Source organism: Corynebacterium sp. ES2715-CONJ3 (genome assembly GCF_024814365.1).
In the GTDB taxonomy this organism is placed as follows: domain Bacteria; phylum Actinomycetota; class Actinomycetes; order Mycobacteriales; family Mycobacteriaceae; genus Corynebacterium.
Window position 1 is genome coordinate 403,700 of record NZ_JANUXS010000001.1, and the last position, 90,646, is coordinate 494,345.

Annotated in this window: 84 protein-coding genes, 1 tRNA gene and 1 rRNA gene (1 of these 86 only partly in view); 43 read left to right on the forward strand and 43 right to left on the reverse strand. The window is 52.6% G+C overall.

The annotated features are described in order from the left end of the window. On the forward strand, nucleotides 1-778 hold the 3' portion of the coding sequence (gene aspA / locus NXT00_RS01850; protein ID WP_259076930.1) for an aspartate ammonia-lyase. The gene continues 677 nt to the left of window position 1, outside the view; 778 of the gene's 1,455 nt are visible here — the last part of the coding sequence; its start codon lies off the left edge, out of view; it ends in the stop codon at nucleotides 776-778. Between the two features lie 133 nt (nucleotides 779-911). Continuing rightward, nucleotides 912-2,567, forward strand: coding sequence for a formate--tetrahydrofolate ligase (locus tag NXT00_RS01855; RefSeq protein ID WP_259157793.1), 1,656 nt, complete (start codon nucleotides 912-914; stop codon nucleotides 2,565-2,567). A gap of 40 nt (nucleotides 2,568-2,607) precedes the next feature. Here NXT00_RS01855 and NXT00_RS01860 read toward each other — a convergent pair whose 3' ends face one another. Further along, on the reverse strand, nucleotides 2,608-3,399 hold the full coding sequence (locus tag NXT00_RS01860; protein ID WP_259076932.1) for a PD-(D/E)XK nuclease family protein: 792 nt from the start codon (nucleotides 3,397-3,399) through the stop codon (nucleotides 2,608-2,610). 48 nt (nucleotides 3,400-3,447) lie between these two features. Between NXT00_RS01860 and NXT00_RS01865 the strand changes: the two genes are divergently transcribed. The 15 genes from NXT00_RS01865 to NXT00_RS01935 all read left to right on the forward strand — a co-directional run bounded on the left by NXT00_RS01865 (nucleotide 3,448) and on the right by NXT00_RS01935 (nucleotide 20,582). Further along, complete coding sequence (locus NXT00_RS01865; protein ID WP_259157794.1) at nucleotides 3,448-4,707, forward strand: M18 family aminopeptidase; 1,260 nt, start codon at nucleotides 3,448-3,450, stop codon at nucleotides 4,705-4,707. 6 nt (nucleotides 4,708-4,713) lie between these two features. Continuing rightward, nucleotides 4,714-5,550, forward strand: a complete 837-nt coding sequence (locus tag NXT00_RS01870) for a tRNA (adenine-N1)-methyltransferase (protein ID WP_259157795.1) — start codon at nucleotides 4,714-4,716, stop codon at nucleotides 5,548-5,550. A gap of 100 nt (nucleotides 5,551-5,650) precedes the next feature. Further along, nucleotides 5,651-7,195, forward strand: a complete 1,545-nt coding sequence (arc, locus tag NXT00_RS01875) for a proteasome ATPase (protein ID WP_259157796.1) — start codon at nucleotides 5,651-5,653, stop codon at nucleotides 7,193-7,195. Next, nucleotides 7,195-8,670, forward strand: coding sequence for a depupylase/deamidase Dop (gene dop / locus NXT00_RS01880; RefSeq protein WP_259157797.1), 1,476 nt, complete (start codon nucleotides 7,195-7,197; stop codon nucleotides 8,668-8,670). The genes arc and dop overlap by 1 nt, the downstream gene beginning before the upstream one ends. Further along, nucleotides 8,671-8,862, forward strand: coding sequence for a ubiquitin-like protein Pup (locus tag NXT00_RS01885; protein ID WP_259076938.1), 192 nt, complete (start codon nucleotides 8,671-8,673; stop codon nucleotides 8,860-8,862). It begins immediately after the preceding gene. Next, nucleotides 8,863-10,260 (forward strand): Pup--protein ligase, encoded by a 1,398-nt coding sequence (gene pafA, locus NXT00_RS01890; RefSeq protein WP_259157798.1) that lies wholly within the window; start codon nucleotides 8,863-8,865, stop codon nucleotides 10,258-10,260. Nucleotides 10,261-10,266: 6 nt separating this feature from the next. Beyond that, the gene (locus NXT00_RS01895) at nucleotides 10,267-11,265 is read left to right on the forward strand and encodes a YafY family protein (protein ID WP_259076940.1); all 999 of its coding nucleotides are present in this window, start codon (nucleotides 10,267-10,269) and stop codon (nucleotides 11,263-11,265) included. Then, nucleotides 11,266-12,222 (forward strand): YafY family protein, encoded by a 957-nt coding sequence (locus tag NXT00_RS01900; RefSeq protein WP_259157800.1) that lies wholly within the window; start codon nucleotides 11,266-11,268, stop codon nucleotides 12,220-12,222. It begins immediately after the preceding gene. 104 nt (nucleotides 12,223-12,326) lie between these two features. Continuing rightward, nucleotides 12,327-12,737: a Sec-independent protein translocase subunit TatA gene (gene tatA / locus NXT00_RS01905; protein ID WP_259157801.1), complete on the forward strand. Its 411-nt coding sequence runs from the start codon at nucleotides 12,327-12,329 to the stop codon at nucleotides 12,735-12,737. A 22-nt stretch (nucleotides 12,738-12,759) separates the two neighbouring features. Next, nucleotides 12,760-13,755, forward strand: coding sequence for a twin-arginine translocase subunit TatC (gene tatC / locus NXT00_RS01910; RefSeq protein ID WP_396124694.1), 996 nt, complete (start codon nucleotides 12,760-12,762; stop codon nucleotides 13,753-13,755). A 57-nt stretch (nucleotides 13,756-13,812) separates the two neighbouring features. After that, complete coding sequence (locus NXT00_RS01915) at nucleotides 13,813-16,587, forward strand: RNA helicase (RefSeq protein ID WP_259157802.1); 2,775 nt, start codon at nucleotides 13,813-13,815, stop codon at nucleotides 16,585-16,587. A 37-nt stretch (nucleotides 16,588-16,624) separates the two neighbouring features. After that, on the forward strand, nucleotides 16,625-17,749 hold the full coding sequence (locus tag NXT00_RS01920) for a Xaa-Pro peptidase family protein (RefSeq protein WP_259157803.1): 1,125 nt from the start codon (nucleotides 16,625-16,627) through the stop codon (nucleotides 17,747-17,749). Nucleotides 17,750-17,785: 36 nt separating this feature from the next. Further along, complete coding sequence (gene cbiE, locus NXT00_RS01925; RefSeq protein WP_259076950.1) at nucleotides 17,786-19,075, forward strand: precorrin-6y C5,15-methyltransferase (decarboxylating) subunit CbiE; 1,290 nt, start codon at nucleotides 17,786-17,788, stop codon at nucleotides 19,073-19,075. 5 nt (nucleotides 19,076-19,080) lie between these two features. Next, nucleotides 19,081-19,854, forward strand: coding sequence for a precorrin-4 C(11)-methyltransferase (gene cobM / locus NXT00_RS01930; RefSeq protein WP_259076952.1), 774 nt, complete (start codon nucleotides 19,081-19,083; stop codon nucleotides 19,852-19,854). After that, the gene (locus NXT00_RS01935) at nucleotides 19,842-20,582 is read left to right on the forward strand and encodes a cobalt-precorrin-6A reductase (protein ID WP_259076962.1); all 741 of its coding nucleotides are present in this window, start codon (nucleotides 19,842-19,844) and stop codon (nucleotides 20,580-20,582) included. The genes cobM and NXT00_RS01935 overlap by 13 nt, the downstream gene beginning before the upstream one ends. Before the next feature lies 1 nt (nucleotide 20,583). Here the strand turns inward: NXT00_RS01935 and NXT00_RS01940 are convergent, their stop codons facing one another. From NXT00_RS01940 to NXT00_RS01955, 4 genes are all read right to left on the reverse strand, one after another. Further along, the gene (locus NXT00_RS01940; protein ID WP_259076964.1) at nucleotides 20,584-20,898 is read right to left on the reverse strand and encodes a hypothetical protein; all 315 of its coding nucleotides are present in this window, start codon (nucleotides 20,896-20,898) and stop codon (nucleotides 20,584-20,586) included. 71 nt (nucleotides 20,899-20,969) lie between these two features. After that, complete coding sequence (gene cobJ / locus NXT00_RS01945; RefSeq protein WP_259076966.1) at nucleotides 20,970-22,463, reverse strand: precorrin-3B C(17)-methyltransferase; 1,494 nt, start codon at nucleotides 22,461-22,463, stop codon at nucleotides 20,970-20,972. 3 nt (nucleotides 22,464-22,466) lie between these two features. Beyond that, nucleotides 22,467-23,114, reverse strand: coding sequence for a precorrin-8X methylmutase (locus NXT00_RS01950; protein ID WP_259076968.1), 648 nt, complete (start codon nucleotides 23,112-23,114; stop codon nucleotides 22,467-22,469). Continuing rightward, entirely contained in the window at nucleotides 23,111-24,295 is a 1,185-nt protein-coding gene (locus tag NXT00_RS01955; RefSeq protein ID WP_259076970.1) for a precorrin-3B synthase, read from the reverse strand. Before NXT00_RS01955 ends, NXT00_RS01950 begins: the two co-directional genes overlap by 4 nt. Before the next feature lie 248 nt (nucleotides 24,296-24,543). Here NXT00_RS01955 and cobN point away from each other — a divergent pair, with 248 nt between their 5' ends. The 4 genes from cobN to NXT00_RS01975 all read left to right on the forward strand — a co-directional run bounded on the left by cobN (nucleotide 24,544) and on the right by NXT00_RS01975 (nucleotide 31,128). Further along, nucleotides 24,544-28,170: a cobaltochelatase subunit CobN gene (cobN, locus tag NXT00_RS01960; RefSeq protein WP_259157804.1), complete on the forward strand. Its 3,627-nt coding sequence runs from the start codon at nucleotides 24,544-24,546 to the stop codon at nucleotides 28,168-28,170. 69 nt (nucleotides 28,171-28,239) lie between these two features. Next, on the forward strand, nucleotides 28,240-28,782 hold the full coding sequence (locus tag NXT00_RS01965) for an FxsA family protein (RefSeq protein WP_259076974.1): 543 nt from the start codon (nucleotides 28,240-28,242) through the stop codon (nucleotides 28,780-28,782). Nucleotides 28,783-28,799: 17 nt separating this feature from the next. Then, on the forward strand, nucleotides 28,800-30,269 hold the full coding sequence (gene lnt / locus NXT00_RS01970) for an apolipoprotein N-acyltransferase (RefSeq protein ID WP_259157862.1): 1,470 nt from the start codon (nucleotides 28,800-28,802) through the stop codon (nucleotides 30,267-30,269). Between the two features lie 64 nt (nucleotides 30,270-30,333). Then, entirely contained in the window at nucleotides 30,334-31,128 is a 795-nt protein-coding gene (locus NXT00_RS01975) for a polyprenol monophosphomannose synthase (RefSeq protein WP_396124695.1), read from the forward strand. 46 nt (nucleotides 31,129-31,174) lie between these two features. Here the strand turns inward: NXT00_RS01975 and NXT00_RS01980 are convergent, their stop codons facing one another. Continuing rightward, nucleotides 31,175-31,579, reverse strand: a complete 405-nt coding sequence (locus NXT00_RS01980) for an RNA polymerase-binding protein RbpA (RefSeq protein WP_259076976.1) — start codon at nucleotides 31,577-31,579, stop codon at nucleotides 31,175-31,177. Between the two features lie 182 nt (nucleotides 31,580-31,761). Between NXT00_RS01980 and NXT00_RS01985 the strand changes: the two genes are divergently transcribed. Genes NXT00_RS01985 through NXT00_RS01995 form a run of 3 tightly spaced genes read left to right on the forward strand, consistent with a single transcriptional unit; the run spans nucleotide 31,762 to nucleotide 32,997 of the window. After that, entirely contained in the window at nucleotides 31,762-32,094 is a 333-nt protein-coding gene (locus tag NXT00_RS01985; protein WP_259157806.1) for a hypothetical protein, read from the forward strand. Between the two features lie 4 nt (nucleotides 32,095-32,098). Further along, on the forward strand, nucleotides 32,099-32,818 hold the full coding sequence (locus NXT00_RS01990; RefSeq protein WP_259076980.1) for a YceI family protein: 720 nt from the start codon (nucleotides 32,099-32,101) through the stop codon (nucleotides 32,816-32,818). Further along, complete coding sequence (locus tag NXT00_RS01995) at nucleotides 32,815-32,997, forward strand: hypothetical protein (protein ID WP_259157809.1); 183 nt, start codon at nucleotides 32,815-32,817, stop codon at nucleotides 32,995-32,997. The genes NXT00_RS01990 and NXT00_RS01995 overlap by 4 nt, the downstream gene beginning before the upstream one ends. 131 nt (nucleotides 32,998-33,128) lie before the next feature. Here the strand turns inward: NXT00_RS01995 and NXT00_RS02000 are convergent, their stop codons facing one another. Continuing rightward, complete coding sequence (locus tag NXT00_RS02000; RefSeq protein ID WP_259157864.1) at nucleotides 33,129-34,355, reverse strand: cyclopropane-fatty-acyl-phospholipid synthase family protein; 1,227 nt, start codon at nucleotides 34,353-34,355, stop codon at nucleotides 33,129-33,131. 403 nt (nucleotides 34,356-34,758) lie between these two features. Here NXT00_RS02000 and NXT00_RS02005 point away from each other — a divergent pair, with 403 nt between their 5' ends. From NXT00_RS02005 to NXT00_RS02015, 3 genes are all read left to right on the forward strand, one after another. Then, nucleotides 34,759-36,162 (forward strand): NAD(P)/FAD-dependent oxidoreductase, encoded by a 1,404-nt coding sequence (locus NXT00_RS02005; protein ID WP_259076983.1) that lies wholly within the window; start codon nucleotides 34,759-34,761, stop codon nucleotides 36,160-36,162. Between the two features lie 123 nt (nucleotides 36,163-36,285). Continuing rightward, the gene (locus NXT00_RS02010) at nucleotides 36,286-37,335 is read left to right on the forward strand and encodes a magnesium and cobalt transport protein CorA (protein WP_259076985.1); all 1,050 of its coding nucleotides are present in this window, start codon (nucleotides 36,286-36,288) and stop codon (nucleotides 37,333-37,335) included. 45 nt (nucleotides 37,336-37,380) lie between these two features. Next, nucleotides 37,381-38,589: a trans-acting enoyl reductase family protein gene (locus NXT00_RS02015; protein WP_259157812.1), complete on the forward strand. Its 1,209-nt coding sequence runs from the start codon at nucleotides 37,381-37,383 to the stop codon at nucleotides 38,587-38,589. On the opposite strand, the gene NXT00_RS02020 is transcribed toward NXT00_RS02015, so the two are convergent. Beyond that, nucleotides 38,586-39,065 carry a PaaI family thioesterase gene (locus NXT00_RS02020; protein WP_259157813.1) on the reverse strand — a complete coding sequence of 160 codons (480 nt, stop codon included), beginning with the start codon at nucleotides 39,063-39,065 and terminating at the stop codon, nucleotides 38,586-38,588. The genes NXT00_RS02015 and NXT00_RS02020 overlap by 4 nt on opposite strands. Before the next feature lie 116 nt (nucleotides 39,066-39,181). Here NXT00_RS02020 and gndA point away from each other — a divergent pair, with 116 nt between their 5' ends. From gndA to NXT00_RS02050, 6 genes are all read left to right on the forward strand, one after another. Then, nucleotides 39,182-40,639: an NADP-dependent phosphogluconate dehydrogenase gene (gndA, locus tag NXT00_RS02025; protein ID WP_259076991.1), complete on the forward strand. Its 1,458-nt coding sequence runs from the start codon at nucleotides 39,182-39,184 to the stop codon at nucleotides 40,637-40,639. A gap of 86 nt (nucleotides 40,640-40,725) precedes the next feature. Further along, the gene (locus NXT00_RS02030) at nucleotides 40,726-42,045 is read left to right on the forward strand and encodes a DEAD/DEAH box helicase (protein WP_259076993.1); all 1,320 of its coding nucleotides are present in this window, start codon (nucleotides 40,726-40,728) and stop codon (nucleotides 42,043-42,045) included. A gap of 90 nt (nucleotides 42,046-42,135) precedes the next feature. After that, nucleotides 42,136-43,539, forward strand: coding sequence for a hemolysin family protein (locus tag NXT00_RS02035; RefSeq protein WP_259157814.1), 1,404 nt, complete (start codon nucleotides 42,136-42,138; stop codon nucleotides 43,537-43,539). Further along, nucleotides 43,539-44,597: a hemolysin family protein gene (locus tag NXT00_RS02040; RefSeq protein ID WP_259157815.1), complete on the forward strand. Its 1,059-nt coding sequence runs from the start codon at nucleotides 43,539-43,541 to the stop codon at nucleotides 44,595-44,597. Before NXT00_RS02035 ends, NXT00_RS02040 begins: the two co-directional genes overlap by 1 nt. Continuing rightward, nucleotides 44,598-45,443 (forward strand): hypothetical protein, encoded by an 846-nt coding sequence (locus tag NXT00_RS02045; RefSeq protein ID WP_259157816.1) that lies wholly within the window; start codon nucleotides 44,598-44,600, stop codon nucleotides 45,441-45,443. Nucleotides 45,444-45,499: 56 nt separating this feature from the next. Further along, on the forward strand, nucleotides 45,500-46,903 hold the full coding sequence (locus tag NXT00_RS02050; protein WP_259157817.1) for a vWA domain-containing protein: 1,404 nt from the start codon (nucleotides 45,500-45,502) through the stop codon (nucleotides 46,901-46,903). Nucleotides 46,904-46,912: 9 nt separating this feature from the next. Here the strand turns inward: NXT00_RS02050 and NXT00_RS02055 are convergent, their stop codons facing one another. From NXT00_RS02055 to secA2, 5 genes are all read right to left on the reverse strand, one after another. Further along, nucleotides 46,913-47,452 (reverse strand): MerR family transcriptional regulator, encoded by a 540-nt coding sequence (locus NXT00_RS02055; RefSeq protein WP_259077004.1) that lies wholly within the window; start codon nucleotides 47,450-47,452, stop codon nucleotides 46,913-46,915. 172 nt (nucleotides 47,453-47,624) lie between these two features. Beyond that, nucleotides 47,625-48,242 (reverse strand): bifunctional nuclease family protein, encoded by a 618-nt coding sequence (locus NXT00_RS02060; protein WP_259157818.1) that lies wholly within the window; start codon nucleotides 48,240-48,242, stop codon nucleotides 47,625-47,627. Continuing rightward, nucleotides 48,239-48,973 (reverse strand): MerR family transcriptional regulator, encoded by a 735-nt coding sequence (locus tag NXT00_RS02065; protein ID WP_259077008.1) that lies wholly within the window; start codon nucleotides 48,971-48,973, stop codon nucleotides 48,239-48,241. The genes NXT00_RS02060 and NXT00_RS02065 overlap by 4 nt, the downstream gene beginning before the upstream one ends. A 68-nt stretch (nucleotides 48,974-49,041) precedes the next feature. Continuing rightward, entirely contained in the window at nucleotides 49,042-49,461 is a 420-nt protein-coding gene (locus tag NXT00_RS02070) for an FHA domain-containing protein (RefSeq protein ID WP_259077010.1), read from the reverse strand. 178 nt (nucleotides 49,462-49,639) lie between these two features. Continuing rightward, nucleotides 49,640-51,934 carry an accessory Sec system translocase SecA2 gene (gene secA2, locus NXT00_RS02075; protein ID WP_259157819.1) on the reverse strand — a complete coding sequence of 765 codons (2,295 nt, stop codon included), beginning with the start codon at nucleotides 51,932-51,934 and terminating at the stop codon, nucleotides 49,640-49,642. A gap of 232 nt (nucleotides 51,935-52,166) precedes the next feature. Here secA2 and NXT00_RS02080 point away from each other — a divergent pair, with 232 nt between their 5' ends. Next, nucleotides 52,167-52,463 (forward strand): YchJ family protein, encoded by a 297-nt coding sequence (locus tag NXT00_RS02080; protein WP_259157866.1) that lies wholly within the window; start codon nucleotides 52,167-52,169, stop codon nucleotides 52,461-52,463. Between the two features lie 96 nt (nucleotides 52,464-52,559). Further along, nucleotides 52,560-52,633, forward strand: a tRNA-Pro gene (locus NXT00_RS02085). Nucleotides 52,634-53,038: 405 nt separating this feature from the next. Here NXT00_RS02085 and glpK read toward each other — a convergent pair. After that, nucleotides 53,039-54,568 carry a glycerol kinase GlpK gene (gene glpK, locus NXT00_RS02090; protein ID WP_259077014.1) on the reverse strand — a complete coding sequence of 510 codons (1,530 nt, stop codon included), beginning with the start codon at nucleotides 54,566-54,568 and terminating at the stop codon, nucleotides 53,039-53,041. Between the two features lie 177 nt (nucleotides 54,569-54,745). Between glpK and NXT00_RS09420 the strand changes: the two genes are divergently transcribed. Then, a complete protein-coding gene (locus NXT00_RS09420; protein ID WP_310470191.1) occupies nucleotides 54,746-55,825 on the forward strand; it encodes a DMT family transporter in 1,080 nt (359 codons plus the stop codon). Here the strand turns inward: NXT00_RS09420 and NXT00_RS02105 are convergent. The 5 genes from NXT00_RS02105 to NXT00_RS02125 all read right to left on the reverse strand — a co-directional run bounded on the left by NXT00_RS02105 (nucleotide 55,822) and on the right by NXT00_RS02125 (nucleotide 60,488). Continuing rightward, complete coding sequence (locus tag NXT00_RS02105) at nucleotides 55,822-57,348, reverse strand: SDR family oxidoreductase (RefSeq protein WP_259077018.1); 1,527 nt, start codon at nucleotides 57,346-57,348, stop codon at nucleotides 55,822-55,824. The two genes, NXT00_RS09420 and NXT00_RS02105, sit on opposite strands and share 4 nt — an antisense overlap. Before the next feature lie 97 nt (nucleotides 57,349-57,445). Continuing rightward, nucleotides 57,446-57,619 (reverse strand): Rv0909 family putative TA system antitoxin, encoded by a 174-nt coding sequence (locus NXT00_RS02110; protein WP_259077020.1) that lies wholly within the window; start codon nucleotides 57,617-57,619, stop codon nucleotides 57,446-57,448. 821 nt (nucleotides 57,620-58,440) lie between these two features. Then, the gene (locus tag NXT00_RS02115; protein WP_259077022.1) at nucleotides 58,441-58,743 is read right to left on the reverse strand and encodes a hypothetical protein; all 303 of its coding nucleotides are present in this window, start codon (nucleotides 58,741-58,743) and stop codon (nucleotides 58,441-58,443) included. Between the two features lie 89 nt (nucleotides 58,744-58,832). Then, entirely contained in the window at nucleotides 58,833-59,564 is a 732-nt protein-coding gene (locus NXT00_RS02120; RefSeq protein WP_259157820.1) for a hypothetical protein, read from the reverse strand. Nucleotides 59,565-59,612: 48 nt separating this feature from the next. Then, entirely contained in the window at nucleotides 59,613-60,488 is an 876-nt protein-coding gene (locus tag NXT00_RS02125; RefSeq protein WP_259157822.1) for a hypothetical protein, read from the reverse strand. A 3-nt stretch (nucleotides 60,489-60,491) separates the two neighbouring features. Between NXT00_RS02125 and NXT00_RS02130 the strand changes: the two genes are divergently transcribed. Beyond that, entirely contained in the window at nucleotides 60,492-61,112 is a 621-nt protein-coding gene (locus tag NXT00_RS02130) for a S1 family peptidase (RefSeq protein WP_259157823.1), read from the forward strand. A gap of 256 nt (nucleotides 61,113-61,368) precedes the next feature. Here the strand turns inward: NXT00_RS02130 and NXT00_RS02135 are convergent, their stop codons facing one another. Both NXT00_RS02135 and NXT00_RS02140 read right to left on the reverse strand, forming a co-directional pair. Further along, nucleotides 61,369-61,653, reverse strand: coding sequence for a hypothetical protein (locus tag NXT00_RS02135; RefSeq protein ID WP_259157824.1), 285 nt, complete (start codon nucleotides 61,651-61,653; stop codon nucleotides 61,369-61,371). 71 nt (nucleotides 61,654-61,724) lie between these two features. Then, a complete protein-coding gene (locus NXT00_RS02140) occupies nucleotides 61,725-61,928 on the reverse strand; it encodes a type IIL restriction-modification enzyme MmeI (RefSeq protein ID WP_259077034.1) in 204 nt (67 codons plus the stop codon). Nucleotides 61,929-62,687: 759 nt separating this feature from the next. On the opposite strand from NXT00_RS02140, the gene NXT00_RS02145 reads away from it, so the two are divergent. Next, nucleotides 62,688-62,861 (forward strand): hypothetical protein, encoded by a 174-nt coding sequence (locus NXT00_RS02145; RefSeq protein WP_259077036.1) that lies wholly within the window; start codon nucleotides 62,688-62,690, stop codon nucleotides 62,859-62,861. A gap of 269 nt (nucleotides 62,862-63,130) precedes the next feature. Next, complete coding sequence (locus tag NXT00_RS02150) at nucleotides 63,131-63,310, forward strand: hypothetical protein (RefSeq protein ID WP_259157828.1); 180 nt, start codon at nucleotides 63,131-63,133, stop codon at nucleotides 63,308-63,310. Between the two features lie 1,110 nt (nucleotides 63,311-64,420). On the opposite strand, the gene NXT00_RS09430 is transcribed toward NXT00_RS02150, so the two are convergent. Then, a complete protein-coding gene (locus NXT00_RS09430) occupies nucleotides 64,421-64,621 on the reverse strand; it encodes a type IIL restriction-modification enzyme MmeI (protein ID WP_310470196.1) in 201 nt (66 codons plus the stop codon). 949 nt (nucleotides 64,622-65,570) lie between these two features. On the opposite strand from NXT00_RS09430, the gene NXT00_RS02155 reads away from it, so the two are divergent. The 3 genes from NXT00_RS02155 (at nucleotide 65,571) to NXT00_RS02165 (ending at nucleotide 69,230) form a co-directional block, all read left to right on the forward strand. After that, the gene (locus NXT00_RS02155; protein WP_259157831.1) at nucleotides 65,571-66,551 is read left to right on the forward strand and encodes an ABC transporter ATP-binding protein; all 981 of its coding nucleotides are present in this window, start codon (nucleotides 65,571-65,573) and stop codon (nucleotides 66,549-66,551) included. Continuing rightward, a complete protein-coding gene (locus NXT00_RS02160) occupies nucleotides 66,551-67,291 on the forward strand; it encodes an ABC transporter permease (RefSeq protein ID WP_259157836.1) in 741 nt (246 codons plus the stop codon). Before NXT00_RS02155 ends, NXT00_RS02160 begins: the two co-directional genes overlap by 1 nt. 1,096 nt (nucleotides 67,292-68,387) lie before the next feature. Further along, nucleotides 68,388-69,230, forward strand: coding sequence for a class I SAM-dependent methyltransferase (locus NXT00_RS02165; protein ID WP_259077040.1), 843 nt, complete (start codon nucleotides 68,388-68,390; stop codon nucleotides 69,228-69,230). Between the two features lie 58 nt (nucleotides 69,231-69,288). Here NXT00_RS02165 and der read toward each other — a convergent pair whose 3' ends face one another. The 7 genes from der to NXT00_RS02200 all read right to left on the reverse strand — a co-directional run bounded on the left by der (nucleotide 69,289) and on the right by NXT00_RS02200 (nucleotide 76,886). Further along, nucleotides 69,289-70,905: a ribosome biogenesis GTPase Der gene (gene der, locus NXT00_RS02170; RefSeq protein ID WP_259077042.1), complete on the reverse strand. Its 1,617-nt coding sequence runs from the start codon at nucleotides 70,903-70,905 to the stop codon at nucleotides 69,289-69,291. Continuing rightward, nucleotides 70,895-71,596: a (d)CMP kinase gene (gene cmk, locus NXT00_RS02175; protein ID WP_259077044.1), complete on the reverse strand. Its 702-nt coding sequence runs from the start codon at nucleotides 71,594-71,596 to the stop codon at nucleotides 70,895-70,897. Before cmk ends, der begins: the two co-directional genes overlap by 11 nt. Further along, nucleotides 71,596-72,528, reverse strand: a complete 933-nt coding sequence (locus NXT00_RS02180; protein ID WP_259157837.1) for a pseudouridine synthase — start codon at nucleotides 72,526-72,528, stop codon at nucleotides 71,596-71,598. The genes cmk and NXT00_RS02180 overlap by 1 nt, the downstream gene beginning before the upstream one ends. Before the next feature lie 92 nt (nucleotides 72,529-72,620). Next, complete coding sequence (scpB, locus tag NXT00_RS02185) at nucleotides 72,621-73,172, reverse strand: SMC-Scp complex subunit ScpB (protein WP_259077048.1); 552 nt, start codon at nucleotides 73,170-73,172, stop codon at nucleotides 72,621-72,623. Between the two features lie 10 nt (nucleotides 73,173-73,182). Further along, on the reverse strand, nucleotides 73,183-74,778 hold the full coding sequence (locus tag NXT00_RS02190; protein ID WP_396124704.1) for a cation:proton antiporter: 1,596 nt from the start codon (nucleotides 74,776-74,778) through the stop codon (nucleotides 73,183-73,185). Between the two features lie 82 nt (nucleotides 74,779-74,860). Then, complete coding sequence (gene bioD / locus NXT00_RS02195) at nucleotides 74,861-75,532, reverse strand: dethiobiotin synthase (protein WP_259077052.1); 672 nt, start codon at nucleotides 75,530-75,532, stop codon at nucleotides 74,861-74,863. Nucleotides 75,533-75,542: 10 nt separating this feature from the next. Further along, complete coding sequence (locus NXT00_RS02200; RefSeq protein ID WP_259077054.1) at nucleotides 75,543-76,886, reverse strand: adenosylmethionine--8-amino-7-oxononanoate transaminase; 1,344 nt, start codon at nucleotides 76,884-76,886, stop codon at nucleotides 75,543-75,545. A 98-nt stretch (nucleotides 76,887-76,984) separates the two neighbouring features. Between NXT00_RS02200 and NXT00_RS02205 the strand changes: the two genes are divergently transcribed. Next, complete coding sequence (locus NXT00_RS02205) at nucleotides 76,985-78,472, forward strand: peptide MFS transporter (protein WP_259157840.1); 1,488 nt, start codon at nucleotides 76,985-76,987, stop codon at nucleotides 78,470-78,472. Here the strand turns inward: NXT00_RS02205 and NXT00_RS02210 are convergent. The 14 genes from NXT00_RS02210 to rrf all read right to left on the reverse strand — a co-directional run bounded on the left by NXT00_RS02210 (nucleotide 78,447) and on the right by rrf (nucleotide 90,646). Then, complete coding sequence (locus NXT00_RS02210; RefSeq protein WP_259077058.1) at nucleotides 78,447-79,046, reverse strand: AAA family ATPase; 600 nt, start codon at nucleotides 79,044-79,046, stop codon at nucleotides 78,447-78,449. The two genes, NXT00_RS02205 and NXT00_RS02210, sit on opposite strands and share 26 nt — an antisense overlap. Nucleotides 79,047-79,114: 68 nt before the next feature. Next, on the reverse strand, nucleotides 79,115-79,921 hold the full coding sequence (locus NXT00_RS02215; protein WP_259077060.1) for a ScpA family protein: 807 nt from the start codon (nucleotides 79,919-79,921) through the stop codon (nucleotides 79,115-79,117). Next, nucleotides 79,922-80,794 (reverse strand): ParA family protein, encoded by an 873-nt coding sequence (locus tag NXT00_RS02220; RefSeq protein ID WP_259077061.1) that lies wholly within the window; start codon nucleotides 80,792-80,794, stop codon nucleotides 79,922-79,924. A gap of 110 nt (nucleotides 80,795-80,904) precedes the next feature. Continuing rightward, on the reverse strand, nucleotides 80,905-81,843 hold the full coding sequence (gene xerD, locus NXT00_RS02225) for a site-specific tyrosine recombinase XerD (RefSeq protein ID WP_259077063.1): 939 nt from the start codon (nucleotides 81,841-81,843) through the stop codon (nucleotides 80,905-80,907). Next, nucleotides 81,833-82,498: an NUDIX hydrolase gene (locus NXT00_RS02230; RefSeq protein ID WP_259077065.1), complete on the reverse strand. Its 666-nt coding sequence runs from the start codon at nucleotides 82,496-82,498 to the stop codon at nucleotides 81,833-81,835. Before NXT00_RS02230 ends, xerD begins: the two co-directional genes overlap by 11 nt. Continuing rightward, nucleotides 82,498-83,457 (reverse strand): copper transporter, encoded by a 960-nt coding sequence (locus NXT00_RS02235; protein WP_259077066.1) that lies wholly within the window; start codon nucleotides 83,455-83,457, stop codon nucleotides 82,498-82,500. Before NXT00_RS02235 ends, NXT00_RS02230 begins: the two co-directional genes overlap by 1 nt. A 2-nt stretch (nucleotides 83,458-83,459) precedes the next feature. Next, complete coding sequence (gene steA, locus NXT00_RS02240) at nucleotides 83,460-84,650, reverse strand: putative cytokinetic ring protein SteA (protein WP_396124893.1); 1,191 nt, start codon at nucleotides 84,648-84,650, stop codon at nucleotides 83,460-83,462. Between the two features lie 81 nt (nucleotides 84,651-84,731). Beyond that, nucleotides 84,732-86,459, reverse strand: coding sequence for a DNA repair protein RecN (gene recN, locus NXT00_RS02245; RefSeq protein ID WP_259077068.1), 1,728 nt, complete (start codon nucleotides 86,457-86,459; stop codon nucleotides 84,732-84,734). A gap of 42 nt (nucleotides 86,460-86,501) precedes the next feature. Then, on the reverse strand, nucleotides 86,502-87,437 hold the full coding sequence (locus NXT00_RS02250) for an NAD kinase (protein WP_396124705.1): 936 nt from the start codon (nucleotides 87,435-87,437) through the stop codon (nucleotides 86,502-86,504). Beyond that, nucleotides 87,419-88,243 carry a TlyA family RNA methyltransferase gene (locus NXT00_RS02255; protein WP_259077072.1) on the reverse strand — a complete coding sequence of 275 codons (825 nt, stop codon included), beginning with the start codon at nucleotides 88,241-88,243 and terminating at the stop codon, nucleotides 87,419-87,421. Before NXT00_RS02255 ends, NXT00_RS02250 begins: the two co-directional genes overlap by 19 nt. A gap of 14 nt (nucleotides 88,244-88,257) precedes the next feature. Continuing rightward, entirely contained in the window at nucleotides 88,258-88,425 is a 168-nt protein-coding gene (locus NXT00_RS02260) for a hypothetical protein (RefSeq protein ID WP_259077074.1), read from the reverse strand. Beyond that, nucleotides 88,416-89,408, reverse strand: a complete 993-nt coding sequence (locus NXT00_RS02265) for an HAD-IIA family hydrolase (RefSeq protein ID WP_259077076.1) — start codon at nucleotides 89,406-89,408, stop codon at nucleotides 88,416-88,418. Before NXT00_RS02265 ends, NXT00_RS02260 begins: the two co-directional genes overlap by 10 nt. Nucleotides 89,409-89,421: 13 nt before the next feature. Continuing rightward, a complete protein-coding gene (locus NXT00_RS02270) occupies nucleotides 89,422-90,426 on the reverse strand; it encodes a hypothetical protein (RefSeq protein WP_259077078.1) in 1,005 nt (334 codons plus the stop codon). Nucleotides 90,427-90,529: 103 nt separating this feature from the next. Next, a 5S ribosomal RNA gene (rrf, locus tag NXT00_RS02275) occupies nucleotides 90,530-90,646 on the reverse strand.

Here is a 90,646-nt window from a genome sequence, read left to right on the forward strand (position 1 = left end):
TATGCAGCTCGCTGCCGATCGCCTCCTAGAGGTTAATTTAGGGGCCACAGCTATCGGAACAGGTCTCAACACCCCGTCCGGGTATCGCAACCAAGTGACCGCAGCCCTTGCTGAAGTCACAGGACTACCGGTGAAATCAGCTGCCGATCTCATTGAGGCTACTAGTGATACCGGCGCGTATGTGCTCGTCCATTCGGCTCTCAAGCGCGGTGCTATGAAACTATCGAAAATTTGCAACGACCTCAGACTTCTCTCCTCAGGACCCAGAGCTGGCCTCAACGAGATCAACCTGCCCGAACGTCAAGCAGGATCATCGATTATGCCGGCGAAGGTCAACCCCGTTATCCCCGAGGTTGTTAACCAAGTGTGCTTCAAAGTATTCGGCAACGACATCACCGTCCTCATGGCGGCGGAGGCGGGGCAATTGCAACTCAATGTGATGGAGCCCGCCATTGGCCAAGCACTATTCGAGTCTATGGACATTTTGAGAAATGCATCTCGAACCCTGCGTGAAAAGTGCGTGAGCGGAATCACCGCTAATAAAGAGGTATGCCAACGCTACGTAGAGCAGTCCATAGGCATTATCACCTACCTCAATCCTTTTATTGGCCACCACAATGGCGACCTCATCGGTAAGGAAGCGGCTGCGACGGGGAAATCGGTTCGTGAACTCGTCTTAGAAAAAGGTCTGATGGACGAGGAGACCCTCAATCAGGTGCTCTCTAAAGAAAACCTCATGCATCCAGTATTTAGGGGACGCCTCTACCTTGATAACTAAATGAGGTCTAAGTCTCCCTAGCCTGCGGGACTGGAAAAGTATGGATATGGGCGCATATTCTTGAACTTCATCGGATAGATTTAAACCTGAACTGTTTAGCATCTACCCACATATACCGAGGAGCCTTAGCCCCATGCTGTCCGATGTAGAAATCGCTCAATCCCACCCGCTTGTCAATATTGACACTATTGCCGAGCGGGCTGGTATACCTCCCGCAGCGGTGCTCCCTTATGGGCGCAATAAAGCCAAGATCGATACGACGATCGCACCGAACCGCTCACAAAAAGGCGCACTCATTTTGGTGACTGGGATGTCACCCACACCAGCAGGCGAGGGTAAATCCACCGTCCTTATTGGACTAGCCGATGCTATTGCGGCTCAGGGTCACTCCACACTTGTGGCTATACGCGAACCCTCCCTCGGGCCTGTTTTCGGGATTAAAGGCGGAGCCGCAGGCGGCGGACACAGCCAGATTGTTCCCATGGAAGATATTAATTTGCACCTCACAGGGGATTTCCACGCGATTACAGCCGCCAACAATACCCTCGCCGCAATCATCGACAACCATATCCACCAAGGGAATGCCTTGGGAATTGACCCGAGAAAAATCTCATGGCAACGTTGCCTCGATGTCAACGACCGGAGCCTTCGCCATGTCGTCACAGGTCTTGGGGGACCAGCTCACGGTGTCCCCACTGAAACGGGATTCACTATTACCGCAGCGAGCGAGATTATGGCCATCTTGTGCTTAGCTACCGGGATCAACGATCTTGGGGAACGGTTGGCCAATATCGTCGTGGCCCAGACTTTCGACGGACGCCCAGTTACCGCTGCTGACCTATCAGCCACTGGTGCTATGATGGCCCTACTAAAAGATGCCTTGCATCCCAACTTGGTTCAAACCCTCGGTGGGACACCTGCATTTGTCCATGGCGGGCCTTTCGCCAATATCGCACATGGGTGCAATTCACTCATCGCCACACAAACTGCACTCGAGCATGCTGATTATGTGCTCACTGAAGCTGGCTTCGGCGCAGATCTGGGCGCCGAGAAATTCTTCGATATCAAGGCTCGAATCGGGCATCTTGATATTGCTGGCTGCGTAATAGTGGCCACTATCCGTTCGTTGAAATTCAATGGAGGCATGACACGCCAGAACCTGACTCACGAAGACCTTTCGGCCCTCGAGAGCGGGATCGTCAACCTCGAGCAGCATACTGAAAACCTGAGGAAATTCGGGGTTGAGCCCGTGGTGGCCTTGAATCTCTTTAGTACAGATACTGATTCCGAAATTGCGTGGATGAAGGCTTGGGCTACGAATTATAACGTGGCCTTGCACGCTGTGGATGTGTGGGCACAGGGTGGTCAAGGTGCCGCTGAACTCGCTCAATATGTATTGGACAATCTCCACGACACCTCCTCGCATCCGCTCTACGATCCCGCACAGGGCTTGGAGGAATCAATCAATCGCATCGCCACAGAGATCTATCGAGCCAAGGAGGTGCAGTGGTCTGCTCGCGCACTCAAGGACCTGAAATATTTACAGGCTCACGGATGGGACACCCTGCCCGTCTGTATCTCCAAAACTCAATACTCATTCAGCGAGGATCCCAATGCTCTTGGAGCAGCCCAAGGCCACGTTATCCACATTAGACAACTATTGCCACGCATAGGCGCCGGTTTCATCGTTGCACTCACAGGAGATGTGATGACAATGCCAGGCCTGCCGAAAAAACCCGCAGCAGAACAGATCACCGTGGAAGGAGACTTGATTAACGGACTATTCTAAGTCAGTTGAAATAAGTCCCAATTTTTTAGTTGATTGGGACCTATTTCATGGTGGGAAAGGGTAGCTTATGTCCTTGCTGTTGCGGGCACAACGCATGATAACTGCACCATGGGCATAACTGAGATGGGGTGGCCTCAAAATCTTGAGCCGCAATTCTCATCTGAATTTTTTCCCACACGATATCGAGAGAGTGCTCGAACCTCTCGAGATCCTCACGGTCGGGTATGAGGTCGAGAAATGGATCATCGGTGCTTAAATAAATCAGTCGGAGCATGGTGGGAACGCGGTTATTCAAACGCCACCAGGCAAGAGCATAAAACCGCATCTGATCCATAGCTTGCTGGCTAAAGCGCTCAGGAGGTTTTTTGCCCGTCTTATAATCCACAATGCGTAATTCCCCCGTTGGAGCTCGATCCACGCGATCAATAAAACCTCGTATAGGCACCCCATTGGGTAAGGTGCCGTTAATATATTTCTCACACGACAGAGGATCAAAACCCCGAGGATTTTCTACCACAAAATAGCGGCGCAGCAAGACCCACGCCTCATTGAAAAATTCTCGTTTCTCCTCTGGAGTGGAAACGAGATTGCGAATCTCGGGATCTTTAGCTGCCATGTGCTCGAACACTTCGGGAATGCGTCGCGTTAAAGAATCGAGGGTGCGAGCCGAGTGGTCGAGGCTAAAAAGATCTTCTAAACATTGATGCACCACAGTGCCCTTAATTTGAGCCCTAGTCTTCTTCTCTGGGATCTTATCTATGGCCCGGTACCGGTAGAGCAAAGGGCACTGTTTAAAATCCGACAGTCGCGAGGGGGAGAGAGCTAGCTTCATGACCTCCCATCTTAAACCACGCTCATTCGCTGTTCTAGACTAGAGGCTATGGACGATATCAAAGATTTTATCCACGCAGCACCTAGTTCCTTTCACGCAGCACATCTCGGTGCCCAGTTGTTAGCTGCCGCAGGTTTTGTCCGTCAAGAGGAAACAGAACCGTGGGACAGCACTCCAGGTGGACACTATCTCATCCGCGGGGGAGCACTTGTTGCCTGGTTCATACCAGAGGGGGCCTCAGATCACAGCGGCTTCAGAATTATCGGCGCCCATACCGATTCGCCTGGTTTCAAACTGAAATTCCACGGTGACCTCCATCGCCACGGCTTTAATCAAGCAGCGGTGGAAGTCTACGGTGGACCCATCATTCCGTCATGGTTCGACCGTGAGTTGAGACTAGCTGGAAGTCTAGGGTTGAAGAACGGATCCACAGTGCTCGTGGATACCCCAGCACTCTTTCGTATCCCGCTGCTCGCCATCCACTTAGATCGCACGAGCAATGAGGCATTGAAAATCGACAGGCAACAGCACACCCAGCCCATCTACGCAGTGGGGTATGAAGACACGAGCATCACAGATATTCTCGCCCAATCAGCAGGTGTAGCCGCCGACGATATCATCTCCCATGATCTGATAACCTGCGATGCCCAGCGGGGTGAGTATTTTGGTTTGAATGAGGAATTTCTAGCAGCAGGGCGTCTTGACAATCTCTCCTCAGTATTCCCCGGAATCAAAGCTCTCATCGAGGCGGTATCAGCGGGTGGAGCATCGAATAAGAGCGATGTATTAGTGCTCGCTTGTTTCGACCATGAGGAGGTGGGATCCCAATCCATCACAGGTGCTGCTGGGCCGCTTCTTGGAGATGTCCTCGAACGTACCGCGGTATCCCTCGGGGCAAACTACGATGCCATCAAGAGAATATATGCCCGCTCGCATTGCGTTTCCGCAGACGCGGCTCACTCTCTGCACCCCAACTACGCGGATAAGCACGATACAACCAACTTCCCGATACTGGGCAGTGGCCCCGTTCTCAAAGTCAACGCCAATCAACGATATGCGTCCACTACTGAGACGTCCGCTATGTGGATTACAGCCTGTGAGCGTGCAGGGGTCAACTCTCAAGTATTCGTGGGCCATAACGCGGTACCGTGCGGTTCAACCATTGGCCCAATTTCTGCAACCCGACTGGGAATCCCGACGGTCGACGTAGGCATTCCGCTGCTGAGTATGCATTCGGCCCGCGAGCTGTGCCATCGCGAAGATCTCGCGGGGCTCCAGCGAGCCCTGCACAGCTATCTGGTAGCCTAAATCCTCATGGCATATTCAGGTCCTTTTCAAGTAGGCGATCGCGTCCAGCTCACTGACCCAAAACGACGGCATCTGACAGTCGTCCTTGAAACTGGTGGGAAACTATTCACCCATAAAGGCGCAATCGCCCACGACGATATCATCGGCTCTCACGAGGGCACCGTGGTCAAATCAGAGCAAGGCTATGAATACCTTTGTTTCCGGCACCTGCTCGTTGATCATGTTTTGTCTATGCCCCGTGGTGCGGCAGTCATCTACCCTAAGGACTCCGCGCAGATTTTAGTCGAAGGGGATATCTTTCCCGGCGCGCGCGTGCTCGAAGCAGGTGCCGGCTCTGGTGCCTTGTCCATGGCTCTACTGCGCGCCGTCGGAGAGAAGGGCGAAGTCTTCTCCTATGAAATTAGGGAGGACCACCTCGAGTTCGCGGAATCGAATGTCGACCAGTATTTCGGTACACGACCCGCCACGTGGCATCCACGACTCGGTGACTTTAAAGAAATCTCGCTCGAAGAGCTCAACGGTCCAGTGGATCGAATCATCTTGGACATGCTTGCGCCGTGGGAGTGCTTGGAAAAGGCTCAGGAATTACTCCTTCCGGGCGGCGTAATAATGGCCTATGTAGCAACGGTCCCCCAGCTCATGAAGGTAATGGAGGGTATTCGGGAGCGGCAGTGCTTTACCGAACCGAGAGCATGGGAATCGCTTGTTCGAGATTGGCGTGTAGAAGGTTTGGCTACGAGACCAGAGCACCGGATGAATGCTCACACCGCATTCCTCGTCTTCGCACGACGCCTCGCTGATGGGGTGACCCCGCCACGTCCACAACGTAAAGCTCGGAAGTAGCTCGCGCCGGCAGTCGGCTTCCTCCGTGATCGTCGATACTGTCATCTCACCGTGCGCGCTAAATCTGACTTAGGGTGCACTACCGAGTAAGCTGAGCGGCATGCAATCCTCCACCACAATGCTTAAACTGCAGCGAGAAAACCGCGAACTCCAGGCGCGTGCAGCGAAGATGGCGGATCTTCTTAAAGCTTCCCGGCATAAGCTTGAGGAACTTCACGGACAGCTGGAAGAAATGGCGGCACCACCGTCCACTTACGGCGTTTACCTCGAACAATCTCCACGAGAAGGTTACGCAGAGGTATTTACTAGCAATCGACGGATGCGTGTCGCGATATCGCCTTTGGTAGATCCGCGAGACCTCCTTCCGGGTAAACTAGTGCGACTGGGGGAAGGCAACCAAGTTGTCGAGGTTTGTCATTTTCAGCACACAGGCGCGCTGGGGACTCTGTTAGAGGTTGTGGATTCCGCACGCGTCCTCGTGGCCACCCAGACTGGTGAAGAGAAGATTCTAAGGATCGCTCATGATATTAAGGAGCAGTTAAAGCGCGAAGCTCGTCCGGGCGATACGTTGCTTGTCGATGAAAGATCCGGCTACGCCTTTGAAGTTATTCCTAAAACTGAAGTATCGCGGCTAGCTCTGGAGGAAGTCCCTCATATCACCTATGAGGATGTGGGGGGCTTGGCTGAGCAAATTGAGCAGATTCACGATGCTGTAGAGCTGCCTTTCCTTGAGCCCGAGCTTTACCGGCGCTATAATCTCACTCCACCCAAAGGTGTTTTGCTCTATGGCCCGCCTGGCTGTGGGAAAACCCTCATCGCTAAGGCGGTGGCGCATTCTCTAGCCGAGCGCACTCAGCGAAGATCCGATCCAGATGGATCTCGACCATCAAGCTATTTCATCAACGTTAAGGGACCTGAATTACTAAATAAGTACGTTGGTGAAACGGAACGCCGCATCCGACTGATCTTCGAGCGGGCCCGAGACCTAGCCAGCGAAGGACGCCCCGTTATAGTCTTTTTTGACGAAATGGAGTCCATCTTCCGCACCCGAGGGTCTGGAGTATCCTCGGATATGGAAACGACGGTAGTTCCACAGTTGCTCACAGAGCTCGACGGCGTGGAAAAATTGAAGAACGTTATTGTCATCGGAGCCACGAATAGGGAAGAGCTGATCGACCCAGCTATTCTGAGGCCAGGACGCTTAGATATTAAAATTCGCGTGGGTCGTCCCGATGCTGCTAAATCTCGCGATATCTTTGCCAAACATCTTGGTGGAGATATTCCTCACGCTGAGGACATTTCTGTATTGATCGATAATGCTGTGGAATATATGTTTGCCGACCACCCCTTTGTGGAGTTAGTCCTTCGAAGTGGCACAGTTGAGGTCCTCCACTACCGCGATTTCGCCTCCGGTGCGATGATTGCAAATATCGTGGATCGGGCAAAAAAATACGCCATAAAAGATCAACTTCAAACTGACAGCGCCTCCGGAATTACCAGCGAGCATCTCAGGCGCGCAATCGATGCCGAAAATATGGAAAGTGAGGATATGCCCAATACGTCGCATCCCCACGAGTGGTCACGAATCCTAGGGCGCCACGGTCTTGAGGTGCAAGAAGCTCGTGTGATCGGGGGATCACTTTGATGTCACGCATCCTAGGTACCGAAACCGAGTATGGCATCTCCAGCCCTGATCAGCCGCAGCTAAGCCCCATCATTACCTCAACACACGCTGTCGTTGCCTTCGGGCAATTAGAACACCAGGCCTTAAGCACTCGATGGGACTATATATCTGAGTATCCACTTAGAGATCGTCGCGGTTTTGACCTAAAACGCTTTCATCATATTCCCGTCGTGGATCCTCGGGCGCTCGGTGTAGCGAATGTCATGCTCCCGAATGGAGGTCGATTCTATGTCGACCACGCCCACCCGGAATATTCCAGCCCCGAAACGACCAATGCCCGCGATGCAATGATCTACGACCAGGCGGGCGATATCATCCTCCAGCGTGCTGTCGACCATATTGCCCATTTAACCCAGGCGGGTCACTCGATTCTCGAGCACCATGACCCCTGCCCTCCCTTAAGAATCTACAAAAATAATGTCGACGGAAAGGGTGCGAGCTATGGCAGTCACGAAAACTATCTCTACCGACGCGATACAGACTTCGACGATATAGCGTCATCTCTCATTCCCTATTTCGTTTGTCGCCAAGTTTTAACAGGCGCCGGCCGCGTCGGTATCGGTTCCCTAGGCGAACAACCGGGCTTTCAAATAAGCCAACGCGCTGACTATATCGAACAGGAAATTTCGCTAGAAACCACTCTCAACCGCGGAATTATCAATACACGCGATGAACCTCATGCTGATTCCAATCGTTTTGGCAGGCTTCATATCATTGTTGGCGACGCAAATATGTCACAAACCGCAACTGTTCTGAAATTAGGGATGACCAGTCTCATCCTCGATGCGATTGAGAACGGAGTAGATTTTTCCGATCTACGCCTCGCCGATCCAGTACAACAGATTCGCCTTGTTTCACGAGATCTATCTCTATCTCAGACATTGCAGATGGCAGATGGTTCTTCACTGACTGCTCTCGACATATTGCGGATCTATGCCTCAAGAATTCAACCGGATGAGTATGTTTACCCTTTGTGGATGGAAACCATGGATATCCTCGAGGACGAGGGGTATAAAGGCTGCGCAGACCGACTCGACTGGTGCGCTAAATGGTCACTGATCTCTGCCTATCTCAGCCGAGGTTTAGACATTGATGATCCTAAAATCAAATTATTGGACTTACAGTATTGCGATATTTCCCCCGAGCGCAGCCTTTATCATGCCTTAGTGAGATCGCATCGAATGCTCACCCTCGTCTCCGCGGAAGATATTGCCACCTGCGCAGATATCCCGCCTGCCGATACCCGCGCTTACCTCCGTGGCAACCTCATATCCCACACATGCGTAGATGCTGCTAATTGGGATTCCGTGACGAGCGCTGGCAGTAAATTCGCAATGCTGGATCCACAGGGATATACCCGCGATGAAATCAGCAATCTAGCCGGAGATTCAGACTTATTTAATCGGTTTCCGTTTCTAAAGAAAGGACACGTGTAAATGGCTCATAAGCATCGTATGCAATCAGGATCTCCCGAGGGTGAAAACGAGGGGGAGTTGGGCGATATCTTAGCAAGCCAGATCCAGGTAGATCATCAGGGGGTGGATGATCTCCTCGATGAAATTGACGGCTTGTTGGAAACAAATGCCGAAGAGTTTGTTCGCTCCTATATCCAAAAGGGCGGCGAGTAAGTGTTCTCGAGGCGCATCGTCGGCATCGAGACTGAGTACGGAATAAATTCGGTATCTGCAGATGTCCGCCAACCGCGACTGGACGTCGACGAGATCGCACGGCTACTCTTTCGCCCTGTCATGGATCAATGGAAAAGTTCCAATGTCTTTATTCCCAACGGTTCTCGGCTCTATCTAGATGTCGGCTCTCACCCAGAGGTGGCCACCGCCGAGTGCGATAGTCTCTCCCAACTCATCAGCTACGAACGCGCGGGGGATAAGATTGTAGACTCCCTTGCCAGCCAAGCAGAGCGAGCGCTTGCTGAAGAAGGGCGACCTCACCGGATCTATCTTTTCAAAAATAATCTAGACTCCTTTGGAAATTCTTATGGCTGCCATGAGAATTATCTGGTTGCCAGAGAGACGGTGTTACGCCACCTTGGTCGATCCTTCTTGCCTTTCTTAATTACCAGGCAACTTATATGCGGCGCCGGGAGTATCCAAGAAGGTTCATTCCAGCTCTCTCAGCGCGCCGATCATGTATGGGAGGGAGTCTCTAGTGCCACAACACGCTCGCGCCCGATCATCAATACCCGCGATGAGCCCCATGCCGATTCCCATCACTATCGTCGGCTACATGTGATCGTGGGGGATTCAAATATGGCCGAACCCTCTCTCGCCCTCAAAGTAGGTTCCACAACTCTAGTATTGGAGATGCTGGAAGCGGGAATCGAGTTTCCGCGGCTGGCCAGCGAAAAGGATATCTCCGTCATTCGAGAGATATCGCGTGATTGCACCGGCCGAGCGGTGGTCCCGTGCGAAAAGGGCCCATCAATGAGTGCATTAGATATTCAGTGGCGCTACCTTGAAGCCGCACAGAAATGGCTGGAACACCGCGACGACAATAATTCAACTCCCAACTCCGAGCTAGTTAAGGTGTGTCACTTGTGGCGCCTCGTATTAGAGGCCATCGAATCTACAGATTATTCCCTCGTTGAGCACGATATTGATTGGATCATCAAACTTCAACTGCTGAGGCGCTACCAACGCCGCCTCGGACTATCTAGTACGGATTTCTCCCACCCTAAGCTCAAGCAGGTGGAACTGACCTACCACGACATAAGGAATGAGCGCGGTCTGCATCGAATCATGGAATCAAAAGGACTCATTCATCGGTGGATTGATCCCAGACTGGTAGATATCGCCCAAGTACATCCACCGCACACCACCCGAGCCCACTTACGGGGCCGATTTATCCAAGCTGCCCGGGATCATGGGGTAGAATTCTCCGCGGACTGGATGCGTCTGAAGGTCAATGGGTCGGAACCGCACAGCGTAGAACTCGGGTGCCCGTTTAGCCCCCACGACACACGCGTTGATGAACTTATTGAGATCATGAAACGAGAAGGCAGGGAATGATTCGTTGTGGCAACTCCCACCGAAGTGAAATTAGCCCGAATCACGAATCTTACTTTTGCTTTGCTCGAAGCAGCACATTCAGGGCGCCGTTATCTCACATTCGAAGACATTTACCGTGACGTCTATGGCTACGCAAAAGACGCTAAGACGCCCATCCGGACGGTATCCGCAGCACGACGCCTTTTTACCCGTGATATCGACACCCTCATTTCGTTGGGGGTCCCTCTCGAGAACGTCAATATCGAGGGTATTAGTGTGTGGTGCCTTAACTCCGATGACTATCAGCTTCCACCGATCGAATTCACCGAAGAAGAGGCTCGGGTTTTAAGTCTCGTAGGCAAGATGGACAGTTGCGGAGAACTTGCTACATTTTCCCGGTCCGGGTGGACCAAGCTGGCGGCTAGCGGGGTGCCAAGTTCGCTCAACGAGAAACCGTTATTCACCCCCATCAACGATCTTTCACTACTCAGTTCTCAAAACCTCGATCTTATCGACGAAGCTATCGCGCAGCGAAAGCGCCTGCGATTCTATTATCAGCGTGATCAGGCCAGTGACTTTTATGAACGGTGGATAGACCCATGGGCGCTTCTCACTTATAAAGACAGGCTGTATCTCATTGGTTATGATATCGATCGCGCGGCACCGCGCTGTTTCCGGCTGAGGCGGCTATCAGATATCTCAATCGTAGACCCCCAAGAATCAAGCGCATACGGGGACTTTAATGCGCCTGCAGCAGGGACCAATTTTCTTGATCTTCTCATCGGACAACTCGGAAGCGGCACCACATTTATCACGGCTGAGCTCTTCATCACCCCTGGTGTAGCGAACGATCTTCGATCACTGGCCCAGCCGCTCGGCGATAATCGGTATGTCTTTCGCGACGTTGACGCCGATTGGTTGAAGCGTCAAGCCATGATCCACGGCCCATCTGTGCGAGTGGAATCACCCGACTCCCTGATCGCGGAGATCCGCGAGCTCGTTGATATGGCTCTAGGGGAGAGGTAAATGAACACCCATTATCTCGATCTGGTGCGGATGCTGAATCTTTTGCCCTATTTTCAAAAGCATCCGGGGCGTTCAATTATGGAAGCTGCCGCTGACCTAGGAACCGACCCCGGGACGTTGAAGAAGGATTTAAACCGCTTGTATTGTTGTGGTCCTGGCATTACTCCTGATCAATTGGTCGATTTGAGATCCGAGTTTCACTCGGTGAAAATCCTTGATAGCCAGGGCATGGATTTCCCGCTACGGCTCAATCGAACGGAGGCCAATGCCCTCATTCTCGGTTTGGAGTCACTGCTATCGGCTCCTGGCTTGGTGGAAAAAGAAGCCGTGGAGTCAGCGATCGAGAAGATCAGGTCACTGCTCCTAGCCACTGGTTTACAGGTTAATAGTTCCGATCATCTCGGTCGAGAACAAACCCGTGACGAACACGGTGAGAAATTGGCATTGATAGCTACCTCGTTACAAAAATCCCAAAGGATAGCATTCTCTTATTACTCACGCGCCAAGGATGCACTCAGTAAACGGTACGCCTCGCCGGTACGCTTATTTAGCAAAGACGGTCTAGTCTATCTTCACGCCTACGATCATGATGCCGTAGACCATCGCACTTTTCGCATCGATTGCATAACTGACTTGACGCTGGAGAACGAGTCCGCGGAGAGCCATCTTGAAGAGCTCGAATTCGATAGCAACGACCCCTTTGACTTCCATGCGGTCACCGAACATGCCACCATCGTCATATATCCCCATGCCAGTTGGTTAGCCGATACCATACCCCACAGCCAGGCTCTATTAGATGAAGATCACCACCTGTGGATTACCCTGCCACTTGTATCCAGAACATGGCTGGTTAATTTCGCCCTCGGCAATACTGACCGTATGAGAGTCGTCGAACCTGCAGAAATCGCCGACACTGTGAGAAAACGAGCCAGAGAGCTCAAAGGTGCGTATGATTAGGACGTAATGAGACATCTGACGATTGAGAGATTTCTCTTAGCCAGCGCTCTACCATAACGTTGAGCAGATTTTCCTGATCTGTTGGACCTTCAGAAAGGACCCCTATGCCAAATTTAGGCCCCCTCGAGATCATCCTGATTCTCCTCGTTTTCATTCTCCTTTTCGGTGCTCGTAGACTACCCGATGCTGCCCGTTCACTGGGACGCTCCATGCGTATCTTCAAGTCGGAGGTCAAAGAAATGAGTAACGATGATAAGGCAGTTAGTGACCAGCAAGCGATCGCCCAGCAGCCAGTAACGCCCTCTCCCATCAGCGCGTCACCTATTAATCAAGGGCCAGCGCTTAACCCCAACCAGGCTCCCTATGCCAACCAGGGGCCAGCTACTCATCCCAACCCTACGCAGTACCCTCAGCAGGGCGATAACCCGAATCCCTTGCAGGCTCCTTTTCCCCATCAAGGGCACGTAACAAATCCAGGGCAGGGCTCCGTAGGCAACCAAAATCCTCAGGCTTAGGTACAGTTCCTCTTAAGCAATGATGAGTTCTCTTACACCAGCCGCATCTACAGAAAAACAGGCGAAGAAAAAGCGATTTAGGCGCAGCAGCAATCCGGAAGCTCAAATGTCTCTGGTGGGGCACCTCCAAGAACTACGCCGCCGAGTAATCATATCGGTCATTTGGTTGATTCTCGGATCCATCGCCGGTTTTCTGTGGTACCAGCACGCGGTACTATCTATCCCTAGTCTCGGAGAGATTCTGCGCGGTCCTTACTGCTCCCTCGATCCTTCGAAGCGCGCATCGTTTACGCTCGACGGCGAATGCCGCTTGCTCGCGACCAGCCCCTTCGAGATGTTTCTCCTGAGACTGAAAGTTGGTGCCCTTGCTGGTGCCGTATTCGCCTCCCCAGTGTGGCTATACCAGATGTGGGCTTTTATAACCCCAGGGTTGAAGCGCCAGGAACGTAAGTGGACTTTCACCTTTGTCGCTAGTGCTGTTTTCCTCTTCGTCGTGGGCGCACTCCTCGCCTATTTTGTGGTCGCCTATGGCTTGGATCTGCTTCTGACTATCGGCGATAATACCCAGATCGCGGCGCTTTCGGGTGGACAATACTTTAATTTTATTCTGGCACTACTAGTTATTTTTGGCGTCAGTTTCGAACTACCGCTCATCATCGCCATGCTTAACGTGGTGGAATTAATCAGCTATCAAGCCATTAAAGAGAAGCGGCGCTTTATTGTCTTGGGTATTTTTATTTTTGCGGCTTTTATGACCCCCGGTCAAGATCCATTTTCCATGGTTGCACTGGCTTTCTCGCTAAGCTTACTCATGGAATTAGCGATCCAATTCTGTCGCTTCAACGACCGACGCCGAAGGATTGACCGCCCCGAGTGGCTGGACCTAGGCGATGAAGAAGCCTCGCCCCCGGTTCAAACCTCGCGAAATCCCGACGAATCGTCGACCTTAGCTTCGGCTCCCATATCTAAGCCAGCGCCTTTAGCTGAAGACAAAAACTATTTCGACGACATTATCTAAATAAGCGGATGCACCTATATTCTTGGTGCATCCTTTTAGCTTAGGTAGCCTTGAGCCATGAGCTTTGGTTCCCATCTCGACGTTTTTCGTCAATCACTATCCCATCCACTTGATGACTTCCAGATCGCTGGTTGTCAGGCTATCGAGAACGGACACGGAGTTCTCGTTTGCGCCCCAACTGGAGCGGGCAAAACTATCGTGGGTGAATTCGCCGTATCACTGGCCTTATCGCAGGGTACAAAGTGCTTCTATACCACACCAATCAAGGCCTTGAGTAACCAAAAATATTACGACCTCGTAGGCGCTCACGGATCCGATAACGTCGGACTTCTCACTGGTGATACCTCAATCAATCGAGATGCAGATATCCTCGTGATGACCACCGAGGTACTTCGCAATATGATTTACGCGCAGTCGGATACCCTCGATCGACTCAGTCATGTTGTCATGGACGAAATCCATTTCCTTGCGGATAGATCACGCGGTGCCGTATGGGAGGAGGTCATTCTCGGTCTGGCGGACACAGTCAAGATCATTGGGCTCTCAGCGACCGTGAGTAACTACGAAGAATTTGGAGAATGGCTACAAACTGTCCGCGGAGATACCGAAGTTATCATCAGCGAGGATCGCCCTGTACCGCTGGATCAGTGGATGCTCGTTGGCCGCAAAATTTTCCCGCTGTTCGAACCCAACGAGGTAGGCACTGTCAACCGGCGACTCGAATCCTATATCGAACGCATCAGCGGTGACGATCGGCCTCACGGGCATTCTGACTTTTTCGCTCAGAAGTCTTTCCGAGCCCGATCAGGTGGAGGATCAGGTCGCACATCAATTGACAGACCTCAGGCAAAACGCACCGATCGCCATCGTCCCCTAGGGCGACCTGAGGTTATTCAAATTCTCAGCAACCACGAGATGCTACCCGCGATCGTCTTCATCTTCTCACGAGCCGGTTGTGATGGCGCTTTAGCACAGTGCTTAGGCTCGAAGATTGTGCTTACGTCCCAGGAAGAATCTGAGAAGATTGCTGAAATTGTTGCTCACGGCGTCAAGGATATTCCAGAAGAGGATCTAAAGATTCTCGAATTCCGAAAGTGGAAGGCTGCACTCACGCGAGGGTTTGCTGCTCACCATGCGGGCATGCTTCCGGCTTTTCGCCATATCGTGGAGAAACTTTTTACTCGTGGACTAGTTAAAGCTGTATTCGCCACCGAAACTCTAGCGTTGGGTATTAATATGCCAGCACGCTCGGTTGTTTTGGAGAAATTAGTTAAATACGATGGTGAAGGCCACGTTGATCTCAGCCCTGGCCAATTCACCCAACTGACTGGGCGTGCGGGCCGGCGGGGGATTGACACCCTAGGTAATGCAGTTGTGATGTGGGCGCCCGCGATGGATCCGCAGCACGTTTCTACCCTAGCATCTACGCGTACCTATCCACTTATCTCAACTTTCGCTCCTGGCTATAATATGAGCGTCAATCTGCTGAAAACTATCGGTTTTTCGCCCGCTCACCGCCTTCTGGAAAAATCCTTTGCACAGTTTCAAGCTGATGGCAGTGTTGTCGAAGAGATCCGTGATATTGAGCGAGCGGAGAATCGGGTAGAGGATCTTGAAAGAAAACTACAAAGGGCCATTGCTACCGCCGATATCGCCAGCGAAGATCCCTTAGCTGATATACTTGAGTACTTTGATCTTCGCAGTTCATTATCTCGAGCCGAGAAAGCCCAGAAGAAACGGTCTCTCGAAGAGCGTGCCATCGAGGTCACCGCAGTGCTTTCCCGACTACAACTAGGGGATGTTATTGCACTGCCCGGAAGAAAAAAACCTATTCTTGCTGTAGTTGTACAGCCAGCCCATAACCGCCACGATCCGCGACCAAAGATCATTATGGAATCGGGGTGGGCAGGTCGCGTCGATAGTGCGGCCTTTCCGATCGCCCCCCAACGCATCGGTCATATGCGTTTACCGCGCCCCGTTATTGCGCGTCCGGAAAAAAATTCACGGCTTGCCAAGGAGCTCTTTGCCAAGAATTCCTATCCGAGACCAAAAAGGATGCGCCCGGATATGCGCCATCGCCCTAGCACAGAGATATTAAAACTACGTGCGGAGTTGCGCAGTCACCCAGCCCACTACTGGCCCCATATTGATGATCTCAATCCACTCGGACAGCAGCTGACTCGCGCCCGTCTCGAGCTTAAAAAGAGGCGAAATCAGGTCGACCAAGCCACCGAAACCTTGGGCAAGCAGTTTGATCGCATCCTTGGTCTGCTGGCCGAAATGGACTACGTGGAGTTTGACGAGTCAGGCACGCCCGCAATCACCGAAGAAGGTGAGCGTTTGGCGCTCATTCACAGCGAGTCCGACCTTCTCATTGCCCAGTGTCTGCGTCGTGGTATCTGGGATGGACTTGATCCAGCCGAATTAGCCGGCGTTGTGAGCATGTGTTCCTTTGAAAATCGTCGTGAAGCGCGAGGGGAGGCCCAAGGGGCTACCGACGCCATGGTCGTGGCCATGAATAATACAATGCGGATATGGGAGCAATTATCTTTTGATGAACGCCGACACCGTTTGACACAGACCAAGATGCCCGAACCTGGTTTCGCTCTTGCACTCCACCAGTGGACGGCTGGAGCTCCATTGGGCTATTGCCTAGCTGCCGCCCACGAGTCGGGTGCGGAATTGACACCGGGAGATTTTGTACGGCAGGCACGCCAAGTGGTGGATCTGCTAGAACAAATGAATAAAACCTCGTATAACGAAGATACTATTCATACGGCTAAGCAGGCTGTTGCAGCAATCCGCCGAGGTGTCGTCGCCCTGGGAGCTTAGGGTCTCCGCTTTTGATGTCGTGATTTACAATAAGGGTATGAATCCGCATTTTCCCGCCCACCTATATGCCTCTCGGATTACTAGAGCTCAAAGCCTGATACGTGCCAATAGTTTGGATGCAGTCATCGTTGCTCCTGGAGCGCAGCTAGCGTATCTGTGTTCGTCATGGATGAGCACCCATGAAAGATTCTGTGCTCTCGTTATCCCAGCGCACGGCGAGCCCCAGTTCTACTATCCCGCGGTTGACCGAGCAGAGATTGAGACATCGGTGATCCAAGATCTCCCGGTGCGTCTAGTGCCGTGGGAAGACGGGCATAATCCCCATCAGATGGTGGTGGACTACTTTGGCCGTCAACCCATCCGGTTGGGAATAAGTGATGACCTTAAAGCCAGCCATCTCCTGCGTCTGCAACAGTTGAGTGCGCCTCAATCCGAATGGGTATCGGCCACTGTGATCCTCAAAGAACTCTTCATTGCTAAAGATGAAGCCGAGATTGCGCAGGTGCGCAGTGCAGGTCAAGCGATCGATCGAGTTCATGCCAAAATCCCGGAATTGCTCAGACCAGGGCGCACCGAACGAGAGGTAGCAACTGATATCAATGCTCTGATCCTCGAAGAACACAGCGCTGTAGATTTCATCATCGTTGGCTCCATGGCCAATGGTGCTAACCCTCACCATAACTACTCAGACCGGAAGTTATGTGCGGGTGACGTTGTGGTTGTTGATATCGGAGGCACCTTTGGGGTGGGGTACCACTCTGATTGCACCCGAACATATATTGTCGGGGGAAACCTCGATCATCTCGACCCACTCATGCACGAACTTTACGAGGTCCTCTACCTCGCTCAAGATGCTGCGGTTGCGGCAGTAAAACCCGGAGCTAAAGCACAAGAGATTGATGCAGTTGCACGAACTGCTATTAGCTCACGGGGTTTCGGGGAGTATTTCATTCACCGTACTGGTCACGGAATTGGTCTATCGACCCACGAGGAGCCGTATATCATGGCAGGTAACGATCTCATTTTGGAGCCGGGTATGACATTTTCCGTGGAGCCAGGCATCTATATTCCAGGACGCTTCGGAGCGCGCATCGAAGATATTGTGCTAGTGACAGACAAAGGATGTGAAAGACTTAATAATCAGCCGCGCACGCTGCGCTAGCGAATTTCTCTGCCTGAGACAGTTAGAATTGCTTATATGACCCAATCTCAAAGTGGCTTGTACCAAAAGCTTGACAGCTCAGCCCGCGGCGGAGCGCATATAAGCGTGGTGGGAATGAGTGCCCGCGGCATCGTTGACCTCAACGAAGAGGCATTGGCTGCGCTGGCTTCAAGCGACCTGGTGCTGGGATCGTGGCGCCAGCTAAACCTGCTAGGAGAGGAGATCTCCGCCGAGCGCCGTCCGTGGCCATCTCCTCTCGTGCCTGCGCTCAAGGACATATTTGACACCATCGGTGAGCGAAAAGTCGCGGTTTTAGCCAGTGGTGACCCTATGTTTCACGGGATTGGAACAACCCTCAAGAGGATTTTTCCAGATATGCCGTTGACTATCTACCCCTATATGTCTTCAGCATCATTAGCGTGTGCGCGGTTGGGATGGGCACTCGACACGACGCCGGTCCATTCGGTGGTTTCACAGCCCATTGAATCACTCACTATTCCCATTGAAGAAGGGCGCCCATTCCTCGTGCTGGGTCGGGACGAAACGACCCCTAGGCTACTGTGCGCCTTATTAAGAGACCTCGATCAGCCGGATGCGCAGGTGGAGATTCTTAACGACCTCGGGGGAGCCGATGAATCACATGCTGTGGGGACTGCCAGCAATCCTCCGGCGGTCGTTAGTGCACTAAATATTATTGCCGTCACTCCCTCTCGGTGCGGTCTTCCGCTTACTCCAGGACTGCCGGATGACACGTATATTAGTGATGGGCAACTCAGTAAGGCCCATATCAGAGCGCTCAGTGTGGCGGCTCTAGCCCCACGGGCCGGCGATATCATATGGGATATTGGTGGGGGATCAGGCAGTGTTGTCATTGAATGCTTGCGATCAACTTCAACCGCGCGTGGTGTGTGCTTCGAGGATCGCTCGGATCGTCGTGAGCGCATCGACTTCAACGCCCGCAAACTCGGCGTTTCGCACCGTTTGACAATCGCGGGTACCGCTCCTGAGAGTGTCATCAGTGAAAAAACGCGCCCTCATCGTGTATTTATAGGAGGTGGGCTGACCCACCCCGGAGTTTTTGATAGTGCGTGGGAGAAGTTACTACCTGGAGGACGTCTCGTAGCCAATGCTGTGACAATTGAAAGCGAAGCTCTCGTTGTCAACCTACGCCGCCAGTATGGTGGCTCTCTTACTCGGGTCAATATTTCCACCGAGCAGCACATCGGTGAATTCACCGCGTTCAAACCGAGCTATCCCATTGTACAGTGGGTTATCGACAAAGCCCATAGAAGCTTTAGCTCCACAGATAAATTAGAAAGCGATTAATTTCCATGACTGTTTATTTCATCGGCGCAGGTCCAGGGGCGTCAGATCTTCTCACTGTGCGTGCCGATCGTCTCATTAGGCAGGCGGATCTCTGTCTATATGCAGGATCAATAATTCCGCAGGAGGTGTTGGATTCAGCTCCTGAACACGCCGAACTCATCAATACCGCCCGTATGCCCCTAGACACAATCGTGGAAATCATCGCTCAGGCGCATGCGCAACACAAAAAGATTGTGCGCCTGCAATCCGGGGATCCCAGCATATACTCTGCTCTCGCTGAACAAGTACGACGTTTAACAGCACGGGGTATCGACTATGAGATCGTGCCTGGTGTTCCAGCTTTCGCGGCAGCAGCGGCATCTTTAGGGCATGAACTGACAGTTCCCACCGTCGGACAATCGGTTATTCTCACTCGGGTATCGGGGCGCGCCTCAGCGATGCCGGAGGGGGAAGATCTCGCAACCTTATCTCAAGCCCGGACCACTTTATGTATACACCTAGCTGCCCACGATATTAACCGTGTGGTTACTGAGCTCCTGCCGTTTTATGGGGCCCAGTGTCCCGTAGCAGTGGTAGCATTCGCGTCTAGGGAGAATGAAAAAATTCTGCGGGGTACCTTAGGAGATATCGCTGCGCAGATTTTAGAGGCTGGAATTACCCGTACGGCCATTATTGTTGTCGGAAAAGTTCTAGGCGCCAGTGGTTTTCCTGATTCTTTCCTCTATTCAGATGATCGGCCCCGTGACGAGGAAGGGCGGACACTTCCATGCGTGCTCTAATCCTCGGGGGAACCAAAGAATCACGCGATGTAGCGCAACGCCTCAATGATATGGGCTGGTACACCACAACATCGCTAGCCGGTAGGGTCTCTAATCCAGCCTTACCCGTCGGGGAGGTACGAATTGGAGGTTTTGGGGGCCCAGCCGGTTTAACTCAATGGATCCTCAGCCATGGCATAGAGGTGATGATCGATGCTACCCACCCGTTTGCGGAGCGAATCTCGCTTTCGGCGGCCGAGGCTGCCCGGGCTACGGGCATTCCACTGGTTGCCTTGCATCGACCATTGTGGACTCCAGGAGACCGTGATCAATGGATACGTGTGCCAGATTTTGCCAGCGCTGCTGCGCAAGCCGCCCAGAATTTTCACCACATTTTCCTCACGATTGGCCGCCAGAATCTTCATTATTTCGCCCACGATGTGCACAATATATATGTGATTCGGACGGTTGAGCCGCCGAGGCCGCCACTTCCACACAGATATCGCCTCATCCACTCACGTGGGCCTTTTAAGGTAGCCGACGAAAAGAAGATTATGCGTGATAATCAGATTGACTGCTTGATCACCAAGAATTCTGGTGGCTCCATGACTACCGCTAAATTGCAGGCCGCTAGAGAACTTGGCATCAAGGTGTTGATGATCGAGCGACCAGCTCTGCCGGCCATTGCACATCAGTGCTCATCGACAGAAGAGGTGATCGCCCTATTAGAGGATGCTCGGTTTGCCTAGTTTAGACCTTAAAAAGATTGTAGAATAAGGCGCGCGCCGGGCCTATTAATAGGGCAGCAATCTGCAAGCTGCTTATCACTATGATGAGGGTTTGCACCCAGCCCTGTTGGCGATCAAACCAGTAGGTGGCGGATGAGCCCGTGTTAGTTTCTGGGTTCGAGCTGTTGGAGTCGATGCTACCGACATCCTTATTAAAATCTTCAGCGGTGATAGAGCTGGTACTAGGCGCCGCCTCAACCGCGCTCATGCCAGCACATATAACAGTGCTGGCGGTGACCAGCGCAATCATGGAGCGTTTGAAGGAATATAAATTCATTGGGCCCTTCTTCATCGTGGACTGCATCGCAATATTATTGCGCAGCTCGATCATTGAGTCGCGCTACGAAACTAAGTATAATATCGCGAAGTATACACGCGTGTTACACATCCTGCCGCCTTGTAGGTGGTGGTCGTCGATGCCCCAATAATGAGCATGGTTCGCATATCCACTATGTCGGGATCGAAATCGGCAACGGTAGTGACTGTGATTTTCTCACTCTCGCTGCCCACCGCGCGGGCCACGATAATAGGTATGTCGGGTGATCGATACTCTGCAACGATCCTCTTTAACGTGTGGACCTGCTCACGCCGCTGCTTAGAAGCCGGATTGTAAACTGCGAAGGCCATATCTGCCTGCAGCAAGGCTCGCACCCGCTTTTCCACAATTGCAAAAGGCTTGAGACGATCAGACAGGGAGATCATGCCAAAATCGTGGCCCAACGGTGCCCCTACCCGAGAAGCTACTGCTTGGGCTGCGGTCATCCCTGGAATTATGCGTACTGGAACCCCTACCCATTGGGGATCGCTTGCCACCTCCAGAACAGCTGCAGCCATGGCAAAAACCCCCGGATCGCCAGAAGATACCACGGCAACGCGGCGTCCGCGGAGGGCTAAGTCGAGCGCCATAGCAGCGCGCTCCGCTTCAACCTTGTTATCGCTGTGGTGCTTGCGCTGTCCAGCCCGATCGGGAACCCTATTGACATAGGTAGAATATCCCACAATATCGGTTGCTGCCTTGAGCTCGGCACTGGCCTCAGGGCTAAGCCATTGCGCACCAGCGGGCCCTAGGCCTACAACAACTACTTCACCAGTCTGGATATGTGGTTCATCGTGCGGGAGCTCAGCTTTCTTTGAAGGAACAACCACGACAGCGAAATAGGGGACAGGTTCCTCTCCCACAGCATTAAGTGGGTAGGAGCGTTGGCCCTCCATCCCCACGCGCTCGACGATATAAGCTCTATCTGCCATACCAGCTTCGTGTAGCGCGCGCTGCACTTTGTCGAAAGTACGACCCAGTTTCATAATCACTGCACAGTCGGTATTACGCAGTTTCTCGACTAAAACCGACTCATCAAGGGTGCCGGAAAGGATACTCAGCACCTCGTCATCTTGACATAAAGGTTTGGCGAGGACATCGGCTGCCGCTGTCAGAGAGGGGATGCCGGGAATGACAACGGAATGAAATTCCTCAGCTAAAACTCCGTGCAGATGCTGGTAGGAGGAGTAAAGCATGGGATCACCAAGGGCAAGCACCGCAACAGTCTTACCGTCACTCAGGCGGGTGCGCAATTGTGCAATAGCCTCACTATAGAATTCAGCCATGGCCCCGGCATAACCTCCAGGATGGTCGGTGGCGCCAGTGGTGACAGGGTATTCCAACAGGAGCAACTCTTGGCCCTGATTTAGATAGGGCTCAGCGATGGCCCGCGCCGCAGAGCTGCCGCCCGGACGAGCATGAAACGCAACAGTATCAGCATTCTTAATCGCGGATACCGCTTTGATAGTGAGCAATTCAGGGTCGCCTGGACCTACACCGACGCCGATGAGCGTGCCGTGATTCATAATTTAAAGAATCTCCTTATAGGTGGCTAGAGCGTTGATAGCTGCGCAAGTGATGGCGGATCCGCCGCGACGCCCGTGCACGGTAATAAAATCAGTGCCTAGTTCACGAGCCTTTTCACTGAGTGCCAGTTTTGATTCAGCAGCACCGATAAATCCCACGGGGATACCTAAAATAACCGCTGGTCGAGGACGGTGTGGGTCGGCCTCGAGCCAGTTAAGCAGGTGAAAGAGAGCGGTGGGTGCATTTCCGATAGCTACAATTGAGCCGGCAAGTTCGGGCTCCCACAGTTCCACGGCAGCGGCGGTACGGGTGGTATTTAGTCGACGTGCAAGATCCCTAGTGCGTTCGTCGTGGAGAAAGCACAAAGCTTTATTATCTCTAGGCAACCTGGCCCGTGTGATGCCAGCGTGCACCATGGTGACGTCGGTGATAATTGGGCGCCCCTGGAAGAATGCTTCTCGGGCGGAGGTAACTGCATCGGGGGAGAATTCGATATCTCGAGCGAGGTCAGTCTCGCCAGCAGCATGAATCATGCGCACTGCTATTTGTGATTGCTCGGTGGTGAAGGTCGAGAGATCTGATTCCTCTCGAATCATGGCGAATGATTGCCTGTAAATCTCATCGCCATCAGTGATATAGCTAAAACTCATCGATTATATACCTCGTATTCGCCGTCACCTACTGCCACATAGTCGGTGTATGTGGTCAGTGGGTGCCCACAGCGACGTTCGCAGCCGGAAAAATGGACAGGTGTGTCTAAATCGTAGCCTCTTTCTATAAACTCACTAGCATCGCTGCGCGTGACAGAGTGGGATTTTTGACACCCCGGTAAACCTGTACAGGCACTAACCTTCAGCCAGGGAGAGTTCGCATCAAGGATGAGGCCTAGGGGCGCGAGTACCTTAACAATTGCTTCGGCGTCACCTTCGGTGAGATCATGGACAACCAGCGAAGCCCACGGCGTAATGGAAGTATCAACTTCGATGACTCCGAGAACCTGAAGAGCCTGCTGTGGGATCACCCCGAATGGCAGTCCAACTCCTAGGCTAACGGTGCCGTCTTCATTGTCGAGCCATCCGACTGGTCGCATATGGTGTTCGGGCTCTGGTCTTATGATATCTCTGAGATCTTCATAGCTTAATGCAGTGTTCTGGGACCATAACTCCATGATCTCACGAGTTAGGCTCGCCGATTCGGCTACTCGCCACAGCTTGCCCCGATGCGATTGCCAGTATCGAGCGGCATCGAGCAGAGAGTCAATCATAGTGCGCTGATCGGGAGCGCAATAGGGCGTGGGTTCACCCGCGAGAATGAGCCTATAGCTGCCATCGGATCGATGCTGCGCTCCGAAATCTACACGTTGACCGAGAATATCGCCGCGCCCAGAGTCGATTCCGAATAGAATCCGTCCGGGTAAGGCGGCTACGTCACTATCGGCCAGTATGGCAGCATCCAAGGTTCGGCTATCAGCTTGAGCTTTAGCTGAAAGGGGGGAGGCTAGGATATTGCGCATGCGGTCGTGAGCTATCGAGGGCACGAGACCACACTCGATGGCTCGCGAACTAAAAGCCGTGTGGTCGTTCACACCACGAATTTGCAGATTGGAGCGGGTTGTGATGTGCGCTTCACCGTCGCCGAGCTCAAGTGCCAATTTGGCGATAACGGACCATGTCTTCGCTGTGATCCGTCCTCCGGGAAATCGCAACCGACCTATATAGCCATCAGAAGCTGGGAATAGTTTGAGAGCACCAGGACATTTATCTCCGACAGACCTGCTGAATGGGGTATCTGACGGGACTGCATCAATGGAGCGAAGGTGAGATCTGGTCATAGCGGCGATTCTACTAATATTCTCAACCTTTTAATAACTTAGGAATCCCTTAATAGCGTGCTAAGGTGCACCAATATCCTCGCTGCGGTGGATATATCCGGGCCGCGCGAACAAGCGTTTAGGCCCAAGACACCAATCTACGAGGAATCTCAGTATACACTTACTCTATTACGGCAATGATTACCAAGAAGGTCTCTCATCGCCTCAGCAATTTATCCATATGAACCCGGAAGGATCATTTTTTCTCGATGATCACACTGCTCTCGACCTCCGATACCGACCTGCTCTCCGCACGAGCAGCCAGCGAACACCCTGATGTTCGTTACCACTACGCGAACCCCAATTATCTCAACTCTGACAGCCTCAGTGAACTCATCGGAACAACCGATATCTTTGTGGTTCGGCTTCTTGGTGGCAAGAGAGCGTGGGAATGGGGGATCGATGCACTGCTTGCTTCACCAAAACCCGTGGTCATAGTCTCGGGGGAGCTGGCGGTCGATGCCGAGCTCACCGATCTTTCCACCCCTCCGGCTGGTGTGGTCACTACGGCCCATACCTATCTAGCGGAAGGTGGATTCGATAACCTTCATAATCTCCATAACTTCCTCTCCGACACGCTCCTTCTCACCGGTTTAGGTTTCCAGCCTCCACGACGAATGCCACTGTGGGGTTACCTCGAACAAACAGACTCCTTGGATACGCCATGGAACCAGGGTGCACCTAGCCCTCGTATCGGCATTGTGTATTACCGCGCTCAGCACCTGGCAGGGAATACCCACTATATCCATGCCCTCGCGGACGCTATAGCCGCCCGTGGTGCCACCGCTATTCCTATTTATGCGGCCTCATTACGCCAGGCACCAGAAGATCTCTTAGCTGAACTCGCCACCTTCGACGTACTCATCACTACTGTTCTTGCCGCTGGTGGTACGAAACCTGCAACGGCTCAGGCCGGAGGTGACGATGAGGCGTGGGATGTCGCCCAACTGGCTGCCCTCGATATCCCCATCATCCAAGGTCTCGCCTTGACGAGCCCTCGCCGAGAGTGGGAAGAATCTGATGAAGGTCTGTCCCCACTGGATGTGGCGACCCAGATCGCAGTTCCTGAGTTTGACGGACGCCTTATTACCGTGCCTTTTTCCTTTAAAGAATATGATCAGGCGGGACTGATCACCTATATCCCGGATCCCGAGCGTTGCGAACGACTCGCAGGCATTGCCTACCGGCACGCCGTGCTATCGACAATTCCGCCCGCCGAAAAGAAACTCGTTCTCATGTTTTCGGCCTACCCCACCAAGCACGCACGCATTGGTAATGCCGTGGGTCTTGATACTCCGCAGTCAGTCTTGCGTGTCATCAGGGCCCTAGTAAAAGCAGGCTATGACCTCGGAGATCCAGCCCTGATTCCAGGCTATAGCGAAGATGGCAACCTAGACGGCGACGCACTCATGCACGCTGTGATCGATGCTGGTGGACATGATCCAGAATGGCTCACACCCGAGGTCATGGCCAATAACCCGTTGAAATTATCGGGAGATACCTACCGGGAATTTTTCTCGACGCTTCCTAAAGAGATGCAAGAGGAAATGATCGAGCACTGGGGACCAGCCCCTGGAACCCATTATGTCAATCCAGAAACAGACGAGATTTATATAGCAGGTTTAATCTTCGGCAATGTTGTTATCATGGTCCAGCCTCCGCGCGGCTTCGGAGAGAATCCTGTGGGAATCTATCACGACCCTGACCTTCCAGCGAACCACCATTATCTAGGCGTTTACTACTGGCTGCGTGAGGTTTTTGGTGCCGACGCCATCGTGCATATGGGTAAACACGGGAATATGGAATGGCTGCCAGGAAAAAACGCTGGGCTATCGGCACAATGCTATACCGATCAGGCCATCGGGGAGCTACCGCTAATCTATCCATTCCTCGTTAACGATCCAGGGGAGGGCACACAGGCCAAACGGCGTGCTCACGCCACTTTGGTTGACCATATGATTCCTCCGATGGCCCGCGCGGAATCCTATGGCGATATCACTCGTTTGGAGCAGCTACTTGACGAACACGCCAATATTGCAGCGATGGATCCCGCAAAGTTACCAGCGATTCGCCAGGAAATTTGGACTCTACTGCAGGCTGCCAAAATGGACCGTGATCTAGGTTGGGATGAACGCCCCGACGAAGACGCCTTCGACGATAAAATCATGGAAATCGATGGTTGGCTATGCGAGATCAAAGATGTGTCCATCCGCGGAGGGCTCCATATCCTTAGCGAAGAAGTTACTGGTGACGTGCGCGTTGAGCTGGTTTTAGCCATGCTTCGTGCCCGCCAGCTGTGGGGCGGGGAATCCGCGGTTCCTGGTCTACGAGAAGCCTTAGGACTCGCAGAGACTGGAGAAGAAAGCCGCACTCGAGTTGACGAGGTGGAGGCAATTGCGCACCGGTTACTCTCCAGCCTTGAAGCACAGCATTGGCGCAGTGGGGAAGTAGATCATCTTCTTGCTTCGGCTGATTACCTCCCGGACGATCTTGACCGCCGTGGCCTGCGTGACCTTCTTGTATTCGCATGCGAAGAACTCATTCCTCGGCTTGCTGCAACCTCTCGCGAGGTGGAACAAATCCTACGCGCTCTGGATGGCAAATTTATTGAAGCCGGCCCCTCTGGTTCTCCGCTCCGCGGACTTGTTAATGTGCTTCCCACGGGCCGCAACTTCTATTCTGTAGATCCCAAATCCCTGCCCTCACGATTGGCTTGGGAAACAGGGCAGCTGCTCGCTGATTCCCTGGTTGAGCGGTATTTAAAGGAACACGGAACCTACCCGAAGTCTGTCGGCCTGTCGGTTTGGGGTACCTCCGCTATGCGCACCTCTGGAGACGATATTGCGGAGGTATTCGCACTACTTGGTGTGCGACCCGTATGGGACGACGCCTCGCGACGCGTCGTGGATCTCGAAGTCATCCCTCTCGAGGAATTGGGGCGACCCCGCATTGACACTACGGTGCGCATCTCGGGCTTTTTCAGAGATGCCTTCCCCCATGTATTAGCGCTCATCGACGATGCTGTAAACATGGTGGCACAGTTGGATGAGAGCCCCGAGGAGAATTATGTGCGCGCTCATATCAGCGAGGATGCGGAAGGCACAGATCGTCCTATACGCCGAATATTTGGTTCCAAGCCTGGCACCTATGGGGCCGGACTGTTGGAGCTTATTGAATCTGGGAATTGGCGCGACGATCAAGACCTCGCGGAGGTCTACACCGCATGGGGTGGCTATGCATATGGCCGCGGCGTCAATGGCGTCGAGGCTAGCGATGATATGCGCCGGGCGTACCGCCGCATTCAAGTAGCGGCAAAAAATGTTGATTCCCGGGAGCATGACATAGCCGATTCTGACGATTACTTCCAGTTCCATGGCGGTATGATCGCGACGGTCAGAGCTCTGACAGGTGCTGATCCTGAAGCTTATATTGGTGATTCCACCCGCCAAGAAACAGTAAAAACCAGAACCCTGCACGAGGAGTCGCGGCGCGTTTTCCGTGCTCGCGTAGTCAATCCCCGCTGGCTCGAAGCAATGCGTAACCACGGCTATAAAGGTGCTTTTGAGATGTCAGCGACCGTGGACTACCTCTTCGGCTATGATGCCACCACAGGTCTTATGGAGGATTGGATGTATGAAACTCTCACGGACACATATGTAAAGGACCCAAAGAATCGGGAATTTTTCCAGGAATCGAATCCGTGGGCGCTGCGTGATATTGCCGAACGGCTTCTCGAGGCAGCCGAACGGAAGCTGTGGGAGGAACCTAGCCCCGAAGCACTCGATACTCTGCGTACTACCTTCCTAGAGATGGAGGGAGAACTCGAAGATCGCTAATATCGCGTCATGAGCGCGCCGCCTGAAAGCCCTTCGGCGGCGCGCGCGTTATTGCGCTAGTATTTTGCTATGCCATATTTTCTCGTTGTGCCCTATTTCGTGTGCGAGGCGCTGGCCTTTTGGCTGGTATCCAAATGGCTGGGAGTGGGCGTAGCCCTTTTACTGCTATTTGCATTCTTCTTTGCAGGGCTATTATTAGCCGCAATTGAGATGCGCCGAGTTGCTCGTAGTGCCTCCCTAGGAAGCAGTGCTGGACAGGCGGTTGGAGATCTAGGTCTGCTTGCTGCGGGCGCAGTGGGTGTTGCTCTGCCCGGTTTTGTCACCACACTGATAGGACTTATTCTCATCATCGCCCCTACCCGGGCCGTCGTGCGCCGTCTTTTGGCTAAAAAACTACGAGCCAAGATCGCGGATCTAGGGGTACGCAGTTTCGAAATGACCCAGGGCTACCGCTCTCCGCACAGCTACGGCCACTTTGGGCCGGGGGCACAATCCCGTGCCTCAGGGAGCTCAGTGACCCCAACGGCCGAAACAATCGACGAGGAAGAGCTCAGCACGTGGTCGAAAAATCTTAATCCTGAAGATTTTGACGACCCCAAAAAGTCCTCATGAGGCATAAACCTTTGGTAATTTTTCTCGGCCGGATAGCGCTGAGCGCTTTTGGGGGCCTGCTAGTTTATAGCGGTTATCAACCCCTGGGGTGGTGGAAGGCGGCAATCGTCGGGGTGATTGTGCTCGTGCTATCGCTGAGCCCCTATAACGGTCGTGCTGTGAGTATGCGCAGTGGCTCTGTGATCGCTTTCGCCCACAGTCTCGTGGTCTACCTCCTGATGCTGCCGTGGATTGGTGAGTTTGTCGGAGCCTTCCCATATATAGCGCTAGCAATCTTTTTGGCACTGTATTCTCTTCTCTTAGGAGCAGGTGGAGCAGTTATACTCGCCCATCGATACGGTTATATCGGTTTCGCTTTTTACTATGTCACCATCGAGTTCCTGCGTTCCTCATGGCCCTATGGTGGCTTCGCGTGGGTCCGCCTAGCATGGACGCAGATTGATGGTCCGTTGGCATCCCTGGCATTTCTCGGGGGGCCTGCGCTGGTGAGTGCCATGATTTGTCTGCTCGCCACAACGCTGGCCCGCTGGAGAATGGATCTAGGCCACGGGCTGGTGCTCAGCCTTGTCGTGATTTTAAGCGCCACCGCCATCATGATGCCCCGAGGTGAAAGCACTGAGACGGTCACAGTCGCAGCAGTGCAAGGCAATGTGCCACGGCTGGGCCTCGATTTCAATGCCCAGCGGCGTGCAGTATTAGGCAATCACGTGGCAGAGACTGCACGGATCTCTGAACCTGTTGACTTCGCAGTGTGGCCAGAAAATTCTTCCGATGTCAACCCCTTCGAGGATGGGGATGCTCGGCGTTTGATCGATCAAGCGGTATCGCAGCTCAATGCGCCAATCCTAGTGGGCACAATTACTCGAGATGAGGCGGGGGCACACAATACAATGCAGGTTTTCGATCCAATTTCAGGACCAGGGGAGTACCACCACAAGAAATTTCTCCAGCCGTTTGGGGAATATATGCCCATGCGTGATTTTTTCCGTACTTTCTCCTCTATGGTGGATCTAGCCGGCAATTTCCAACCTGGACACGGAGATGGCACGGTAGCGATACGTGCAATGCAACTGGGACGCAACGTACGCGTTGGTATCAGCACCTGCTATGAAGTTGCCTTTGACCAAGCGGGGCGGGATGCCGTCAGAGCTGGAGCAGAAATTCTGTCCACTCCGACAAATAATGCCACATTCGAATTCAGCGATATGACCTATCAGCAGTTAGCAATGAGCCGGATGCGCGCGATCGAATTGGATCGAGCTGTTATTGTCGCGGCTACTTCTGGGGTATCAGCGATTGTGACACCCGATGGAAGTATCCAGTCTCGAACAGGAATTTTCGAGGCCAAGAATCTGACAGCTTCCGTGCCGCTGAAAGACAGTCTCAGCCCTGCGGCTCGTTTTGGCTCAGACATCGAGTGGGCCTTAGTCATGATGGGGCTTGTCGCTGTGGCGCTATCGATTGCATTAGTACGTCGGAAACTCTAGAGTCTTTTTCGCACCCACTTCCATAGAGCGACCGTGGGTATCTGACCTGTTAAAGGAGAATATCTTGAGCTCTCAGACTCTCGTCTTGATCCCAACCTACAACGAAGTGGGTAATCTTCCGCTCATCACCTCAAGGGTGCGTGCAAGTAACCCGGATGTTGATATTTTGATTATCGACGATAATTCTCCCGACGGTACCGGTGATTTGGCCGATGAACTAGCCAGCGGCGATGACCATATCTTCGTACTGCACCGCGAGGGCAAAGGCGGCCTACTCGGCGCCTATATCGCAGGGTTCCACTGGGGCCTTGAGCGCCACTACGACATTCTGGTGGAGATGGACGCCGATGGTTCCCATGCTCCAGAGCAATTGCACCGACTTCTTGACGAGATCGACCAAGGCGCTGACATGGTGATTGGTTCACGATACGTTTCTGGTGGGGAAGTAGTGAACTGGCCTCGCCATCGCTACCTCCTATCAAAGGGAGGCAATGTCTATATCTCTGTCGCTTTAGGGGCGGGCATCAAGGACATGACAGCTGGCTATCGGGCCTTTAGACGCGAGGTCTTAGAACAGGTGAATTTTGATGAGTTGTCCCGTGCGGGCTATATCTTCCAGGTGGATATGGCGTGGCGAGTGAATAATTTGGGTTTTGATATCCGCGAGGTTCCTATAACCTTCACTGAACGCGAAATCGGGGAATCGAAGTTGGATGGATCCTTTGTGAAGGATTCGCTGCTTGAGGTGAGCAAGTGGGGCTTGACTTATCGCAGCGAACAGGTTAAGGCGATCGCCAGAGAGAGTTATCATCTTATTGCTCACGAAGTTAAGAAGTGGCGTAAAGAACACTATATTTAATCGAAAAACCGCAGTGGACATATCCCACTGCGGTTTTCGCTATGCATTAGTGAACGTTTTCCTCTTCTGCGCGAGCGGCGGCTGCCTCTTCCTCCTGCTGCTTGAGAAGCCGAGCTGCGTTTCGACGCCGTCGGCGTAGCTGATCAATACGCTCTTCTAAGAGCTGGTCAAGCTCTTCGATTGAGCGCCGTTCCCGCAGCATATCCCAGTGAGTTCTCGGTGGTTTCGTTGGCTTAGCGGAGACTCCTTCACCCTCCATGAGATGACCGGTCTGGCCGTTCTTGCACTGCCAGGTCTCGGGGATTTCGGCGTCGTGAGCGAAGGGGACGTCATAGATGTCGCCTGTTTCGGTCTTATAACGGACCATCTGGCGAGGTGCTAGATCGTGGTCGCGGTCGGTTTCGTAGCTGACGGCACCCATTCGGGAACCACGGAGAACGCGGTCTGCCATAGTGCGAATCAGTCCTTTCCTTAAAAGTTCTTCCCCCGCTCAACAGCGGTAGGGGGATTGACGCGAGTACCTTTTACTCACGGATCATTGGATATAACGTTACACCACGGTGAAAAGTTCCGAGTTGAGGTCTGTGACGGTTGTGCTGGGGGTCTAGTGACCTGGTTGCTAGACTGGGAAGAATGGCAGGTAAACGAGCGCTGGCGTGTCAGTGGTGTGGAACCGAAATAGAAAAGCCGCTACGCGGAAGGCCACGCAAATACTGCAGTCAATCATGCCGCCAGCGCGCTTATGAGCAGCGGAACGCGGTTGTAGGAACGGACATTTCCTCCGAGGCTGTTATCATAACTCCTGACAGGGCTCATCAGCTTCAGGATTCGCTCTTCGAGCTGAGGTGCGCTGCTGAGGATATTCAAACTGCTGTTGCCGAGGGAGCGCATCCCGATGAAGTGGCTGCATTGTGCGCAGAATTAGTTGGGATCTCCAAAAGTATTGAGCAGTTGAGATTAAGGTAGGGTAATGAATCTAAAAGCGCGGATAGCAATTTTTGTGACGGTGACTGCGGTTGTACTCTTAGGTCTCTTCGCCCTAGCATCGGCGGTCATTCCTGTGCTATTGGGCCCCGGTATTAAGACGGGCAGCATAGACACGGCCGCTACCAAACCGGCCACCACCGATTTAGACGGCTATTGGACTGTAGTATACGGACGTTCTCCTCATATATCCTCAGTGGGATTTACATTTGGAGAGTTGCTGCCGTCGGACCGACGGACTACGTCTGGATCGACCCGAGGCGTACGAGGGGATATCAAGATCGCCGGTGGAACCATTCAGTCAGGTCGCATTGAAGTTGATATGACATCTATTTCATCTGATAGGGAACGCCGAGATATTAATGTACGTCGAAAAATCTTCGATACCGATATCTATCCCACAGCTAATTTTAGGCTTACTCAGCCGGTAGATATCAGCTCTCTTCCCAGCAACGGTGCCGCGGGGGTAGTAAACATCACCGGTGAACTTACTATCAAGGACACTACACAGGAGATCACCAGTGAGTTTTTGGCCGTGCGCGATGGTGATCGAATTTCTATGAGTAGTACAATTGATATCAACCGCATCGACTATGGTGTGAAAACTCCTGACTTTGTGGCGGCAAAGATTGACGAGGAAGGCGAATTAAATATTCTACTGACCTTCGAGAAGATAAAACCTGAACCGGAAGACTCTGCATCGTGAATGATCCACGGATGCAAGCGATGCTATGGCTGCGTCTAGTCGTGGTTGTGGCCTTTACCGCATATGTACTCATCCAGGGAAGCTATATCGCCGGTGGCATTGGCTTAGTCCTGGTGGTGATGATTAGTATCCAACTATACAGAATCCGAAAAACCATGAGAGACAGTCTTAGCAAGTAGAGATGCGAGCACACAAATAATGCCCGCTATTGTGTCACTGTGACATAATAGCGGGCATTACTTCATCTTGGCCTAAACCATAAAATTGTCCGATAATGTACATTATGTCATTTAGCTGACTTCCCCAAGGATCACCGACGCCTCGAACCGCGCCGTGTCGTCAACACCAGCTGGGCGGCATCTAAGGCACCATAGCGCATCAAGGCTTCCCGCAAGGCCAGCTGGAAAATCCACAAGCGCCGATACGTAATATCAAAACCATCCGCGGCCGCTTCTCGTAACTTGCCTTCAAAGATCTCGCGTTGCATTTTCAAGCCTTCGACATAATGACTACCACTATGTGTTTGCGATATGATTCTGCAGTGTGTGTGAGTGTCCACCAGACGGTGAATGTCCTCGGTCCTTAAATAATCCAAGGCTGGTGACACATAAGCCCTCAAAACTGCGAGGCTCTCCTCACTAGCCTTGGATCGCCTTTCAGTGGCGACCACAGTCTGCATCGCTATATAACCACCAGGGGCAATAACATCGTCTATGAACTTCATATATGCTTTTTTCGCACCCCCTCCCATATGCTCCAACTTCTCCACTGAAACAATCGCATCATAATTGCGAGACCACGTCTTGGGTGAAGGAAATAAACCGTCGATATGCTCCACTCTCACCGCTTGACTCAGTTCCGCTAAATCTTCACAATTGAGTATCCGGCGGATATAGCGCACGTATTCCATGTCGCTGCTGACAATGTCCACCGTGGCCTTTACATGTGCCGCAGCGAGTGCCATCGCTGGCCCCGAGGCCGGAAAATCTAAAATATGTGTACCAGTGCCCACGTGGGCAGACCGAAGAAGTTCATGGAGAGCTCGCCACTGAGCATCCGCTAAATCAGCACGCTCTACATGTGCAGGCGGCGACACCTCGGTAAGGTCAACGAAATGTGCTGCTGACTCTCGGCCGCGTCGAGCGCCAGGCGCGTAGCTTTTCACATTGATACGCTGTGTCGTTGGCACTCCCGAGGAAAATAGTGTGCCGTGAGGGCTCATCCCATCCCCGGAAAAATGCTTGTAGAGAGCTGCTGGAATCTCCGCTCCGTCGTATATGCCACCCACAATCTGCCGAAAATGGCGCGGGCGATACTCAATCTCAATAAGTTTTTGCAGCACTGCTGGGAGGTCTGGCGCACTCCACTCGCCCGCCATAAACCCCTCGGCAAAACCCAACCAACCAGCATGAGCAATCCGATAAAAGAGCTCTTCACGCGCAACAACGATATCCGGCCGATCCCCCGTCAGAGCGATTTCCGCCTTCTGACAGGCTGCGGCAAATTCGGCTTCGCTGCGCCTAGCTCGAGCGGCCATTAGTCGCCCTGATGGAATGTGGGCAATACCAGGCCACGCCTCGGCGTCAATGTATTCGAGGTGCGCCGCAAAATCGCGGTGCACAGAGCTAAATATCGCGATGACGCATCCCTCCGCTTCTCGAGTGCACAGTTTTTTCTATTTTATAGCGCAATACGGGTGTACCCAGGCGCGGCACACGGAACAGTCACTGGGTAAAATTCCTGGATTTGGAATTCGCGGAAAATTCACGAAGACGAAAATCGAATTAGTTTTCAAATAGGAAATTGAGTGTGGCAGCGACTAACATGTTAAAAATCACACCACGCTGTCAGTGTGGTGCGAAAACACTAGTGTCAAACAACTAAGAATACATCCTTTATTTTCATCTTGATGAAAACCGATGTATGAGGAGAAAATTTTCATGCCTGAAACTCCATTCCGCCCCGAGGGTGGACGCCACCACGTCGTCGTCATCGGCTCCGGATTCGGTGGACTATTCGCTGTGAACAACCTGAAGAATGCGGATGTGGATATCACCTTGATCGACCGCACGAATCACCATCTTTTCCAGCCATTGCTCTACCAAGTGGCTACGGGCATTCTCTCGTCAGGTGAGATTGCACCAGCGACGCGCCAGATTCTCAACGAACAGGAGAACGTTAATATTCTCAAGGGCGAGGTGACCGATATCGACCTGCAAACCAAGACGGTTCGCACCGAACTTGGCGGTTTCCATAAATTGGTCTCCTATGATTCTTTGATCGTGGCCGCAGGTGCAGGACAGTCTTATTTCGGCAATGATCACTTTGCAGAATTCGCCCCAGGTATGAAGACTCTCGACGATGCTCTCGAGCTCCGGGCCCGAATCATGGGCGCCTTCGAGCGCGCGGAACTATCAGAAGATCTCGAAGAGCGCGATCGTCTCCTAACTTTCGTCGTTGTGGGTGCCGGACCTACCGGTGTGGAATTGGCTGGCCAGATCGCAGAACTCGCACATCGTACTCTATCGGGGGCGTATAGTCGCTGCAATCCCGCCAACGCCCGCATCATCCTGCTCGATGGGGCACCGCAGGTTCTTCCCCCGTTTGGCAAACGTCTCGGCCGCAACGCCCAGCGTTCCTTGGAAAAAATTGGCGTAACAGTCAAACTCAATGCAATCGTCACCGATGTCACCAGCAGTGCAGTGACCTATAAAGATACCGTGAGCGGTGAAAGCTTCACCATTGACTCCTATTGCAAGATCTGGTCTGCCGGTGTCGCGGCTTCCCCACTGGGCAAGCTCATTGCCGATCAGGCTGGGGTTGAGGTAGATCGCGCAGGCCGCGTCCCGGTCAATTCCGATCTCACCGTGGCCGATGAGAAAAATGTCTTCGTCATTGGCGATATGATGAACTACAACGGATTGCCAGGAGTTGCCCAGGTTGCTATCCAAGGTGCAGAGTACGTAGCAGATCAAATTGCTGCTGAAGTAGAAGGTCGCTCCGCTGAGGAACGCCCTGAATTCGAATACTTCGACAAGGGCTCCATGGCTACAGTCTCGCGCTTTAATGCGGTTGTTAAGCTCGGCAAGGTTGAAATCACCGGATTTATCGGATGGATACTTTGGCTTGTGGTCCACCTCATGTTCATCGTGGGCTTCCGTAACCGGTTCATTTCAATGATCTCGTGGGGCCTTAATGCCATGTCGCGCAAGCGCTGGCACTTGGCTACGACAAGACAGCAAATGCACTCGCGCACTGCATTGCAGAAACTCATGTCCAACGTCGACGACTATACAGATGCCCCCATTGAGGTTCGAGATACCTCCCGCTTTGGTCGTTCCTAATACGAGTTAAACCAAAAAAAACGCTGGGACACACCACTCTCCCAGCGTTTTTTCGTGCATGCCGCTAGCGGTAGTCTATCCTGTGACAAGCGCTCCTCTTTTCTAGGTAGAAAGTTAAATTTAGTGCCCTCCCTTGCTCATGCCCACCCCGATTTTGCTGCGATCATCGATCATCTCTATATATACGAAGATGGAATCCTAAACGAGGAACTCACCGTCAGATCGCCAAAAGAATTGGCCGAGGTCATTTCGACCTGTGAAACGGGAGATAATCGCTTCCTCTGGTTGAGTTTGGTCGAGCCCTCCAATGCTCAAATGCAGGATATCGCTGAGCATATAGCCCTCCACGAACTCATTACCGAAGACGCCGTGACTGCGCATCAGCGCCCCAAGGTAGAGCGTTACGACGATCAGCTTTTTGTAGTCGTGCGCAGCGTTAAGTACACAGATTTCGATATCAACGAAGAATCCGTGGTGCGCACCCGCCAAGTTATCTCAACGGGCGAAGTTCAAATGGTAGTGGGGCCGCGATCCATAATCACCATTCGGCATAATACCCCGCTCCCTGATGTGGCCAAGCGCTTAGTTCACCAGGACACCACGAGCTACGGGCCCATGGCTATCGCGTGGGCCATGTCTGACTGTTTGGTCGACGATTATATGATGATTTCGCGTGAACTGACCAAAGACGTCGACGAGCTCGAGGAAGAAGTTTTCACTCCGCAGTCTGATTTCAGTATTGATCAAATTTATTTGCTTAAGCGCGAGATCTTAGAAATGCGTCATGCTATCGATCCCCTAGCCCCTGCATTGCGCAGCTTACTTGGCAATAATGCAGATCTCATTGATGACCAAATTCACTCTTATTTTCGCGATGTTCTGGACCACGAGATTGTAGCCAAAGACGAGATTGCGAGCTGCGATGAACGCCTCACGAACTTGATTACCGCCGCTGTCGCAAAAGTCACGTTGCAGCAAAATACGGATATGCGTTCCATTTCTGCATTTGTTGGGATGGCGGCGGTACCCACCCTTGTGGCCGGTATTTATGGTATGAACTTCGCCAATATGCCTGAGCTGGAGACTCAATACGGATATTTCATCGTCCTTGCGATCATGGTCTCGCTCGTGATAGCGATGTGGCTCGCATTCAAAAAATGGAATTGGCTTTAGCCCACTTCCATCATCAAGCTGGGCCGTCATCGCTAGGATAGAGTCATGGATGCCTCACGTGAATTCGATATCATTATTTTCGGTGCCAGTAGCTACGTCGGACAACTAGTAACCCAGTACCTTCATGCACACTCGGAGCAGCTCAGCATCGCGATAGCTGGTCGCAATCACCATAAGCTTGCAGGCCTCGTTAATCGTCTCGAGGAACCGACTCCTCCAATCATCATTGCAGATGCCCTTGATAGCGCAGATATGGATCTGCTCGCACAGCGCGCACGGGTCATCATCTCCACGGTGGGGCCTTATAGCCACTACGGCGAAGAGATCGTCAAGGCCTGCGCGCACAGAGGTACGGGGTATGTGGATCTAGCCGGAGAAGTTCCTTTTATTCGAAGCATGATCGATCGCTACCAAAAAGATGCAGTAAAATCCGGAGCGGTCCTCGTTTCTGCCTGTGGTTTCGATTCAGTTCCCAGTGATATGGGAGTTTACAGGCTAGCTCAAAAAGCAGCGGAACCGCTTCGAGAAGTGCGTATGATAGTGCGGAAGCTGTCGGGATCCCTATCCGGCGGAACGATAGCGTCGATGCAAGCAGTGAGTGCTGCCGCTCACGCAGATCGCCGGATTGCTTCATTGATCCACAATCCTTTCGCGCTCAATCCCGATCCGACGGCCGAGCGCGACCGTGCCCGCAGCATAGGTCTCCGACAACCAGACCTAGTTCGCGAGCAATACCAGAATCGGTACTTAGCTCCGTTCTTTATGGCGCCCTTTAATACTCGTGTCGTTCGACGCTCTCAAGCATTACTGGGCCATCGGTACGGACGTGATATGCGTTATACCGAAGCGCTCGATTGCGGGCATGGATTGAAAGGGCTGATTGTTCGTGACCTTATTACCGGTCTTCTTGGCGCCGGTTTCGCGCTCCTAAGCCGCCCACGCCTGCGTAAGTCTCTCTCTTTCGTCATCCCGCAACCTGGGCAGGGTGCTAGGGAAAAGAATCTTCGTAAAGGCGGATTTATCATTGAGTTCATTGGCACTACCGAATCCGACCGGCAGATCAGTGTCACCACTAGCGCACTCGGAGATCCTGGTTACTATGTCACCGCCATGATGCTTAGTGAGGCTGCGAAAACCCTTGCTTGCCAGTACCGAGATGAAGCACCTATCCGCGGAGGCTTTTTCACCCCAGCGACGGCTTTAGGAGATATCTACCTCGATAGGCTACGCAGGGGTGGGATGAGCTTCAACTAATCGTGGGGCTTGAGAACCATGGTGCGCAGCGTCGATCGCGCTACCAGAGTAGAGCGGTGGAAGATATCAACGTGTATAAGTTGAGTTGATACACCAGCGTGGATGATGCTGGCTTCCGCGCTGAGAACTCCGGTGCGAACCGGAGCGAGGAAGTCAGTATTGTTGTTTACCCCGGCGACCAGCTTTCCCGGCGCCTTGATGAGCCCCATAACCGATCCTACGGTCTCGGCGATGGCGCAGTATACTCCTCCGTTTACCAGCCCCATGGCCTGCAAATGGTCGTGGCTGATGGGCATCTCGGCACATACTTTATCGCGTTCTACCGTAGTAAAGCGTAAACCTAAACTGGTTGAATAGCCCCCGAGCAGCTCGTTAAGTTGAGCTAGTTCGCGCATATGCAAGCCCACCTCGGGAACCTCGGACAAGAGGTGAGTAAGTTCAGTGACGGTATCTGGATTTTCAGTAACTAAAGACATAGATCCAACCCTACTGAGGAAAAAAATAACCGCAACTATCAACCAGAGCCATCAACCGTGCACTCTCATGAGTCGAGATATGGGATCATTCACCGAACGAGGTATGCTAGGACACTATGAGTAACCACAGCAATTTGGCCCATATCGGGGTCGTTGGCCTGGCCGTCATGGGCTCCAACCTCGCTCGAAATTTTGCCCGTAGAGGACATACCGTAGCGGTCTATAACCGCAGCTACTCCAAAACCGAAGACCTCATGGAGCATTACGGTGATGAGGGACATTTCCTTCCCTCCGAAACCATCGAGGACTTTGTGGCCTCTCTGGAAAAGCCTCGCCGTGCAATCATTATGGTGCAGGCAGGCGCCGCTACTGACGCCGTTATCAACCAGCTGGCAGATGCTATGGATGAAGGCGATATCATCATAGATGGCGGCAATTCGCTCTACACGGACACGATCCGCCGAGAGAAAGAAATAGCTGCTCGCGGGCTCAACTTCGTGGGTGCAGGAATTTCTGGCGGTGAAGAAGGTGCCCTCAACGGCCCGTCGATTATGCCGGGTGGACCCGCCCGCACCTGGGACGCCTTAGGACCCCTACTGGAGTCTGTCGCAGCTGTTGTTGACGGAACACCCTGTGTCACGCATATCGGCCCTGATGGCGCCGGCCACTTTGTCAAGATGGTACACAACGGCATTGAATATGCCGATATGCAAGTAATCGGTGAGGCCTATCAGTTGTTGCGATACGGCGCACAGATGTCACCTGAAGAGATAGCCGAAGTTTTCCGCACCTGGAATAAGGGCGATCTCGATTCTTATCTTATTGAAATTACGGCTGAAGTACTCTCTCAGGTTGATGCCGAAACCGGCACTCCCCTCGTGGACTTAATTGTTGACCAAGCAGGTCAAAAAGGTACCGGCCGCTGGACGGTCAAGGCAGCGCTCGACCTAGGCATTCCTGTTACGGGTATCGGCGAAGCGGTATTCGCTCGAGCTCTTTCAGGTGCCGCAGCACAACGCGAGGCCACCGTAGGGACGCTCCCCTCTGGCGAATTAAGCTCGTTAGAGACTCTCGGTATCGATCGCGATACTTTCATCGAGGATGTACGCCGCGCTCTCTACGCCTCCAAACTCGTCGCCTATGCACAAGGATTTGACGAAATTAAAGCTGGCTCGACAGAGAATAACTGGAATGTGGACCCCCGCGACCTGGCAACGATCTGGCGGGGCGGCTGCATCATCCGGGCGAAATTCCTCAACAGAATTCGGGAAGCATACGATGCCAACCCCGAGCTCACGACCTTATTGCTCGACCCGTATTTCAAGGAGGAGTTGAGTGGCCTCATTGATTCGTGGCGTCGTATCGTAATCGTGGCAACTCATATTGGTCAGCCCATACCGGTTTTTGCATCATCGCTTTCCTACTACGATTCACTTCGAGCCGAGCGGCTGCCAGCTGCATTAATTCAGGCGCAGCGAGATTACTTTGGTGCGCACACCTACCGTCGCGTCGATAAGGAGGGCACCTTCCATACCTTATGGTCTGGTGACCGTACTGAAATCGAAACCTCCTAGGTTTACCGCCCAGCCCGCGCCCGCTACGTGTGGGGGGCGCGGGCTATAAGCTGGTTTTGCTGTAGATAAGGTGTAGGCTCTTCCTAATGACTACTTTTGCTGATCTCGGTTTACCCCCCGCCATTGTTCAGGCGATGCGTAAAGAAGGTATCGAGACTCCCTTTCCTATCCAAGAGGCGGCCATTCCCGACGCTCTAGCAGGCAAGGATATCCTCGGTCGAGGCCCCACCGGATCTGGAAAGACTTTCACTTTCGGTTTACCCACTCTAAGCCGCCTAGCTCAGTCGGGGGCCTCTACACCTGGGCATCCCCGTGCGCTCGTCTTAGTCCCTACGCGTGAGCTCGCAGCGCAAGTTCGTACCCGCCTCGACGATCCGGCAGCTGCCCTCGGTCTTCGCCTCTTAGACGTTGTCGGCGGAGTGAATATCAATCGACATATCCGAGCATTAGCGGCTCCCGTTGATCTTCTGGTGGCCACCCCTGGGCGGGCCCAAGACCTCATCGACCAGGGCTATCTTCACTTAGACCGGATCGAGACAACTATTCTCGATGAAGCGGACCAAATGGCAGATATGGGATTTTTGCCTCAAGTTACGAAACTCATGCGGGCTACCCCCCAGAAGGGACAGCGTCTCCTCTTTTCCGCCACCCTCGACGGCGACGTTGATAAATTGGTACGGGCCTTTCTCCGGAATCCAGTTACTCATTCAACAGCCGCCGTGGCTGCCAGTGTGGATACGATGAGGCACTATCAATTTATAGTGAAGGATCGCCAGTCCCGTGCCGATGTTGTGGAAAAAATTGCTGCTCGTGATGGTAAAACCATCATGTTTATGCGAACAAAACACGGCGTTGACCGCCAGGTAAAGAAGCTGCGCCGTGCTGGCATCAACGCAGTGGGCCTTCATGGCGACAAGGGTCAAAATACCCGTCAGAGTGCCCTTGGGGGCTTTAGTGAAGGTGAGATACCTGTTCTCGTTGCTACCGATATCGCCGCCCGCGGTATAGATATTTCCGATGTGGATTTGGTAGTACATATCGATCCTCCAGCGGAGCATAAAGCCTATCTGCATCGTGCTGGGCGCACCGCCCGCGCTGGAGCTAGCGGTGCCGTTGTAACTTTGGTGACCGAGGAGCAAATAGACGAGGTTAAAAAACTTCTGAGTAAAGCGGGGGTGAGCGCTAAAACACACCGCGTCAATGCTCACTCTGTTGAGCTCGCAACCATTACAGGCGCACAAAGCCCGACGTATAAACCGCTGGCACCTTTCGGACAACAGGCTCAGGCTAGCGACGGTCGCGGCCGTGGTAGCAGAACTAAGCGTTCTTCAGCTAGCGGTGGAGGGAATACCAGGCGCGCTCGGGGTTCGAGGCACAGTCAATCAAGAAATCGTGGCACCCGCTAGGCTATGATATTCCCGTAACGCGGTACTCCTATTTATGAGAAAGGTAGCTTTCTTCTCGGATGCATTAATGCATTCGAAAAAACTCCTACAATGGAAATACTCAGTAGCATCCTCGGACTGGTCGGATTTGTACTTTTAACCGCCAGTACTGGTTTATTCGTTGCCGTGGAATTCGCTCTCACCGGCCTTGAGCGCTCCACCATCGATCATGACCTCGCAGTTCGAGGAGATAAATTATCCCATGCGGTTAAACGAGATTACAGTAATCTCTCTTTCGTCTTGTCTGGAGCACAGCTCGGCATCACAATTACGACGCTGGCGACGGGATACCTCGCAGAACCCATTTTGGCTAAGTTCCTCAATCCTCTCCTGGGATTTCTTGGGGTTCCGATGGATATCTCCCCTATGATTGCGCTCGTCTTGGCTCTTATCATCGCTACATTCTTATCAATGGTCTTTGGCGAACTAGTACCTAAAAACCTCGCGATTACTGATCCCCTAGGAACAGCAAGACTAGTGGTCACCCCGGTTCACATTTTCAACGTGATCTTTAAGGGCTTTATTCGATTCCTCAATACCTCAGCGAATTTCCTTGTGCGCAAGATTGGTATTGAGCCTGCAGACGAATTAGCTACCGCGCGCTCCACACAGGAGCTCACGGCTTTGGTCCGCAACTCAGCGAAGCAAGGTGAATTGGATGAAAATACCGCCTTGGTTCTCGATCGCTCACTTCGCTTCGGTGAAACCACCGCGGAGGAACTTATGACTCCACGCTCAACCATTGAGACTCTGTCCCATGACGAGACGGTTCTCGATCTCATCGCCCTTGCTCATTCCACAGGTCATTCCAGGTTCCCAGTCATTCGAGGCGACCTCGACGAAACCCTCGGAGTGGTGCATTTTCGCGATGCTTTCGCTATTCCCTCCGCCGAACGAGGCACCACAACCTTGAAGGAAATCGCTCGCCCGGTGAAAGCGATTCCGGAGAGCCTTGATGGTGATGCGGTGCTGGCCGAGATTAGGGCTGCCGGATCGCAAATGATCCTGGTCGCCGATGAATATGGTGGCACCGCCGGTATTATCACCGTCGAAGACGTCGTGGAAGAAATCCTCGGCGACTTCTATGACGAACACGATGATCTGGAAGCAGAAAAGGATTTCCAAAAATTTGGAACCTACTGGCAAGTCTCCGGTCTAGTACGTCTCGATGAACTGGCCGAAAATGTTGGATATATCGCCCCCGAAGGGCCGTACGAAACCCTCGGCGGGCTCATCATGGCTGAGATGGGGCGAATCCCCGATGTCAACGACACACTCGTGCTTCCAGAATCTGATAGTCCAGGACTAGCCGAATTTACCTCTGGTTTCACCGACCGCTGGCAGGCCCAAGTTATTGTCATGGAGGATCGCCGCATCGACAAAGTCATCTTAATGCCGATCAGCCCTGAGGATGCACGCCTTAAATCCACTGATAACCAGGAAGAGGTCTCATAGTGGGACTCATTAGTACCATCGCCATGATCAGCGTACTGCTTTTGGCTAATGCCTTCTTCGTGGCCGCCGAGTTCGCTCTTATCTCTTCTCGCCGCGATCGCATCGAGTCGCTGATTATTCAGGGACGCCCTGGAGCACAACGAGTCCTGCACGCAATTGAGACGTTATCGATACAGCTCGCCACCTGCCAATTTGGTATTACCATAGCCTCTCTAATTTTAGGTAAGGTCGCTGAGCCTGCAGTCGCGCATTTTCTTGAAGAAGTCTTTCATGAGGTTCATATACCCGATCAATTACTCCACCCCATTTCCTTCGCGATTGCACTGGGATTGATTACTTTCCTGCACATTCTCTTCGGCGAAATGGTACCGAAGAATATCGCACTAGCAGGGCCTGAGACCCTGGCTATATGGTTGACTCCCCTACTTTTGGCATTTGCTAAGCTCGCCCGGCCATTCATCGCACTGATGAACTCAGCTGCTCGCCGCACGCTTTTCCTATTTGGCATCGAGCAAAAAGACGAGCTCGCCGCCACAGTAGATAACAATCAGCTGGCATCTATGATTTTAGAGTCACGCTCGGAGGGTCTTCTGAATGAACGCGCGCACGAACGTCTGAGCAAGGCCTTGAACGTGGAAGCCCGTCCACTTGCTGATGTTCTCATTCCTCTCGAAAAGGTTCGCACCCTCAACTACGGAGTACGCGGGCCACAACTAAGTGACTTGGAGCAAGCGGTCGTGGAAACAGGGTTTTCGCGCTTCCCCGTCGTCGATGACCGGGGGGCCTTTAAGGGCTACGTCCACGTTAAGGATATTTTGGATCGGTTCTTGGACGGGAATGATTACGGTGCCGATTCCATCATCCACTCCGCCGAAATCCGACCTCTCACCATAGTTGATGCCTCCGGTGCCATGGATGAGGCTCTGACTGCCATGCACCTTAAATCAGCACATATGGCTCAGGTTCGTGACCGAGGAGTACTCATCGGAATTGTTACCTTAGAAGATATTATCGAGGAGTACGTAGGCACCTTTGCTGATTGGACGCACGGGCAGTAAATGGACATCCTAACCTCGTGGAACGATCTCGAGGCGGCGCATGTGCGCCGTGCGCGTCGGTATACGACGCCATACCTCCACAGGCGGAGTCAGGGTATCAAACACCCCGTCTTCGATTTTCTTTTTGAATACTATCCCACCCGAGCAGCGCACCTGGAGCGGTGGCACCCTGGCTGGGGTCGCGGACTTGATGATGCAGGCACCTCACCACAGGCTCAATGGAGGTACTATTCCACTGTCAATGGGATCTCGAGTGTAGATATCGATTCTTACCTGTCGAAACGCAAACAAACGCTTCAGTTCATTCACCGGTTACTCAGCACCACGGTATCCAATCCGGCTCACTTTGATTGCTTTGGTCTGCATGAATGGGCGATGGTTTACCGTACCGATCAACCGCGCCACGATCTACCGCTTCGGCTCGGTTCGAGCGAAACCAACAAAGTGGTTGAGAATCACTCAATCAGATGCACCCACTTCGATGCATATCGTTTCTTCACTCCCCCAGCTCGACCCCTCAACCTCACGGTTTTAGATCGTCACAGTCAAGTCGAATGGGAGCAGGTGGGATGTTTACATGCGACCATGGACTTGTATAAATGGGCAATGAAACTAGGGCCCCTGGTGCCCGGTGAGTTATTCCTTGACACTTTCGAGCTTGCGTGGGACGCGCGTATTCTCGATATGGAGGCTTCGCCCTACGATTGTCGCGCATATGGGCTGGGTGTAGTTCCCATCGAGGAGACCGCCGGTAAGCAGGAGTACGTGGGTCGTCAGCGCGAACTTGCTGAACGGGGAAAAGTTTTACGCGAGCAGCTCATTAATCTTATTGCCTGTGTTCTATAGTTCTATAGTAGAAGTCAAATAGGTAGCAGTTTTGAAGGGAGTGTCCAAAAGAGCATATGGGTCGCCATTCCAACGGTAAAAATAATATGCGGGTCTCCTCATCGCTTGTCACCTCAGCCTTGGCTTTGGGAGTGGTAGGTGCACTTCTAGGCGGATGGATGTGTCTGAGCGATGATCCCGAGCCTGAACCGAGCGCTCGACGTGCCTGCATCCAAGGTGAACTCATTCTCCCAGTGGCTGCCGATAACGAAGCTGAAGTTGCCAACCTTATAGCCTCCTATAACGATTCTTCCCCGGTTGTGCGCGATCACTGCGTTACCGCAACTTATACTCCTGATCTTTCCCAGGCAGGAGCTTTTGTTTCCAAAAACTCAGATGGCAAAGTAACCGCGACCCTCAAGCAAGCTGGGCGAAGTGCGGCTACGCTGGAATGGCCTTCGGCTGCAGTATACAAGGTGGGAGTTGCGGCGAAAAAAGCAATTCAACCAGGTAGTATCCAGGATGTGGATTTCCCGGTAGCTGATAATTCTGTTGCCGCTGCGCTCGTTGCCAGTCATTATCTAGGTACCGACGTTAACAAGATAACGGAACTTCTTGATGCGAATGCCCAAAGATCCATTGCTGAGACATCTGCAGACTCTGATCGAGCTATCGCAATATCGGAAGATGATACACCCGAAGGCTGGGCATTTACCCCCATCGAAGGATTGCGACAGGATCTACGGATAATCGCACTGAATACCACCGAAATAGTTTCTGAAGAGGTCGTTCGTGCTGGGGCTGATTTCGGTGCCAGTTCCCGTATTGCTGCTCGATACTCACCTGGGGTTACTGCAATTACTGCTCAAGAGGCTTTGCATGCCTTTGATACCAGCAATATCCTCACACCGGTAGATGAGGTAGACACTTCTGCAGAACCAAGGGAGGTTGAGGACACTCTCTTCCTATTCGATACCTCGGCTGCTCTGCAACCTCAGGATTTTTCTTTCATCAGCAGAGCTATCGCTTCGGTTGCACCCCGCATCACCGAGCGCGATCATGCTGTGAGTTTGTGGAACTACTCCTCCCCACTCAACCCAGGTGTCACTAAAGGGTGGCGGCGAAATGTTGATTTTGGCACTGGAGACTCTGGGCAAGTGGTGGCTCAACGCGCAATTGGCTTTGGTACTGGAGGCTTTCCTTTAACAAGGGAGGCACTCGAGGCAGCCGGCCAATACGCGAACGACTACAGCGCTCGTATGGGAAGGAAAGTACGCCTAGTGCTTATAACCACCGGTTCAGCCGATATGAAACCACTTGAAAATCTCCAAGGGATTTTTGGATCGAGCGTAACTCTCAGCGTTCTCCACATAGGTAATTCCGCGATTGATCAGGAGTTAATTGGACTGAGTGAATACCATGCTGTTCTACCTGATTCAGCCCAAGCCGAAGAAGAACTGCGCGCAGCAGTAGGTCTCTGATTAAAGCTTCTAAGAGCTCTTCCGGTTTCGTCGAGCAGCAAGCTCATCGATTGCAATAACGGAGTCATCATACGGCTGCTGTATACGCTCGGAGGGGAAGGCTGCTATTGAGCCGGTTAGTTCCTTCATAAGACCCGGAACGCTTATTCCAAAGACACCCTGTCCTCCTTCGAGAAGATCAATCACTTCCTCGTTGCTGCGACACTCATAGACTGTTGTGCCATCGGAGAAAAGGTTTATCTCGGCGATGTCATCGACACCTAGGTCGCGGAGACGATCGACTGCTAAACGAATATTCTGAAGTGAAATTCCTGTGTCCAACAGCCCTTTGACAATCTTGAGCACCAATATATCGCGGAAGGAATAAAGACGCTGGGAGCCGGAACCGCGGGCGGTACGGATGGATGGCTCCACCAGCTTTGTGCGTGCCCAGTAATCAAGCTGCCGATAGGTGATTCCGGCGACCTGACAAGCTGTGGGAACGCGGTAACCCACTTCTTCATCGGGCCCCATATCGAAGAGGGCTTCTTGTACTGGGCGCTTAGTCATCGTTCGTACTCCTTTAGCGGTGCTCTGGTGTCTCAGTCTACACACGGGGGTAGACGGACATGATCGAGCACGTGATACCTGCGGTATGTATTACTCAGGTTAGATTAGCGAAGCGACGCACAAGATAACTTGCGACACACCGTAAACTTAAACCTCAACTTGAAGTTTAGACTTAAATCTCATCGTTGTCATCTTCAGTAACATCAGTACCACCAGTATCAGAGATATTAAATTCTGAATCCGGCAAACCCACGCTCAAATCCTCTTCTTTAACTCCCATACTGCGCATCAGTTCACTAAAATCTAGATCCGCTTGGGTATTCTCCACCGCAGGAGCCTCGCTCATAGAGGCATCATCAATTTCGATACCTAGCCACTCATCGAGATCGCAAGGAGAAATAAAGATAGCGGTTTGCGCGAGAACATTTTGGCTGACTGAGATAGGAAGCGACGTCAGGCCTGCCAGCATTAACCCGTCAGAGGGGCGACAGTCGAATTCCTCTCCATTTTCGGTCACCAACTGGGCCACAAAGATGCCATCAAAGTAATAAGAGATTCGAAGCTCAGTCAACCTCGTGTCCAGCTGACTAAGAACATCCAGGAGTAAGTCTAGAGCCCGGGGCCGGCGAGGTACCTCCCCGGCTTCTCGAATCAAAAGGTTGACTGCATCAGCTGTGCCGATCCATATGGGTACATAGCGATTCTTTTCGGGCCAGTGCAGCAAAGCGCAACAGTGGTCCTCGTTGAAAAAGGAAGTTTGGACGTACTCGAGGGAATGATACTGGGTCATAGCGCGCTCTGCTCACGAACCGCGTTCTTCAATAAACCGGCATGCAGCGACGCCATTAGCGCCGTCAACTGCGAACTCATTTCTTCAGCACGCTCCTTAGCAGAATCCGATTTCGATTTCGCCACAGGCTCAATGACTTGTGCAAGTAGGGCCGCCTGGCGGGCTGCACCATTAGTCAGGGCTTTCAGGTGTCGCACCTCAAAACCAAATTCAGCTAGACCCGCAGCGGTAGATACAAGCCTAACGTCATCGGCTGTGAAAAATCCCGAAGTATCAGCCTTGATAACGTGAGCCCTGTCGAGCTCGAGAACAAAATCAGGCTTAACCCCTGCCTGCTCAGCGACATCTTCAGCGCTCAGACGAGTTATAATAGGCGCACGGAACTCATCTGGCCCAATCATAGGCTGCGCCTGTCGAACCGAGGAGATGACCGCTAAGTTATGGGCATTGCCGTTGTCCAATTCCTCGCGGATAACCCGAAGCGGCATATAACGATCTCTTTGCAAAGTTAAAATCAGCCGCAGACGATCTAGGTCCGCTTGTACAAACCGGCGGTATCCGGAGGCTGTCCGTTGGGGCGAAATGAGCCCCTCGGACTCTAAGAATCGAATCTTCGATACGGTCACATCGGGAAAGTCGGTAGTCAGTTGCCTCAGCACGACCCCAATGGACATCGTTTTTTGCCTCTTGACAGGTGCAGATTCTGCATGCGGTTGCGGAAGGGCGCTCATATTTCTCTCAGTAGTTTTTTAGCAAGGATTAGCTGGACTTTCGTGAACTCTCATCGAAAGAGTTGGTTCTAGCCAGCAATGAAAACGAGGCGGAATTTACCAATCTGAATTTCGTCACCGCTGCTTAGAACAGCGGAGTTACGAGGCTCCCTGTTGAGGTAAGTGCCGTTGAGAGAGCCTAAATCGACCACCTCAAATACCCCATCGTGGGTGCGAAATTCCGCGTGTCGCCTCGACACGGTGACATCATCAAGAAAAATATCAGATTCCGGGTGTCGTCCGGCGGTGGTTGTTTCCTGATCGAGCAAAAAGCGAGCACCAGCATTTGGCCCTCTCTTTACTATCAGCATCCCGGATCCCTGAGGCGGGACAATATTGGTGGCGCCGGAATGCACAGCTGCCCCGTTCTCCGCTTCTTTTAGTAAATCGGCGCGAAAAACCGAGGTCGTCTCAGCCTGGGCATCGGGCGAAATCTGGCGCTCACTCATCGTTGATCCTCCGTGGTATCTCTAGGATAAATCGGACCCCAGCCTCGTCGATACGATGCGCGGGGCCAAAGTTTCAAGTAATACTTCATATGATAGCGGCTTTTTAATAGAGAGCAGCCCTTGATGGGAAAGTCTAGCTAGCAAGCTTGATTTTATCGTATTTTCGTATCTTCTCCAGCTATTTGAAAATACTTCCGATTCCCTTAAGAACCGAATTTCCTGAGCCAGCTAGCGGATTATCGCTGACCATATACGTCCAGGTTGCTGATGGTCGTGCCAATCCCATGTCCTCGAGATGTACCCCCTCACTATCAAAGACCACCTCGGTGAATGTCTCTACCGCGCGGTCGACCGCTCGTTGTGCAAGCTGCTTAAATTCTCGGACAGCGATCCGGTGAAACTCATCAATCGGAGTTTCCCTGGCTATAGCTCGCAGATGAATCGACTCGCGCACATCATTCATAAGAGCAAGGTGGTCACTCCATCCAGCATCAAGGTGGTAGAGCATGATCTCTCGAGCACCTTGCTCCGCGATGTCAGCAGAGACCGCTGACAAAATTTCAGCTGCCCGCTGCGGCTCGCGCTGAGAAAGTTCTTGCCAGGCTAGTGGGGTATCTAAGATTGTCGCGCGTCGCTCGTCGATAATAACGCGCTGATCGGCAAGGAGCTTATTGTACTTCCATGTTTGCGAGTGAATCTCCAGCAGTTGCCCCTCGGTCACCCTTTGGCAGTGATTGATCCAATCATGAATGCGTTGGGCTCCTATTTCCCCACTGGAATCGGGTTGAGCTGTGACTTCTTCTCCAGCTCCCCCGACAGCCACCATATCGTCTTCGAAGGAAACAAAAAATTGACTCAACCCAGGGTCCCCTTGACGGCCAGCTCTTCCCCTGAGCTGGTTGTCGAGGCGGGAGCTGCGGTGCCGTGAGGTTCCCAATACTGCTAGACCCCCTACTGCCACCACCTGGTCGCGATCAGTTTCATGGGCACCCCCTAGCTTAATATCGGTGCCGCGTCCAGCCATCTGCGTCGATACCGTTACTCGCCCCAGATCTCCAGCCTCAGCGATAATACGAGCTTCTTCTGCATCATTTTTCGCGTTAAGGACATTAACGTCTATATCGTAGCTTCGCAGCTCTGCCGCCAGACTCTCGGACTCGGCTACGTCTTGGGTGCCTACTAGAACGGGTTGTCCAGTACGGTGTATATCTATAATTTCTCTGATGATCGCCCGATTTTTTTCACCCATCGTGGCGAAAATGCGGTCCGCCGAATCGAACCTCTGTACAGGCTTATTGCGCTCGATGATAGATACTTTCAACCCATAAAAACTACGTAGCTGATCGGTGGCCTCCACAGCTGTACCGGTCATTCCACACACCAGCGGATATCTGCCCATGAGAGCTTGCAGCGTGATGGTATCGAGTATCCGACCCCCTTCGGTTACGGCAAGCCCTTCTTTAGCTTCAACAGCAGCTTGTACCCCATCTGGCCAGCGTTGGAGATCAGCGATGCGCCCCTTAGAGGCATCGATCAAAGCGACTTTGCCATCTTTGACTATATAGTGCACGTCACGGATCAATAAGGCCTGAGCGTGTAGCGCAAGATTAACTTGAACGAGGGTACTGCCAACGTGCTCGTCATCGTAGAGAGAGTCGATCCCTAAGGCGTGCTCGATAACTTCAGCGCCCTTATCGTTGAGAAAAACGTTACGGCGCTCATCATCGACGCTGTAGTGCTTATCTTCCTCGAGCCGCTTTACGAGATCAGTAATGCGACCTCCCGGCGCCTGCCCAGGTTCATTCCCAGCGAGAACGAGAGGAACAAGAGCTTCATCAACAAGCACAGAATCGGCTTCGTCAACGAGGGCGACGTCTGCCTGGCGGTAAATTGCATCTGCACGCGAGGTAATCAACTGATCGCGTAAAACATCGAAGCCAATTTCATTCACAGGCCCGTAAACAATATCCGCTTGATACGCCTGTCTACGCTCACGGGCGTCCATATCCTCGGTAATGGCGCTTACTGTTAGGCCAAAGAACTCGACGAGAGGCCCCATCCACGCAGCGTCTCGACTCGCTAGATAATCGTTAACGGTAATGCAATGGACTGTCTTAGACATCAAAGCAAAGCCAGTGCTTGCCATCGCCCCCACCAGTGTCTTCCCCTCACCCGTTGCCATCTGGATAACGTCGCCTTCGAGGAGCCTCAGGACTGCCTGAGACTGCACCGCAAAAGGAGTCAGGTCTAAGGTGCGCTCGCTCGCAATTGCTAAAATCGCGAGAAGTTCTGCGGGCTGACTGATGGTGCCGTTCGCACAAAGCGACCTCGCGCGCGCCGCTAATTCGGCGTCACTCAAGGCGGTCAAGCTGTCCATCTGGGCGGAGGCTTGTTTGACTATAGACTTACTACGCTTTTGGTTACGCCCTTTCGTTCCCCCGAGAGCATTCCAAAACCAATCAAAGCCCGCCACCTGAGGTACCCTCCTGTATCATCCGACCGTTATTATTGATTCCATAGTACGCTGGCTACCCACCTATCGCCGATACACCGCGATAAGACTCACGATCAGACTCACCGAAAGGCTCACACAGTTGTCGACGCTGCTGCCGCTACAATACTGCCCTTGCCAATCCGGGTTAGGTTTCGACATCTGTTGTGGGCCACTCATTGCCCGACATCGCAAGGCCCCGACCGCGGTTGCGTTGATGCGATCAAGGTATACCGCATTCTGCGTTGGCGATGCCGACTACCTTATCTATTCGTGGGATCCATTAACTGCCCCACCCCTCGTTGATATCGATCCCTCTATCTCGTGGACGGGTCTTGAGGTTCTATCCACTACGCACGGTGGGCTTATGGACTCAAACGGATTAGTTCACTTTAAGGCTCACTATACGATCGCAGCGGCAGGTCATGCCCCGCGCCACGAGACTCTCGAAGAGCTTTCGGTATTTAGGCGGTTCCAGGGACGGTGGGTTTATAGCAGCGCCCTGAAATAATTTAGTAAGCACAGTCAAACTTGCAGATCATCGCGATATTTTAACTTATTCCCCTCGTCCTGTATGATGAAATCGTTGCTTCAACGTGAGCAACGGCGGACTGTGGCGCAGTTTGGTAGCGCACTTGACTGGGGGTTAAGGGGTCGCAGGTTCAAATCCTGTCAGTCCGACAATTGATAAAGGCTCTCCTTATGGAGAGCCTTTTTTCTTACTGAACTTGGTTAGGTTCTAGTTTGCTAAGAAGCGACCTCGACCATGGTGGTCCCAGCCTGCACGGCATGAGTGCCTGCGAAGAGCGTTTTTCGAAGTTCAGAGCGGCTGTCGGGGGCCAACAACTAAGGCCCAACCGTTCTATTCTCATACCCGTACCACCCACCCTTGCCTATAGGAAAGTCCGGAGAAGTCAATGAGAACTTGTGTAGAGCAGCTACTCCGCTTAGCGCTCCTCGGTGATTCATCAGTCCTGGGTCGCAGTCAACTGGCACTACAATTGACATATCCCCAGAGTGTGCTTGGACTTAGCCCGCGGTCGACTATTTTAACGGGTCTAGTTCCCGGGCGACCGCTGCGAAGCACTACTCTTCCCAGTCAAGTGATCGCTCCACAGCCCTGTTCCACTGTCGATAGAGTTTTTTCGCTGTCTCTTCGGTCATCTTGGGTTTGAAGGTCCTCTCCACGGAGCTGTGTCTATGCAAATCCTTGAGGTCATCAAAAATGCCAACGCCCAATCCAGCTGCAAAAGCCGCTCCGAGAGCGGTTGTCTCGACGAATTGAGGACGGTGCACCTCCATGCCCGAAATATCTGCCTGGAATTGCATCAGCAGATCATTGTGAACCATTCCCCCGTCCACTTTGAGCGTATCGAGAGCCTGGTTGCTATCTGCTCGCATCGCCTCAATGAGATCTCGCGTTTGATAAGCTGTCGCTTCGATCACTGCGCGAGAGAGGTGGTGTTTATTGGCAAATCGCGTCAAACCAACAATGATGCCGCGGGCCTCACTCTCCCACCGAGGTGCAAACAGGCCAGAGAATGCCGGGACTATATAAACTCCGCCGTTGTCAGACACTTTCAGAGCACTATCTTCCAGTTCCCCCGCTGAGTTGATTGTGCCGAGATTGTCTCGTAACCACTGTACGAGGGCGCCGCCCATAGCCACCGATCCTTCAAGTGCGTAGTGAGGTTTCTGGCGCTCGATCTGGTAACTCACCGTGGTGATGAGTCCGTGCGAACTTAAAAGAGGTTTTTTGCCAGTATTCATCAGTAAAAATAGACCTGTACCGTAAGTGCTCTTGATATCGCCTTTATGAAAACCAGCCTGACCGAATAGAGCAGCTTGCTGGTCGCCTAGAATTCCAGTGATAGGGGTTCCACCGAGTGTCCCGCGTTGTCTCACGTGTCCGAATGTAGACACGCTGGGACGAATCTCAGGCAGCATCTGCATCGGTATATTCAAAGCCTGGCACAGTTCTTCATCCCATTCGAGGGTTTGAATATTCATAAGCAGGGTGCGCGAAGCATTGGTGACATCTGTGGCATGGCGCGCGGGCTGGCCGTTGTCGCCTTGTGCACCGCCACTGAGGTTCCATAGCAACCACGAATCGATTGTCCCAAAAAGTAGCTCTCCGCGCTCGGCGAGATCTCTGGCACCTTCAATATTATCTAGTAGCCATTTGAGCTTGGGTCCCGATGAATAGGAGTTGACAAACAGTCCGGTTCTTTCATGAATCCACGATTCATCGTGGGTTTGAAGGAGTGTCTGGCACAGTGACCTGGTGCGGGTATCCTGCCAGACAATCGCATTGCTAATGGGCTGGCCGGTCACCTTATTCCACACCACTGTGGTTTCACGCTGGTTAGTTATCCCCACCGCTGCTATTGATTCGCGGGCGATATTTGCCTCTGCTAGCGCCTGTGCTACACACCGCCGGGTATTATCCCAAATCTCTAGTGCATTGTGTTCCACCCAACCCGGTTGCGGGAAGATCTGCTCATGTTCGAACTGACCGCTGCCCACCAGCTCCGCGCGCTCGTCAAAGATGAGGCATCGCGTCGACGTCGTTCCCTGGTCAATTGCAGCAATATAATGCTTATTTCTATCTGCCATCGAATTCCTCTCCGATCTATGCGGTTGTGGTGTAGAAACCATCAGATTTAGCTCGTGATATAAGTCTAAATTAAAAGTTGCAGTGACGCCTCCCATAATATTCAGCAGACTTAACTTCTGCGCGCCTTGGGCACTTTAAGATAGAGAAGCCTCAGTTTCCCACCAAAGGATCGTTCCATGATTAACTCTTCAAAGAATCGTGCCATCGGCCTGGCCATTCTCGCAGCAGCACTTTATGCTTTATCGGCTCCAGCGGCAAAGGTCCTTCTCCTACAGGTCGATCCCACTATGCTGGCGGGACTTCTGTATTTGGGTGCTGGCGTGGGCATGGGCGTGATCACAACTGTTGGTTTGAGCCGAAAATTGGCTCAGGCTGAACCATTCGACAGGACAGATGTGCCCTTCGTTGTGGCAATGGTGGTCCTGGATATCGCCGCACCCATTTTATTGGTTTGGGGATTATCTCTCACCACCCCGGCGACCACTTCTTTATTGAACAATTTTGAGATTGTGGCCACTTCTCTCATCGCTTGGGTTATCTTCAAGGAGGTGCTGAGTCGCAAACTCACTATCGCCATCGTTCTTCTCACTTTGGCGAGCATATTGCTCACCGTTGAAGCCACTGATTTCCGCCTCAACTGGGGCGCAGTACTCGTACTCGGTGCTTGTACTTGTTGGGGCCTGGAGAATAACTGCACCGCACGGCTGTCCTCAAAGAATCCAGCTCATATCGTGACCATCAAGGGGATTTTCTCAGGCCTGGGTAGTCTCATCATCGCCCTCGCAATCGGCGAAGGGGCACCCCCTTGGTTGTGGGTGATATTAGCTATGCTGCTCGGTTTCATTTCCTATGGGCTCAGTATCACGACGTATATCTTGGCCCAAAAGCATTTAGGCGCGGCTAAAACCAGCGCCTATTATGCAGTTGCCCCTTTTCTCGGAGTAGCTTTTTCTTTCGTCATTTTCGGTGAGAAACCGGCCTGGAACTTCTATGCGGCGCTGGGCATCATGGTCATAGCCACATGGTTGCTCATTCGCGATTCCATCGGTTTGCAACACTCGCACCAGCACGGTCACGAGCACACTCATAGTCACCGTCACGCTAACGGATTACTGCACTCTCACGCCCATGTGCACCATCACGATCACCGCCATATTCATCCCCGGGAGGAGGCTGATATAGCCATGGAATCTCACACCATAAGCCATACCCACACGTGGTTAGATCGACCTCACTCCCACGAGGACCATCACTAAGCGTTCAATTCCTCTGCTTTCTTAAGAATATTGCGGAGCATCAGCGGGAATATGAGTGAGTGGAAAGGAATGAGCGACCACCAGTACAGCCGACCCGGGAGTCCTGTTGGTTGGAATATGGCCCGTTGCGTATAGCGAGAGCCTGTATCGGTTTCTTCTACTTCGAGAATTAGCCACCCCCGACCATCCAATTTCATTTCAGCGGCCAGCACTAATCGATGCGGGGCATCGATTTCTGCCACGCGCCACCAATCGACACGATCGCCAGGCTTCAGATGCCAGGGATCACGACGACTCCGCAGACCAGGGCCACCGATCAACCGGTCGACGAGACCGCGAATTCGCCACAGCACCGGAGTGGAATACCACCCGTGCGAACCACCAATCCCCTCGACGACCTCCCAAATCTTCTCGGGGGGCAAATCGGAGTGTCCATGGCGGGTATCCTCATAGACTGTGGAGCCAGACCACTGTGGATCAGTAGGTAGGCTGTCAGCGGCGTCTCCTGCAGAGCTCCAACTATTATCCCAGGATGTTGGCACACCGCGCTCCTCCTCTGCTTTGAGCGCCAACTGAACCGCGTGGGAATAATCAATGAGCCCCTCGGGTGGATCGGGAATAATCTGCTCGATATCATGCTCTTCAGTGATCGCATCTTCAGCCATTGATTGCGCCAGTGGGATTGCAAGACTTGCTGGTACAGGGGTTACCAACCCGATCCAGCCACCTGAGAGCAGATCCATGGGGAGCTGCAACGGAACTGGGAAAATATAACGTTTGAGTCCGCGTTGTTTACCGTAGAGTTTAAGCAAATCCATGAATTTGTAGACCTTGCCGCAGCCGATATCATATCCGCGGTTAACGGGCTCGTCTAGGTCTGCCGCCTGCACTAGGTAGTAGAGGGTATCCCGGATCGAGAGGGGCTCAATACGGTTGACGATCCAACTTGGCGCTACCATAATCGGGAGGCGTTCGGTGAGATGGCGGATCATCTCAAAGGAAGCCGACCCAGATCCGATCAAGGTAGCGGCACGATAAACCAGTGTGGGGATGTCGCTCTCAAGGAAAATTTGTGCCACACGTTCGCGCGAACGCATATGCTTTGACAGTTCATCCAGTTTCTTGTGCGATGGGTGCAGGCCCGAGAGATAGACAATCTGCTTGACATCGGCTGCCTCAGCCGCTCGGGCGAACGAGGTAGCGGTCCGTTGTTCAACTACTTCGAAATCCTCGTCCCTACCGCCCATCGAATGCACGAGGTACATCGCTACATCAACGCCCTCCAGTATGCGTTCGGCATCACCCTCGTGAGCGAGATCAGCTTCGACAAGCTCGACATCATCGCTCCAATCGAAGCGTTGCATGCTTGAAATGCGTCGTGAGGATGCTCGAACCCTGAAACCGGCCGCCAGAAGTTCCGTGATCAAGCGACCGCCAACATATCCAGTAGCACCCGTAACGAGCACCAGTCGATCGGGGTTAGAAGCCTTCATATCTAGTGTAGGAGAATTATCTGAACTCATTATTTCAGTCTAGTAGTTAAAAGCTCTCGGGTGACCCAAAAACAAAAAGATGCCTCCCGTGCGGTTGTCTACACGGAAAGCATCTTTCTTTTTCTAGCTATTGGTTGCCCAATTTTCTATCAGCCTTCTCGCGTAGGGAGTCAATTTTGGCAGCCTTATCCTCACCAAGCTTCTCCTTGGCTAAATCGGCTGCTTTATCGAGAGCCGCATCACTGAACTTTTCACCTTGATCGCTGTTGAGAAGTTGCTTAGCTTTGTCTGCTAAGGACATATTGAATCCTTTCTGGTTTGCCTACAGTGTCTTCCACCAATGTAGAGGATTATCTGTGCCAGTGCCGACAGGGCTGGCGAAAAGAAGGCAAGCCGGTGATCTTGTTGTTTAAAAAAACCTTGTCCTCCTCTCATAAGAAAACAATGAGATCGCCCAAATTACCCCGCCGTTGCAGCGGCCCAGGCTGTAGCCGAGCCCTGCAGTGGGTTAAGTGAATACTTAGGAAAATTAACCACTACGATTGACCTCTATTTATGTGGATTTATATGGGTACTCTGCCCCGTGCGGCATGGGCTTTTACTCGGCATTAGCTTTGATTCGGCCCTGTACTCACCAAGGACTCTCAGACTTCGCTCTTAGCCGCACCTCGTCAGAGGCTAACCATTTAAATCGAAGATCACTATAACCCTCCCGTCGCCCACGGCGCTCAGTACTCGTGAGCACCTCACCTCGGGGTTCGGGGGTCACTTATCACCACGGTCCATCTCATGCCTACCTGTAATGGCTGAAGTACATCTATCTTGAACACACTGGGGTTGAGTGCTACTGGTGTGAGTCACTCGCACGAGCAGCGACCAACTGATCAAGACTAGACGCCACCACACGACGCGGATCACGACAACCAAAGAAAAAATGGCTGAAAAAAACGATCGACTATAAATCTCAGCCCAATTGTGGTGGGTAGCTCACCTTGACGGTGGAGCTGCCCACTATTTTATCCGAACACCCTTTTAAGGCGGGATAGTGACACAGAGCAAGGAAGTCGCTTGTGCGACTTCCTTGCCCGAACTAAACCCGTGGACTAGCACCACGCACAGCGACTAATAAGGGTAAATAGACATCGGAATCGTATATGCATCTTTTGCAGTACCGCCGCGCATAAGCTGGCTAAGCTTTGCGATATGGGTGCCGACCTCATCCGGAGCGGGACTTTCAAACGAAAATGAATGCACGAGAAGCTCTTCGGCACCGTCGAGCGGCTGAGTCACAATACGCAGATTCTCTCCGTCGCTCGTTGCAGATACAGGGCGACGATCTGCACCAATAAGAGGTTCAGTTTCTCTAATTTCCTGATGCACAAGATCGACTTCCAGGAGCGTTCTTCGATGCGAAAAGTATGACACACTTCCTTCTTCGTAGCGAGAAGACCTATGTACACCTGGTCCTGGTAGCTCCTTGAGTTTTCCTTCATGTTTCAAGGTTTGTTTCTTGCTTAGACCATCGACTGAAAAAACATCCGCACTACTAAATTCGTCAGGAAATGAAATATAGGAGTTTTCTTCCCCGCACCCAAGAACGGAAAAAATCCTGAGGCAACTATTCCAGTAGGCCCGTCGAAACGAGACTCAGACAGTAATCCATCAACTCCCATACGCACAAGCGTTAATCCGCTGCCATCATCTTCATCGCGTTCTATCCAGACAGCTGTTTTATCAGTACAAGCCCTCAATGCGATCGGCCTCATATCACGAGTTACCACATTTGTAGTGTCCTCAGTAGCAAGCACGATGCGGCTAGCGTACGGACTACCACTCTTACTTACATTAAAAACAAACACTGCTGTTTCGTTGTCTGCTGAACCAGCAGAAGTCGTTTGGGTCGGTAATCCTAAACCTTCAATTGGTCTCTCAGATTGCTTGTGAAAATGCGAATCAAAGACAACCATTTGATCCATATCTGGTGCCATATACCCTTCACCAAGCCTCTCTATCGAAGGGTTATACACCGAAGCAAGTTCAGAAAGAGAATCCACTTCGTCAGCGTTTGATCCAAAAACGTAGTTATGGTTGTTTGCGGAAGGAGCCACAGAAACAGCTCTAGCGATACCACCCCATTCCCAAGAAACAAGAGCTTTTGATTGCTGTGGGGTCTCTTGCGCACATGAAGAAACAACAAATGCGCTCGCTCCCAAAGCCCAACCCGTTAGAAGCTTTCGAAATAGCATTCTGGGCAATGTTGACTTCCGATCAGTATTCGTAGGTATTATGCGACTTCAAAATGTCAGAAGGCATAACAGCTGGCTATAAGGTTCATAGGGATGCTCTTCGCCGATATCAAGACCACCACCAGAAGCTTTCTTATATGCAGCCCATACCAGTTGTGCGCAATTGTATGTATCTTGCTCTAACGCCCCAATACGAGTTGCGAGAGACTTCTTGTTATAGCCTTTTCCTTCCTGGGCCTGCTTCTTAGCAAAGGCTACGGCACCTGCTCGAGTGGCGTCATCGGTTTTAACGTGCAAGAGTCTCGGAGCGCATACACCTTCTTGAATGCTCCCTAAAAGCCTCTGGACGCCTCGCTTAGGATTAACGGCTTCCACCGTCTCAATTTCTTCCATTGTGGCCCCCTCTTTAACGAAGATGCCATTGTGGCCATGATTGTAAGTATAAGTAGTAGCCACAGAATGAAATACGTCTCCGGCAAGAGTATTCGAGTTTCCAGGTGGAATATAACTGCAATCAGCAGCTTCATTATCGCTGTTCGATTGCAAAACAGGAGCTTCAGCTAGCGCTGCGAGCAGATTGGATTGATTAAATTCAAGCGACTTAAGAGAATTCGCTAAAGGATTTTTAAATCCTATTTTGCTATCAATACCGTGATCTGCAAAGTCTTTCATTAGCACATCAAATATCTCTTGCGCCCCTTGACCATCTAAGCCAAAAGACTTGGCCAAACTAGAGATAGTTTCATTAAAGGATGCTATTTCGCCTCGCTCAAAGCGTTGACGCACATGCCACTCTCCAATGTTTTCCTGCGGTGCTACAGGATAATATCCATAGCGGCTTCTTTCGTATTCAACTTTAGCCCACTTAGACAAGATCGGTTCATAAACAGCCTGCGCTCCTGTCTTCGGTGTCCAGTAGATCATCCCATGTTCGAAGACATTGAAGCGTCCTATTCCATCTGGAGTGATGAGTTCATCGGCGAAGTAGCAGGTATCGCTGCTATCCATACCAACTCTCCAAACGATGATGTTGCTTTCATTAAAGTAGGCACAGGAATCCACGCAGATACCTTTATCCTTGCTAATGAGTCGTTAACCATTGGGGATCAAGCCGTACTTACCGGGTACGCGCAGCGCCAAGACTATGCCTCCTCAGCTAAGACAGTCATTTCTAAAAAAGTTGACTCCCTGGATTTCGGGAACGCTACATACACAGCTGTTTTCAAAGGGACATCCGCAACTGCTTCACGTTCCTGTGGCGGAGACTCAGGAGCCCCCATCTACAAGGACAATACCCTCTACGCAGTGCATATTGCCGGCGGATTCAACCCCGAATGCAACGATGGAAAAGACCGCCCCATGTGGCATACCCACGTTGTGCCACGAGTTTCCTGGATTAAAGAAACAGTCCACAACAATTCAAGTTTCACGGACCAGGAAAAAATCCAAGGCGAACATCGGCCTAAAGCATGCAGCCACCGTTTGCCCAGATGCAAGCAAGCCCCAAGTTCCACACGAAGGTGGATTATCAAGTACACCCCCATCTAGCTCTTTTAAACTATCAAGCACGTAATCTTCTTACTCTCACTGCCTAGCGCCAGGGGAACCGTCTATTGCTTACGGCATGTTCCACCCCTTGGCTAAATAAGACCAGCCTCCCTTAGAGCGTTCAAATGACGATTAGCTTGCTGCCGAGTAATGCCTAGTTCCTGGCCTACGGTTCGTCCTGACGGAAGCTTCCTGTCTGGGTTCAGACATCCATCGCTGTTGCTAGCACCCGCCCTCGGGTTCCTTTTCCCTGGCTCTAGCGAGGTGCATTGGCAGCTTGGAGCTTCTTACGCGCTGCTTTCGTATCTTCTCCATTAGGATCTTTTTCCCAGCGCTCTGCGGCTTTCTTACAGCCTTTGTGTCCCATGGTGGCGAGTGCTTTGCGTTTGCTGCTGGTGGCTTTCTCGCTAGCGCTGTGGCCTTGATAATCCGGGCTTGAGGACGTGGTGACGTATCCACGCACACGCCTGGCAATGGTTAGACGATCTGACACTGGTGGCTTGTCCCCGGGCCGCCCGGCTCCGCCGTGGGATTGTGCCATCTTGTAGGCGTGCTCGGATGCTCTCACACCGGTGTGCGCACTCTGCCCGAAAGAGATTTCCTGGACCTGCGCTAGTTCTCGCGAGACATATCAGCATAGTTTGCAAACAGAATCTCTTGGCGCTGCCGCTCGTTGGTGAGCTTGCGCGGAACTCCCATCGCTTTATCGAGTTCCCGATCTAGATCATCGTGAGCTCTAACAAGGGCATGGTCCATTGCTAACGGGTCGTAGTGGTCAACGCGCGAGTGATCGAGGTGAAGCTCGCGCGCGGCCAAACCAAGGTAGGAGTTCAGGCTATCCTCAGGTGACTCTCTAGCGTGCTTCTTCGCTCCCCTCTATCACCGCCTGATGATGATTATTGGTCGACCTAACGACCCATGATCTGACATTTCCTAAAAATGTTGAAGACAATTTGGATCGTATGTAACCTAGATCACGAATCTCCCCTCTCTAAGGATTGGAAACACTATGAGACCTCGATCAAAATCCCTGGCTTAACTAGCTTCCGTCGCTATCCTTTTCTCTGGTCAGGGTCAAGCCGTCGCTGCCGAAAAAGACGATCCTTTAACCCTTCAGGAGTTCCAATAACAGACCGATGCAGAGACATCAGTCACTCCGGAGGTTCTGGATCAAGCTTTTGAGGAGCTGATCAACTCGGATGTTCCCCGAACTGTAAATGACGACTCCCCCGTAACCTTCGACCTCGAGCACATGGATCTAACGTTGAAGGATTCACATGCCATCACCCCCTACGCAAGTGGAGGGAATGAAGAAGGGGGCTTTTGGGTAGAGTTCACCCCTCTTGAGCAGGACCTGATCATTAGTGGATCGGGGTTTGCCCTAGGGGCCGCCATCTGCGCCATTCCCGGTGTCGGGTGAGCTACCTGCACCGTCGTTAGAGCTATCATCACCGGGGCAACAGTGGTTCTCAGCCACCACAATATGTGCAATAATCGCATAAAGATCAATTACACAAGGGCCGGAGCGGTTCGTAACAGCGAGTGTACTTAACGATCAAGTGCGAAAGATGACTCATGAACAGGCATAAAATATCGCCCAATGCGATTGTCGTTGCACTATTTGGGCTGGCAATCTCAGGTTATGTCGCCATTTCAAACAGGTCGATCCTCGGATTTGCCATCCTCATACTGCTCGCCATAGTTGCGGCAGTACTGGTCAATCACGTCAAAAACAGTCATCAGGAATAACCGGCGAGTAAAGTCGTCTGCCGGACGCCAACCTGGCATAACGTTTTATCACCGTTTATTTCTGCATTGTTTGGCTAGGCTTCGCACGCTCTCCGACCCTCTCGGATTCCCTGCCCCCGCTCTCCCTAGCTCTACTGCTCGGCGCATGGCGTCGACTCTGATCCTCGAAACTGCCACACACCATATGCACTCCAAGAGCCTTGGGGTGCGCGCACTGACCGCCGTGCCCAAACCAGCGCTACAACTGACCCCGCGCGAGAGGAAAACCGGTGAAACATTTTCACCCCGCGCGATACCTAAGCCATTCCCGAGAACGTCTTAAACTGCCCCAAACTCGCGGCTACAACTACGGCGTTCGTGGCACTTTTGCGCGTTCTGCCCGAGCTTCCCTACGTCCGCCGAAAGCGCGCGCCGCTTTCTTCTTCAAACGCGCCCCTGTGCACGCATAACGAAAAGTGCGCGCCCTCTTTCTCCAAAGCGTGCACTTAACGCTACAACCGGTGCTACAACCAGTGCTCCAAGAACCCGGCAGACTCGCCACAAAGCTTGCTACAACCCCCCCGCTCCAACAAAGCTAAATGAGTTCCGGGTCGTTGCTTGTGAAGCTGGTTAAGTATCTCTGCTCCGAAGTTCTTTCGAGATGTGATTAACTTCTTTTTGAAGATTAATCAGCATTTGCGCCCCTTTAAAAGCAAGCGAAATTATAAGAACAGGAACTAAAGGAGTAGCCCCAATGACGAGGATTTCCATTTTTTCTTCCTTCGACGCTTGGGCTGTTAAACAGCAACCTGGGTTCCAGAATTTTAGCCTCTCTGTAGTATGACTTGAAGCACATACTAATGAGAAGTCTCCCTGCTGCCCAGGGGGTGAGAGAAACTCTCTTCAACCACCCGCCCCGACACAACCAACCACCACCCAAGCACTCACCAAACAATCCCCTCTAGGTAAGTACTTTCCCTAGGGAAAACACACCCCTACTACTAAAGGTTTTCTAATCGAAGATAGTAACCAACCGGCTACCGCCCGGGGGAAGCGTATATTGCTTACGGCGGGTTGCACTTTTAGCCAATCAATCCGGCAGCCCTAAGTTCGCGTAAATGAGCGCTTGTCGTCTTGCAAGTGATGCCTAATTCACGGCCAATAGCCGCGCCTGAAAGCACTTTGCCGGTCTGGGCTAGCTCGGCAGCATAGACGGCTAAGACTCTCGCGCGGGTTTCGTTGCCCGCCAGTTTCTAACGCTTGTTGGCTGCTGCGAGTTTCTGGCGTTCTTTCTTCGCGTAGTCACTGTTGGGGTCTTGCCAGCGCTTGGCTGCGGTCTGCCTGCCCTCCATTGGCGGAAGTTAAGGCGAAGCCCCGCGGTAGCTTAACCATGAAAAAGCGCAGCGTAGCTACTAAATGGGACCTCTTGGCGTTGCTTCTCGCTCGTGAGTTTGCGAGGCGCTCCCATCGCTTTATCAACCTCACGGTCAATGCGTCATGCACCTTCACCAACTCAAGCGACATCGCTAGCGGAGTGTGATGATTAGCCAAGGAACGCTCCGGGTACAACTCCCGGGCAGCTAAAACTTTCTTGCCCGCGTTGATAATCCGCTCCCTTGTTGCCTCATCCAAATCAGGCACGGGGAAGGTATTCCACGTAAGCGTGTTGAAAAGCGTAGTCGCGATTCCAACCGACCCCCTACGGTTCTTTGCCACGTGATGAACATGGAAGAAGAAATTAAAGCGAACGGTAGTCCGTCTTCATCAGGTGCCCGGAACACAGCGTCTGATGGAACGACTGTTTCGTCATACCGTGCAACGGTAAAAAGTTGCGTGTCTCACTTACACCCTTGGAATACACAAAAAATGGTTCTTGAGGTTGCCTGCGTTCAGTGAACAGGTGCGGCACCTGGGATAGCTCCCGTGTAGAAGGTTCTTACTTCTCGCACTGAAGTCCGCTACGTGGTGGGCCATTTGGTATATAGATTTGCCATAGCTTAAAGCTAGAAAACGACACCCAAATATCTCATCTGGAACAAAAAGCGTGGATTTCGGCACAAGCAGCCCGAGCGACCCCCCGGGAGGAGTAGGCACCTACATAACGCCGCATAACCCGCTATTTTCGGGCCGATCTATACACGCTTCTTGTCCCTTAGCCCGCGGCGGGGAAATTTAATTTATTAACGCATAAAGTGCAAATTAGGATTGCTTTTGCTAACCTAAGTGTGGGAGATGGCCCTAAAGTAGGGTTTATACCCCAAGGTACCTGAGGGTAAAAAAGTAAGTTGCAGGCTAGTCTATTTTCTTTAAGAAGTAAATATGCAAATATAGAAAGGTTTAGCTTTTGAAAGCATCATTTAAACGGGGCTTATTAATATCTGTCACTGCAGGACTGCTCGGTGGCGGAGCCAACTATCTAATGGAAGGCGACGTTGCCAAATCCATAGCTGTGGTTGGGATAGGTTTCGCACTCGGCCTGATAATTATGCTGCTCTTTTCTATCGGAGGTGGGCCTAAGGATGTCTGATAAAGACATCGGTATATCGAGGTTAGTGTAGAACCCTGGCTTCACATGCAGACGCCAGGGTAACGAATTGGTGCTTTCCTATCTGCGCCAGGTTCAAGTCATTTCCACGCCTGAAGATAGTGACGTTCTGGATATATTGGAAACCTCAGGAGCGTTCAAGTGCAATTTTTTCGATCTGCGAGAATTTATGAATTAACCTAGTTATGGATAACTTGATAGGGGAAAAAGTGTTTACAGTGGCTGCGGAGATGATTGGGAAACGATACCGGGATACAACGGTTCTTGATGACATCACCTTCACTATCTCCAGTGGTGATATCTTGGGAGTCCTGGGCCCGAATGGTGCCGGGAAATCTACTCTCATTAGACTGATTAGTGGTTTAGAGGAGCCTACTTGCGGTGACATTAGGGTTCTAGGTCAACGGCCAACAGCTCGCGTAAGTAAACAAGCTCTGGGTCTAGTGCCGCAAGAAGCAAAGCTGCCGGATTCTTTGAGCGCTCTTGAAATGGCGCAGTTCGTCTCATCGCAGTTTCCTGGCAGTCCCACAGATACTGATTTTTGCTTGAAGCACCTGGAAAGTTGGGACATCGGGCAATTCGCAAAAAAGCAGTTGCGTAGCCTCTCTGGTGGCCAAAAACACCGCGTCAGTGTGGCCTTGGCTTACCTTGGAGATCCGAAATTGGTTCTCCTGGATGAGCCGACCACTGGATTAGACACCGAAGCCCGCCGATTAATGTGGGATAAAATTCAACGGCAGTCTCAGCGTGGTGTCGCGAACTTGCTAACTTCACACTATTTAGATGAGGTGGATTTGCTTGCTGATCATATTCTTCTCCTAGATAAGGGACGAAGCAAAGGTTACATGACTAAAGCTGAGTTTCTGCGAGTGTCACAAGCAACCGTTGTTGAATGCACAGTGGATAACCCCGAAGTAGTGCAAAGCCTGCCTAGCGTTGGCAGTTGCGAGCTTTCTCAAGGCGCGGACTCCCCTTCCATGAGCGCAGGGGACGGCAACGGCAGGCGCCTGAAGTTTACCGTTAGCAATATCAATGCTTTTGTTAAAGAGCTAGTTGCCAGCGGAGTTAATTTCACAGAACTCCGAGCTAACCCCATGTCGTTGGAAGAAGCTATGGAGACACGATTGCGTGAACAGGTAACCACCAATCCTGAGGAGCTGCGATAATGACTAATGCGTTAAGGGTTTTTTCTGGTCATCTCAAAGTTGTGGTTTTGGAAACATTTCGGGATTTGATGGCTCTGACTGGAAATATTGTCATTCCGCTGTTGTGTTTTGTGTTCTTTGTTCTTCCGAACTCACAAGTTGTAGAGGATGCCCATCTTGCGACTGAATCGACGCTGCAGCTGGTCGTGATGATTTCAATGTCAACCTGTTTGTTTGGGTTTAGTACTTCGATTGCCCAGGATAGGCAGACTGGGTTTGCTAACTATCTACGGACTTTGCCTTACGGCCTCTTCCCCCGCTATATCGCCCATATCGTCACAGTTAGCTTCATGATGGTGGTGGGTATAGCTCTGCTCTTGGGCTGCGCTCTGGTTACTACCGAATTCGAACTGACACGGCATTTTGTGGCTGCGACCGGCGGCCTGGTGGCATCGACAGTGATGTTCGGTTTGCTCGGCAGCTTCATGGGGAGGATCTTGACTACGAAATCCGTTGTTACTGTTGCCCAGTTACTCTTTTTAACATTGGCTTTTGCTGGCGGAATCTTGGTTTCGCCTTCCTACATGCCGGAGCGATTGAATGATTTAAGCTTGTTGCTACCTTCACGGGCCGCGCGAGATCTCATTGTTGATCTTGGGCTAGGAAATAACCTAGCTACGGCGACCTTGATCGGGTTTGGGGCGTGGACCGCAGGCTTTGCTCTGCTAAACACCTTAGCAGTTAGGCGAAAACTCTCTTGAGTGGTTTCCAATTTCCGCTAACTAGCTTTGGCGCAAACCGGGTTCATGACTATTTTCTTCCCCCCGTTACGCTCAATTATGCGCATCCCTAATTGGGAGTCCTCCTCAAAATCTTTTGGATGCCGGCTGTCAGTTTGGGCAATTATCTCATGTTTTGAAGTCATTGGAAGACCAGGGATGGGGGAAACTGACTATACGGGTATTGACATAGACACCCAGGCCCTGAATTTTGCGAGAAATCAATTTTCTCTTCGGAATTCAGGCTATAGTTTCTTCAACAATATATCGCCGAATATAATCGACAATTTCATGAATGGTTTGATTGTATTGTTTGTAGGCTAACATTATCTCTAGTTGACTCTCCACGGAACGCTTTATCTATTTTCCCGAACTATCTAGTTCCGGGCGGTAGAGTTATTATAGTTGATTTCTCGCTCAAACGTTCTTTACGTACGAGTTCTTCAAATAAGCCTGCAATCTTTCCCATGGGAGTGAAAGACTATGTAATTGGTCAGAGGGGCTTGGGGCTAAGGCTTGTTGAAATTAAGGAAATTACAAAAAAATTATCGTGCGAGACCGGCCTGACTGCGGAATGGGATTACTTCTTGGACGATGGCTCGATGTTCGTTCCATTGTTGGAAGAATCAGTAGGAGAAACGCTGACTAATATTGATTGCCCTGGCAGTGTGTATATTTATGTCCTTAACCTATGTAAGCCGCCGTAGATGCTAGAAAATTGCGGTGATTAGCGGTGGCTGGTTTGGTGCTTAAGGTAATTCATACGTTATGTGCATTCTATTGGCCGGATGTTATGCGTAAAAATAACGTCGTTACTTCTTGGGCATACTACGATGCGCCAACGGTCATCATTGCTCTTCCGGCCGTACCCGGTTATTTACGCGCTGCCATCAAGGACATTACTGGTTCGTATCGAAGAGCCATTCTCTATCCTAGGCTGGCTGCAACCGCTGGAGTGGGGTTTCACTACTTGAAACTATGTGTCGGGCGTTACATGTGGAGACCACCTACCAGTCTGTTGATTAGGCCCTGCATAGAGTGCCACGATACCTGTGTTGTCCGCTAGACTTTATCTACCATGTCTAGATCCGATGATCCACTCCAGCCGCTGATTAAAGATCCTTATGCTCAGGTAACAACGCCTATCCCCTCGATCTCTCAGCGACATCTCCCCCGTTTTCGCGGCCAGTCTCATCGCAAGAATATGTCCCAAGCGTTTATTACAGGCGCCACCCTTTATCACAATATCCGCCCGTCCTATCCCAATGAAGTTCTCGACCTCATTGGCAAGGCAGATAAAGTCCTCGACATAGGAGCTGGAACGGGAAAATTCACCGAGCTTTTAGCTCAAGACTCTAGATTCCAGCAGATTTATGCGCTCGAACCCAGCGCCGATATGGCACGTAGTTTTACTCGCGCCCTACCCCAGATTCCAATTCTCAGGGCGAACGCAGAGGAGATACCGTGTACCGAGGGCTCTTTCGACCTTATAACTGTTGCTCAAGCATGGCATTGGATGGATAATGAGCGGGCTAGTAAAGAACTCGCACGGATCTCGACGATTGATGCCTCAGTTCTTTTGGTGTGGAATACACTCGATGTCGATATCCCGTGGGTGCATCGGCTCAGCCGCATTATACACTCAGGCGATACGCTCAAGCGCGGCTTCGTCCCCCAGGTCGCTCCGCCTTGGCTCATTGTCGAGGACTACCGCGGTTCTTGGGATCAGATCATCTACCCTCCACAACTCCTAGAGTTAGCCCAGACCCGCTCCTACTGGCTGCGGGCTCGTGACAAGGATCGCGAACGCCTCACAAAAAATTTGACGTGGTATCTCTTCGAAAAACTTGAATTAGATCCTGCCCGTCCGCTCGCGCTGCCCTATAGGGTTGATGCTTTCCTTTTGCAGAAAGCCCGCTGAGATGAGCAGAAGATAGAAGAATGCTGTGATCCAGAAATCTCTTGGATCACAGCATTTTTTAGGACTTACGTCCGCGGCGTTCTCTCACTCGCACCGCTATGCGAACTGGCGAACCCTCGAAACCGAAGGACTCTCGGAATTTTCGCTCCAAATAGCGTCGGTAACCAGCATCGAGGAAGCCTGTTGTAAAGAGCACAATTACTGGTGGCCTCGTGGACGCCTGGGTGGCGAAAAGTACCCGGGGCACTCGTCCGCCCTTCATAGGAGGCGGATTTTGCGCAATGACTTGCCGCAACCAGTTATTGAGCTGCCCCGTCGTTACTCGCTGATCCCAGCTTTCGAGAGCCTTGATCATATACGGCTCCAAGCGGTTGAGTGCGCGACCGGTTTCCGCTGAAATATTGATTCGCGTCACCCATGGTATATGGGCTAGCTGCTGATCGATTTCGCGGTCGAGCTCCCACCGGCGGTCATCGGTCATGAGATCCCACTTATTAAAAGCGAGCACCAATGCCTTTCCCGATTCCAAAATCATATTGAGTACCCGCTGATCCTGCTCACTAACGGGCTCGGAGGAATCAATCATCATCACGCAAACTTCGGCTGCATCGATTGCGGCCCGGGTGCGTAGAGATGCATAGTACTCGTGGCCCTGGGCATTTTTCACTTTTTTACGCAGTCCAGCAGTATCGACAAAGCGCCAGGCTTGCTGGTCGAGGTGCACGATGGAATCCACTGGGTCGACGGTGGTGCCGGCGATATTATCTACCACCGAGCGTTCTTCACCAGAGATCTTATTCAACAACGAGGACTTACCGACATTCGGTTTACCGACCAAGGCTACACGCCGCGGTCCTTCGGTAATCGAGGAATGTCGAGGTTCCTCTGGGAATAAACGTAAAATTTCCTCCAGCACGTCGGCACCACCTCGGCCGTGGAGGGCAGAAACTGGCCACGGATCCCCAAGACCGAGAGCATAGAACTCAGCCATATCGGCGTATTGGTTATCGGAATCAAATTTATTGGCTACGAGGATAACGGGTACATCGGAGCGCTGCAGTTTTCGCGCCATGACACTATCGGTCTCGGTGATGCCCACCTTCGTGTCCACCACCATAACTATCACATCGGCCGTGGACATGGCTACTTCTGCTTGACGCGCGATTGCGCTGTGGATGCCCTTGGTATTTGGATCCCAGCCGCCAGTATCCTGGACCCAGAAGCGACTTCCGCCCCAATCGGCAATATAGGATATGCGATCGCGCGTGACCCCGGGATGGTCCTCGACCACAGCTTCACGGCGCCCTAAGAAACGATTAACGAGCGAAGATTTTCCCACATTGGGTCGGCCTACAATGGCAACGGTGCACAGTTTTTCGGAGATTGTATCATCGCGTTCGAAGCCGAAGGCACGCTCAACCTCTTCCCAATCCTGCTCGGAATAATCGTCGCCGAAATCGGGATCAGAGAACTCCGTTTCATCGAACTCTTCACCAAAAAATTTTGGGTCGTCATAGTCGAAGTCTTGAGCGTCAAAATCTCGGGCGGCATAGCCACCGCCCACGACCTCGATGTCTTCTTCTTCGTAGGCTTGATCGGCTGGAATCTCACCGTGACGTGTGGGATAGACAAATACTGTTTCTTCTTCTGTCTCGTGCTGATTTTTATTCGTCATGGGTGTTCTCCTTAGCCGCAGTTGTATTGTCAACGAGTTCGGTCACCACGGCAACGACCTCGTTAAGTGATAGATGTGAGGAATCGACCACGTGAGCGTCCTTAGCCGGTACGAGGGGACTAAGTGACCGCGTGGAATCTAGCTCATCGCGCCGCTGTACGGCAGCGAGAATTGCATCAAACTCCGCCTCGCGGCCTGATCGAAGTTCTTGGTCAAGACGGCGCTGAGCTCGCACTTCAGCAGAAGCTGTGAGAAAGATCTTTACCTGGGCCTGAGGAAGGACAACCGTGCCAATATCGCGCCCATCAACTACGCAGCGCTGGGCTTTTAGCGCCAAGTCGCGCTGCAAGCCCACAAGGTTATCGCGCACTTCTTTTACCGATGATACTGCCGAGACTGCCTGGGTTACCGCAGTGCCACGTATCTCCTCTGAAACGTCCTCGCCACCAAGAATCACCTCTGTGGCTAGTGGATCCTCGTTAACGTCGAGTGGCAGATCGGTAGTTGCTGTGGCAACAGCGGTGGCATCCTGAGGGTCGATACCCAGGCGTAGTATATGCAAGGTCGCTACTCGATACATGGCGCCTGTGTCGAGATAGTGCGCGTGATAACGCTGGGCAACCAGCCGGCACACCGTAGACTTTCCAGCCCCCGAAGGTCCATCGACGGCAATGATCAGTTGATTAGCCATTACATGTCCACCACCTTATACAGGCTGGTTAATTCCGAGGTATTGAGGGCCCTCAGCGTGCCAGGCTTTTGCTCGCCCAACTGGATATTATGCAGCTTGGTGCGTACCAGAGCCTGCACGGGGAAGCCAGCTTCCTTCAGCATGCGACGCACTATGTGCTTACGTCCCTCGTGGATCTCCAGCCGTATCAGGGATTTACCTTGGTAGGTGTCAACAATCTGAACGTGATCGGCGCGTGCGGGCCCATCATCAAGCTCGATTCCCTTGAGTAAGGTACGAACCAAGTTGCGGTCGGCTTCGCCAAGTACCGTGGCGAGGTAAGTTTTCGAGACCTTGTAGCTGGGGTGCATGAGGCGGTTGGCTAGTTCTCCATCATTGGTGAGCAGAATGAGCCCCTCCGTCGCCGCATCGAGCCGACCTACGTGAAAGAGGCGTTGGCCAGCGCTGACGCGTTCAGAAACAAGATCTCCAATACAGGGACGACCCATATCATCACTCATCGTGGAGTGCACGCCTCGGGGCTTATTCAGGACGAAGTACTGATAGTTTTCGTTAACATTGACCCGCACCCCATCCACCCGTATGAGATCGTTCTGCGGATCAACTCGCAGTCCCTGTTCCTGCACGATCTTTCCGTTAACTTCTACACGGGCTTGATCAATGAGCACTTCCGCGTGACGACGGGATGCTACGCCCGCTTGCGCAAGCACCTTTTGGAGACGAATCCCCTCACTACGGTGAACTGGCCCCCTGTCGAATGCGGTTTTATGCTGGTGCCGCGCTGGCTTTGCATTGGAGATATAGAGCTTGTCATCGCTTGATCGCGATGGCTTGCGTCGCGATCCCGATCCTCCGCGGCCTGATTGTTGTGCACCACTTCGTTTCGAACGTGGTTTTCCCGGTGTGCCATCCCGGCGAGCGGTTGGAGACATATGTCGCCTACTTTCAGTACAAGTGTCAAATAACATTCCCACCCTAGTCTACTGCCACGGGTAATACCACCTCCCACAGTAAAGCTCGAGTCTTAGGGTTGATCGAACTCGTCAATACTATCGATATCAGGGAGCAGTGGTGCTAGAGCTGGCAATTCTTCGAGCGACTCAATGCCCAGCAGCTCGAGAAAAAGAGCCGTGGTTTCATACTGCTGGGCGCCAGTGATCGCCTTCGTTTCAGCCTCGCGTATTAAACCGCGCAGGGTGAGTGTGCGTACGACCCCGTCGACGTTGACTCCCCGAATGGCAGCGATCTGCGCACGAGCTACGGGCTGGCGATAAGCGATAATCGCGAGGGTCTCCATCGCCGCCCGTGATAGTTTCGATTGCGAACCGTACAGCAGAAATTTTTCCACCCACTCGGCATTCTCACGACGAGTATAAAGCCTCCACCCCTCCGAGCTTTCCCTCAAGTCGAAACCACTACCACGTTGATGAAATTCCGCGCTAATCTCCTTGAGTGTGGCGCTGACGTGGCTTTCAGGTTGCGCTAGTGCGGCCGCGAGAGCTTCCGCAGTTATCGGGGAGTCAGAGACGAGCAAGATGGATTCGATCTGTGATCGCAAAGCGGATAGCGGATTCATTTTATCGTCCTTACCGCTCGCTCGAATCGTCCCACGTTGAATTGCGGAGTTCGATGCCCCGGACGATTCCTAGAATCTGTTGGTCGACGTCGTAGAGGACCTCGTCCAGGATAACCGGATCAACCTTGGTTTCATTACGGGCGGCCAAAAGTTCCTGCTGCGCTGCTCGTAGCGCCTCAAGGTTGATCTGAGCCATTTGGGTAGCTTCTTTGCGGGCGTGATCCCTGAGAGTCTTTGGGTCCACCACTGCATCGTCCTCGTAATGAATAAATTCTTCAAAGCGCTGCATGACAAGCTCAAGACGATCTTGCGGTAGATCTTTAGCGTGAGCGTCGATGACCCCTCGGGCAGCTTTGCGGGCACGACTGGCGAGCTCGGTGCGGGTTCGGTCGCCAAAAGCATCGGGATCTGCGTCTAAGTTGAGCTTTTTCATGAGTGCGGGAAGCGCTAGGCCCGGGATCACCATGGTCATAATTAAAACCACAAGGACGATGACGGGGAGCTCATGATAGAGCTTAAAATAGGTTGACGATGGAATGGACAAGACAAGAGTGAGAGTTACCAGCCCGCGCATACCAGCAAAAGTCAGAAGAAGAACTTCCTGGAGGCGCAGGGGCGAGGCAGTCTTACGTTTACCAGTGGTATTGAACCTATAAATAACTAAGAGAAAACTCATTCTCACGACAATGGCGACAACCGAGAGCGCCACTCCCACGAGTACCGCTTCGAGCAGTCCCGAGCCCATTTCTGAGATAGCTCGGCGGACGGTGGTGCCAATGAGACCGAAGGCTACACCGGTGAAAAGAAACTCCACCGTCTGCCAAAAAGATGTACCCGAGAGTCGGTCTTGAGCATTGATTTCAACTTTGGAATTGTATTCCACTGCAGCTACCACAATCGCTACCACCCCAGATGCCCCGAGCGCATCCGCGACCAGGTAGGTGGCAAACGGTATGGTCCAGGTGAGCGCGTTTCGAGCAGTGGAAGATTGCACCCAGCTTACGAATTTTGCCGAGGAGAATCCAATCATCAACCCAACAATGACGGCAACGCCGGCTCCGTATATAAATGCAAGAATTGGTTCCCACCAGCTCGGGGATTTCTTCTCCACAATCACCGACAGCGCCATAGAAAAGATCATGATCGAAGCGGCGTCATTAAAGAGCCCTTCATTCTGCAGGGTATTACTGATGCGGTAGGGAACGCCGGCGGGTTTGGCTACGGCATCTACAGCTACCGGATCCGTGGGAGCGATCGCGGCACCAATCATCATAGCGCCGGCCAAGGATAGACTCGGGATAAGAGCATACGCGCTTAACCCGATTGCGACTGAGGAGACAACAGTGAGCACCACCGCCAGTAGGGCGATTTCTAACCACTGGCGTCTGACCATCCCCCAACTTGAGCGCCTAGCCAAGGCCCACAGGAGCGGCGGGATGAAAATCGGCAGAATGAGATCCGGTGGAATCTCTACGGTTGGTATGCCGGGAAAGAGAATAGCTGCGCCTGTGACGACGGTCAAGAGGGCGGGCCATGGTAGGCCTGTGCGTTCGCCGATGGCCACCATCACCACCGTGGCCCCGATTAGCGCGATGACCGCGATCATAATGAGCACAGACCAATCCTTTCCCGACAATGTTTTTTTTGAAGGCTTTTAGTGTCCTCTACTTTTCCAGACTTTGGCCATTCTACAAATCGGTGTCCCAACTATCAGGCAACCGAATCAACCCCGGAGGGATCGTCCCATCGATCTGACCCATCCCTGATGGTAGAACTCCTAAGAGTGGGATCCCGCACTGAATGGGGAGTTCCTCGAGATTCAATCGGGTAGCTAGATCAGGATGAGGGGCTAGTTCGCCTCCAATCAAACCGCACACGTCTAGGCCGCGTAGCCTCGCCACCTCAACGGTGAGTTCAGCGAGGTTGAGAGAACCAAGTCCTAAGCTAGTGACCACCACCACTTTGGCATTGAGCGCTGCGATGAGGTCAGCGAAGGACTCAGTGTCGTTGTAGCGCACCAGCAAACCGCCCGCCCCTTCTACGAGGATCACTCCTGGATGCCCGAGTTCTATAGTGGAGATATGATGGGCCATTTCGGCAACGCTTAGAGCGGGTTGCCCGGCGCGCCGGGCCGCTAGATGTGGAGAAAGTGGCTCTGGATAGCGAATACACTCCACTGCTTTCACTCCGCTAAGCTGCGCGATGGTGAAAATATCGCCCGATCCTTCGGGCTCCCCGGTTTGGACGGGTTTTACCACTCGGACGTCATAGCCCGCATGTCGATATTCGACGGCGAGTGCAGCGGTGGCAATGGTTTTGCCGACCCCAGTGTTGGTTCCTGTGATGGCAAGGATATTCATGTTATTCCCGTCATTTCTTAGTGAGGTAGGTCTTGCGGTAGCGCTGATTTTCGTTGTAGACCAACGCGTCGATGGCAGAGGTGATCTTTGCTATTTCTGCTTCGGTCGCGATATAGGGCGGCATTGTGTAGACCAGCGTGCCGAATGGTCTCAGCCATACCCCGTGGCTAACGGCGATAGCGGTGGCTTCAGCCATGTCAACTGGTGCCTTGAGTTCGACAACACCAATGGCTCCCAAAACCCTGATATCTGCAACGATGTCGTATCTCTCGAGTGGCTGAAGCTGGATCTGAAGCTGGTGTTCAATGCGCTGTACTGCCTCTGTCCACGACGATTCCGCAATCATATGTATTGCTTCTTTCGCTACGGCGCAGGCTAAGGGATTCGCCATAAAAGTAGGGCCGTGCATCAGCGCCCCTCCACCCTGGGGACTTGAGATGACCTGGGCTATCGCCGAGGTGGTGATCGTTGCTGCTAGACTCATGAATCCTCCCGTGAGAGCCTTTCCCAAACAGATAATATCGGGCACAATTCCGGCGCTAAGGGTGGCAAAGAGCGTGCCGGTTCGTCCGAAGCCGGTAGCGATCTCATCGGCGATCATGACGAGCTCGTGGCGGTCGCAAATTTTTCGGACACCATGGACAACCTCGTCGTCATGAAAACGCATGCCTCCTGCGCCTTGCACCCTGGGCTCGATGATGATTCCAGCCACCGAATTATCGAGCAGCGACTCTAGTTTGTCGAGATACTCGGCTATCTCCTGTGAGTCTGAGCCGCGCGGTGGTGGTGGCGGTGCGAATATATGCTCGGCGATGATCCTCTTCCACATGGAATGCATGCCATTATCGGGATCACATACTGACATCGCCGCAAAGGTGTCCCCGTGGTAACCGCGGCGCCATGTGAGGAAACGATGGCGCTCTGGGTGGTTTTTACCGCGCTGATATTGCAATGCCATTTTCATGGCTACTTCCACAGCGACCGAACCAGAATCGCAGAAGAATACCTTTTCGAGACCCGGGTCTTTTAAAGGGCACGAACGAGATAGGAGTTTCACCAAGCTGGCGGCGCAGTCGATAGCTGGTTCGTGACTGAGACCTCCGAACATGACGTGGCTCATCCGAGAGATTTGGGTAGTGGCTGCGCTGACGAGTCTGGGGTGGTTATGTCCGTGGGCTACGGCCCACCACGAGCTCATGGCATCAATGAGCTGCTCCCCCGTTGCCAGGGAAATGATCGTTCCCGCGGCTGAGCTCACGATATATGGGTCTATGGGTGCGGGACTCGAACTATAGGGGTGCCAGAGATGGCGTTGGTCCTTCTCGATGAGGTGCGCAACAGTGGGTAGGTTCATATTTCCTCGATTCCTTGACTGCAACCTATCTTAAACACCGTTCAAGAATAAGAGCGAATATGCCACCTAAGGCTTGCTGATTGTGGATAATTTCAACTATGACCTCGATTAAACAGCGTTCAAGAACGAGTCCGCGTCATCCCCTAGCCACCGTGAGTGTGGTCAGCATTGAAGCCTGGGAGCGTTTCAGCTTCTACGGCATGCAAGCTATCCTCGCCTACTACCTGTACTACTCGGCCGGTGAGGGAGGACTAGGCATAGACAAGGCGCACGCGACTGCGCTCATAGGCGCCTACGGGGCTTTGGTCTATCTCTGTACCTTTGCGGGCGGATGGATATCCGATCATCTACTCGGTCCCGAAAAAACTCTCCTAGGCGGAGCAACCATATTGTGCCTGGGACACCTTATACTATCCCTCATCCACCCAGTACTAGGACTCGCCCTCGGGTTAAGTCTTATCGCCTTAGGTTCTGGATTGCTCAAAACCGCCGCTATCACCATCCTGGGCGCTGTATACAGTTCTGACTCAGACTCGGATCGCGAGGTAGGTTTTCAATTTTTTTATCTCGGTATTCAAGTCGCAGCGGTTCTCGGTCCTCTCCTAACGGGATGGCTCGCGCTGACATGGGGATTCCACCTTGGCTTCTTGGCAGCGGCTCTTCTTATGTTTATTGGTATGGGGATCTACCTTCTCCTGCGCACTCTCATGCTCACTCGTCTCAATAACGCTGCACGCACAAAGGTAATGTACCCCGCTCAACCCTACTCTCTTCGCACCGCGCTTCCAGTTATAGCTGGAGCTCTAGCTCTTCTCGCCGTCCTCGTCGGACTGGCTTCACGAGGAAGTATCAATCCACACCACCTTGCTGTGCTTCTGCTTGCAGCTACTGCCTCAGTGGCCGTGGTTCTCTTTGTTACCGTCCTGCGCTCAGCTCAGGTAAGCGAATCTGAGCGCACACAGGTGTGGAGGTTCGTTCCAATTTTTATAGCCTCGGTGTGCTTCTGGGCGATGATGAACCAAACTTATGGGGTTCTCGCAGTGTACTCCGATATTCGACTCAATCGCAGCTTCCTTGGGTTCATAGTGCCAGCAGCGTGGACCCAATCGCTCAACCCACTATTTGTTATCGTCTTCTCCGCTCCTGTGACCTATATATTCGCCCGACTCGGTAACCGAGCTCCCTCCTCTGCCAATAAACTATCCATCGGAGTCATGATCACAGCTCTGAGTTTTTTGGTTTTCATACCTCATGCGGGTGGTACGGCAAATAGCACCCCTCTCATCGCCGTGGTCTTTGCTATCTGGATCGCAGCTATGGGTGAACTTTTCTGCGGACCAATAGGGATGGCCGCGACCGCAGCTCACGCACCCAATGCTTTTCGCACTCAGTTCTCAGCGCTCTTTTTCCTTACCCTTGCTATAGGCACCGCCTTGGCGGGGACAATTTCGCGATTCTACGACCCCAGCAGTGCTGAGGCAGAGATTCGCTACTTCTTAGGCTGCGCAGTCACAGGTCTGGTCGTCGGCGCTCTGACATTAGTCGCAACGCGTTCTCAACCTAAAAGTCACTCGGCAAGTAAATAGTCCGGGTAGCCTCCGCGAAAGCGTCGGGCCCTAAAGACCCGATTCCGTCCTGCAGACTCCCCAAAAAAGGCACACCCGTACGCGCCACAGCATCCATCAGAATCAGGCGCGTCTTCAAATCAGCCCCAAGGGGAAGTTTGCCACCCAAAAGACCACCCACCGTAGCGCCACAAGCGGTAGCAAAATCGACGGCCCGCAAAGCTATCTTTACGGCCTGCTCATCCATTCCGGAAACTACGATGAGCGGGGCATTAAGATCCGCAGCGATATGGGCAATGGTCTTTGCCCCAAAGAGCTCAACATCGAGGCCACCGGAGCCCTCGACCACCACAGTCTTACCAGCATCGATTAGTTCGCGCACTGAGGCGATGGGATCGGGGTCTTGGGAAAAATCTTTGCCTTTAATCCCGGTGAGTCTCTCAATGGTGCCAATATCGGGGGTCCAAGCGCTCAACGCGGCAACCTTTGCAGGTATAACGTCTTCGCCGCGGTCCTTGAGTACCTTAACGATAGCGGCTGCTGCCGTTGTTTTGCCTACCCCAGAAGCTAGGCCCGAAACCACAAGTGCTGGCATTATCGTAGCCCCTCTTTCCTGTACCCCTCTTATAGTAACTGTCTGCACGCCTGAATCAATGTCGCTGCTCATTCCCACGTACTGGCCGCCACCACTGCGGGATCAACATCCAGCCCAGTCCAGGAAATCCGCAGATCTTCTAGCGGCTCGTCCTGCTCCATGAGGATGGCACGTGCCTTGTACAACTCCAAAAGCGCAAGAAACCTACCCACCACTATGATGCTGCGGGAATCGGCAAAAGTAGAAAAGTTAACCCACTGGTGTGGGCCATACTCGTGCAAGATCTGAAGAACCGTGCCTGCTTGCTCAGGTACTGAAACGCTCACATGGTGAATATGCGCTGTAGCGACCTCCTCAGCAGGTTTCGGCCGGAATACACTTGCCGCGAACTCCGCGAAGCTCTCCCTCGTATGACCTAGGTTGACTGGTGCTAAGAGATCGACGAATTGAGGATCCATACTCAGGGCATGGGGATAAGACAACTGGGCTTGGCGCTGCCACTGCCGCAATTCTTCGGCTACCTTCTGATAGGCCTGATATTGCAGTAAGCGAGCAAATAAAAGATCTCTAAGCTCGAGGTATTCAATATCTTCTTCCACCTGACCACGCGGCAGTAGTCGAGCTGCCTTGAGATCCAGGAGGGTCGCCGCAACAACTAGAAATTCGGTGACCTCATCGAGACCAGAAAATTCACCGAGCTGCTTGGTGTACTCTACAAAATCATCTGTCACTGTGGCCAAAGCGATATCGGTAATATCCATCTTCTTGGCGCTAATGAGCTGCAGAAGCAAATCAAAGGGGCCTTCGAAGTTATTTAACACTATGCGGAAGCCAGTAATCTCAGGCTGCACCGCACGATGCGGAATTGTAGGCATTTAACCGTGTGTGCGCTCGATAACCTCACGAGCCAATTGGCGGTATTGGGCAGCGCCAGCCGACGATGGAGCCCACGTGGTGATCGGTTCTCCAGCAACAGATGTCTCAGGGAAGCGCACCGTGCGAGTAATCACCGTGTCAAATACCTTGTCGTCAAATACTTCCACCACTCGCGACATCACTTCTCTCGCATGGGTGGTGCGCCGATCAAACATTGTGACCAGGATACCAACAATATCCAGATCGAAATTGAGACGATCACGAACTTTTTCCACAGTGTCAGTTAATAAAGCTAGACCGCGGAGGGAAAAATACTCGCACTCCATGGGAATGATGACCCCGTGGGAACAGGCCAAGGCGTTGACAGTCAGTAATCCTAGGGAGGGCTGACAATCAAGGAGTATATAGTCGTAATCTTTCATGACCGGCCTGAGCGCACGAGCTAGGGTTTGCTCGCGACCAACCTCGTTGACCAACTGAATTTCAGCAGCAGAGAGATCAATATTTGCGGGCACTAGATCAAGACCGGGTACCCCAGTTGAATGAATAGCGCCGTGGATGCTGACGCTGTGATCTACCAAAAGGTTATACACGGTGAGATCCAACTCATCGTGAGGGACCCCCAGACCCGCGGATAGCGCTCCTTGCGGGTCGAGATCGACTAAGAGTACTCGACGTCCCGCCTCAGCAAGACAAGCGCCGAGATTGATGGTGGAGGTCGTTTTTCCCACGCCACCCTTTTGGTTACACATCGAGATAATAGTAGCTGGGCCGTGCTTGTCGAGCGCGGCCGGTTCTGGAATATGGCGTAATGGGCGTCCGGTGAGACCGACCGTGCGGTCCGGGGTCTGGAAAAGACCATTATCAGCCATCAATACATCCTTCTACGTCTGCCCACCGATTACTGCGCTTTCTTCCTATATGATAAATCACATGGTGGTTATTTTAGCGATTGCAGAAGGTGTTTTGCCACCATAAAGTATTACTTGAGACTTTTCTTCTGTGCAGTCGACCGTGGGTGAGAGCTGCTCCACACTCGCCGTAAGTCCTCCACAGTGACATGAGTATAGATCTGGGTAGTAGTGACCGAGGAGTGTCCCAAGAGTTCTTGCACCACTCGAATATCCGCCCCTGACTGCAACATATGGGTCGCGAAACTATGCCGTAGGGTGTGCGGCGAAATATCTTTGTCAATTCCAGCCCGATTCGCGGCGTGTTTCAAGATCGCCCATGCCGACTGCCGAGATAAGGTACCTCCGCGTTTATTGAGAAAGAGAGCAGGGCCGCTGCCCCGGACCAAAGCCGGTCGCGCCCTGATGAGGTAGTGCTCAATCGCCTCGCGTGCCATCCTTCCGATAGGGACGATGCGTTCCTTACTGCCTTTGCCTTTTAGTTTCAGCATCCCAGTAGATTCGGAGATATCGTCAACCGAAAGTGCAACAACCTCACTAATGCGGGCACCCGTTGCGTAGAGCAATTCCACGAGTGCGCGATCGCGAAGGTCGTATATGGAGGCGTATTCGCTGTGTGGAATAGCTTCAATGAGAGACTCAACCTCGGCTATGGAGAGTGTATCAGGCAGGTGACGTCCTTGAGCAGGCGGCGAGACTTCCGCCGCCACATCGGACTCGAGTAAACCTTCGAGAAAACAAAACTTGTGCAAACCCCGCACCACCGCCAACGCTCGCGCAACAGACGCAGCAGCTAGAGGCTTCGCAATCGCTCCGCTGCGCAAATCGTAGATATAAGCTTCGATATCGGCGGTGGTAACCTCGCTAAGATCACGGCGCTGTGCCGCGCTCAGCCACCCTAGATAGCGATCCACATCGCGGCGGTAGTTGCTGAGAGTGTGCGCACTCAGACCTCGCTCAACTGTTAGATAACTCAACCACTGCTGAGCGGCCTCAGCATTAGTGGTCACCTTGTGCGTCTTTCTTTTTCATATCACCGGTCAGGCCCATAGCTTGCCGACGCTGCGCCAGTTTCACTGGGCGTAGCGAAAATTCGCTCGTCTCAGATCTTAAGGCCTGACCAGTACTGCGCAGTCGCCACGCCGTCATGAGCCCTACTATAGCTATTGAATTGACGATCTCACCTTTCATAATCATCTCAATAGCCTCGTTAAGATCAACCCACAGAACGCTCATATCGGCCTCTTCGTCGTGGGCTACAGGTTGAGATACGAGACTGAGCTCCTCAGCTTGATAGATGCGCACCGCCTCATCGCAAAAGCCGGGGCTGGTCACCGTATCACAGAGTAGCCCCCACCGGTTTGCTGACAGACCCGCTTCTTCAGCTAGTTCGCGACGTGCCCCCTCAAGGGGATCTTCCCCTGCGATATCTAACAGTCCAGCTGGTAGTTCCCATAGGCGCTGATCGACCGCTCGGCGGTACTGCTTTATGAGGAGAACGCGGTCATTGTCGAGCGCAACCACTGCTACTGCGCCGAAGTGCTCAACGACCTCACGATAAGCGAGCGTGTCACCTGGCATCATGACTTGATCGCGGCGCACCGCGATGATAGGGGCTTCAACCAGTAGTTCGGAGCCCACCACTGTAAACTGATGTGCAGTCATTATCCTATGCGCGGTGCTGGTGAAGCTGCGTCGGCACTAGCGGCTGCACCATATGCGCCAGAGGAACCACGCAGCTGCTCCTTCAGCGCTAGGACAGTCGCGATCTTGGCCCATGTTCGGTCGATGGAATCGACCGTTGAGACTGCAGAGCGCGTGCTCGGATTAGACCTTAGAACCCCAATTAAACCAGTGTCGCTCGCAGCGTGCACCCGGCCAGCCACAACCAGACCTCCCGCACGGGCATCAATAGCTTCGGCAAAAGCCGCCTGAGTAGTCACCGTGAAATTATCATCGGTAGAGCCAGGATTATCCCCCGTTAGGAGGACAGCGACGTGCGCTGGTGAGATGCTGCCGTCCTCATAATTAATAAAACCGGCCTCCTTAAGCGCACCCAAGACGATCGCGCGTTCCTCCGGGCTTGCTTGAGGCTTCTGCTCCTCAGTTCCCTCCCTAACGGGCTCGAACATCAGAGTCGATCCCAAGGACTCCCCTGCATGGGTGCCGGGATCAAGTTTATCGACACTCAGTTGAGCACCAGCGGGAAGAGTGAGAGTTACGGTGTTTTTTAAACTGTCAGCTCCAGCTTGATCAAAGAATTTCTCGGTGAAATAGATTGTGCCAGAATTACCAGCTCCGGCCTGATCCAGCAGGGCGCGCATTGCTTCCACATCGGCTTTATCGGCTTCGGCAGTAGCTAGTATCAGGACTCCGCGATCAATAAGTGCTTCTCGCACCGCTGCGGCTGAGATATTGTCGATAATGGCATCGGCACTCTTCGATTGAGCCTGAGCTATAGCGACATCCTCACGTGCAGCATCCCGTTCGGCTGCAATGGAACCTACCCGTATTGCACTGCCTGCTGGGAGATGGGGGGCCAATATATAGGTACCCAGGCAGACTCCGCCTGCAAGACCCAACCAGATACCAGTTAAAACAGCGTGTCCGCGACCAGTTTTCATCTCTACTGTCCTTTCACGAGGTTTTGGAAGGAAAGGGCGATATTATTCCATGTGTTTACGAGATTATCCATAAAGGACGCATCACCGCCGAATCCTGCGATCACAGTGACAGTAGCTGCGAAAACGAGAAACGCCAGCAGAGCCCACAACCAGCCCAAACGCGAGCCACCACTGACCGAGTACAGACTCGATATCGCCGTAGCGTCGACAAGCTTGGGTCCCAATTTGGCGCGCGTTAATAACTGAGCGGGATTGGCGCTGGCAGCTTGGGCAAAAAGCCCATCAAGACTAAACGAGGAACCGGCGCTCACCACGAGCTCTGCGCCGTGATAATCGGCCAGAAGAAGAGCGAGATCAGTAGAGCTATCCACAGCGGAGGGGAAGGTCATTGCACCGATACCGAGGTCTTGTATCCGCTCTAGACCAACTGCATGCCCGTCAGGATCAGCTGGCAAAATAACCCGCGCTCCGCAGCGCAGCGCCTCGTTACCCACGACCAGTGGATCGCCAACTATATATTCCGGGGTATATCCATGGTTGACCAAAATATCCGCGGCTTGATCGACAGCGATAATAACCGGCTCATATTCTCGGATAAAGAACTTCAGGCTAGCTAGTTGCTCTGCGGCCCCTATGCCAGGGCTGACAACGAGAGCTTTTCGCCCCCACATCTCGCGCCCCACCTCGGGTATTCCCAAACCATCAATCAGCAAAGGGGATTCGGAATTGATAAATTCGATGGTATTACCAAAGTAGGCATTCATAGAGTCCAGCAAATTCTGCTGCGCATCGGCGAAAAGCACACTAGCTGCAGTCATAGTCATAGGAACGCCGGCTGCGATGAGCCGCTCACCGTAATATAATTTGCCGTCATCGGTGAGACGTGCCTTCTTGCCATCTTTAAGATTCTCCCAGATTCCGGCTCCAGTAGCTTCCACCAGCATAATTCCGCTGTCGAGCAATAACTGCGGGCCGAAGTTAGGAATCGCGCCTGTACTGAAACGCTGGGAATTGATAACCGCAGCTGGTTTCACATCGATGAGACGCTGCGCCAAGCTGCGAGAGATATCAGCGACATCGATAACCGCGATATCACCCTCACGCAAGCGCTTAAAACCCTTGCCGTGGATGGATAGATCGCGTGTAGCTCCCTGGAGTCCGGGAAGGTCTGAGGAATGAGAGAATAAACCCATGCGCTCAATCTTTGCTCTTTTCGATGCCCAATAGGGTGAGCCACGCAGCAAAAAGTCCTAAAAAATTCCCTTGATGCTTCTCTAGCGCATCATGCGCACTTCATCTTGGGCCTTTTCGAGTAGCTCACGAGCATGGGCACGCCCAGTGGCGGTATCTTCAAGTCCCGCGAGCATTCGCGCCAGTTCTTCTATACGCTGATTATGATCGAGGGAGGAAATACCGGAGACAATTGAGGCCTCGCCTACTTCTTTCGACACGTGGATATGGGTGTCAGCATAGGCTGCTACCTGGGGTAGGTGAGTCACGACGATCACTTGGTGATGGGTAGCCAAGCGGGCGAGTCGACGGCCAATCTCGACTGCAGCACGACCTCCGACTCCGGCATCGACCTCGTCGAAAACTAATGTGGTACCGTGCGAGCTCGCTGCCAGGATGACTTCAAGAGCCAGCATGACGCGAGATAGTTCACCACCCGAGGCTGACGACGCCAAGGGGCGGGGTTCGGCCGCGCTATTAGCTGCAAGTAAAAATTCCGCCTCATCGATCCCCGTCTTGCCTGGTTCTATACGCCTCATCTGCACACTGAAAACCGCCTTAGACATGGCTAGACCGTGGAGCTCATTGCTTACCTGCTTGCTTAAAGTTGCAGCTGCCTTTACGCGCTTGTGGGACAGCTTTTTCGCTGCCTCCAGCATCTTTTGCTCGGCAATACGGGTGTCTTCTCTGAGCGCGTCTAAGGCATCAGGGGAAATATTGATAGTCTGACGCTTCGCTTCCGCTTTAGCCAACCATTTCAGCACTCCGGTAATGTCGGGCGCATATTTTCGGGTCAGTGCTTTTAAATCCTGCTGACGCTTCAGCAGATTGTCCAACTCCTGGTCGTCGGTTGGTAGAGCACTCAGGTACGAACCTAACTCCGCCGAGATATCGCTCAGCGAGCCTGTCATATCCCGCAACCTCGACCCCAATTCGTTAAGAACTGGATCAGAACTGGAATTCAAATATGTGTGCGCTCGCCCGAGCAGATCCGAGGCACCTTGGACTTCCTCAGTATCAAACTGGGAGAATTCTCCAGAGCCGTCGATCGCTGACAGTGCCCCAACAGTATGCTCTCTGAGTTCGTCTACGTCTTGTAAACGCCTAATTTTCTCGAGAATGTCTTGATCTTCATGAGGGCTCGGATCAATGGCTCTGATCTCTTCAATAGCAAAGTCGAGCCGATCAGCCTCTTGAGCTAATTCGCGCCGCGACTCAGTGCGCATTTTAAGATCCGCTTTGAGACGGGACCATTGTTTGTACTTTTCAGCATACTCGTCGGCCGCCTTCTGGATGGCTGGATCTAACCTGTCGATCGCCTCGAGCTGTCGTTCGGGAGCAAGCAGTCTTAATTGGTCGTTTTGGCCATGAATGGTGAGGATATTAGCGCTAAAATCCGAAATATTGGCAGCTGGAACTGCTCGGCCTCCTAGATATGCTCGAGAACGACCAGCAGCGCTCACTGTTCGGGTTACTATAAATTCGCCATTTTCATCGCTTGTCCCTCCAGCTGTGTCAACCACGCGCTGAGCCTGCTCGCAGATAGACTCTTCAATCCCAGCGAGGCTGAAATGTCCTTCTACCGCAGCCTGCTTGGAACCGGTACGCACTCGGCTCGCATCGGCTCGACCACCCGTGAGCAGGCGCAGGCCGGTAACGAGCATAGTCTTGCCAGCTCCTGTTTCTCCGGTGAGAACGGTGAGCCCTGAGCTTAGCTCCACTGAGGCTTTGGGAATGACACCGAGATTTTCAATACTGATATCCGCGAGCATATAACTATCCTACCGAGAATTCGCACATATATGCGATTATGATCATCGTGTTTGAATGGGGCCACGCCACCCTTGAGTGGGTAGCTTCAACTTGCTCACTAAACGATCGGTAAAGGGACGATCATCCAACCGTACCCACTGGATGCCTTGTTGACCGCGTCTGATTTCAACACGGAATCCCGGGGGTAATTCAATGGTGCGGAATCCGTCCATCACGGCGTAGGCGGGATGGCTTGATGCACTCGATTCAATTGCGACCGTCGACCCTGGGGCCACCACCAGTGGTTTTGTGAATAGCGCGTGGGCGTTATTGGGTACAACAAGGATGGCATCAAGTTCCGGCCAAAGCACTGGGCCACCGGCTGAAAATGCATAGGCGGTTGAACCAGTGGGGGTAGAAACGATGATTCCATCGCAGCCATAAGAACTAACCGGCCGCCCGTCAATATCAAGGATGGCGTCGAGTACCCCAGTTCGAGTTTGGTTCTCAACGCTGAGCTCATTAAGAGCCCAGCCGGAACCGAGAGGTTCACCTGCCGGGCCCAGAGCCGAGATATTGAGGGTCATTCGCTCTTCAATCCGGTAATCTCCGGAGATGACCCTTAGGACTGCTTCTTCTAGCGAGTCTTTTTCCCACTCTGCGAGGAAGCCGATATGGCCTAAATTGATGCCTAGAACTGGCAATTGAGCGAAATAAGCGAGATCAGCAGCCCGCAAGAACGTGCCATCGCCACCCGTAACGAAGACGAGGTCAATGCCTTCCACAGCGCCGGGACCGTGAGTAACACTGGGAAATTTCCTGAGAACAGGGTGACTGGCAATGGTTTTATTCTCGGGGTTAATGAGAATCCTGACAGCTATTCCTGCCTCACGCATCATACGCGCTGCAACAGCAGCAGAGTTGATATTGGCGGCACGGCCGGCGTGGGGTACGAGGAGTACACTAGTGGGCTGGTGGGTCACTGTGGCCCCTCTAATACGGCTTGCTGAACCATCGTTGTTATCTCGTCTTCCGATCGCAGGTGTGCGGCTCCATCTTTGCGTAGCCACAAGAAATACTCTACATTTCCTGATGGTCCAGGTAGTGGCGATGCCACGACGGCGTTTACCGAGCACCCTACACTTTGAGCAAATAACGCGATATCGCGGGTAACCTCTGCTCGCAGCTCTCTACTGCGCACTACGCCGCCGTTCCCTAGTCGTTCTTTACCGACCTCAAATTGGGGCTTGACCATAGGAAGTAAATCTGCGCCCATAGTTAAGCACTCAATAATGGGGGGTAGTGTGAGAGTGAGGGAAATAAAAGAAAGATCTCCTACCATTGCCTCGCAGAGACCTCCACACATCTCGGGTGTGAGGTGTCGAATATTCGTGCGATCTAAAACTCGCACGCGAGCGTCATTTTGCAAGCGCCACACGAGTTGTCCGTACCCTACGTCGCAGGCCACAACTTCGGCGGCGCCCCGACGCAGCACCACGTCGGTGAACCCTCCGGTGGAGGCTCCAGCGTCGAGAACCTTTTTCCCTTTAAGATCGAGGCCTAAAGGCTCGAAAGCTTCTAATGCCCCGAGCAGCTTATGGGCTCCGCGCGAAGCCCAGGTATCCAACTGACTGCCGACGACTCGAATCGAGATATCGGGGTCGACCTGAGTTGCCGGTTTGAGTGCGAGTATTCCCGCCACAAAGACGCGCTGTTCGCGAATCATGTCGACGGCATGCTCGCGCGATCGAGCGATTTTCCTCCGGACGAGCTCTGCATCTAAACGTTTTCTGTTTACGGCCACGAGTTCTCGCCCCCTTATTGCAAGGCCCGATGAAGTAATTCATGGGCGGCGTTTAAGACTTCGTACTCATCATCTAGGCTAGCAGTAGGACGAGCCAAAACGTCGACAACCGTGCGCTTGAGTTCATTGGGGTCGATTGAGGTGCTCTCCGGACCGGGTTTTGGCATCTTCGCTATTGCCACTGATCCACTGCCTTGGCTGCGCTCTCACCCTTGACACTTATACTTCCAGAGAAGGCTGACTCTTGGTGCCAGGCGAGTTGAAGGACAGTACGCAACGCTTGATCAGGACGCGACTCAGAATCTCCACCGGACAGCACGATATGATCACCGTCCCAATGGGCCACGAAACCGCCTTGCGCCCCTGGCTTCAGCGTTTCCAGCGGTTGCCGGACGTCGCTGAAATCCCGAGCGATATATGTAGGGCGCTCGTGCTGAGGTGCTCGCAGAAGTGCGAAATGTTTAGAGACGCCAGTAAGTACGTGGAGAGTGTCAAAACCCGCAGCCACTCCGCCAGCGATATCGGTATTGAGGCGATCGCCTACGCCCAAAGGACGCTTAGATGAGAGCTTGGCCGCGGCGGAATAGAACATAGCAGGCTCCGGCTTGCCCGCGGACGTGGGAGCGATGCCAGTCGCGTGAACGACGGCTTGGATCATCGATCCATTACCCACCATCAGCCCCCGCTCCATGGGGAGGGTCGAGTCCAAATTGGAAGCAAAATACTTAGCGCCCTGTGCGATTGCTAAGGCCGCTTCGGATAATTGAGCCCAACCAGTTTGAGGATTGTGGCCGTGCAGGACGGCTTTAGGGTTATCGTCGGCGGAATCGACAACTATATATCCAGCTGTGGTGGCCAAGTCCTTGAAGGAATCCGTTCCCAACACATAAACGGAATCACCAGGTTGTAGGTGATCAGCCGCCATCTCCACCGCTGCTTGGGCGGAGGTAAGAATCTGCTCCGTACCCGTGGGAACACCCATCTTAGAAAGCAGGGAGGCAACCGTACTGGGGTGCCTGGAGGCGTTGTTCGTAATATACATAACCGGCACTGTGGTCTCGTTGATCACATTCTCAACATAAGGGAGAAGCCTACCGCCCTCCCAGACGGTTCCGTCCAGGTCGAGCAGTAGGCTGTCGTAATGATCGAGGGCGCATTTCGTCATGCGCACTATATTACTAGGATAGCTCTCGCAATCTCTCATCGGCATCGAGAAGACGATCGACATCTTGTTTATCGGCGTGGCTGAACCACTCTATCGCTTCCTCGGTACGTCCCACCTGAGCTAAAGCATCGGCATAGGCATAGGACAGACGGGCATAGGCAGGGTCGATCTGTCGCGGATCGGGATTTTCCTGTTGCAAGGTTGTGACAGCAGAATCAATCTGACCGAGATCGCTACGAGCTCCGGCTACCACGATGGCGAGCTCAATCTGGGAAGCCCGATCCAACCCCTCATGCTCCTCGCGTGCCAGCTCAATTGCTTTAGCTGGACGCCCCAGTCCGCGCTCGCAATCTGCCATAACTGCGACCAATCCGGGTCCGGCTGACATCCGTCGTGCCGCACGAAGCTCAGACAGGGCTTCCTTCCACTCGCCGGCATGATAGGCAACTATGCCGCAGGTTTCCCGCACGACCGCGATTCGACCCGCCCGATCTTTAGCTGCGCGGGCGTGAGATAGCGCCAATTTGGGGTCATCTGCGAGCCATGTGACGGCCATAACCAAGTGCTTGGCCACAGCATCTGCGTTATCTTTCGATAGCACCTTGAGATCTTGCACAATCATTGGGTCCAGAACGGACGTGTCAAGGTCGCTGGGGATCTGCGGCTCATTGATGCGCTTATTAATGCGCTCCTCGCGATAGCCGGGGCGCTGCGCGTGAAAACTCCGCTTCTCAGGGCGAGAGGCGCCTGCGCGATTAGCGTGACGACGATCGCCGCCACCACGCCTATCATCCTCGCTGTGCCTATCACCGCCGCTGTCTCGACGGTCATTACTCCGGCGGCGTTCGTCGTCTCGACCGCGCCTATCCTCGTCACGGGGCCTACCTCGCCCCTCTTCGTCGCGTGACCATCTGCGCTGCGGAGTGCTCCGACGCGGCGCTCCACTGCGATGGCCGTTGTCTTGTCGACCAGATCCGGGCCTCCGGGAGTTTCTTGAAGAGTCATTGTGTTGAGTCATGATATCCATTTTCTACATACAAAAAGCGTGACGTATTGAATATTAAGGGCTATTCCTTAGCATTCAACACGTCACGCTTTCTATTGTTCACTGTTAAGTTTTAGGTCGGCGGTGACTTACTCTCCCACAAACTCCCGTTTGCAGTACCATCAGCGCTACCAGGCTTAGCTTCCGGGTTCGGAATGGGACCGGGCGTACCCCTGACGCAATAACCACCGAC

What these genes read in the sequence shown, in the direction of transcription:
- NXT00_RS01855 (WP_259157793.1), top strand. Translation starts at nt 912, where the DNA reads ATGCTGTCCGATGTAGAAATCGCTCAATCCCACCCGCTTGTCAATATT.
- NXT00_RS01860 (WP_259076932.1), bottom strand. Translation starts at nt 3,399, where the DNA reads ATGAAGCTAGCTCTCTCCCCCTCGCGACTGTCGGATTTTAAACAGTGC.
- NXT00_RS01865 (WP_259157794.1), top strand. Translation starts at nt 3,448, where the DNA reads ATGGACGATATCAAAGATTTTATCCACGCAGCACCTAGTTCCTTTCAC.
- NXT00_RS01870 (WP_259157795.1), top strand. Translation starts at nt 4,714, where the DNA reads ATGGCATATTCAGGTCCTTTTCAAGTAGGCGATCGCGTCCAGCTCACT.
- arc (WP_259157796.1), top strand. Translation starts at nt 5,651, where the DNA reads ATGCAATCCTCCACCACAATGCTTAAACTGCAGCGAGAAAACCGCGAA.
- dop (WP_259157797.1), top strand. Translation starts at nt 7,195, where the DNA reads ATGTCACGCATCCTAGGTACCGAAACCGAGTATGGCATCTCCAGCCCT.
- NXT00_RS01885 (WP_259076938.1), top strand. Translation starts at nt 8,671, where the DNA reads ATGGCTCATAAGCATCGTATGCAATCAGGATCTCCCGAGGGTGAAAAC.
- NXT00_RS01900 (WP_259157800.1), top strand. Translation starts at nt 11,266, where the DNA reads ATGAACACCCATTATCTCGATCTGGTGCGGATGCTGAATCTTTTGCCC.
- tatA (WP_259157801.1), top strand. Translation starts at nt 12,327, where the DNA reads ATGCCAAATTTAGGCCCCCTCGAGATCATCCTGATTCTCCTCGTTTTC.
- tatC (WP_396124694.1), top strand. Translation starts at nt 12,760, where the DNA reads ATGAGTTCTCTTACACCAGCCGCATCTACAGAAAAACAGGCGAAGAAA.
- NXT00_RS01915 (WP_259157802.1), top strand. Translation starts at nt 13,813, where the DNA reads ATGAGCTTTGGTTCCCATCTCGACGTTTTTCGTCAATCACTATCCCAT.
- NXT00_RS01920 (WP_259157803.1), top strand. Translation starts at nt 16,625, where the DNA reads ATGAATCCGCATTTTCCCGCCCACCTATATGCCTCTCGGATTACTAGA.
- cbiE (WP_259076950.1), top strand. Translation starts at nt 17,786, where the DNA reads ATGACCCAATCTCAAAGTGGCTTGTACCAAAAGCTTGACAGCTCAGCC.
- cobM (WP_259076952.1), top strand. Translation starts at nt 19,081, where the DNA reads ATGACTGTTTATTTCATCGGCGCAGGTCCAGGGGCGTCAGATCTTCTC.
- NXT00_RS01935 (WP_259076962.1), top strand. Translation starts at nt 19,842, where the DNA reads ATGCGTGCTCTAATCCTCGGGGGAACCAAAGAATCACGCGATGTAGCG.
- NXT00_RS01940 (WP_259076964.1), bottom strand. Translation starts at nt 20,898, where the DNA reads ATGAATTTATATTCCTTCAAACGCTCCATGATTGCGCTGGTCACCGCC.
- cobJ (WP_259076966.1), bottom strand. Translation starts at nt 22,463, where the DNA reads ATGAATCACGGCACGCTCATCGGCGTCGGTGTAGGTCCAGGCGACCCT.
- NXT00_RS01950 (WP_259076968.1), bottom strand. Translation starts at nt 23,114, where the DNA reads ATGAGTTTTAGCTATATCACTGATGGCGATGAGATTTACAGGCAATCA.
- NXT00_RS01955 (WP_259076970.1), bottom strand. Translation starts at nt 24,295, where the DNA reads ATGACCAGATCTCACCTTCGCTCCATTGATGCAGTCCCGTCAGATACC.
- cobN (WP_259157804.1), top strand. Translation starts at nt 24,544, where the DNA reads ATGATCACACTGCTCTCGACCTCCGATACCGACCTGCTCTCCGCACGA.
- NXT00_RS01965 (WP_259076974.1), top strand. Translation starts at nt 28,240, where the DNA reads ATGCCATATTTTCTCGTTGTGCCCTATTTCGTGTGCGAGGCGCTGGCC.
- NXT00_RS01980 (WP_259076976.1), bottom strand. Translation starts at nt 31,579, where the DNA reads ATGGCAGACCGCGTTCTCCGTGGTTCCCGAATGGGTGCCGTCAGCTAC.
- NXT00_RS01985 (WP_259157806.1), top strand. Translation starts at nt 31,762, where the DNA reads ATGGCAGGTAAACGAGCGCTGGCGTGTCAGTGGTGTGGAACCGAAATA.
- NXT00_RS01990 (WP_259076980.1), top strand. Translation starts at nt 32,099, where the DNA reads ATGAATCTAAAAGCGCGGATAGCAATTTTTGTGACGGTGACTGCGGTT.
- NXT00_RS02000 (WP_259157864.1), bottom strand. Translation starts at nt 34,355, where the DNA reads ATGGCCGCTCGAGCTAGGCGCAGCGAAGCCGAATTTGCCGCAGCCTGT.
- NXT00_RS02005 (WP_259076983.1), top strand. Translation starts at nt 34,759, where the DNA reads ATGCCTGAAACTCCATTCCGCCCCGAGGGTGGACGCCACCACGTCGTC.
- NXT00_RS02015 (WP_259157812.1), top strand. Translation starts at nt 37,381, where the DNA reads ATGGATGCCTCACGTGAATTCGATATCATTATTTTCGGTGCCAGTAGC.
- NXT00_RS02020 (WP_259157813.1), bottom strand. Translation starts at nt 39,065, where the DNA reads ATGTCTTTAGTTACTGAAAATCCAGATACCGTCACTGAACTTACTCAC.
- gndA (WP_259076991.1), top strand. Translation starts at nt 39,182, where the DNA reads ATGAGTAACCACAGCAATTTGGCCCATATCGGGGTCGTTGGCCTGGCC.
- NXT00_RS02030 (WP_259076993.1), top strand. Translation starts at nt 40,726, where the DNA reads ATGACTACTTTTGCTGATCTCGGTTTACCCCCCGCCATTGTTCAGGCG.
- NXT00_RS02035 (WP_259157814.1), top strand. Translation starts at nt 42,136, where the DNA reads ATGGAAATACTCAGTAGCATCCTCGGACTGGTCGGATTTGTACTTTTA.
- NXT00_RS02045 (WP_259157816.1), top strand. Translation starts at nt 44,598, where the DNA reads ATGGACATCCTAACCTCGTGGAACGATCTCGAGGCGGCGCATGTGCGC.
- NXT00_RS02050 (WP_259157817.1), top strand. Translation starts at nt 45,500, where the DNA reads ATGGGTCGCCATTCCAACGGTAAAAATAATATGCGGGTCTCCTCATCG.
- NXT00_RS02055 (WP_259077004.1), bottom strand. Translation starts at nt 47,452, where the DNA reads ATGACTAAGCGCCCAGTACAAGAAGCCCTCTTCGATATGGGGCCCGAT.
- NXT00_RS02060 (WP_259157818.1), bottom strand. Translation starts at nt 48,242, where the DNA reads ATGACCCAGTATCATTCCCTCGAGTACGTCCAAACTTCCTTTTTCAAC.
- NXT00_RS02065 (WP_259077008.1), bottom strand. Translation starts at nt 48,973, where the DNA reads ATGAGCGCCCTTCCGCAACCGCATGCAGAATCTGCACCTGTCAAGAGG.
- NXT00_RS02070 (WP_259077010.1), bottom strand. Translation starts at nt 49,461, where the DNA reads ATGAGTGAGCGCCAGATTTCGCCCGATGCCCAGGCTGAGACGACCTCG.
- glpK (WP_259077014.1), bottom strand. Translation starts at nt 54,568, where the DNA reads ATGGCAGATAGAAATAAGCATTATATTGCTGCAATTGACCAGGGAACG.
- NXT00_RS09420 (WP_310470191.1), top strand. Translation starts at nt 54,746, where the DNA reads ATGATTAACTCTTCAAAGAATCGTGCCATCGGCCTGGCCATTCTCGCA.
- NXT00_RS02105 (WP_259077018.1), bottom strand. Translation starts at nt 57,348, where the DNA reads ATGAGTTCAGATAATTCTCCTACACTAGATATGAAGGCTTCTAACCCC.
- NXT00_RS02110 (WP_259077020.1), bottom strand. Translation starts at nt 57,619, where the DNA reads ATGTCCTTAGCAGACAAAGCTAAGCAACTTCTCAACAGCGATCAAGGT.
- NXT00_RS02120 (WP_259157820.1), bottom strand. Translation starts at nt 59,564, where the DNA reads ATGCTATTTCGAAAGCTTCTAACGGGTTGGGCTTTGGGAGCGAGCGCA.
- NXT00_RS02125 (WP_259157822.1), bottom strand. Translation starts at nt 60,488, where the DNA reads ATGATCTACTGGACACCGAAGACAGGAGCGCAGGCTGTTTATGAACCG.
- NXT00_RS02130 (WP_259157823.1), top strand. Translation starts at nt 60,492, where the DNA reads ATGTTCGAAGACATTGAAGCGTCCTATTCCATCTGGAGTGATGAGTTC.
- NXT00_RS02135 (WP_259157824.1), bottom strand. Translation starts at nt 61,653, where the DNA reads ATGGCACAATCCCACGGCGGAGCCGGGCGGCCCGGGGACAAGCCACCA.
- NXT00_RS02145 (WP_259077036.1), top strand. Translation starts at nt 62,688, where the DNA reads ATGAACAGGCATAAAATATCGCCCAATGCGATTGTCGTTGCACTATTT.
- NXT00_RS02155 (WP_259157831.1), top strand. Translation starts at nt 65,571, where the DNA reads ATGGATAACTTGATAGGGGAAAAAGTGTTTACAGTGGCTGCGGAGATG.
- NXT00_RS02160 (WP_259157836.1), top strand. Translation starts at nt 66,551, where the DNA reads ATGACTAATGCGTTAAGGGTTTTTTCTGGTCATCTCAAAGTTGTGGTT.
- NXT00_RS02165 (WP_259077040.1), top strand. Translation starts at nt 68,388, where the DNA reads ATGTCTAGATCCGATGATCCACTCCAGCCGCTGATTAAAGATCCTTAT.
- der (WP_259077042.1), bottom strand. Translation starts at nt 70,905, where the DNA reads ATGACGAATAAAAATCAGCACGAGACAGAAGAAGAAACAGTATTTGTC.
- cmk (WP_259077044.1), bottom strand. Translation starts at nt 71,596, where the DNA reads ATGGCTAATCAACTGATCATTGCCGTCGATGGACCTTCGGGGGCTGGA.
- NXT00_RS02180 (WP_259157837.1), bottom strand. Translation starts at nt 72,528, where the DNA reads ATGTCTCCAACCGCTCGCCGGGATGGCACACCGGGAAAACCACGTTCG.
- scpB (WP_259077048.1), bottom strand. Translation starts at nt 73,172, where the DNA reads ATGAATCCGCTATCCGCTTTGCGATCACAGATCGAATCCATCTTGCTC.
- NXT00_RS02190 (WP_396124704.1), bottom strand. Translation starts at nt 74,778, where the DNA reads ATGATCGCGGTCATCGCGCTAATCGGGGCCACGGTGGTGATGGTGGCC.
- bioD (WP_259077052.1), bottom strand. Translation starts at nt 75,532, where the DNA reads ATGAATATCCTTGCCATCACAGGAACCAACACTGGGGTCGGCAAAACC.
- NXT00_RS02200 (WP_259077054.1), bottom strand. Translation starts at nt 76,886, where the DNA reads ATGAACCTACCCACTGTTGCGCACCTCATCGAGAAGGACCAACGCCAT.
- NXT00_RS02205 (WP_259157840.1), top strand. Translation starts at nt 76,985, where the DNA reads ATGACCTCGATTAAACAGCGTTCAAGAACGAGTCCGCGTCATCCCCTA.
- NXT00_RS02210 (WP_259077058.1), bottom strand. Translation starts at nt 79,046, where the DNA reads ATGCCAGCACTTGTGGTTTCGGGCCTAGCTTCTGGGGTAGGCAAAACA.
- NXT00_RS02215 (WP_259077060.1), bottom strand. Translation starts at nt 79,921, where the DNA reads ATGCCTACAATTCCGCATCGTGCGGTGCAGCCTGAGATTACTGGCTTC.
- NXT00_RS02220 (WP_259077061.1), bottom strand. Translation starts at nt 80,794, where the DNA reads ATGGCTGATAATGGTCTTTTCCAGACCCCGGACCGCACGGTCGGTCTC.
- NXT00_RS02230 (WP_259077065.1), bottom strand. Translation starts at nt 82,498, where the DNA reads ATGACTGCACATCAGTTTACAGTGGTGGGCTCCGAACTACTGGTTGAA.
- NXT00_RS02235 (WP_259077066.1), bottom strand. Translation starts at nt 83,457, where the DNA reads ATGAAAACTGGTCGCGGACACGCTGTTTTAACTGGTATCTGGTTGGGT.
- steA (WP_396124893.1), bottom strand. Translation starts at nt 84,650, where the DNA reads ATGGGTTTATTCTCTCATTCCTCAGACCTTCCCGGACTCCAGGGAGCT.
- recN (WP_259077068.1), bottom strand. Translation starts at nt 86,459, where the DNA reads ATGCTCGCGGATATCAGTATTGAAAATCTCGGTGTCATTCCCAAAGCC.
- NXT00_RS02265 (WP_259077076.1), bottom strand. Translation starts at nt 89,408, where the DNA reads ATGACGAAATGCGCCCTCGATCATTACGACAGCCTACTGCTCGACCTG.
- NXT00_RS02270 (WP_259077078.1), bottom strand. Translation starts at nt 90,426, where the DNA reads ATGACTCAACACAATGACTCTTCAAGAAACTCCCGGAGGCCCGGATCT.